Source organism: Mangrovimonas cancribranchiae, assembly GCF_037126245.1.
Classification (GTDB): domain Bacteria; phylum Bacteroidota; class Bacteroidia; order Flavobacteriales; family Flavobacteriaceae; genus Mangrovimonas; species Mangrovimonas cancribranchiae.
Genome location: NZ_CP136925.1, coordinates 2958775 through 3074117 on the forward strand (window position 1 = coordinate 2958775; position 115343 = coordinate 3074117).

The window sequence follows — 115343 nt, forward strand, 5'->3', positions numbered from 1 at the left end:
ATCTAGATGATAATGATGACGATGAAGGTATTATGGAACCAGCTATAGAAAAAATTAAAGACATGGTAGCCCAGATGCCACACGAGTCGCAACAAGTAGATGAAGTGTTTGAAAAAGCAGTTCCAAAAAAGAAGTATCATAAGAACGACCTTGAGGAAATCACAGCCGATTTTAAAGAAGTTCCTGTTTTTGAGCCTGTATCAAAACAAACGAAGCAAAAAAAATCGTTAAACGATAAATTAAAAAAAGGTATTACTATTGGGCTTAACGATAAAATAGCCTTTATTAAACACTTGTTTAATGGCGAAAGTGAAGATTACGACCGTGTGTTATCACAATTAAACACGACATCTAATTATACCGAGGCCGAGGAACTTATTCAAAATATGGTGAAGCCAGATTACAATAACTGGGAAGGTAAAGAAGCGTTCGAAGAACGTTTCATGCAAATTATTGAAAGTAAGTTTAACTAGTAATTAAGGTAAATCCATCCAATAATAGGGTTACTTTGTCCTTCTATATTTAAAATATAATAATACGTGCCTACAGGTAATTTATTATCTTTTTTGTGTAACAATCCTTGGTTGGATGTTCCGCTCCAGTTATTTAAATAATTGGATGTTTCAAAAACTAAAACACCATATCTGTTAAATATTTTAATATGATTTGTGTAATCCTCTAAGCAAGGAATGACTAAGGCATCATTAAAACCATCGTTATTTGGTGTAATTAATTCAGGAATAACAAGGCATCCATCTACTGAAACAGAGGCAGAATCTTCGTTGTTTTCTGTGTTTCTATCAGGCTGATCAAGTGCTTGAAGCAATGCTATGTTTATAAGATTATTAGCAGACACTATTTCAGCAGTTATGGTTAATGTTTCTATTTGATTTGGTGTAAGAGATGGTATACTCCATACATAAGAATTAAAATTATATACGCCACTACTTGTAGAGGAATCAACAAAGTTATAGCCATTCGGGAGCATATCGTAAATTTCTATATTAGTAGCTTCTGTAGTTCCTAAATTTGTTGCTGTAATTGTAAAAGTAATTGTGTCTCCAATAGAGGCATTTTCTTGAGAAACTGTTTTTTCTACGGCAACATCAACATCTGATGTATCTTCTAAAACATTTAACGTAGCATGGGCTTGAGAGGTGTCGATATTTACTTGATTAGTAAAATTACTGCTGCTATTAGTATAAAAACCTGATGTGTTTGAAGTAACAGGAATAGCAAATGTACAAGATGATACACCCTCTGGAAATGTTAGGTTGGTGACTTGAAAAGTGTTAGTGCCAATATTTCCAGAAAATGTAGCTGTACAACCATTACTGGTTTCCCAAAAAGCATCTCCATTTATTAAAACATTTTCAGGAAATGTATCTGTAAATGAAATATTATTCTGTGCTTCATTGGAAGAAATATTTGTAATTGTAAAAGTTAAGATACTTTCCTCACCTACGTAAATTTCTTCAGGTGTAAAAGATTTCATAACGTTTGGAGCAGAAACTCTAACGCTGCTAATAGAAATGTTTGTTTCAGGAGTTAACTCTTCATTATTTACAATATTTGGAGTTGCTTCAGAAGTATTAATAAATACACCGCCATAGCTTGGTGCTTCTACAGGAATAAACACTCTAACTGTAGAATTTGCTTCCATATTTGGAATAATACCAGAAATAAAATTATCTGAAACCGTAAAACTGTTTATGCAAGTAGCATTGCCTGAAGTAACTTGACAAGTAGGCGTACCAACAATAGTAAAAGGTGCTTCTAGCGTGTTTTCGAAAAGGACATTAATAGCCTCAGAGCTTGTTACGCTATTAGTAACATCAACCACCCAATTAAATGGTTGGTTTGTAGTAACAGTTGGAAACTCAGGAAAGGTTTGCACAACTAAATCTATACAAGGTGCGAAGTAAGTAGTTACAGTAGCTTCGTTATTACTAGTATTGGGCTCTATTAAATTTTCGTTAGGATATACTGTAACTTTATTTTCGGCGGTAATTGCTGGAGTTGCACATTTTGGAGACCATAACACTTCTGTTAAAAAAGTTACCGAGCTATTTGCGGGTAAAGCCCAACCGTCTTCTGGAAGGATTTCCCAAAATAGATCAGGGTTTCCATCATTGTCTGGAATGCCGTCAAGTTCCACATTTAGGTTAGCGTGATCTATAGAGAAACATTGTGCAGTTCCAGTGGTTGAAATGCATTCAACAGATTGTAAGCTGGCAGAGTTGATTGCTCCAGAATTAATAAAGTCTTTAAGCTCTATAGTAATATCTGTCTCGCTAAGATTGGAAACGGTTATTTCGTAAGTTATAGGAGTTGCCCAAGCAGTTGTATTTTCTATATCTGAGCCTTCTGGAGGTTCTGGGTAAATTTGTGTTTTGGTTACCTCTATATCAGAAGTATCGCAAAGTTCGACATTACCTTGAGACAAGTCAAAATAGTTATAATTAAAATTATTATTGAAATAGCTATCGCTAATGCCATTGGTTTCTATGGCAATTCCAGATCTAACAATACCATCTATAGTGCCAGAATTAATTACACAATCGGGTTCTAAAAATCTTACTGTAGTTTCTACAACATAAAATTCTCCTACAGGAATATTAAATATATTACTAACCCAATTTTGCGATCCAATATTAAATGATAAAAGATTACACGGAAGTGTAGAAGCATTTTCTATACATTCTACTGAAATAATTTCCCAGGAGGCATTTTCATTAGAGACATTTCTTAAATCAGCTTGAGCATTTACTTCTAAAGGACCGTTATTACAGATGGTAGTTTCGAAAACCATTTCTTCTCCCCAAGAAATAGGTTGCCCAGTTGCAGGAGAGAGTTGTGTTGTTTCTATACAAAGATCTGTTTGTTGGCATTGCGTAGCTTCGATAAGTTCCGTTTGAATAAGGTTAGACTCATTAGAAGACATATTACTGTGGTTAAGAACTAAAGTTCCACCACTTTCTACCTCTAGAGGATTATCTATTTGTATAGCACATTCAGGCTCTAAGTATTTGTAAACAGCCTCAATCGTTATCGCGCTATTAGGTTGGAATATGTGTGTATTAGATGTAGAAAACATTATATCACCTGTAGCATTATTAATTAAAACAGGTTCATTGGGCATATTAAAGTTAGATATACAAGCTGTCCCGTTTGTAGATTCGATACAATTTACCGATAAGACTTCAACCAAAGCTTCACCAAAAATCTGTGGTGAAACCAAACTTAAATAGGCGTAAAACTCATCTAAAGGGTATGCAATAGCGCTGTTATTAGTAATGGTAAATTGGTATGTTACCGTATCGTCCCATGCCGTAATTGGCGTACCTTCTTCAGGTTGTACTTGTTCTTGAGTAACAGTAAAATCGATAACAACATCTACAATATCTATTGATATTATAGAAATATTATTACTGTCGTTATTGTCTGTTGTCTCGTTATTAGGAGTTATAGAGGCTTCTGTGGCAATGCCTCCAATAATTTCGGGAGCAATTACAGTAACTAGAACCTCTATACTTGAAGCTGCTGGAAAGTTACTTATAGTGCCTGTAATAATATTATCTTGATCTATGTTAAAGTTGGTTATTAAACTAGCACCATTTGTTGCGTTTTGACTAATAACAGAAACAATACTAACATTTCCATTTATGGTTTGAGAAAAAATAGCATTTTGCGTACTACCTCCAATATTGCTAATGGTTACTAAATATTGAAATTCTTCAAAAATGTAGGCTTGCGAAATATCATTACCAAAAAGGTCTTGAGCTTCAACAGAAATCGCTAAATCGGTTGTTTGAGAAAAAAGATTAGCAGAATTTAATACAAGAAAAACGAAAAGTAAAACTGTTCTCAATATATCTGTTTTTAAATAGATGTTAATAAACCTAGTTGGTTGCGTGAAAATACTATAAAAAGATTGTAAATTTGAATGTTATTATACATTTTATGAGCAAACTTTACATTGTTCCCACACCCATAGGAAATTTAAAAGATATCACTTTTAGAGCTGTAGAGGTTCTAAAGGAAGTTGATTTAATTCTTGCCGAGGACACACGAACATCGGGTAAGTTATTAAAGCATTTCGAAATTTCTACTCCTACGCAATCGCACCATATGCATAACGAGCATAAAACGGTAGAAAGCCTAATTACCAAACTAAAAAGTGGCATTACAATGGCCTTAATAAGCGATGCAGGAACACCAGCAATTTCCGATCCCGGATTTTTACTTACACGTGCCTGTGTTGAAAACAATATAGATGTAGAGTGTTTACCAGGCGCTACGGCTTTTGTGCCAGCTTTAGTAAACAGCGGGTTACCAAACGACAAGTTTGTATTTGAGGGATTTTTACCAGTAAAAAAAGGGCGCCAAACCCGATTAAAACTATTGGCCGAAGAAACCCGAACCATGATTTTTTACGAAAGCCCGCATAAACTTATAAAAACACTCACTCATTTTTGTGAGTATTTTGGTGAAGATAGGCAAGTGTCGGTATCTAGAGAACTTACCAAACTGTACGAAGAAACCATAAGAGGAACAGCCAAAGATGTTTTAGACCATTACAACAACAAACCTCCCAAAGGCGAAATTGTTATTGTGGTTGCAGGAAATAAGTAATCTTAATATTATTTTTAACTCGTTTCAGAATCTTTTTTGATTAGCTGTAAAGGTTTATTGGAGCAATCTAAATATGCTTTCCTTTCTCCCAACCATGTTTTCCTAAATATTGTTCACCACTTTCTACAGCACCGGTTTCAATAGACGTTGCCATGCTATCGTTCCATCTATTTAAATAACCAAAGAGCGAAATAACACCCAACATTTCTACAATGTCACCTTCATCCCAATAGGCATAAAGATTAGATTTAATGTTTTCATCTACTGTATTAGGATTTACCGAAGCTGCTAGGGCAAAATCCAATGCAGCGCGTTCCGCATCAGAAAAAGCAGGGTGAGTTTTGTAATCCCAAATATTATCCAACTGCTCCTGTTCGGCGCCATAGCGTTTTGCAGCACGAATAGCATGTGCCTGACAATACCTGCAACCTGCTGCATTACTACTAACCCAAGCAATCATACGTTTTAAGGCTGAGGTTACACGACCTTCGTTGGCCATTACGGCTTTGTTTAAATTAATAAAGGCTTTGGAAATAGCAGGTCGGTGTTGCATAGTTAAAACGGAGTTTGGACAAAACCCAAGCGTTTCGTTAAAAAACTCAGCAAGTTGTTTGGTTTCTAAATCGTGATTGGGAGATAGCGGAGAAACTAATGGCATGTGTACTTAGTTTTTAAGTTTTTATATAGTATTTTTGATAGAACAAGTAACAAAAAATTATTTAAAGATGTCTCATAAAGTCACAACGCATTGGAAAGGAAACTCACAATTTGAATCAGATAACCCAAGCGGTAAAACCCTGTTTATAGACACTTCAGAAGAGCATGGCGGGCATAATTCAGGGTTACGTCCTAAAGCATTAATGTTGTCTTCTTTGGCAGGATGTTCTGGATTGGATGTGGTGTCTATTTTGGATAAAATGAAGGTGAAAATTTCAGATTTTAGAATAGACACCTATGGCGAACTTACCGAAGAGCATCCTAAATATTATCATACCGTTTCTGTGGAATATCATTTTTATGGTAATCATCTAGACGAAAAAAAAATAAAAAAAGCAGTAGATCTTTCAGTAGATAAATATTGCGGTGTTATGGAAATGTTTCGAAAATTTGCCAATGTAAAAACATCTATTTATTACCATAACGACTAAGTTTTTATGCGTTGGACTTTAAAACCAAAACCCGAACCACAAAAAATATCACAACTACAAGACGCCTTACAAGTTGATGAATTTGTAGCAACTTTGTTAGTTCAGCGTGGTATTGAAACGTATGAAGATGCTAAACGGTTTTTTCGTCCAAGTTTAAGCCATTTACACGATCCGTACTTAATGCAAGATATGGATAAAGCTGTTGCGCGTATAGAACAAGCTTTTGCCAATAACGAACGAATTTTAGTGTATGGCGATTACGATGTGGATGGCACGACGGCAGTGTCGTTACTAAGTAGTTACTTACATACACGAACCGATTTAGTATCAACCTATATTCCCGATCGTTATCAAGAGGGTTATGGTGTTTCTTATAAAGGGATTGATTTTGCAGAAGACAATGAGTTTTCACTTATTATTGCCTTAGATTGTGGTATAAAAGCAGTCGATAAAGTCACCTATGCCAAAGAAAAAGGGGTTGATTTTATTATCTGCGACCATCATAGACCAGGAAAAGACATTCCAAAAGCAGTTGCTGTTTTAGACCCCAAACGAACCGATTGTAATTACCCTTATAAAGAGCTCTGTGGATGTGGTGTTGGGTTTAAGCTTATACAAGCCTTGGCGAAGAATGAAGGAAAAACCATTAAAGATTTAACCCATTATTTAGATTTAGTCGCTATTGCTATTGGAGCCGATATTGTCCCCATTACTGGAGAAAATAGAGTGTTGGCTTATTTTGGATTACAAGTAATCAATAATCAGCCTAGACCTGGTATTAAAGCACTAATTGCTCAAGTGAAAAAAGAAGAATTAAGTATTACCGATGTGGTTTTTATTATAGCACCACGCATTAACGCCGCAGGAAGAATGAAACACGGCAATCATGCTGTAACCTTACTAACAGAAACCGATTTTAACTTGGCGATTACTTTTGCTACGGAAATAGAAGCCTTTAATACCGATAGGAAAGAGGAAGATAGCCGTATAACCGATGAAGCCCTTCAGCAAATTATTGAACAAAACGAAACCGACCGAAAAACCACAGTGGTTTATCAAGAAGATTGGCATAAAGGTGTTATAGGCATAGTGGCGTCTCGACTAACCGAAACGTATTATAGGCCAACTCTAGTATTTACCAAAAGTGGCGATAAATTGGCAGCTTCAGCACGATCGGTTATTGGGTTTGATGTTTACAATGCTTTAGAGGCTTGTAGTGAGCATATCGAGCAATTTGGAGGTCATAAATATGCCGCAGGATTAACGCTTCACCCAGAAAATTATGAAGCTTTTAAACAAGCTTTCGAGGATGAAGTCTCGCAAACAATAGATTCAACCTTATTAACACCAGAAATTTCTATTGATGCCAAAATAGATTTAAGCGATATAACGTCAAAATTTTACCGTATTTTAAAACAATTTGCACCTTTTGGTCCAGGCAATAGAACCCCTGTTTTTATGAGTGAACATTTACAAGACACAGGTTATGGAAAACAAGTTGGCGATGGGTCGCATTTACGTGTTACGGTTACCAATGGTTCTCAAAAAATAGTAGGCATTGGGTTTGGTTTAGGAGAGAAATTATCGCTAATCTCTAATAAAAATCCTTTTAAGGCCGTATATTCAATCGATGAAAATCACTGGAATGGTAATGTGTCTTTACAATTGAAGTTGCGAGATATAAAATAGAACTGTCATTCTGAACTTGATTCAGAAAGACAAAGTCAAATTAAAATAAACTCTTTCAAGTTTACGTTCTTCTAAAATGAAATATAAACTATTAGCTTTTTTCTTTCTATTTCAAACCATTCTTCTGTCTCAAAACTTAGTTAAAAACCCCAGTTTCGAAGAGTTTAAAAATTGTCCTGAAAGCATAGGTTATTTTAGCTTTGATGAGGATAGAGGAGTAAAATATTGGTTAAGACCTACGGGCGGAACCCCCGACTATTTTAATAAATGTAGTAAAACAGTAGGATATACAAACTTTAATGGGCAACAAAACCCTAGAACAGGAAAAGGATATGCAGGTCTTTATGGGTTCACTCATGGTAATTATCGAGAGTATATTCAAGGAACACTTTCTCAAACATTAGAGAAAGATAAAACATATCAAATTTCATTTTATGTAAGCCTTGCAGAACGGTCAAATAGAGCGATTAGGCATTTTGGAGTTTATTTTTTAGACCGTAAGATGAGTAATATAAATTACGACCGTGTTATTAACGCACATAAAGTTGCTGCCAGAGCAGATAATGTGGCATTTGTTCCTATTTTTAATAAGAATTACCTTAATAATAAAACACAATGGGTGCAAATACAATGTAGCTATAAAGCAAAAGGGTTTGAAACATATTTCTTGATAGGAAATTTTGAGAGTAATTTTAAAAGTGATGTTGAAAAAATAGAACGAAATAAGTTTAAGCCTATGGCCTATTATTATATAGATGATGTGGTGCTTTCTTTATTACAAGAGGATACTAATGAATTAAAAATAAAAGCTCCAATAGAAAAAGAACACTCTTTTAAAAAAGGCAAAACCTATACTTTTAAAAATGTGCTTTTCGACTTTGATAAAGCAACATTATTAAAAGCTTCAAAAAACGAACTAAATAATTTATATGAACATTTGATTAAACACCCTGAGCTACATATTGAAATTTATGGACATACCGATAATGTGGGCACTCAAAAAAGAAATCAGGAATTATCTGAACAACGTGCGAAAGCTGTATCCGACTATTTAATAAATAAAGGATTAGATAAAACAAAAATAAAGTGGTTTGGCTATGGTAGCTCAAAACCAATAGTAAAAAATAACACAGAGAAAAACAGAGCGATTAACCGTCGGGTAGCGTTTAAATTAATAGAAAAGTAAGTCGGTAATAAGATAACTTAAAATTGCACTCTGCTTGTTATCATATAGCTAAAATTAGTATAATTCTTTTTTCAGCAGGATTTCATATTGTACTTTTGTACGTTTCAAAATAAGTTTGAGACATGGCAAAAAAAGATCCTTACGCAGCCCTACGTATTAAAGAGTTCAATATTTTTCTTTTAGTAAGGTTTGCTTTAGTTTTTGCATGGTCCATGCAGTTTATTGTCATAGAATGGGAAGTTTATTCTCTAACTAAAGATCCACTATCATTAGGAATTATTGGCTTAATGGAAGTTATTCCAGCGGTTTCTATGGCATTATTTGCAGGTCATGTTGTAGACCAAAAGGAAAAACGAAACCTGCTTATTAAATGTATTTTAGCCTTTTCAATAATAAGCTTGGGCTTGTTTTTACTTACCTGGGATTTAGTTATAAAAGACTGGGATAAAAAACTTATTTTATACAGTATCTACTTTTTGGTGTTTTTAGGAGGTTTTGTTAGGGCTTTTATTGGGCCAACAGTATTTTCTTTAGTAGCTTTAATTGTACCTAAAAAGCTTTATCCAAATGCGGCAACTTGGAGCAGTTCTACATGGCAAATGGCGGCGGTTTTAGGTCCAGCATTAGCTGGGTTTTCTATTCATTGGATTGGCGTACATTGGTCTATGTGCTTAATTTTTGGCTTTACAGTATTTGCTTTAATAGCGTTATTAAATGTTTCTAAAAAACCTATTTTAAACCCTAAAATAGGTGAGCCTGTTGGCAAAAGTTTAAAAGAAGGTTTGCGTTTTGTTTTTGGTACGAAGGCTATTCTTGGGGCATTAACTTTAGATATGATTGCCGTATTATTTGGTGGCGCCGTTGCTTTATTACCTGTTTTTGCACAAGATATTTTAAAGGTTGGTTCGCAAGGGTTTGGTGTATTACGTGCTGCGCCAGCAGTAGGGGCTTTTATAACCATGTTAGTTACAGCCTATATTCCTTTAAGTAGAAAAGCTGGGTTAAAACTACTAGGAGCAGTATTTGGTTTTGGGGTGAGTATTATTGTTTTTGGATTATCCGAAATGTTCTGGATTTCATTATTTGCTTTATTCTTTAGTGGTGTATTTGATGGTGTTTCTGTAGTGATTAGACAAACTATTCTGCAATTAAAAACCCCCGATCATATGCGTGGCCGTGTGGCTTCGGTAAATTCAATGTTTGTTGGGTCTTCTAACGAATTAGGAGCTTTTGAAAGTGGTTTAACAGCCAAATTAATGGGAACTGTGACAGCTGTAGTTTTTGGTGGCTCTATGACGTTACTTACGGTAATTTCTATGGGATTAATTTCGCCTTCATTCCGCCGTTTAGATCTAACCAAAGATGTAGAAGCACATGATGATGAAGAATAGATAGATTACTCTATTTTGATAAGCTCTAAATTGTCGTCTATAGCATCACTTTTGGCATGAATTAAAAACGTATTTTCATTAGCTTCTAAAATAGTTACATGCATTTGCTTTCCTACAATACCTTCTGAGCCAATGGTATTACTGACTACTTTTGTGTAAGTTAAAATATATTCACAATCTGATACCCACTCAATATCGCTATGAACTTCTAAACCATTTTGAGGCACAACTTCAATTTGTGAGGATGCTGTTCTTGTTATAACACCTGGGAATGATGATTCTCCAGTGTATTTAAATGTTCCTGTTTTAAAGGCATTACAATTGGAAGGTTTTTCAGCACAAGAAAACAAAAAAGAGAGTGTTAAAAGTAATAATAAGCTTTTTTTCATTTTAATTAAAATGTATGAAGTTTAAAGGTTTCCCCATCAAAAACACCATAGGTATAGTAGTTTATCCAATCGCCTAAATTAATGTATTTAGATGTTTCGTTGAGGTTTATTTCTAAAGGCAAATGTCTGTGACCAAACACATAAAAATCGTGATGTTTTTGGGCTTCTTTTCGTTTGCAATATTGCACTAACCATTCGTTATCTTCACCAAGGAATTTGGCATCTTCTTCACCAGAAATAAGTTTGTTTTCTACAGAAAGATATTGAGCCAATTTTACGCCTAAATCTGGGTGTAACCAGCGGAACAACCATTTACAAAACGGATTGGTAAAGACTTTTTTCATGCGTTTATAACCTTTATCTCCAGGGCCTAAACCATCGCCATGACCAATTAAAAAAGTTTTGTTGTTAAACGTAAATGTTTTGGGTTTATGGTATACGGGAATGTTTAATTCTTCTTCAAAATAACCATTCATCCATAAATCATGGTTGCCCACAAAATAGTAAATAGGAATGCCAGCATCCGAAATTTCGGCAAGTTTTCCTAAAGTACGCGTAAACCCTTTAGGAACTACAGTTTTATATTCAAACCAAAAATCAAATAAATCTCCAAGCAAGAAAATAGCCGCCGCATCTTGTTTAACGTTGTCTAACCAGTTAACAAACTTTTTTTCGCGTGGCAACGACATTTTTTTATTGGGTGCTCCTAAGTGATTATCGGAAGCAAAATATATATTTTTTCCTTTTGGGATATTCATGAAGTAAATATAATAGATGCTAAGCCAAGTTTAGCATAACAAATCAATTTTAATTATCGCCAGCGTACCATTCGGCATAACTCGTATCGGTTTCCTGAAGTTTTAAAGCGTGTAGTTTAATGTTGTCAGGTAAGCGTTTTTTAATTTTTTTTGCAAAATCTATGACCATCATTTCACTTGTTGGTTGATAATCGACTAGCATAACATTATGCCCGCGTTCTTGTAGTTCTTTAGCGAGTTCTATGTGAGGAGTGTTTTTATTAAAAACCGTAGCGTGGTCAAACACATCAACAATATCTTCTTTCACGATTTTTTTTAAATCACCAAAATCGATAACCATACCGTATTTTACATTGGAAGTATCGTTAATAGGCTTTCCTATTACAGTTACCGATAGTTTATAGCTATGTCCATGTACATTTTTGCACTTTCCGTCGTAGCCGTAAAGGGCGTGTCCTGTTTCAAAAGAAAATAGTTTAGTGATTCTAATATGACTCATGTTGTAAAAAATTTCATTGCAAAGGTATCGATTTTGTAAAAGCAATCGGGTTTTAAATTACATTTACACACTTTTTGTGATTTAAGTTTATGAGTGAGTTTTTTGTGCGATTGGATTTTGTTGAAAACCCACAATATTAACGCATTATTTCCGATTTACTGGAGCAACAATACAGTATTGTAAAGACTATTCGTGGCGATCAAATTTTTTGGATTGATGAAGCAAAAGCCAATACTTCCGAACAGTTATTTTTTACTAAAGTAAACGATTTAATTGCTTACTTAAACAAAACATGTTTTATGGGAATTTTGCATAAAGAGTTTCATTATGTCATTTATCCTAAAGGCACATTTTATAAACGCCATTTAGATATGTTTCAAAAAGATGATAGACGAAAATTGTCTATAGTTTGTTATTTGAATGATGAAGATTGGACGCCAGAAAATGGTGGCGAATTGGTGTTGTATTTAAATAATGAAGGGCAAGAAATACCAAAAGTTATTTACCCATTTCCCGGTAGGATGGTTATTTTTGAGAGTCAGTTGCTAGAGCATGAAGTAAAACCTGTAAACACTAAAAGACTTAGTATTACTGGATGGTTAAAAACACGATAAGTTATCTTCTGCGGCCTCTATTTCGGTTATAAAAATAGATGATAATTAAAACGACTGCTAAAAGCAAAAAGAGTTGATTACCCATAATTAATTGTTGTTCATTTTATTTTTATTGTACCTATAAAATAAGTAGGCAATAGCAACTAATACGACAAAAGGCAGTAAGGTTCCAATAAACACACCTATTTCATAGTGATTATCAGGAGCATTTTTTATTTTTTCTTCAATATTTACTTGTTGTAATAGCGCTAACATAACCTGTTTTATAAGCATAACAAAGTTATTGTTTTTGTGCTAATGGTAAAAAGAGTTGTCTAAATTTTATAATTAATGGTACGCCACGGGCGATAATCCAAAAGGTCATGGCTGTAAAAACAGCATAGAGTTTATATTCCAACTGGTCTAAAAATAAAAGGACAGGAATAAAGACAATAAAAGTAGCAAAGAGCAAGAGGTTTCTGAGGTATTTCATCATTCCTAAGCCTTTAAACATGCCATCAAAAATAAATGCTAAAGCACAAAGTGGTTGCATGGCTAGTACGATCCAGAAAATATTATAAAACTGATTTAAAACGGCTTGGTCATCGGTAAAAATTTCGCCAATACGATAGTAAAACAACGCGCCAAAAATAGCGATAACTATTCCAGAAACGATTCCAAAACCAATAAGTTTATTGCTTAATTTAATTAAGGAATGGTATTGTTTTGCACCGTAAAGTTTCCCGGATAAGATATTGCCAGCACTAGCATAACCATCAATTAAAAAAGCCCCAAAAAACCAAATATTTATTGCAATAGTGTATGCGGCAATATATTCGGCGCCATAACTCGTTGAAAAGGAACTGGCAAAATATAATGTCACATTAAGCGCAATGGTTCTTATAAAGAGGTTAAGTACCATAACACTAAATTTTTTAAGTTCTTTATTTAATGGTAATTGCACTTTTAGTGGTATGGGCGTTTTTTTAAGTAAATAAACAGCCGAAATAAGTGCCATTAAAACCTGAGCAATAACACTAGCATAAGCAGCACCTTTAATGTGCAGAGCAGGAATTACATTGTCTATGCCATAAACAAGAACAATATCTAAAACAATATTGGTTGATGCGCCAATAATGGCAATAATCATAGGATATAGTGTGTTTTGAAGTCCACGAAAAGCCCCAAAAACAGCAATTGTGAATAATGTAAACGGAAACCCAAATATTCGTATGTTGTAATACTCTACACAATAATCAAGTATCAATCCTGAAGCATTATATAGCTTAAAAATATGCTTAGAAAATGGAAATGTGGTTACAATAATAAACACACTAATCATTATAATAATAACAATAGCTTGTCCTGGTAACGATTTAACTTCATCTAATTTTCCTGCCCCTAAATACTGTGAAATAATCGACGAAATAGCACTCCGTGTTTGTCCAAATACCCAAATAAGCATAGACAAAAAAGTTGTAACAATACCAACAGCAGCAAGCGATTGGGTAGCATTAACATCGATGTTACCAACTACAGCCGTATCGGTTAATGATAGTATTGGCTCGGAAATTCCAGCTATTAATGCAGGAATGGCTAATCGGTTTATGTTTTTTGTGCTTAAATCTGCGTTCAAGAGATAAAATTGTAAGTGTGAAATTTTTATAACTGCTAAGGTCGTAAAATTTATTAAATGAATACATTTTACGAACATTCCTTCAAAATAAATTTAATGTGTACTTTTGCATTCTAACTTGTTTAGAATATTGATTATGAAGTCTATATTAGTTCCTGTAGGATCCTCTAAAAATGCTGTAAACCATTTACAATACGCCATAGATTTTGCTAAAGCTTTTGGCGCCAAGGTGTATGTGGTACAAATTTACAATGTATATACTAAGGCAGGAACCATGCTAAAAGTGGATCATATTTTAGAACGTGAAAGTTTAGATTTTTTAAATTCTCATGTTAGTAAAGTAAATAAAAAGGGTGTTGAGGTTGTCGTTAAAACGTTTAAAGGAAAACTTATAGATACTATAGAATTGGTTTGCAAAACACTCGATATAGATTTAATTTTAATTGAGCCAAGAACCAACTCTAATCGGGAAGAAGTGTACTTGGGTAAGACCTCGGGTAAAATTGTTAAGCAAACAAATATTCCTGCATTAATTGTTCCCGAAGGCTATACTTTTAAGCCTATTATTTATATTTTAACCGCTTTAAAATCAGCTAATATTAAGAAAGAAGGTGTTTTAAAACCATTAAAGGATATTCAAAACCAATTTAAATCGATAGTTAATTTATTATTGGTAAAAACGCCGTTTTACAATGAAGGTGATTTTGATGTTAACGAGGAATTAGCAGCACTGCTTACCAAAACCACTAAAAGTGAAAACGCCACGACATTTCAAGGCGTATTAGAACACTATAAAGATAATGATCCTGATTTACTATGTGTGGTAAGAAGAAAACGCGGTTTTTTTACTAAACTTTGGGAAAAGAATACCATTCTAAAAAAAGATTTTAACAGTACTACCTTACCAGTTTTAGTATTAAGCGGATTGAAATAAATTTAGTAGAAAAACGTATTTATTTTTATAAAAATACTATTTTCGCTTTATAAAGGGGCATTAGCTCAGCTGGCTAGAGCGTTTGGCTGGCAGCCAAAAGGTCATCGGTTCGACTCCGATATGCTCCACACAAAAACCCCGAACAGTTTCGGGGTTTTTCATTTTAAAGCGTACAATAAAATACGATTTTCTGCTTAACTTTTATCTGAGGACATTTTTGTGTACTCCAATACCAAGCCGCTAAACCAATCCCAGTCTACAGCATTGTAAGGGTATTTTTTTATAAATTTTTCGTTGTCGCCAAATAAGAAGTTGTAATTCTCTTCGAAATCACTTTTATGTAGCCAAATAATTTTGTCGCCCTTTTTTACATAATACGATTTTATAACACCGCCGCCAATTTTAGGCGCCCCACCAAACCTAACACCACCAGTTTCTTTTGCAAGAGGGTCGTGATATACCGCAATAACATGACTAAAATTTGGGTTTAAAAGCTGCATTAAAAATTCTTGCTTGTCTTTTTTGTTTTTTAAAGAAACCATCTGGTTTTCAAAATAAATTTGATCGCTAGAGGTTACTTTGCTCATGCTATTTCTGCCCATTCCCCAATTATTCATTTTTTTGGAAGCTTTGTTAAATTTTTCCATACCACTGGCAAACAAATAAGCTTCGGCAATATCTTTTACATTAAGTGTCATTTTATCTCCAGAAATACTGTCTTTAAAGTACACTTTGTGTATTTGTCCCTTTTTTGTAATAACACTTTTGCAATAGCCTTTATAAGTCGTGCCATCTTTCATAATTAGTGTAGAAAGCTTTTTTCTAGCAGGTGTGTTAAAGCCTTCATTAAAATAGTATGCTTTTAGCATATCTATTTCATCATCGGTATATTTTACTTTGTCTTGAGAAAATGTAAGTCCTGTAAAAAATAATGTTAAGACTAAAAGAAGTTTTGATGTCATAATATTACATGTGTTGATTTATTTTCAAAATAACAACAAAACAAGATTTATTAAAATACGGCATATGACGTATAATGGATAACTTATTGGTGGATTTCTTTTTCTACAAATGGACTATTAGGATTGCAAATTTCTAATATTAGCTGTTTTAGTTCTTGAAAATAATTATCTAAAGTATCTTGAGTTATGAGGTTGCTTTTATTTTCATAAAACGGCATAAACCCTTGGCTTAAATTTTTAAAAGAAATAATGCCAGCTTGAATGGGTTTTTCAAACGGATTATTATAATTCATCATATAAGCATAGGCCAATATTTGAAATGGTTTACTGTATTTATCGTAATCGGTTGTAAGGTCTTCCCATTGGTTAATTTTTACTTTACCAGGTTCTACTTTTCCAGATTTATAATCTATGACTCTTATTGTGCCATTAAACTCATCAACACGGTCAACCATACCAGTTAAGTGTACCGGGAAATCAAGTTCAGGGATATGTAAAGGCACTTTATAAGAAGCTTCGACAGCGAGTATTTTTATAACATCACCGTTTTTAATCTGATTAAGTTCTAGGTTGATAAAGTTGTTGACATAGCGTTTAGCGATTTCGAAAATAATAAGATTTATCCCTGTAGTAATATCACCAGATTTAAATTCATTTTTTATATGATTATGTACAAGACGAGATACATTCTCTTTTAAGTTTTTTAGCAAGTCTTCTGTTAATTTTTTATTTATTAGTGGCCTGTATAAGTCTTCGAGCGTGTTGTGTATTGTTGTTCCTAAGGTGTTTGCTGCTACGGTTTCTTCAACGTCATCAAACTCTTTTATGCCTAGAATTTTTTGGGAATAAAAGTCTAAAGGGTTTCTAATATAGTTTGTTAGTGCTGAAGGAGAAAACCCTTTTTGTGCGATGTCTTTTAACCGATTTAATACAGCGTTATTTTTTTCAACTTCTAATAGTTTTTTTGATATTGACGGTACTGGAGACGTTACTATGGATGAGTCTACATTATGAGTTTCGTCTATTTCTAATTGTGTTATAAATCGGCTTTTTTCGCCACCGTTTAACACATCGGGTTCGGTATTGTAAACAATATGAACATTGGAGGCGCGTTGCAATAATCTGTAAAAGTGATAGGTATATACAGCGTCTTTTTCTTTGTATGTAGGAAGTTTGTTTTCTCGTTTTACATCAAATGGAATAAATGAGTTTTGTGTTTTACCTGCTGGTAAAATACCTTCATTAACAGAGGCTATAATAACGGTGTCGAAATCTAAGACACGAGATTCTAGCATTCCCATAATTTGCAGGCCTTGCAAGGGTTCACCATGAAAATCTAGAGTGTCATTTTTTATAAGTTCTCTGTATAAGCTATATAATGTGTCAACGGTTTCTATATAATTAAATTGTTCCATCATTTGCTCTAAGGAGTTAAATACTTCGTTAAAGCGATATAAATATTCTAAAGCCAGTAAATTGTTCGATTTATTACTGTCGAGGTGAGTTTTAATATTTAAAATAATGTTTTTACAGTGGTGTAATGCTTGTATTGGATTGTTTCTACAAGTTATAAAAAGTTGTATGAGTAATTCCTTCTTATTAGGCGCAATTTCACAAAGTTCATGTACAGAAAGCGAGACAATGTTATTTGTTTGTATATGTTCTATAATAACATTGGCATAATTTAAGTTGTTATCTTTAAATAGCGGTCTAATGTATTCATGCGATAATATGTTTACGACCTCTTTGTAATAGATAATGGTTTTTTTCGATTTATAGATACCGAATAATTTTTCAAAAAGAGATGCTAATGGGATTTGATGGAGCGGTAAGCCCATAGTAATATTTATTGCATTAATGTTTTCTGGTAAGGAGTTAATTAATGGAATAAGAAGCGATTCGTCTCCTAAAACAACAGCTGTGTTTTTTAATTGGTTTACAGTGTTTAGTTTTTCTAATAAACCGCCAATGTATTTTATTTGTCCCACATTTTTAGGTGTTCCTGTAACAGCTATTTGTTTATCAGTATGGTAATGGTTGGCGTTCCATTTAAAAGGGTGTTTTTTTAAAACAGGCCAATTTTTTTTGTGAGATCGAATAAAATGGCCAGCATCATGCAACTTATTTTTTACAAAATGGTTGTCAATATCCCAGTAGATGTTTGCTAGTCCTTGATTTAACAATTCTTGAATAATTACCTCTTCCGCTTTATTAAGTGCATTAAATCCAGCGAAAATGAATCTTTCGTTTGTGTTTTGTTTTATAAAAGCATGTAAGTTGTTTGATGCTTCTCTATAAACAAGGCCTTGGTAGCCTTTTTGTTTGGATATAAGTTGTTTAGTTAATGTTTGATAATATAGTTTTAACCTATTCCAGAAGGACAAATAGTTTTTTATATACGATGTTTGATTAGCCTCTATAGACCAATGATTGTGCTCTATTTTTTTTATTTCGCTTAAGTAATCAAAGATATTATTGGGCTCGATTAAATAGCGATCGATTTCATTAAAATCTTGAATTATTATTTGTGCCCATTTAAAAAACTTATCAAATGGCTCAATTTCTTCCTTAGGAGTAATGTTAAGGTAAACGCTATAAAACTCAAAAAATAACTCTGTATTAGAAAGGCGCTCTAAGTTAGATATTTGTTCAACAAACTCTTCAATAGAAACTATTTCAGGTGAAAAAAATGTTCCAGGAATATGTTTATGCAAGGTATTCTTTAAAAATACACCTGCTCTTTTACTAGGGAGTATAAAGGTTAATTTAGAAACATCCTGACCTTGTTTTTTTAGGTCTATAATTACGTCTTCAAGAAATGTTGTTGTCATGTTATAAAAATAAAAAACGCCCCGAAAATCGGAGCGTTTTTTTAAAAATTTATATGGTGTGTTTAACCAGTAATTATTTTACTAAGTTAATTTCTACACGTCTGTTGTTAGCTCTACCAGCTCTAGTTTTGTTAGTGTCGATAGGCTTAGACTCACCGTAACCTTTAGAAGATAATCTAAATTCGTCGATACCATTTTCTACTAAGTAATCTTTAACAGATAATGCTCTAGCTTCAGATAATCTCATGTTTAAAGATTCAGAACCTACACTATCAGTGTGACCTTCTACAGTAAACTTAGCATTAGGGTATTCTTCTAAGATATCAATAATGTTAGCTAATACTTCTTCAGAACGTGATTGGATTGAAGATTTACCTGTATCGAATAAGATTGTTTTAGCGTATGCGTTTAATGATTTTTGTACAGCTTCAGAAAGTTCTGGACAACCATTGTTTGCAACAGTACCAGGAACATCTGGACAGTTATCGTCTTTATCTAAAACATTATCACCATCAGTATCTGGCCATGGGCATCCGTTGTTTTCAGATGGACCAGCTTCGTTAGGACAGTTATCATCTTTATCAGCAATACCGTCACCATCAGCATCTGGACATCCAGCTAATGCTTTTTCACCAGCTACTGCAGGGCAAGCATCATCTTTATCAGCTACACCGTCACCATCTGTATCAGGACATCCGTTAAACTCAGCTAAACCAGCTTCGTTTGGACAATCATCCTTACCGTCTTCGATACCATCTCCATCAGAATCAGGACATCCGTTAAATTCTTCAAGACCAGCAACTTCTGGACAAGCGTCGTCTTTATCGTAGATACCGTCACCATCTGTATCTTTACCACCAAACTTAAATGTTAAACCAGCAGTATGTTGGAAGTGTGTGTCTAAATAATCTTCAAAGGCATGCTTGTAAGTACTTTGGAAGTTTAAACCAATATGCTCTGATAACCAGAAATTAATTCCTACAGTTCCATTTAAAGTACCAGCTCCAATTTCGTCAACCCAAGTGTAACCACCACCAACACCTAAGAAAGGTTCAATGCAGTTTGAGTTTAAAATTTCAGAAAAGCTATATTTAACTGTACCGTCAAGTCCGTAGTAAGAAAGATCATTAACAGAGGCATCACCGTAGCTGTCAATTCTGTTAATAGAACCTGTAACACCTAAACTAAAACCACTATCAATATATCTTGATACAGTAAGGCTAGAAAGTGAAGGTAAAATGTTCCAGTGATCTGTGGCATTAAAATATTCGTCGAAGTAATCGCCAAGTGGAGCATCTTCACCAGTAGGGTAAAAATCAACCGCGTTTACTCCTAGACTTATGGCCCATGGGTTGTTTTCATCTTGCGCATTGGCATTGCTTAAGCCAAATATAAGCAACATCGCGAACAATAATCTGCTAAGATTTTTCATATTCAAAAATTTAATTTTTAAGTGTTAATTGTAAGCAAAAGTAAGTTGTTAAATAATATTAACAAAGACAAATATAGAAAAATATTGAATATTTGCCCTAATTTATAGGCTATTCTAAGAAAAAATTAAATGATTTCCAACTTTTTCCCAACTTTAACAAATGCTTTAATGGCTTTATCTAAATGTTCTTTTTCGTGTGCTGCAGATAACTGTACTCGAATTCTAGCTTTTTCTTTTGGTACAACTGGATAGAAGAAACCTATAACATAAATACCTTCTTCAAGTAGCATATTAGCCATGGTTTGCGATAGCTTAGCATCGTAAAGCATAACAGGAACTATGGCAGAATCGCCATCAATGATATCAAAACCGGCTTGTTTAAGCCCATTTTTAAAATAGTTTGTGTTCCATTCTAGTTTGTCTCTTAACTCGGTATTATTAGAAAGCATATCGAATACCTTAATTGAAGCGCCTACAATAGCTGGTGCTAATGAGTTAGAGAATAAATATGGTCTAGAACGTTGACGCAACATTTCTATTATTTCTTTTTTTCCTGTGGTATAACCTCCCATAGCGCCGCCCAAAGCTTTTCCTAATGTTCCTGTTATAATGTCTATGCGTCCCATAACACCTTTTTCTTCTAAAGTACCACGACCTGTTTCGCCTATAAAACCAGCTGCGTGACATTCGTCTATCATTACAAGGGCATCGTATTTATCAGCTAAATCGCAAATTTTATCTAATGGAGCCACTAAACCATCCATAGAAAATACGCCATCGGTAACTATAATTTTAAACCTTGCGCCATTTTCGTTTGCTGCAATAAGTTGTTTTTCAAGATCTGCCATATCGTTATTTTGGAAACGGTATCTAGCAGCTTTACATAAACGAACACCATCGATAATAGAGGCATGATTTAAGGAATCGGAAATTATAGCATCTTCTTTAGTTAATAATGGTTCAAAAACACCACCATTAGCATCGAAAGCCGCTGCATAAAGAATAGTGTCTTCGGTTTGATAAAATTGGGCGATTTTTTGTTCAAGGGTTTTATGGATGTCTTGTGTTCCGCAAATAAAACGGACCGAGGACATACCAAATCCATGGGTATCCATAGTGTCTTTAGCAGCTTGAATAACGTCAGGGTGATTACTTAATCCTAAATAATTGTTAGCGCAGAAGTTTAGTACTTTTTCTCCAGTATTTAATGTAATTTCTGCATCTTGAGACGATGTTATAATGCGTTCTTCTTTAAATAAACCATCGTCTTTTATGTGTTGTAATTCTTCTTGTAAATAGTCTTTTATTTTTCCGTACATGATTGTGTTGTTTTTTGCAAATTTATAATTCTTTTACCGTAATTTCTTTATTAATGTAAATGAGTATTTTTTTGGTTACTTTATATCCCATGTCTTTAAGGGCATCATGATAACGTTCTATTTGTATTTGGTGTTTCTCTTCTTCTTGGCCTGTTTTATAATCTAAAATGGTGACTTTTTGATTTTTATCAATAACTATTCTGTCGGGTCTTAAAATAGTTCCTTCTTTAGTTATAATATCTTTTTCGTTATAGACGACTTGTTGGTTGTTAAAATAAGTTGTTAACTGTGGATGATTACTAATTTGTAACACCATGGCTTTTAAGTTCTGTTCTTGTGTTGGAGTTATTTTTCCTTGTATTATATAATCTTTAAAAACAGAATTTATATCGTCGTGGGTTTTAATGTTGGCCATAATATTATGGACTAAATTTCCTCTTTCAATCGCCACTTCTTGATTGGTGTTCCACAAATATCCAGAGTTTGTTACAATTTTTAAGCGGTGTTGTTCTCTAGGTGTTGATATAAACCTGTTTAATGTTTTGGTAGCTTGTTTTGTTTTAGGTTGAAGCGTTCTTTTGGAGCTGCCAAAGTGGTATTCTGTTTTATTGTTGTCCCAAAGCTGGTTGGCTTTAAGGTAGTTAATTAGTAACCCAGAATATTTTTTAAGCTTCTCTTGATTTTTTCTATCTAAATCCAATTCAGAGATAACATATAACTGTTCAACGGCGCGTGTTAAAACGACATAAAGTAAGTTTACAGCATCTAGTTCGAGTTCGGATTGCGAGTTTATATATAATTGTTCACCTATTTTTCCGTAGGTTTCAAGCTCTTTATTTTTATTAATATACACATATGGTACTCCATGAAATTCATCTGGATTTAAGGGAAACCAAATCTTCGATTTATCGAAATAAATGTCTTGATTGGCATAAGGAAAAATAACCACAGGAAATTCTAACCCTTTTGATTTATGAATAGTCATAATCTGGATGGCATTGCTTTGTTGCGGCGCAGCAATACTGAGCTTGTCTTTTTTTCTGTCCCAAAGCTCTAAAAACCCAGAAATACTTGCATCGTGTTTATGGGAGTAATCTAAAATTTCATCTAGAAAAAACTGGATGTAAGCATTAGGTTTTTCGCATAAGTTAAATGCGCGTATAATACTTTCGGTAGCTTCGTAAATAGGAAGACTGGAAACATCATTAAAATCAAAAGTTATTTGATTTTCACATAATCGGTTAAATGCATCTACAGGGTTTAAACTTATGTATTGGGCATAAAAATTATGCTTATCGTTAATATTTAAAATATGTTCTGCTATAAATGTTAATAGTGCAAATTTTGTCTCGTTGTTTTTGGGTTGCAAACTAAGTTGAAACATATTCACAAGAAATTGAACCTCTGGTGCATTACTGAGTAATAATGATTCCGATGAGACAACATTTAAACCTTGATTATTTAAATACTCAGCAATAGCGACCCCTTCTTTCCCTTTTCTGGTAATAATACAAATATCGCCAAGTGCAAAACCTTCTTTAAGCGTTTGTTGTATTATTTGTAGTGTTTTTTCACAATGTAATTCATCTTTGTCTTGTTCTTTAACATCTAAAAAAGAAAGCTCTACATACCCTGTTTTTTCTATCGATATTTTTTGTTCGCTGGCTTGATATATGGCTGCATGGTTAGGATTTGAAAACACAAAACTAGACAGGTGCTTAAATAGCGCATTGTTGAACTCTACAATGGTTTTGGCGCTTCTAAAGTTATACTCTAAAGATTTCTCTTTAGCATCAATATGAAAAGGGTTTGTGTGTTTTGTATATAAATCTATAAATTGCTCTGCGCGTCCGCCACGCCAGCGGTAAATAGCTTGTTTTGCATCGCCAACTAACATGGCTGTTCCTGTTTCGCCTTTTAAATTTTCGTTAGACAAAGCATGGCTTATTAAAGGCGTTAAATTAGTCCATTGTAATATAGAGGTGTCTTGAAATTCATCGATAAAATAATGTTTAAACTTTTCGCCAAGACGTTCGTAAATAAAAGGTGCTGGTTGCTGTTTGATTTCGTTGTGTATAAGGGTGTTGAATTCTGAAATCAATAGTAAGTCGTCCTCTTTTTTAATAGTGTCTAAGGTTTCACTAATGGCATGTATTACTGATAGTGGCGTTATATTTTTTATACAGTTTTTAAGAAAATTATACTCGGCAATAGCTGTTTTTGTTGTTTCAAAAAAAGCCGCTAATTGTGGTTGTATGTCATTAATAATTTGGGCAATATTATCGGAAACTCGTTTTGGGTAAAGCGTATTGTTTTCAACTAAATCTTTTTGCCAAGCAGCAGTGAACTCATCTTTAAAATTAGCATTAACAAGTTTTGTAAAATACTTTGGGAGCGAGCCGCGGCTAAAATCGTTATGTTCTAAACTGGCAGCTTCAATAAGTTCTAAAGCGTCTTTAGCTTGTTTTATAATGTGATCGCTTTTTTCTTTTTGAGTTTTAAGTAAGGCTGTTTTAAGATTGGCAAAATCTGTAACAGTTTTTCCTTTAAGTTGGTTTATATAAGGAATGTCGTTTTCGTTAATTAAAAGTTTTGCTATTTGGTTAAAATCGTAAGCAATATTCCAGCTTCTGTCGTCATCGGCTTTTTCAATAGCAAAGTCAACCAACACTTTGGTTAGTTTTTTATTGGTGCCAGCTTCTTCTATAAGTAAATCAACGGCTTTACTTAATAGATAAGTTGTATCTAGTTCTACTTCAAAGTTAACAGGTAGTTTTAAGTCATGAGCAAAGGTTCTTATTAGTCTATGATTAAATTTATCTATAGTAGAAATATCAAAAGCCGCATAATTATGTACCATAGTTTGCAGCAGTGTTGCAGATTTTTGATGGAGGTCTTTAGGAGAGATGCTAAGTTCCTGTGCTAGATCATTAAACATAGGGTGATTTGCCGTTAGAATGCTTTCTTCAGAAAAAAGCTTTAGCGTTTCTATAATACGCGATTTCATTTCGTTAACGGCTTTATTGGTAAAGGTTAACGCGAGAAGTGTTCTAAATTTTAAAAGATTATTTGAAGCGAGAATAATTTGCAAATAGTTTTTTACTAGCGTATAGGTTTTTCCGCTTCCGGCCGAAGCATTATAAATGGTAAACGTATCTTGTTGTGGCATTTATTAATTTGTTTTGGTACAAGATAAAAACAATCGATAACTTCATAACAATTTATTATTTTCAATTTGTCCTGAAACTCCTCAATTATCATTAAATTTGGCTAAAGAATTAAGTTTAATCATTAAAACATAACATATTATGGCTTTTGAATTACCAAAATTAAAATACGCATACGATGCATTAGAACCACATATTGATGCACGTACTATGGAAATACATCATACAAAACATCATAACGGTTATACCACTAAGTTAAATGCTGCTATTGAGGGTACAGACCTAGAAGGAAAAACAATAGAAGATATCCTTACAAATTTAGATATGGATAATGCTGCTGTTAGAAATAATGGTGGTGGATTTTACAACCACTCGTTATTTTGGGAAGTGATGAATCCAGAAGGAAAAGGACGCCTATCAGGTGAATTAAAAGACGCTATAGAAGATGCTTTTGGATCTGTAGAGGCGTTTAAAGATGCTTTTAGTAAAGCTGCGGCAACACAATTTGGTTCTGGATGGGCCTGGTTGTGTGTACACAAAGGAGGGAAAGTTGAAGTATGTTCAACACCTAACCAAGACAATCCATTAATGCCAGGTGTAACTTGCCAAGGAACACCTATTTTAGGATTAGATGTTTGGGAGCATGCTTATTACTTAAACTATCAAAATAGACGACCAGATTACATTGAAGCGTTTTTTAACGTAATTAACTGGAACGAAGTAGAACGTCGTTATGCCGAAGCTAAATAACAATACGTTTTAATAGTACAGAAAAAAGCAAACCTAAATGGTTTGCTTTTTTTATTCTATTGTGATTCTATTTTATAAACCGAATTAAAATGAAAAAAGGTGAACAAGTGTTCACCTTTTTTGCCCCAAATCTACCATAAACTTAACCTACTTATGTTATGGTGATGACAAATTTATGGAATAGGCTAAAACCGATTAAAAATATTGGATAAACTGCTTATAAATCAGTCTAAAAGTTAAAAAGAGAAGCAGAAACGAGTGTTTTCTTAAGAAATAGCTAGGGTTTTAATAAAAAAGGCGAACAAGATGTTCGCCTTTTTTGCCCCAAATCTACCATGAACTTAACCTACTTATGTTATGGTATTACTAAGGTAGATTTTATTAAATTAAGTTGCGTTAAAAAATAGATAAAATGCTATTTTATTAGCCAAACAGTTTATTTTGTAGGATAAAGTGTATTTGTAACTCTTTGATTAATAGGCTCTTTCTTTGTTCCCTTCGTAAAAATTAATAAACGCTCTATTAACAACACGATTTCCACCAACAGTAGGGTAATTGCCTGTAAAATACCAATCGCCTAAATTTTTAGGACAAGCTTTATGAAGGTTTCCTACAGGTTGGAAAATGGTTTCTACTTTAGCATTTACTGTATCATCAGAAATAAGTTGTGCGATTTTATTAGAAATCTCATCGTCTGTAAATTGCTTATATAGATCTTTTACAAAGTTTCTTACGTCTTTATCTTCTAAGTTTACTTGGGCTTTACATTTATCATAAACTTCTTTTACCAAGTGATATTTATTGTTTTCCTCTAATAACTCTAACATGGCTCTAAAGGCAATTAAGTCTTCTAGCCTAGCCATATCAATACCGTAACAATCTGGGTAACGAATTTGAGGCGCCGATGAGACCACAACAATTTTTTTAGGGCTTAAGCGATCCATCATTTTTATAATACTCTTTTTTAATGTGGTGCCTCGTACAATACTATCGTCTATAATAACAAGATTGTCGGTAGGTTTAATTACGCCATAGGTTACATCGTAAACGTGAGCGACTAAATCGTCACGACTACTATCTTCTGTAATAAATGTTCTTAGTTTAACATCTTTAATGGCAATTTTTTCAATGCGAGGTCTTTCAGAAAGTATATCGGTGACTTGATCTGCAGATAATTGACCTTTACCATCAAAAATGGCTTGGGTTTTCTTTTCGTTTAAATGTGCTTCTACCGTTTCAATCATTCCAAAAAAGGAGGTTTCAGCTGTATTAGGAATGTATGAAAAAACGGTGTTTTTTGTATCATTTTCTATAGACTCCAATACTTTTGGCATAAGTAGTTTACCTAATTCTTTACGTTCTTGGTAAATTTCAGCATCGCTACCTCTTGAGAAATAAATACGCTCAAAGGAGCACGCTTTTCTTTCTAGAGGTTCTATAATTTTTTTAATAGCGACTTCGCCAGATTTTTTTGTAATTATGGCGTGTCCAGGATCTAATTCTTCAACGTCGTCAAAATCTACGTTAAAAACGGTTTGAATAACCGGGCGTTCAGAAGCAACGACAACAACTTCATCATCTTTGTAGTAATAAACGGGGCGAATTCCAGCAGGATCGCGAAGCACAAACGAATCGCCGTGCCCAAGTAAACCTGCCATAGCATAACCGCCATCCCAATCTTTTGAGGCTTTTCTTAAAATTTTAGCAACGTTTAAACGCTCGGCAATTAAAGGTGAGCATTCATTTTTACTATAGCCTTCTTTTTTAAGTTTCTTATATATTTTTGATACAGCATCATCTAAAAAGTGTCCAATTTTTTCCATTATAGTAATGGTATCGGCTTTTTCTTTTGGGTGCTGGCCGAGTTTAACCAATTTGTCGAATAGTTGATTAACATTGGTCATATTAAAGTTACCGGCAACAATTAAGTTACGGTGCATCCAATTGTTTTGACGTAAAAATGGATGAACACTTTCCACACTATTTTTTCCAAAAGTACCATAGCGTACATGTCCCAAAAGGACTTCGCCTACATACGGAATATGGCGTTTTTGTAGGGCAACATCGTTGGCGTATTCTGGATGCTCGGCAAGTTCTTTATTAATACGTTCGTTAATTTGCCCAAAAATATCTTGTATGGGTTGTTGTGCTATAGAGCGTACTCGGCTAATGTAGCGTTCGCCAGGTTGAGTATCTAGTTTTATGCTTGCAAATCCAGCACCATCTTGACCGCGATTGTGCTGTTTTTCCATCATTAAATACATTTTATTTACGCCATAAAAAGCGCTACCGTACTTTTCTTTGTAGTATTCTAAGGGTTTTAAAAGCCTTATTTGTGCAATTCCGCATTCGTGTTTAAGTGCGTCGCTCATGATGTGTGTTGTGTTGTTATGTAATTAAAAAACGCGCTCAATTTTGAGCGCGCCTGTTTATGCTAATTCGATATCGAATTGTGTTAGTTGTTTAAATTCTTGTAAGCGTTTGTGGATCAATTTTTTTTCTAGATTTTGCATACGTTCTGTACCAAATTTTTCAACACAGAATGATGCTAGTGTTGATCCATAAATTACGGCTTTTTTCATGTTTTCAAAAGTAACATTATCAGTTTTTGCTAAAAAACCAATAAAACCTCCGGCAAAGGTATCGCCAGCTCCTGTTGGATCGAAAACTTCTTCTAAAGGTAAAGCAGGCGCGTAGAAAACATTACCATTATGAAATAATAACGCACCGTGTTCTCCTTTTTTAATAACCACATATTTAGGTCCCATATCATGAATTTTTCTAGCAGCTACTACTAGAGAGTATTCTCCCGTTAGTTGTCTTGCTTCTTCATCATTTATGGTAATAACATCAACTTTGTTAATGACTTTGTGTAAATCTTCTAAAGCATTGTCCATCCAAAAATTCATAGTATCCAATACAACTAATTTTGGTTTGCTTTCCATTTGTTCTAACACGCTTAGTTGTACTAGCGGATGTAGGTTTCCTAGCATAACATAGTCGGCGTTTTTATAGTTTTCAGGAACTACAGGATTAAAATCGGCTAGGGTGTTAAGTTCTGTCGCTAGAGTATCTCTAGTGTTCATGTCGTTGTGGTAGCGTCCACTCCAAAAGAATGTTTTTCCTTCTTTAACGATTTCAACTCCAGAAATATCGACGTTTTTATTTTGAAGTAGGTCTAGATAATCTTGTGGAAAATCGCCGCCTACTACAGACACTGCTGCGCTATCAATATCGAATTGAGAAGCTGCGAGACCTATAAAAGTAGCTGCTCCTCCTAAAATTTTATCGGTTTTGCCAAATGGTGTTTCAATAGCGTCGAAGGCTACTGTACCTACAATAACTAATTTGCTCATTTATGGTGTTATGAATTTTTTGCAAATATAGTGGTTTTTTAAAAGACGAGCAGTATAATAATGGTTTGTGGCGTATTTACTTGTTGTAAGCGATTTAATATAGATTTTTAATCTTTTATATGGCTCTTGCACTACGCATGACAAATTATATTGCAGAAAAAAGCCATAATAATTTTCTCTGCATCAAGAGTTTTTTAATTAAATTAGTTATAGAAACCTAACCCTTACATGACATACAAATTTAACGAATATGAATAAGCTCTTTCATATATTTAAGGTAGATGCAACAGAAGCAAAACGAATTTCGGAATTACCAAACGAACCTCATAATCATAATTTTGAAGAGCTTCTTATAGGAATTCAAGGTGAATTAGAGCATTTTATAGATTTTGAATCATCAAAAATACAAGCGCCTTTTATAAGCTTTGTAACCAAGGGGAAAATGCATAGAGTAGTACCAAAACCCATAAAGGGTAACTGTGAAATTTGGGGCATTCGGTTTAAAAGCGAATTCATACCAGAAACTACCTTTCAATTATATTCTTTATATCATAACCAAGCCAATATAAAATTAAAAAGAGACAATTGCTTTCAACGATTGGTTACCATTTGCGAAATGATGTTTGACGAAACACGGCAGGAACAAATAGACTACGCCATAATTAGGCAGTTATTAAGTGCGCTTTTAACAATGATAGAATCTGAAAGAAAAAAAATGCTTCCAACAGATGAAACCGCCCCAAAAACGCAACACATCTCGTTTGGTAATTTTTTAAGCATTCTAGAAGAAAATTATCATAGACCTGTAGGAGTAGAATTTTACGCAGAAAAACTATTTATGTCTTCAAGAAACCTAAACATAATTTGTCAAGATATATTAGAGCAAAGCGTTTCAGAAATTATAGAAACTCGAAAATTAATCGAGGCCAAAAACCTGTTAATTTCTACCAACAAAACAGTTGCTGAAATAGCCTATGAGTTAGGGTACAGCGAAGGGTCTTATTTTTCTAAAGTATTTAAAAAGAAGTCTGGGCAATCGCCAGGAGACTTCCGTGAAGAGATGCAAAACTCGCTCATTTCCTAAAATTACCCTAAGACTTCCGAAAAGTGTAAAAAACAAAGCATCATTTGTACGCATTTTTGCAATGTGAATATTAAACACTATTCAAAATGAAAACAAATTTTAAAACATTAAGTAAAGTAGTAGCTGTTGTAAGTTTTGCAGTATTTTTAACTAACTGTACAAACAATAGCACAGAGTTGCAATCTAAAATAAAAACTTTAGAAGCCGAATTACAAACCTATAAAGATGCCGAAACAAAAACACAACAACGTTTAATGGTGTTTGATACGTTAGACTACGAATTTTATACAAATCAAAAATGGGATAAATTTAGTCACAGTCATGCTAGCGATATTGTTGTTTATAATGCAGATGGAAGCATTAGCAAAGGGTTATATCCAGCACATATTACCGATTTAAAACCTATGTTTGTATTTGCGCCTGATACTCGTATAGAAAATCATCCTGTAAAGTTTGGAAATGGCGATTGGATAGCTGTTATAGGAGAGTTAAAAGGAGCTTTTACAAAGCCAATGCCAATTGGTGATGGGAAAACAATTGCTCCTACAGGTAAAAAATTCAAATTAAGAATGGCAACCATAGCCCATTGGAAAGATGGAAAAATGACAGAGGAGTATTTATTTTACGACAACCAAGATTTTATGAAACAAATTGGGCTAGCTCAATAAAATAAAAGTAAAACTTGAAAACATTGCTCTGTGAATCGAAAAAAATTTATAAAATCATTGGCACTAGTGCCACTAATAGGTTCAGCTATGAATTTAAGAGAATTAGATAAAATGACCTCAAACATGAGTAATACAAGTAAAATGCCTGTATTATTCTTAGGTCACGGAAGCCCAATGAATGCCATTGAGGAAAACGAATTTGTTGCAGGGTTTAGAAAAATAGGTAAAGAAATACCAAAACCTAATGCCATTTTATGTGTTTCTGCTCATTGGGAAACCAGAGGGACGTTTGTAACAGCCATGCAGCACCCAAAAACAATTCACGATTTTGGTGGTTTCCCACAAGCGCTGTTCGATGTGCAGTATCCAGCACCAGGAAGTCCAGAGTTGGCCAAACAAACAAAAAACCTAATTACCCAAACAGAGGTTGGTTTGGACGACAAATGGGGGCTTGATCACGGTGCATGGAGTGTTATAAAGCACCTTTACCCGAATGCTAATATCCCAGTTGTACAAATGAGTATTGATTATACCAAACCAGCACGTTATCATTATGAATTAGCAAAACAAATAAACAGTCTTCGCCAAAAAGGTGTGTTAATTATTGGTAGTGGGAATATGGTGCATAACCTAAGAAGAGTAGCATGGAACAAACTTAACGAAGAATTTGCTTTTGATTGGGCAACTGAAGCCAACGAAGCAATGAAAAGACATATTTTGAGTGGCGATTTTCAGCCTTTAATTGATTTTAAATCGCAAGGAAAAGCCTTCGATTTGGCAATTCCTACACCAGAACATTATTTGCCACTACTTTATAGTTTGGCCTTAAAAGAGGACAATGAAAAAATAAGCTTATTTAACGATAAGCCTGTTGCGGGATCCTTAACAATGACTTCCTTAAAAATAGGATAGGATTGGATTTAAATGGGAAATTATAGTATTGTAATAAGATTATTTTCTACCAAAGTCGGCAGGAATTTCTCCCCAAGCTTTAGTTTCCCATTTTACAATGATTGTCGTATAGCTGTTTTCTTTAAGCCATTTTACAGCACGATCAACAAGTTCGAAAACAGGTTTGTTTTTCTCGTTCCGTTCTAATTTGGTGTTACAGTTTTTTTTACGAACCCAACTTAAAGCTGTTTTAGAGTCTGTATAAATAATTCGGTTACTGTTGTGTTGTTTTAAGAAAGCCAAGCCATGAACAATAGCTAAAAACTCACCAATATTATTGGTGCCTTCTTCAAAAGGACCTTGAATAAAAAGTTGCTTTTTGGTTTTGGTGTCTACACCACGATATTCCATTTTTCCTGGATTTCCAGAAGATGCAGCATCAACCGAAATGGAGTTGTAATTGGGTAGGCCTATTTTTTTTAGTTGTTCTTCTGAAAGGTCGCTTTTAAAACGTTTCGACTTACCTACATAATCCTTATAGTTACTTTTATAGGCTTTTTTAGCCGCTTCAAAAGATGAAAAAGATTTATAAATAGCGCCTTTAAAATCTTTTATTTGTGCTTTACAGTCATCCCAAGACTCAAACACACCTGTGTTATGACCTTTCCAAACGGTGTAATATTTTTTCTTTTTCTTACTCATTTAGTAATTTCTCGACAACTTTAGGAAAATGTTCCATTTCCAATGTATGTATTTTAGCTGCTACATCTTCTGCATTATCTAAGGTGTCTATGTAACATTTAGCCTGAAAAATAATGGCGCCTTCATCGTAATTTTCGTTTACATAATGAATAGTAATCCCCGTTTCAGTTTCTTTATTAGCAACAACAGCTTCATGCACATGCATGCCATACATGCCTTTTCCGCCATATTTTGGTAATAAGGCTGGATGAATATTTATCACTTTATTAGGAAATTCGTTTAAGATGTGATCTGGAAATTTCCATAAAAACCCAGCTAGAACAATTAAATCGGGTTGCGATGCTTTAAGAATGTTTAAAACATCGTTTGTAGTTGTGAAAGCTACACGGTTGAATGATAAAGCGCTGGTTTTTAAGTTTTTACACCTGTCTAGTACTTTGGCATGAGGATTGTTAGTAAGAACTTGAACAACAGTAGCATCATCTCGATTTTGAAAAAACCTGATTAAATTTTCAGCATTAGAGCCGCTACCGGACGCAAAAATTACAATTCGTTTCATTTATAGGTATAGTGCTATTGTTGTTGACAAAAAAAAGAATTATTATTAACAATTAAGACGCAAAATTGAAATACTTCAAAGTAATTTTAGTAAATTACAATCACATTTTTAGGTCAAAGGTGTGTATTAACATAAAGTTTTATATTTTTGCGTCCTAAATTTAAACTTAAAATTAAAAATTATGTCAGACATTGCATCAAGAGTAAAAGCGATTATCGTAGACAAATTAGGTGTAGATGAGAACGAAGTTGTAACTGAAGCAAGCTTCACTAACGATTTAGGAGCAGACTCATTAGACACTGTAGAATTAATTATGGAATTCGAAAAAGAATTCGATATCCAAATCCCAGATGATCAAGCTGAGAACATTGCAACAGTTGGTCAAGCTATCTCATACATAGAAGAAGCAAAGTAATTCATTACGTAATTTATGGAATTAAGGCGAGTTGTAGTTACTGGTTTAGGAGCACTTACACCTATAGGCAAAACCAAAGATGAATATTGGGAAGGCTTACTTAATGGAAAAAGTGGTGCTGCCCCTATAACATATTTTGATGCTGAAAAGTTCAAAACTAAATTCGCTTGCGAATTAAAAGACTTTAACGCTACCGACTATCTAGATAGAAAAGAAGCTCGTAAAATGGATAGGTTTACACAGTATGCAATGGTTGCTTCTGATGAAGCTATTGCAGATGCTAAGTTAAACCTTGACGTTGTAGATAAATTACGAGTGGGTGTTATTTGGGGAGCAGGAATAGGTGGCTTGGAAACCTTCCAAAACGAGGTAATTAATTTTGCTGAAGGTGATGGAACACCAAGATTCAATCCATTTTTTATCCCTAAAATGATTGCAGATATTGCACCAGGAAACATATCCATTAAAAATGGCTTTATGGGGCCTAATTACACAACGGTATCTGCATGTGCGTCATCGGCTAACGCTATGATCGATGCACTAAACTATATTCGTTTAGGCCATTGTGATGTGGTTGTTACTGGCGGAAGTGAAGCTGCTGTAACCATTGCAGGAATGGGTGGTTTTAATGCTATGCATGCGTTATCTACAAGAAACGACAGTCCTGAAACCGCTTCAAGACCTTTTGATGCCACAAGAGATGGCTTTGTCTTAGGAGAAGGTGCAGGAGCTATTATTCTTGAAGATTACGAGCATGCCAAAGCAAGAGGCGCTAAAATTTATGCTGAAGTTGTTGGAGGCGGTTTGTCTTCCGATGCACATCATATGACAGCACCTCACCCAGACGGTATAGGCGTTATAGCTGTAATGAAAAATTGTTTAGAAAATGCAGGCTTGAAACCCGAAGATGTAGACCACATTAATACACATGGAACTTCGACACCTTTAGGCGATGTTGCCGAATTAAAGGCTATTAAAGAAGTTTTTGGGAATCATGCTAAAGACATTAATATTAACTCAACAAAATCTATGACTGGGCACTTATTAGGTGCAGCAGGTGCAATAGAAGCCATTGCTTCCATTTTAGCTATGGAACATGGTGTTGTGCCGCCAACTATAAATCATAGTACGGTTGATGAAAATATTGATCCAGCATTAAATCTAACACTTAACAAAGCTCAAAAGAGAGACGTTAAAGTTGCTATGAGTAACACATTTGGCTTTGGTGGTCATAATGCTTGTGTGTTATTTAAAAAAATGGATTAATTCCTAAATGAGTTACATTAAAAACATATTTAATTCCCGTTCAGATTCTGACGGGAATTTTTTTGTTGCAGTTCGTCATATTTTAGGGTTTAAGCCTAAAACGTTACATTATTACAAAACGGCTTTCACGCATCGTTCTATGAATATTAAAGACGATAATGGAAATGCTGTTAATTATGAGCGATTAGAGTTTTTGGGCGACGCCATGTTGGGGGCTGTTATTGCATCTCATTTGTATCTTGAAGTCCCAAGTGGCGATGAAGGTTATTTAACAAAAATGCGTTCAAAAGTTGTTAGTCGCGAGCATTTAAACGAACTAGGTAAAGATTTAAAACTTATTTCGTTGGTGGAAAGTAAAATTCCCAAAGGCCAATTTGGTGATAATATTCATGGCAATTTATTTGAAGCCTTAGTTGGTGCTATTTTCTTAGATCGCGGGTATAAAAATTGCGAAAAATTTATTTATAAAAAAGTCATTATCCCTTATGTTGATATAGAAAAACTAGAAGGGAAAGTTATTAGTTATAAAAGCTTACTTATAGAATGGTGCCAAAAAGAAAAGAAAACATTCGATTATAACGTTTATGAAGATACAGGTAATGACGATATAAAACACTTTTCGGTTAAACTATCTATCGACGATAAAGTTGTTTCTAAGGCACGCGCAACTTCAAAAAAGAAAGCCGAAGAAAAAGCTTCCAAGCGCGCTTTTTTTGTCTTCCAAAATCAAATTTCTAAAACCTTTTAATCTTTTTATCAACATCATGTTATAGTGCTTAAACTATAACGTTTTCGTTGATAAAATCACCTAAGATTAAAGAAAACATAACTTTTTTAACACTTATATATAGTATATTTGACTAACATTAAGTTATGGGTATACGTAAATTACATCTAGATGTGTTTGATGAAATCGACTATCGTTTAGTTGGTATTCATACCTCTATAGAGGATTACCGGTTAGCGTATTTGCTTAACCAAGCTTTAAACCTAAAACTTAAAAGACAAAAACACGATCTTGAATTTGGAGATGCTTCAATATTTCCCATTTTCCAATGGTACGACGATAAAAAACAAGTCACTTGGCATCTTGTTGCGAATACCTGTAAATTAGAACTCGCATCTGGTAGTCAAGAAATAGAAACCGAACAAAGTTTGTTTAGTGGTAATAAAACGTATTTTAAAACAACATATTTATTGCCAGAGTATAAAAAAGTAAACTATTTGTTAAAAATTGAAGATGGCCAAGCCAATACCGTGGTGGGGCAGCATTTCATAAATCAAATACAAGATATACATCATGTTATAACAGCTTATAGCATAGATGCTAGTCAACTTAAATCAAAAAACAATTTAATCTTTTATTAATGCCACAACAAAAGAAAACAAAAATAGTAGCCACATTAGGACCAGCAACAAGTAGCAAGGAAACGTTAAAACAAATGCTAGATGAAGGCGCTAATGTGTTTCGAATTAATTTTTCTCATGCCGATTACGATGCCGTTAAGGAACGTATAAAAATGATAAGAGAGCTTAACGACGAGTATGGGTATAATGCAGCTATACTTGCCGATTTGCAAGGCCCTAAGCTTCGTGTAGGCGTTATGAAAGGTGAGGTTATAGTCAACGAAGGCGATGAGATTATTTTTGCCACAGGAAAACGTTTTGAGGGAACGAAAGAACGTGTTTACATGACTTACGATAACTTCCCACAAGATGCAAAACCAGGAGAAAAAATTCTTTTAGATGATGGTAAATTGATTTTTGAAGTCGTTTCTACAGATAAAAAATCAGAAGTTAAAGCGCGTGTAATTCAAGGAGGTCCTTTGCGTTCTAAAAAAGGCGTTAATTTACCAAATACCAACATATCACAACCAGCATTAACCGAAAAAGATGTGGAAGATGCCATTTTTGCTGTTAGTCAAGATGTAGATTGGATAGCGTTATCTTTTGTACGTCATGCAGAAGATCTTATGGAGCTAGAAGCTTTAATAAATGAACATAGCGAGCATAAAATTCCTATTATAGCTAAAATAGAAAAGCCAGAGGCTGTTGAGAATATAGATAAAATTGTGGCTTATTGCGATGGTTTAATGGTAGCAAGAGGCGATTTAGGTGTTGAAATTCCAGCACAAGAGGTGCCTTTAGTACAAAAGCAATTAGTATTACGTGCCAAAAAAGCTAGAATCCCTGTTATTATTGCTACGCAAATGATGGAGACCATGATTTCTAGTTTAACACCAACCCGCGCTGAGGTTAACGATGTAGCAAACTCAGTTATGGATGGTGCCGATGCTGTGATGCTTTCTGGAGAAACATCGGTTGGGCAATTCCCTGTTCAGGTAATTCGCCAAATGTCTAATATTATTAAAAGTGTTGAAGACTCTCATTTAATACAAGTACCACAATCGCCACCACATATTCGTACCAAGCGTTATATTACCAAATCGGTTTGTTATCACGCTGCCAATATGGCTAATGAAATTGATGCTAAAGTAATTTCAACGTTAACTAATAGTGGGTATACAGCATTTCAAATTTCAGCTTGGCGACCAAAAGCACATATTTTAGTATTCACGTCTAATAAACGCATTCTTACACAACTAAATTTACTTTGGGGCGTTCGAGCTTTTTATTACGACAAGTATGTAAGTACCGATGAAACCATTGAAGATGTAAACAAAATTGCTTGTAAAGAGAGTTTTGTAGAGGTAGGCGATATGATTATTAGTTTAGCTGCTATGCCAATCCAGGAAAAAGGTATGGTAAATACCTTACGTGTTACCGAAATTACGACCTGTAGTTTTTAAGGGTTGTTAATTTCTTTTTCAATTAATGAAATTATTTTTTCGAAAAAGGTAATTAAATCATTTATAATCTTTTCACCTGTATTTAAAGTTTCAAGTTTAAAGGTCGTAATATTCCATAATTCCATGCTTTTTATTAGGGTGTTATAATCTGTTTTTGGACCACCTTGTATTAAACCATCTTTGAAATAGTCTATTGCTATTTCGCTATAGTTTACTTTTTTAACAAAAAAGGGCTCTATTGTGTTGGTATATTGAGTGATAGCGTAGTCATTTTGGGCATCTATACTGTTTCTGTAGATTTCTAAATATTTAAAGGCTAATTTAAGCGAGTCGCTTTTTATTTGAGATTGCAGGTTTTGATTTTTAAACTCATCAGTAACAGGAAATGAAAGTCGCAGAGTCCAAAATGTAGATGTATTACCTAAAATTTTTTTAAGTGTAGGTATGGAGTCGGGGTTTTGACTGTCTAAAATTTTTAAAACATGTTTGTTGTCTTTAATTTGAGTCGTAAGATCATCATTATACAACTTTAGCTCTTTAATTTGACCTTTAAGCTCATCAGAAATACGTAATAAATATTCGGTTTTTTTATTTGAGGTAATTCTATTTGAGTTCCAGTTGTTAATACTTAAGGCTATTAAAATACCTATTACTACAAGTATAATTTCGCCAACCGCATACTTAAAATATTTAGTTGTTCTTCCTTCAGAAAGTAAACTTTGTCTAATTTTTCTAAAAAAGTGTATCATTAATTATGTGTGTCTCTAGCTTTAGACCAAGTTCGGGTTTTTAATTTAAAAAGACAAGTTATTGATTTTTAGTGTTTTTTATATAAAAAAATGCGTTAGAGACTTTAAATCTAACGCATTTTATGTTTTTAGTAGAGAATATGCTTATCAAGCTACAACACCTAAGGGTTTGTCTGAATTTTTTGATTTTGAAGTCGATTCTTCAAATTGATTTGATGTATTTTTTTCGCCACCTGCTTTTAAAGCCTTTTCACCAGCAAAGAAAGTTTTGTGGTCATCACCAAGATCCGATCCAGCCATTCTTTGGTGTTTTACACAAGAAACACTTTTTCTAATTTCCTGCCTTTGAACACCTTTTACATAGGCAAGCATGCCTTCTTCACCAAAATAAGCTTCTGTAAGGTCGTTCATATGAAGCGCTGTAGTGTGATAAGTTGGAAGTGTAATTAGGTGATGGAAGACTCCTGCTTCACGTGCTGCGTCCCTTTGGAAGGATTTGATTTTTTGGTCAGCGCGAAAACTTAATTCCGAGTTATCGTACTTTGGGTTCATTAAATCATTACGATCATAAGCTGTCATGTTTTCCTCTTCTGCTAACATTTCATCATAAGCTTGATTGCGGAAGTTTAATGTCCAGTTAAACGACGGTGAGTTGTTATAGACTAACTTGGCCTTTGGCACAACTGCTTTAACTCGATTTACCATGTGAGCTATTTGTTTAATATCTGGTGTTGGGGTTTCAATCCAAAGTAAATCTGCACCATGTTGCAGGCTCGTAATACAGTCTAACACTACACGATCTATATTGGAACCTTCTTTAAATTTATATAACCCATTTTCTAATCGAATAGGGCGTACTAATTTGCCATTTCGTTTAAGAAGCACATCATCTTCTTTTGCATCTTCTATAGCAATTTCTTCAGCCTCTACAAAAGCCAAATATTGAGACGCTAAGTCGCCAGGAGTTTGACTTACAGGTAATTTTTGAGTTAATCCAGCGCCTTCCGAATCTGTTCTGGCAACGATAATCCCATCATCTACTCCTAACTCTAAAAAAGCATATCTTATAGCGTTTAATTTGGCAATAAAATCTTCGTGAGGAACCGTTACTTTACCATCTTGATGGCCGCATTGTTTGGCGTCTGATACTTGATTTTCAATTTGAATAGCACAAGCACCGGCTTGAATCATTTGTTTGGCTAGTAAATAAGTAGCTTCTTCGTTACCAAAACCAGCATCAATATCAGCAATAATTGGGACTATATGTGTTTCAAAATTATCAATGTCTTTTTGAACATCCTCACCATTGTCTAAGCGTCTAAATAAATCATTTAATTCAATCGCATCTGCTTGACGTAAGAAGTCGTATATTTCTTTTATTAATGCTGGAACAGCTGTTTTTTCGTGCATAGATTGATCTGGTAATGGGCCAAATTCCGAACGTAATGCAGCAACCATCCATCCCGATAAGTAAAGGTATTTTTTATTCGTTGTTTTATGGTGTTTTTTTATTGCAATCATTTTTTGCTGCGCTACAAAACCATGCCAACAACCAAGAGATTGAGTATACTGTGAAGGATTAGCGTCGTATTCGCCCATATCTTTTCTCATGATAGCGGCTGTATATTTTGCGATATCTAAACCTGTTTTAAAACGATTTTGAGTAGCCATTCTAGCGGCATTTTCAGGTTCGATAGCATTCCAGCTGTTGCCGTAACTTTCTTTAAGGTTTTTAACTGCTTGTAGTGCAGATTGGTAATTGCTTTGTGCTAAATTTTTCATAATTTTGTAATACGTTATTTTTAATTAATAATGAGATCCTGTTGATTGTTGCCGCAATCGCAGGATTGTTTTTTTATATGTATTTATAGGCAGGAGTGGTTAAAAATTCTTCAAATTTTTCTGCAGTAACGAGATTGTTAAATAGGTCAATAGCCAATTTAAATTTGGTGTTTTTAATATTGCTATCACTTACTTCTGTTATAATTTTTTCAACTTCATCATCAAATAATATTTGGTAAAGATTCTTTGTGAATATCCTACCGTCTTCAAGTTTCACCTCATTTTTTAACCATTGCCATACTTGTGTTCTGGAAATTTCGGCAGTTGCGGCATCTTCCATCAAATTATATAGTGCTACAGCGCCAAAACCACGTAGCCATGCTTCTAAGTAAAGAATACCTACGTTAATATTTTTTCTAATTCCAGTTTCTGTAATGGTGCCTTTAGGTTGTTCCACTAAATCGGATTCGGTAATTATTAGGTCTTCTTTTTTTATGTGTATTTGATTTGCTGTTGGCATGTGTTTGTTAAATTCATCCATAGCAATTTTCACCAAGGCAGGATGTGCAACCCATGTACCGTCATGGCCATTTTTAACTTCTCGTTCTTTGTCTTTTCGTACTTTTTCTAAAGCTTGAGCATTTGCGTTTTCGTTGTTTTTAATAGGAATTTGTGCCGCCATGCCACCAATAGCCAATATGCCACGTTTATGACATTTTTGAATAACCAATTTTGAATAGGCATCCATAAATGGCGATGTCATGGTTACTTGGTCTCTATTTGGAACGATAAAATTCGGGTGATTTCTAAACTTTTTTATGTATGAAAAAATATAATCCCAACGCCCACAATTTAACCCAACAATATGCTCTTTTAGTTCGTAGATAATTTCATCTAATTGAAAGCTTGCTGTTATAGTCTCGATAAGGACAGTGGCTTTAAAAGTGCCTTGAGGAATATTTAAATATTCTTCTGAAAAACTAAAAATGTCATTCCACCAACGCGCTTCTAAATAATGTTCTAGTTTTGGGAGATAGAAATACGGTGCTGTGCCATCTTTTAGCATGGTTTTAGTATTGTGAAACACATAAAGACCAAAATCTATTAAGCTCCCAGAAATTTCTTCTCCATCACATAGTAAGTGTTTTTCGTTTAAATGTAATCCGCGTGGTCTTACTAAAAGTACAGCTGTTTCTTGTTTTAATGAATAAGTTTTGCCACGTGAAGTATCTATTAAGCTAATGGTTTTTTTGTTGGCATCTATTAAATTTTGTTGACCTTGCATGCAATTATCCCAAGTTGGAGAATTGCTGTCTTCTAAATCTGCCATAAAAGTTTTGGCACCAGAATTTAAGGCGTTGATAATCATTTTTCTGTCCACAGGACCTGTAATTTCAACCCTTCTGTCTTGAAGGTCTTTAGGAATTGTTCCTGCCGTCCAGTCTTGTTCCCGTATGTTCTTCGTTTCTTTTGGAAAAGAAGGGAATGCGCCAGAATCAAAGTGTTTTTGTTGTGTTTTTCTGTTTTCAAGAAGTTCTAAGCGGGTTTTATTAAACTTTTCGTGAAGTGTTACAATAAATTCTAAAGCCCCATCGGTTAATAGTTCTGGATACGTGTTTTTAACGTTGGTGTTAAATTGAATTTTAGTCTGTTTTGCAAGCGTTTTTTCCATGACATTTAAATTTTACAAGACAATATTATGATAAAGATTTCAAAAAAACAAGCGAACGTTCGCTAAAAATGTATTTTCGCTTTTTGTTTTTGTTTCGCAAAATTGTTTATTTTTGTTTTTAACTATGGAACAAGACTATATAAAACTCATATTTGGGCTTAAGCTTAAACAAATTAGAACCGATAAAAATTTATCGTTGTTTGGCTTGTCTAAACTTACAGGATTATCAAAATCGTATTTAAATGAAATAGAAAAGGGAAAGAAATATCCTAAACCAGATAAAATAGCCATCTTATCTGAAAAGTTAGATGTGCCTTACGACCAATTAGTGTCTTTAAAATTAGATAAGAATTTAGCACCAGTAGGAGAGATACTTCAGTCTAAAATTTTAAAGGAAATTCCTTTCGACCTTTTTGGAATTAAAGAAAGTAACCTGATAGATATTGTCGCTAATGCACCTGCTAAAGTGAATGCTTTTATTAGTACAATTATAGAAATTGCTAAGCATTATAATTTTAGTCGAGAAAGTTTTTTCTTAGCTTCTGTGCGCTCTTTTCAAGAAGCTAATAACAATTATTTTGACGATTTAGAGCAAAGGGTTTTAAAGTTTGCAAAGTCATATCAGGTCGATTTAACGCAGGCTATTCAATCAAAAGATTTAGAAGAAATACTCATTGAAGAATACGGGTATACTATTAATGAAACAGAACTTGGTAAGCATGAGGCCTTAGACAATTTGCGGTCGGTTTTTGTTCCTAAAACTCAAACCTTGTTATTGGCAAGTGGTGTTGATGAAGCGCAACGTGCCTTTATTTTTGCCAAAGAAATAGCCTATCATTTTTTAGAGATTACAGATCGATTATTTACATTTCCGTGGATAAAATTTGACAGTTTCGACCAAGTACTTAACAACTTTTATGCCTCCTATTTTGCAGGCGCATTGGTGTTACCAAAAGAAGAATTAACGCTGAAATTACAAGATATTTTTGAAAAAAATACTTTTGATAAAACGCAGTTTATAAAAACAATGGAAAGCTTTAATGCCTCTCCAGAATCTTTTTACCAAAGACTAACCAATGTGTTACCCAAAGCATTTAATATTAAAAACTTATTCTTTTTAAGGTTTACACATAAGGCTAATAGCAATAAATTTTATTTAAAAAAAGAACTTCATTTATCGCATCAGCATTCTCCACGAGCCAATGAAACTAACGAGCATTATTGTAGACGTTGGGCGTCTTTAAAGGTTTTAAAAGATATTAGTAAAAGTAAAAAAACACATGAATTTGATATTCAGATTTCTAATTATGTAAACGATGATATGACCTATTTGGTTTTGTCATCGGCAACGCAAGATCCGTTTAAACCTAATCAATATCGAAGTATTACCATTGGTCTATTACTTAATAAGCAATTAGAGCGAAAACTAAATTTCTTAAATGATAAAGCTATTAAAACGCAAGATGTTGGCGTAACTTGCGAACGTTGTGCTATTAAAGATTGTGCGTTAAGAGAAGCTCCGCCCATAGTTTTAGATAAAATAGAGAAGAATAAAAAGATTGAAGATATTGTTAACACGTTAAACAATGTGTTTTCAAAAGCATTGTAATATTTTTTATTTAAAGAGGTTTTAAAATCTTAAAACACAAATCGCAATTGTACGCTTACTTCTTTTTTGGGTTCAACCTGCTTTGCTTTTTTTTCTGTATTAAGATTAGAAAGCGATATTCCTAGAAGTCTAACAGAGTTTTGTGGCTTTTCTTGGTATAACAAATCTTTTGCGGTTTCTAGAATGATGCTTTTGTCGCTAATAAAATACGGTAAGGTTTTGCTTCTAGTTTGTAGGGTGAAATCGCTATATTTTATTTTAAGAGTTACTGTTTTTCCGGCAACTTTACTTTTGGTTAATCGTTTAGAAACCTCTTCGGCAATATGTTCAAGTTTTTCTAGCATAAATATTTCTGAAGACAAGTTTTCACGAAACGTACGTTCGGCAGCTAATGATTTTCTTATGCGATTAGGAGTCACTTCACTAGTGTGAATACCGCGAACCACATGATAGTAGTAACGTCCAGATTTACCAAAATGGTTATCTAAATATTCTACAGATTTGTTTTTTAAATCCTTTCCTGTAAAAATGCCTAGTTGATACATTTTTTCGGCGGTTACTTTACCAACACCATAAAATTTTCTAATATCTAAAGCTTCCAAAAAAGGTAAAACATCTTCAGGGTTTACAGTTTTTTGTCCGTTAGGTTTGTTGTAATCACTAGCTACTTTAGCTATAAATTTATTAATAGATATACCTGCAGAAGCAGTTAAGCCAACCTCTTTAAAAATACGCGTTCTAATTTCTTTAGCAATTAGTGTGGCGCTTGGATTTCCTTTTTTATTCTCGGTAACATCTAGATAGGCTTCATCAAGAGATAAGGGTTCCACTTTATCGGTATAGTCAAAAAAAATCTTGCGAATTTTTTTTGAAATTTCTTGATATCTCTCAAACCTTGGGCGTACAAAAATTAAGTTTTCACACAAGCGTCTAGCTTTTACACCACTCATAGCACTTCGTACGCCAAACGTTCTGGCTTCGTAACTTGCAGCACTTACCACACCACGCTTACTGCTTCCGCCTACAGCAATGGGTTTTCCTTTTAAATCAGGATTATCCATTTGTTCTACAGAAGCGTAAAAGGCATCCATATCTACATGAATAATTTTTCTAATTGGTAAATCACTTAACATACCGTAAATTTAGGCATTAAATACCGTTTAATAATTGATTTTTTAATGATTGAAATAGAGCGTAAATTTTTAGTGATTTCCAATGCATTTAAAGCCGAAGCGACATCACAAACTAAGATAAAGCAAGGGTTTTTAAACACAGATCCAGAACGAACTGTAAGAGTAAGATTAAAAGGAAATCACGGATTTTTAACGGTGAAAGGAAAGTCGACTAACGATGGAACGAGTCGTTTTGAATGGGAAACCCAAATAGGTAAAACTGAAGCCGAAAATCTTTTAAAACTTTGCGAAAAAGGTATTGTTGATAAAACAAGATATGAAGTTGTAGTAGAAAATCATACGTTTGAAATAGATGTGTTTTCAGGAGACAACGACGGACTAATTGTTGCAGAGGTAGAACTAAATCATGTTACCGAAGTATTTAAAAAACCACTTTGGTTAGGAGACGAAGTCACAGGACAATCAAAGTATTACAATTCACAATTAAGTAAACATCCATATAACACGTGGAACAAACAATAACACTATGAAACAGTTTTTAACCATTTTTGCTTTAACATTATTTTTTATGGGTTGTAAGGATAATGAAAAAGCTTCTGAATTAAAAGATTTTACGACAGAGCCAGAGGTTAAAGAAAACCTTATAGATACTATAGTTGCAGAAAACCCTGTTTCTGAAAAGTCTGTGGCAAGAATAAAAGAAGAACTAAAAAAACAAGGCTATCAAACCTTTGATTATGTAAATGAAAAAACAGGCGATACCATTTTAATGCAGCAGTATTTTATGGTGTTTTTAAAAAGTGGTCCCATACGTTCGCAAAATGAAGAAGAAGCTGCTAAGTTGCAAGAAGCACATTTGGCGCATTTAAGCCGTATGTATGAAGAAGGTTATGCTGATATATCTGGACCTTTTGGCGATGATGGCGATATTAGAGGAATTACCATTTACAATGTACCAACACTCAAAATAGCCGATAGTTTAGCTAATTTAGACCCTATGGTAAAATCCGGGCGTTTAGTCATAGAAGTACACCCTTGGTGGGCAGGGAAAGGGTTCCCTTTAAGGTGATTTTTAAACAACTGTTAACACCCAATACCAAAACGCTAAAGTTATAAACGAAACGGGAATACCTATACTAACCATCATGTTACTTAGTTTGGGCTTAAGACCGTAAGCACTCGCTACAATAGAGGCCGTTATCATAGGAGCCATGCCGGCCTCCATAATACAAACATTAATAGCAGTTCCCGATTGATTTAAAATAATTTTATAAAGCACTAGAATAATTAAAGGCCACAATATTAATTGGTACGTTAATCCTAATATTAGAAAATTCCAGTGTTTGCTGCGTTTTTCTAAATTAATTTGATATCCAACAGACACTAATGCTAATGGAGAAATAGTGTACGATAATTTTTCAAAAACACCATCTATCGTTTCAGGAAGTGTTCTATTTAATAAAATAAGTGAAATACCTACAATAAATGCAATAAAAGGAGGAAAGCTTATTATTTGTCGCCCTATTTGTTTTAGATTCGTTTTTCCTCTAGAATAAGTTGTTGCCACAATAATGCCTAATGTAGATAACATAATAAAAGACCCTGGTAAATCTACAAGAACAAGCGTCTCTAAGCCTTCTTTTCCGTAAAGCGCTTCTATAACAGGAATGCCTATAAATGAAGTATTTCCTAGACCGCTAGTTAGTATTAAACAGCCTGTAAGTTTTTTAGACCATCCTAGCCATTTCCCTAAAGAGGCAAATAAACCAAAAGCAATAAAGAAACCTATCCAAGCAGCCCCAATAGGATACAATAGTTTTGGAGATAATTCAATTTTAGGCAGGTAATGTAAGGCCATAGCTGGCAAAGAAATGTAGATAACAAACTTATTTAAAACTACAGGTGTTTCTTTAGGAAAAAGGCTGCTTTTTTTAAAAAAGAACCCTAAAAAAAGACATGTGAAAAGTAAAATAATATTAGCCATAGTAAATATATGACTGTAAAGATATGGGCTAAAATGTTACCAGCGTATTAATTAAAAAAGAAATATGTTTTAAAATTCATACTCCCGTTCTACTTTACAAATTTTAACCCGATACCAATCGTACCAAGTTGTGCGTCCTTTTTGTTGTGCTAAAAGGTGTTCGCTATGTTGCTTCCACTGTTTTATAGCCTTAAGAGATGTCCAATAACTTACGGTAATTCCAATGTCGTTTCGGGCACTTTCCATACCTAAAAAGCCATTTTGCTGTTTAGCTAATTGCTCCATGGCTTTAGCCGTATCGTTATATCCTATGGTGTTTTTAGATTGCTTTGAAGTAAATATTACAGCATAATAAGGTTGGTGGGTTTTAGTCATTGTAGTTTTTCATTCTTAATTAACTAAGATAAAGTTAACAAATTTTAACCCGAGAGATTGTTTAATTAAGCGACTTATTATTAGTATATTCGCAAAAATTCACATAAATAAATATAAAAAAGAGAAAAATATGCAAGCAGTTGCTACAGATTTTGGGATTACTGAAGCCTTGAAAGCACTAGGCGTTAACGATATTAATAATGGAACATCAATAGGAGCCAATAATTTTTCAAGTGGAGAAATTATTGAAAGCTATTCTCCAGTAGATGGGCAGCTTATAGGAAAAGTAAAATCGACTACAAAAGAAGATTACGAAAAAGTAATTACAGCCGCTACCGAAGGATTTAAAACATGGCGAACTATGCCAGCACCACAACGTGGTGAAATTGTAAGAAAATTTAACGACGAGCTACGTCGCCTTAAAGAACCATTAGGAAAATTGGTGTCTTACGAAATGGGAAAATCTTACCAAGAAGGTTTAGGAGAGGTCCAAGAAATGATAGATATCTGTGATTTTGCTGTAGGCTTATCACGTCAGCTACACGGATTAACAATGCACTCAGAACGTCCAGGACATCGTATGTACGAACAATATCATCCGTTAGGTGTTGTGGGGATTATTTCTGCTTTTAACTTCCCAGTAGCCGTTTGGAGTTGGAATACAGCCTTAGCTTGGGTTTGTGGCGATGCTTGTGTTTGGAAAGGATCAGAAAAAACACCATTAACATCGGTTGCTTGTCAAAATATCGCAGCACGTGTATTTTCAGAAAACGGTGTGCCAGAAGGTATTTCTTGTTTAATTACAGGAGATTATACCGTTGGTGAAATGATGACTAAAGACGAACGTATTCCATTAATATCAGCGACAGGATCAACGCGAATGGGTAAAATTGTAGCCAAAGAAGTTGCCGGTCGTTTAGGAAAAACATTGTTAGAATTAGGAGGAAACAACGCCATTATTGTAACGCCTGATGCTAATATAAAAAATACGGTGATTGGTGCTGTTTTTGGTGCTGTAGGAACTTGCGGACAACGTTGTACATCAACACGTCGTTTAATTATTCATGAAGATGTATATGATAAAGTTAAAAATGCCATAGTAGATGCCTACAAGCAAATTAAAATAGGAAATCCGTTAGATGAAAATAATCACGTAGGACCGTTAATCGACAAGGACTCCGTTAAAAACTACCAAAATGCTTTAACTAAAGTTGTTGAAGAAGGCGGAAAAATATTAGTAGAAGGTGGCGTTTTAGAAGGTGAAGGTTATGAAAGTGGATGCTATGTAAAACCAGCTATAGCAGAAGCCGAAAACCATTTTGAAATTGTACAACACGAAACTTTTGCACCAATACTTTATATCATGAAGTACAAAGGCGATGTGTCTAATGCATTAGACTTACAAAACGGTGTTCGCCAAGGATTATCTTCAGCAATTATGACCAATAATTTACGTGAAGCCGAACGTTTCCTATCTGTAGAAGGATCGGATTGTGGTATTGCCAATGTAAATATTGGAACTTCGGGAGCCGAAATAGGAGGCGCTTTTGGAGGTGAAAAAGAAACAGGTGGAGGGCGTGAGTCTGGATCTGATGCTTGGAAAGTATACATGCGTCGTCAAACAAATACCATTAATTATACAACCGAATTACCTTTAGCACAAGGGATTAAATTTGATTTATAAAATCATAAAAAATCATTAAAACAAAAGGCTCATTTCTTTTTTGAAATGAGCCTTTTTTATATTCTTGAATAAGAAAGGTTCAATTAAAAAGCCATGAAAAAATCGTTTATAAAGATTTAGTGGCAACTTTATATAATAAAACCTGCTTACACGAAATGTTTTTCGTAAAAAGCAGGTTGTTTATTTAATTGATTAATAGCGAAACTAAATTCTGAAAAAATATAATTAAGGTAAAATAAAAACTACGAATGGTAAAAAAAACCATATAAACGGATGATTTTTAGTTAACTGTATTTTACTTTTCTTAAAATTCTAATAGCATCTTTGTATAACGAATACACATCATCATTATACGCTTTAAGGTAGGGTTTGGCTTCGTGAAGCTTATTTAAGGCTTCGTGAAATAGGTTTAAATAACAAAGTAAATAGGTGGCCGGAAGATTTTTAATATCGGCTTGTTCTGTTTTGTTTAAGGTTAACCCCTTTTTTAGTTTCTCCAATATAGCGTTGTTAGCATTGTAAATATGGTGCAATACTTTTTTGTCGAATTGTGGCGGCTGGAATAAAAGCTCGCTATTTATTTGATACGATCCGTTATTGTCAAAACTGAAAATAGTTTCCTCCAACGGATAGTATTTATAAGAATTTTGAAGCCCTAAACTTACGTATTCAATAATCTTAAAATTATCGTCATCATAGGTAATCGATACTTCATCTAAATTAGAATAAAATAATCGCACTTGTTCGTTAATGAGTTTAATGTCTACTCGAGAAAAGTAAATGTCATCTTTAACCACTTTTTTCAATCCTGCCCAACACACTACAAAATATTCCTTGAATACTTTATACTGTGGATTAAAATCTTCGCGGGTTTTCATAAAATCGAAAACACCATCTAAAGTGTGTTCTATGTTGTTTTGCGCATGTCGCTCAATTTGAGAAACAATATTAGAATTAACATCCTTAATCTCTATGTCAAATACTTTGGGCATGCTCATGCTGCCGTCTCTAAAAAACACTGAGCCACCATAATATTTCCAAATGTTTTTTCTAAGCGATGTTATAGAGTCATCGCCTTTAGGCCTAATGGTTACCAACCCTACAACTTTATCGTCTGGCAAATGTGGAAACGGAATGTTCTCGTACTGAACAATAGGCGGATTGGTTAAATAAGCGTTGATGAGGTTTTGTATTTTGCTGTCATCAAAAAAATCGACGCCTATTATATTGTTGTCCTCATCATCAACACCTATTACAATGTAAGAGTTGTTTTTAGGATTGCTGTTGGAAAGGGCGCAAATATGTTTTAAAAACTTGGCTTTGCCTTCTTTTTGACCAATATCAATTTTACGCTTTTTATCATAAAAACTGTTCTCATCGTTATGAGCGAGCAAGTTTTTTATGAGGAGGCGTTTGTTAATCATATTGTATAGCTTATGGTACTTTATGTCCTTGTGAGGCTACGAGTAGTGCAAACCAATCCTGTTGGCTTAAATCGATTTTTGAGGCTTCAATGGCAAAAGTCAAACGTTCTGGAGTTGTAGTGCCAACGACAGGTATAATGTTTGCGGGGTGTTTTAGTAACCAGGCCAAGAGCAATTGGTCTTTGCTAGCATTGTACTGCTTTTGTAAATGGCACAAGACTTTGTCTATGCGTTTTGTTTGAGAGGTATCTTCCTTGAAAAAAGATCCCAAAGGCGACCACGCCATAGCTTGTATGTTGTGGGTTTGTAAATAATCGAGGTTGCCATCAAGTAAGGGGTCAAAATGTGTAATGGAACATTCCTGTTGGTTTACTGAAACCTCAATGTACTTTTGAAGCAAATTTATTTGCGAAGGTAAAAAGTTTGAGACTCCAAAATCTTTTATTTTTCCTGCTTTTTTTAAAGTTGTTATGGCTTCTGCAACTTCCATAGGGTTTAACAAAGGACTAGGCCTGTGCAAAAGCAATAAATCAAGGTAATCTGTTTGTAGGTTTTTTAAAGACTGTTCAACAGACCAAATAATATAATTCTTGTTGTAATCGTAGTGTTTTACCTTGTTTCCAGGGCGAGAATTTCCTAAATATTGGATGCCACATTTGCTAATCAGTTGTATGTCTTCTCTTTTGATGTTGCTATCGGCAAGTGCTTTTCCAAATTCAGATTCAGTAGAATAATCGCCATAAATATCTGCATGGTCAAATGTGGTGATGCCACAATCCAAGCAATGGTACATTAAATCAGCCATGTCCTTAGTGCAAAGTTGTTTGCCCCAAGCTCCCCAATTCATGGTGCCTGCAATTATATCAGAATAGGTTTTACTCATTTTTTTAAATCGATAGGTTAAATTTAGAAAACATATTGCTCTTAAACTTATGTGAAACCCTTATTTTTTAACCAATTATTAACAGCGCTACAGAAAAAAAATTAACAATTTGCATCACTCAAATAAGCAAACTATATTCGAGCTTTTTAAAACTTAGAAAAATGATGGAAGAAACAAGTACAATTGATATTAAAGCAATTAATGAAAAGATAGAACGCGAAAGTGCTTTTGTTGATTTACTTACCAGAGAGATGAATAAGGTTATTGTTGGCCAAAAACATATGGTCGAGCGATTGCTTATTGGTCTTTTAGGACAAGGCCATATTCTACTTGAAGGTGTTCCCGGATTAGCAAAAACATTAGCCATTAATACCTTATCTCAAGCTGTTGATGGAAGTTTTAGCAGAATTCAATTTACACCAGATTTATTGCCAGCCGATGTTGTTGGTACCTTAATCTATAACATCAAGGAAAACGATTTTTCCATTAAAAAAGGCCCTATTTTTGCCAACTTTGTCTTAGCCGATGAAATTAACCGTGCGCCAGCCAAAGTGCAATCGGCATTACTGGAAGCGATGCAAGAAAAGCAGGTAACTATTGGCGACGAAACCTTTGTGTTAGACAAACCATTCTTGGTAATGGCCACACAAAACCCCGTAGAGCAAGAAGGAACCTATCCGTTACCAGAAGCACAGGTAGACCGTTTTATGCTAAAAACGGTTATCGATTATCCAAAGCAAGACGAAGAGCAACTTATTGTTCGTGCCAACTTAAAAGGCGCATTCGAGAAAGTAAATCCAGTAGTGTCGTTAGAGCAAATTTTAAAAGCACAACAAGCCGTTCGCGAGGTCTATATGGATGAAAAAATTGAAAAATATATTTTGGATATCATTTTTGCAACACGTTATCCAGAGAAATTCAAACTGGCCGATTTAAAACCATTAATTTCCTTTGGCGCCTCGCCACGTGGTAGTATCAACCTAGCCAATGCTGCTAAATGTTATGCGTTTATTAAACGTCGTGGCTATGTTATTCCTGAAGATGTTCGCGCAGTGGTTTACGATGTATTGCGCCACAGAATAGGAATCACTTACGAAGCCGAAGCCGAAAATGTAACCTCGGTTGACATCATCAACAAAATTGTTAACGAAATCGAAGTACCATAAAGAGTTAGCGGTATTCAGCGTTCAGCTTTTATGAGGTTATTAAACACTGTGCAATGAATACTTTTTTAGAACTGCTTACTGCAAACTGAAAACTGCAAACTAAAAAATGGATACTAAGGAATTACTCAAAAAAGTACGCAAAATAGAGATCAAGACACGACGGTTGTCCGATCATATTTTTGGAGGCGAATATCATTCTACCTTCAAAGGGCGTGGTATGACATTTTCCGAAGTACGCCAATACCAATTTGGTGATGATGTAAGAAATATCGATTGGAATGTTACGGCACGTTATAACGAGCCCTATGTTAAGGTTTTCGAAGAAGAACGCGAGCTAACGATGATGCTGATGGTTGATATGTCAGGATCAGAGTTTTTTGGTACCGACCAGCAGTTTAAAAGCGAGATTGTTACCGAAATTGCCGCTACGTTAGCTTTTTCAGCAACACAAAATAATGATAAAATAGGGTTGATTTTATTTTCAGATGAGGTGGAGCTTTATATTCCACCAAAAAAAGGGCGTTCTCACGTATTACGTATCATTCGAGAACTTATCGAGTTTGAGCCCAAAAGCAAGCAAACCAACATTACCGAGGCATTGAAGTTTCTTTCCAACGTTATGAAAAAGAAAGCCATTGTTTTTGTGTTGAGCGATTTTATTTCAGATGATTATCAACATACGTTAAAAATTGCTTCGGGACGACACGATGTTACAGGTATTCGCGTGTATGATAAACACGAAGTTGAAATCCCAAATTTAGGAATGGTACAAATGCAAGATGAAGAAACAGGCGAATTACAGCTGATAAATACAGCATCCAAAAAAGTGCGTCGCAATTATGAAGCTTTTTACAGAGAAAAAGTGACTTATTTTAAAGAGAGCTTTACCAAATCGGGTGCAGGAAGTTTAGCTTGTAGAACCGATGAAAGCTATGTAAAAAAATTATTGGGCTATTTTAAACGAAGAGGATAAAATGATGAATTACAATTTACGAATTATGAATTTAAAAAAGACACAAGTAACACAGGTTGCCTTGTCTCTTTTCTTTGTTCTGTTTTCTTTGTTTTCTCAAGCTCAAGTTACGTCATCTATCGATTCTACTTCCATAAAAATAGGCGAACAAATCACCTATAAAATTGAAGTGGAAGCCGATTCTACCGATTTGGTCATCTTCCCCGAAGGACAAACCTTTATGCCATTGGAAATGATCGAGTCATACAAAATAGACACGACCAAGCAAGACACCAAGTTTCAACTTATCAAAAAATACGGTTTAACCCAATTCGATTCGGGAGCATACACCATTCCGAGGCAAAAAATTCTTATTGGCGATAAAACCTTGTTCACCGATTCGCTTCGAGTTACGGTAAATCCCATTCAAGTCGATACCACAAAACAAGGTATGTACGACATCAAGCCGCTTATTGCCGTAGAAAAACCCGTAAGCAATTGGTGGAAAACAGCACTAATAGTACTTGGTGTTTTAGCTATTATTGCCTTTTTGTTATATTGGTTTATATGGCGCAAAAAACCACTTACTGAAGACGAAAAAATAGCGATGTTGCCACCTTACGACAAAGCCAAGGCAGCCTTGAAACAATTAGATGATAGTAGCTTTCTACAAAATGAAGAATTAAAGGAATACTATTCTGAGCTAACCTTCATCATTAGAAGATATCTTGACGAAAAGGTTTACGATCGCGCTCTAGAAAGCACAACCGATGAATTAATAACGCGATTGAATTTATTAAAGGAAGGTAATCAAATAGATATCAGCAAGAATGATATTCAGAAATTAGAAGTCATTTTACGACGTGCCGATTTGGTTAAGTTTGCCAAATCTGCTCCAGATGTTGCCTTGGCCGAGTTGGATAGGCAAACCATAGACCAAGAAATCGATCATGTAAAAGAAGCCCTTCCAGAACCAACGGAAGAAGAAAAGTTATTAGACGAAAAATATAAAGAAGAACAAGAACGTAAGCAAAAACGCAAAAAGGTTGTTATTACAGTCGCTATTTGTGTGTTTTTGGCCATAGCTACATTTATTGGATTTGGTGTAAAATATGGGTTTACTTACGTAAAAGATACCATTATTGGTCATGAAAGTAAAGAGTTGCTAGAAGGGCATTGGATAACTAGCGATTATGGTGTGCCGCCTATAACTATTTCTACACCCAAAGTATTAAAGCGTACTGAAATTCCAATACTAGAAGAGACCCAACAAAACACTAAAACTATTGGCTTTAATTACGGTACAATGCTAGATATGTTTAGCGTTACGGTAGTAACATCGGTTTTTGAACAAGTGCAACAGCCTCAAGGTCAAAAGCAACAGCAAGCTCCAAAAATAGATTTAAGTATGGTTGCTGATAATGTGATTAAAGGTATGGAGCAAAAAGGCATTAGCGATATTTTTGTAAAACAAGATAAATTCACAACCCCAAATGGTGCTGAAGGATTAAAAACTCACGGAACAATGAGTGTGCCTATTTTACAAACCGAAAATTATATGGCAGCCAATTATACCATATTGCATTTTACATCGCAAAACGTCTTACAGCAAATTATTATTACTTGGCCACAAAATGACACCTATGCTGATGATATGGTAGACCGTATAATAAATTCAGTAGAATTACAACCTGAAAAACCCGAAACAGAAGAATAATGTTAGAAGGAATTGAGTTTTTAAATAAAGAATTCTTTTGGTTATTACTACTCTTGCCAGTAGCAATAATATGGTATGTGTTTAAAAGAAACAAGCAAACAGCCGAGCTAAAAATGTCAAGCCTTAAAGGGTTTAAATCGACAAGTTCGTTGTTGCCCAAACTAAGGCATTCCTTGTTTTTGTTACGTTTATTAGCATTAGTATTAATTATTACAGCATTGGCAAGGCCACGAACCGTTGATGTATCTACAAAAACAAAAACCACGCGAGGTATTGATATTGTCATGGCCATTGATGTTTCGGCAAGTATGTTAGCCAAGGATTTACGCCCAAATCGTTTGGAAGCGTTAAAAGATGTTGCTTCAGAGTTTATAAAAGGTCGTCCAAACGATCGCATTGGTTTAGTAGAATATGCAGGCGAAAGTTACACCAAAACACCTATAACCAGTGATAAAGCCATTGTGTTACGTTCCTTGGATGATATAAAATACAACAATATTATCGAAGGCGGAACCGCCATTGGAATGGGCCTCGCCACGGCAGTAAACCGATTAAAAGATAGTAAAGCGAAAAGTAAAGTCATTATTTTGTTAACCGATGGAGTGAACAACTCTGGATTTATCGACCCTAAAATTGCTAGTGAATTAGCAGTTGAATATGGCATAAAAACGTACACCATTGGTTTAGGAACTAACGGGATGGCGCTATCGCCAGTAGCCATTTTACCTAATGGTAATTTTCAATACGGTCGTGTTCAAGTTGAAATAGACGAAGATTTATTAAAGGAAATTGCCGAGGTGACAGGTGGACGCTATTTTAGAGCGACCAATAATCAGAAATTAGCCGAGATTTACGATGAGATTAATAAACTAGAAAAAACCGAAATAGAAGAATTTAAATATTACAATTACCAAGAAAAATTCCGACCATTAGTATTATTGGCCGGGTTATTATTGTTACTAGAAGTGTTATTGAGACATACTATTTTTAGAAGTTTTATTTGATGAATTTGTGAGCAAATGGATTATTTTCAATTAGAAGAAAAAATATGGTTTTGGGCATTATTGGTTATTCCAATAGTTGTGCTTATGTTTTTAGTGCTTCAGTTTTGGAAAAAACGCACCCAAAAACGCTTTGCCGACAAAGCCCTTTTAAAACGACTAAGTCCCAACCAGTCGCTATTCAAAGCCATTCTAAAACTAGTAGTTTGGAGTTTGGCCATAGCGTGTTTGGTATTGGCCTTGGTTAATCCTAAAATAGGCACCAAATTAGAAACCGTAAAACGTGAAGGTGTTGATATTGTCTTTGCCGTTGATGTATCTAAAAGTATGTTGGCTGAAGACATTGCACCTAACCGTTTGGAAAAATCCAAGCAATTAGTAACGCAAATTATCAACAATTTAGCTAGCGACCGCGTAGGTATTATTGCCTATGCAGGGAAAGCCTTTCCGCAGTTGCCTATTACAACCGATTATGCCGCAGCAAAAATGTTCCTTCAAAATATGAACACCGATATGTTATCATCGCAAGGAACAGCAATTAGTGAAGCTATTGAGCTAGCAAAAACCTATTTTGATAATGAAGAACAAACCAATCGGATTTTAATTATTATTTCCGATGGTGAAGACCATACCGATGTTGCTGCAAATGTTGCTGAAGAAGCTAGTAACGAAGGGATTAGAATATTTACCATAGGTGTTGGCGATGTAAAAGGTGGCCCAATTCCCATTAAAAGAAATGGCGTGGTGCTGAATTATAAAAAAGACAGTCAAGGCGAAACGGTAATTACCAAGCTCGATGAAAATACCTTAAAAGCCATTGCCGATGAAGCCAATGGTGCTTACATCAATGGGCGAAACACAAACGAAGTTGTTGAAAACATTCGCGATATTTTAAACAAAATGGACAAAACCGAATTTGAAGCCAAAGAGTTTGCCGATTTTAAAGACCAATTTCAATGGTTTTTAGGATTTGCAATTGTTTTCTTATTGCTAGATATTTTCCTTTTGGAACGTAAAACAGCTTGGCTAAAAAAGCTTAATCTGTTCAATGAAAATCTATAAGTTGCAAGTAACTTTATAAAACCTTTAACGTATAAAACCGCTAAGGCTTTATAAATTAGTAAGCTAAATAAAAGACATTTAAGTAACGATATTTTTGAATAAATCATTACCATCGTTGAAAAAGAAAATGAAACCACTACTTTCTATAATATTACTTTGTATCACCAGTTTTTGTTGGGCTCAAGATGAGGCTGAAAAAGCACGACAATTAGCCTTACAAAAAGCCAATGGTTTAGTGTATGAAGCCAATGAGTTATTGGGTGAAGACGATTATGTCTCTGCCGAAATGGAGTATAGAAAAGCTATTTCAGAACAACCTAATCATACTGTTGGAGCCTATAATTTAGGGACATCCTATTACCAAAATGGCAGTTTAGATGAAGCCTTATATCGATTGCAACAAGCTGCCAAAGCAGCGACTTCTAAAAATGAAAAGCATAAAGCCTTTCATAACATTGGCAATATTTTATATAAAAACAAGCGTTGTAAAGAAGCTGTTGAAGCCTATAAAAATGCGTTGCGTAATAACCCTTCAGATGACGAAACGCGCTACAATTATGCGTTAGCCAAAGAATGTGCCGAACAACAAAAGCAAGAAAACGAGCAAAATCAAGACGATCAGGAAAAAAATAAAGATCAAAACGACGAGCAACAAGACCAAAAGGATAAGCAAGATCAGCAGGACGATCAAAATAAAGACAATAAAGACGAAGGCGATCAAGATAAAAAAGAAGGTGAAGACAAGAAAGATGAAGATGGTAAGCCTAAAGATGACAAACAAGACCAAAAAGGCAATCAAGGAGATAATAAAGACAAACAACAGCCTAAACCTAAACAAGGTCAACTATCGCCACAACAAGTAAAGAATCTTTTAGAGGCGATGAATAATCAAGAACAAAAGGTTCAAGAAAAAATGAATGCCGAAAAACAAAAAGGCGTAAAAGTGCAAACAGATAAAGATTGGTAATGAAAACGAAAGCATACATTCTTATAGTATTTCTTTTTACTTCAGTATTTGGGCTTGCACAAGTTAAGTTTGAAGCTAAAGTTAGTAAGAAAAGATTAGGTGTAAACGAACGGTTACGTATCGATTTTGAAATGAATCAAGACGGCGACAATTTTAATCCGCCAAACTTTCAAAACTTTACAGTTGTTGGCGGGCCAAACCAATCGGTAAGCCATTCTTGGGTTAATGGTAAGCGCTCGTTTTCTAAAACATATAGTTACTTTTTGGCACCAAAACGGTTAGGAACATTTACAATAAATCAGGCAACTATAGAAGTTGAAGGAAACACCTACAAAACAACACCTGTAAATGTTGTTGTTACGAAAGCCGTTGATAAACCTAAAGATGGCAATAATGCCGAATATATTGCCTCTGAAAATATTCATTTAGTCGCCGAGGTTTCCAAAGCGAATCCTTACTTGAATGAGGCTATAACGGTTGTTTACAAATTATATGTTAACCCTAACACAGGTGTGAGTAATTGGCGTGAAATAGACAATCCAAAATACAGCGATTTCTGGAGTCAGAACATAGATATCAAGGGGTTAAAAGTTCAAAATGGCACCTATAAAGGCGAAGATTATCGCTATGTGGTGTTACGAAAAACAGTACTTTATCCACAAAAAACAGGCAAGTTAGAAATAGAGCCTTTAAGTTTAGATATTACAGTTGAAGTACCTACCAACCGACGTGATATTTTTGGCGGCCGGTTAATGAGTCAGGTACACAGAACCATTTCGGCAGGAAGTAGAACTATACACGTAAAACCACTTCCTGAGCAAGGTAAACCAGCAGGATTTACTGGAGCAGTTGGTAATTTTGATTTTGCTGTAACAACATCAAAAGAGAAATTAAAAGCATCGGAATCATTACAACTAAAAGTAGAAGTGTCTGGTAATGGTAACTTAAAACTGTTTGAATTACCTAAAGTTTCTGTGCCAAGTTCGTTGGAAATTTACGAACCTGAGCATGTAGAAAACGTAAGAACCAATTTAGGTGGTATGCAGGGTAGTATTTCCGATAGCTACACCGTTGTTCCACAATACAAAGGAAAATACCCTATTCCTAATATTTCGTTTTCATATTTCGATCCTAAAACAGAACGCTATAAGAGCCTTAACTCCAATGAAATTATTGTTGATGTATTAGATGGTCCAACCAATGCCTCTTCTAATGACAATATTGCCTCTACAGCAGCCAACAAACAAAAAGTGATTATGAGTAACGACCAATTCGCTTTTGTAAAAACCGAAACCCGTTTTGTCTCTAAAACACCTAAGCATTTCTTTAAATCGGTTGGGTTTTGGGCGTCGTTATTAGCGCCATTATTAGCTATTCCGTTAGCCATTGTTTTCCGTAGAGAAAAAGAGAAACGCGATGCCGATGTGTTTGGAAACAAAATTAGAAAAGCCGATAAATTGGCCAAGAAATATTTAAGTGAAGCTAAAAAGACATTGGGGCAAAAAGAAGCCTTTTATGTGGCGTTGGAAAAAGCATTGCATAATTACTTAAAAGCCAAATTACACATTGAAACAAGTGATTTTAGTAAAGATAAAATCCAAGAACTACTATTATCCAAAGGAGTTGAAACTACGGTTGTAGACGAGTTTTTAGAGTTGATTGAAAACTGTGAGTTGGCACGTTACACACCGTTGAGTAATGTAGAAATGCAGCAAGATTATGACAAAGCTGCTAAAACGATTTCATTAATCGATAAACAAGCTAAATAAGATGAAAAAGTTTTTGTTTTACGTATTGTTTTTCGTTGTGGCAACAGGGTTCTCACAAAACCAACAATGGTTTAATCAAGCAAACGAACTATACAACCAAGGTAAGTATAGTGAGGCTATCACGCGTTATGAAAAGATTTTGGAGAGCGGGCAGCATTCGGCAGAATTATACTTTAATTTGGCCAATGCGCACTATAAACTAAATCATATCGCGCCAAGTATTTACAATTATGAAAAAGCATTACAATTAGCACCTAACGATAAGGAGATTAAAAATAATATGGCATTTGCCAAAAATATGACTGTCGATGCTATAGATACTGTTCCAGAAGTTGGGTTGTCACGCTTTTTAAAAGCAGTTACTAACTCATTTAGTTTTGATGGTTGGGCATATTTTACGGTTTTTGCTATGTTAGCTTTTATTGTGTTGTATTTAGTGTATTATTTTAATTCTTCAACAGCTAGAAAACGCCTGTCTTTTGTGCTTAGTTTCACTTTTTTGTTACTATCGGTTATTACGTTGTCCTTTGCTTTTCATAAATATAATTTAGATAAAAACGATAAACCGGCTATAGTTTTCTCGCAAGAAGCTCAAGTTAAAAGCGAGCCTAATTTACGGAGTGTGGAAGCTTTTAAACTCCATGAAGGTACAAAAGTTCAAATTTTAGATACCGTGAATAGTTGGAAACAAATTAAATTATCAGACGGAAAAACAGGCTGGATATCATCTGAAGATATTAAAGCGTTATAAGATTTAAAATATATTTAACGTAATAATATCTTACAAATTTTATATTTGTAGTTTAATTAATCTTAAATATGCCAAGAACGAGAATAGTCATATTTTTTTCTATTATCTTTATGATGTTCCTCGTAGCTCCTACGGTTATTTCGGTTATTGAAGACACTTACGATCTTACTATTTTTTATAGTGTTAACGAAGAAGAAAATAAGGAGCAAAATGAAGTTCAAAAGAACTTAGAAGTCAAATATTTAGAAAACCTAGGTTTTGCTAGTGTTTTTTGGGATAATGATGAAAATGATTCTTTTAGCTATTACTTAAAAAACTATACACCGCTTGTTTTAGAGTGTGTGTCTCCTCCTCCAGAACAGAACATATTATAATACGTTTTACACAGTTTTCCAGATGTTACTTCTGGACTGTACTTTATTTTCTAAAATTTTAAAACTTTATATATGTTCAAGTATATTAAAAGCGACTTGCCAGCTAGTATTGTCGTGTTTTTTGTGGCTTTACCATTGTGTTTGGGTATTGCACTTGCTAGTGGCGCACCATTATTTTCAGGATTAATAGCCGGAATTATCGGCGGAATTGTTGTTGGAGCTTTAAGTGGCTCTAAAATAGGCGTTAGTGGCCCAGCTGCTGGATTAGCAGCTATTGTATTAACAGCTATTGGCGCTTTAGGAGGATACCAAAACTTTTTAGTAGCAGTTGTTATTGCAGGTGTTATTCAAATTTTATTTGGCGTGTTAAAAGCGGGTGTAATAGGCTATTATTTTCCGTCTTCTGTTATAAAAGGTATGTTAACAGGTATTGGAATTATTATTATTTTAAAACAGATTCCTAACTTTTTTGGTTATGATGAAGAATCTGCTTGGGATTTAGAATTCTTCGAGATTGATGGAGGGAATACATTTTCAGAGATTTTTCAAGTCATTAATAACATTCATCCTGGAGCCGCTTTAATAGGTGTAATTAGCTTATTAATATTATTATTTTGGGATAAAGTATTAAGTAAAAAAGGTAAAATATTTCAGTTAATCCAAGGCCCTTTTGTTGCTGTAGTTATAGGTATTATATTCTTTACTCTAACCCAAGGGAATAGTTTGTTAAATATAACATCAAACCACTTGGTTAGTGTTCCTATTCCAGAAAGTGCATCCGACTTTTTAAATCAATTTAGTTTTCCAGACTTTAGTGCAATTACCAATGTAGATATTTGGGTTACGGCTTTTACAATTGCTCTAGTAGCTAGTTTAGAAACACTATTGTGTGTAGAAGCAACAGATAAGATAGACCCCGATAAAAATGTAACACCAACTAATAGAGAATTATTAGCGCAAGGAACAGGAAACGTAATTTCTGGTTTAATAGGTGGATTGCCAATTACACAAGTTATTGTAAGAAGTTCTGCAAACATTCAATCAGGAGGAAAAAGTAAAATGGCAACTATTATTCATGGTTTCTTATTATTAATTTCTGTTATCTTAATACCAACATTACTTAACATGATTCCGCTATCAGTTCTAGCAGCAATTCTATTAATAGTGGGATATAAACTAGCAAAACCACAACTATTTAAACAAATGTATAAATTAGGGTGGAAACAATTTGTACCTTTTATTGTAACCGTTGTAGGGATTGTATTTACCGATTTACTATTTGGTATAGGTTTAGGACTTTTAGTAGGTATTGTAGTAATTCTTCTAAAGAGCTATCAAAACTCACACTTCTTACATATTGAAGATAAAAGTAATGGAAAACACAAAATTAAAATGACATTAGCCGAAGAAGTAACATTCTTTAACAAAGGAGCCATTTTAAAAGAATTAGATAGTTTACCACGCGACACATATCTAGAACTTGATTTAATAAAAACCAGATATTTAGACAACGATATTATTGAGATTTTAGATGACTTTTCACACAAAGCTAAAGAGCGAAATATTGATATAAAACTAGTTTCTAAGCGCGGTGTAGAAGAAAATCCAGAAAGTTTTGCCGAGTTTTTTAGAACAAGACCAAAATCTGATATAAGCTTAAGCTAATTGCTATGGGAAAGCCTAAACATAACATTCTTCTACTGGCAGATTTAAAAAAGCCAGTAGAAGATATTTTAAAAAGTACTGTTAGTTTAGCAAAAATGATTCATGCTGATATTGAATTATTTCATGTTAAACAACTTACAGATATTGTTAAACGAGAAAGTCAATTGTCAGCTATGCGAACGCTTAACGAAACGCATTCAAAAACAGATAAGCAGCTTTTAAGTTTAATAGAGCCAATAGCCAAAACGTACGACGTAAATATTAATTACAACTATGTTTTTGGAAATGTTAAAACAGAAATAGGTAATTATATAGAACAACAACAACCAGATATTGTTGTTTTAGGCAAACGCAATAACTCGTTTAATCCTTTGGGAAATAATATTACCGATTTTGTGTTAAAGCAATTTAAAGGTACTGTTATGATAGCCAATAATAACAATCTTATCGATTTTGAAAAAGGGTTTAACTTTGGCGTGTTTAATGTAACTAACGAATTTCAAAATCAAATGTTTATAAAAGATTTAATGGCTTATATTAACAAGCCTTTAAAATCATTTCAAATTGTAGGAGAACCCCCCGCAAAAATTAAATATAAAGACGATGTTGTGGAGCATGTTTTTGATCAAGGAAGCAACGCCATAAAAAACGTGTCTAATTATCTATTAAAAAGCAATATTAATTTATTGTGTGTAGAGAGAGATAAAAATAATGCTACTCAAACACCAATAAAAGATATTGTTAATAATCTTAATGTTTCCCTGTTTATCACAGGAAATAGAAACTATTCATCTTAAAAAATAAAACAAATGAAAGCACATACAAAAGAAACACAGGCAACCATGACGCCTCAAAAAGCATTGCAGTTTTTAAAAGAAGGAAACCAACGGTTTCAAAGCAACCTTAAAGCAAACCGAAATCTTTTAGAGCAAGTAAACGATACCAGCGATGGGCAATTTCCTTTTGCAACTATTTTAAGTTGTATCGATTCGCGTGTTTCAGCAGAATTAGTATTCGATCAAGGTTTAGGAGATATTTTTAGCGTGCGAATTGCAGGTAACTTTGTAAATGAAGACATTCTAGGAAGCATGGAATTTGCTAGTAAATTAGCAGGTACGAAATTAATTGTCGTTCTAGGGCATACAAGTTGTGGTGCTATTAAAGGTGCTTGCGACGATGCTAAGCTAGGTAATCTTACAAGCATGTTGGCTAAGATAAAACCAGCAGTAGAAGCTGTTTCAGAACCTCAAGATAAAAGCCTTAGAAACTCTAAAAACTTAGAGTTCGTGGATAACGTAGCTAAAAAAAATGTTGCTTTAACAATAGAAAATATAAGGCAACAAAGCCCAGTACTAAAAGAAATGGAAGACAACAACGAAATTAAAATTGTTGGTGCTATGTACGACATTAATACCGGAGGTGTTTCTTTTTTTGAATAAGAAAACACGCTAACAAATAATATAAAAAAAAGACTGTTATTATAGCAGTCTTTTTTTTATATTATAAATTCAAAATATTACCCAATTATGAAAAAGTTCTTCTCAAATATAAAAGGCGATGCTTTTGGTGGTATTACAGCTGGTATTGTTGCATTACCATTGGCTTTAGCATTTGGTGTATCCTCTGGTTTAGGTCCAAGTGCAGGACTCTATGGTGCTATTTTTATTAGTTTTTTTGCCTCGCTTTTTGGAGGAACAAATACACAAATATCAGGGCCAACAGCTCCAATGACAGCAGTAAGTATGGTTGTTATTGCGGGTATTATTGCTGCTAATGATGGCGATGTTAACAAGGCCTTACCAGCTATTTTAACAGTGTTTTTGTTGGCAGGTTTAATGCAAATAGGTTTAGGAGCTTTAGGTTTAGGTAAGTATATTAGATATATTCCTTACCCGGTAGTATCGGGATTTATGACGGCTATTGGTGTTATTATTTTAATAACACAAATACTCCCAGCAGTAGGCTATTATCCAAAGGAAGACATGAGTTTTGTAGATACTTTTAAACCCCAAGCCGAAGAAGTTATTTTAGAAAACATTTTAAAAGAAGAAGCAGGCGAAGGTATTCTAGTTTTAGAAGACTTTAAAGAAACCATTAATAGAGCAGAAAAAGTTACTGAAGCAGATATTTTAAAAGAATCTAAAACCTTAGCCGCAAAAGAAGCTTCAGGTGTGTTAGGAACGTTTAAAGTTATAGGTAGAGCCTTAGGGAACGTTAATTGGTTGGAAGTTTTATTAGCACTTGGAACAATACTTATTATTTATGGTTTCAAACGAATTACTACCGCTATACCAAGCACCTTAGTCGCTTTATTAGTCATGTCTGGAATTGCTGTAGGTTTTGGGGTAAATTATCGCCCAATTGAAGAAATTCCTAGTGGTTTCCCCATACCAAATCTTGAAATTATAACACAATTTCAATTAAGTAGTATTACACCTTACATCTTTACAGCATTAACCTTAGCACTTTTAGGAGCCATAGATTCCTTGCTAACAAGTGTTGTTGCAGATAATATGACTAAAACTAAGCACAAACCGAATAAAGAATTAGTTGGACAAGGAATTGGAAATAGTATAGCAGCTGTTTTTGGAGGACTTCCAGGAGCAGGAGCAACTATAAGAACGGTTGTTAATATTCAATCAGGAGGAAAAACTAGGTTATCTGGTATGATTGCTGGTGTGTTGTTATTGGTTATTCTACTAGCATTAGGACCAATAGCTTCTCGCATTCCTGCAGCGGTATTAGCAGGTATTTTAATAACCGTAGGGATTGGTGTTATGGATTATAAAGGCTTACGTGCTATCCCAGCGCTTCCTAAGGATATTAAATTTGGACCAATAAAGTTAAGTTCTGAAGTTTTAGTTATGCTAGTGGTTTTAATATTATCTACATTCTGGAATTTAGTTTATGCAGTTGGAATAGGTTTAGTCATTGCTTCGTTAATGTTTATGAAAAAAATAGGAGATCTTACAGCTAGACGATCCGATGTAAAAACGTTATCTCAAGAAAAAGCCTGGGCAGATGAAAAAGATTTCCCCGAAAAGCTCAAAGAAGAAGTGTTTATTAAACATTTAAAGGGGCCGTTGTTTTTTGGATCGACTAGCGATTTTCAAAGTTTATCGGCACAAATCCCTAAAACCGCATCAACTGTTGTTATTCGATTAGGAAGAATGCAATATATGGATCAATCTGGGTTATATGCCATGGAAGATGTGCTGCAAGAACTACGTAATAACAAAGTGCAAATCTTGTTTGTAGATTTATTAAAACAACCTAAATATATGATGGAACGAATTGGCATTATTCCCGATTTAATTTCTCAAGAACATATCTTTAAAAATTTTAAAGATTGCACTCAATGGATAAAAAATAATGTGAAAGACGAGTATTGAAATAAACAAAGCCGTTTCAATTGAAACGGCTTTGATGCTTAAAAAACTAAACTAATTCCAAATATGGATTAAGATGTTACTGCAACAATTCATATTGAAATTGAGGAAAGCCACGTTCACCTGTGTTGCTTTCAACGGCCGTAAATCTTAGTTTGTAGTAGTTGTCATCTGTATCTTTTATAATGTAGTATCTGTCCTCTCTTACAGAAGTTTCACCAGTCATATAATCTACACTTCTCCAACCACTACCAACAACAGCACGATCATTATAGACAAAATTAGCTTCATTAACATTAGTTATTGAAAAATTAGTAAAACTGGGTGTTGTATCATCTTCTATTGTAATTTGATATAAACCTACACCACCTAGTGTATTATGTGTTGTATAATCTGAATAGGTTAAACCTGCTGCTAAATTTCCTTGTAAGCCATAATAAGAGAATACACCACCAAAATCTATATCCCAGTCTGATGCCATTGGTTCAACGTCAACGATTTGTCCATTTGTTAAACTTACTGCAGTAAGGTTATAGTTGTTATCTTTGCTTACGGTTATTTCAGAATAATCGGTCGTGTTGCTTAATTCTGCATATTGTATTGTGTAGCTACTTCCATCTGTTAATACTCTAATTTTCATAAAGCCTCTAGGGTCACCAGTAGTATTTAACGACCCATTGTTTGTTGTTGGGATTTCGTTTCCTAAATTTACAACATATACATTGTTATCACTATCTGTTGTAGAGATTTCACTAAAAGCTGTACCTGTTAATTCCCCTTCTTTACTGTCTGTAAAAGAAATGCTTGCATCAAGATCACCATATTGTGTATATCCTACAGGTAAACCTTGCATTAATTCAGCAACAGTATTAACAGTTACTGTAGTTGGGGAAAAGTTTTGATCTAATGCATTAAGAGTTAATGGGGATGTTAAAGTGGTGGTTTCGGTTACTGTTGTAATGTCAGTAATGCTTTCGAGTTCTGCGGCAGACACCAATAAAGCGTTGTTTAAGAAAATTCTGTTTTCCGAACCGTTATATACAGCAATTTCCCAAGTATCACGATTTACAGCTATCTGCTCACCTGTGCTTAAATCTACATAAACACGATTAGGTTGATTAAAACCACCTACTTCTGGATCTATAATTCCACCAGAAGATGGAGGCGTTGATACAACTGGAGTTCCGCTGTTATCGTCACTACTACAACTTGTTATTAGAGTAGCTGTTACAAAAAATATTAGTGTTAAAAATTTGTTTCTCATAATTATTAGTATTAAAAATTTAGGTTATATGATAGTTTTAAAAAGTAAGATCGGCCGTTACCAATTAGTCTTGAACTTGATGTTGGAGTAGTGTGGGCTCCGGCTGAAGTACCTGTGTTTATGCTTACAACATCTAATAGGTTTCTTGCGCCTAGCGTTGCGCTTATTTTGGACGAAATATCTGTTCTTATTGAAGCATTTAACCAAGTAAAAGCATCGGTCTCTCCAATAAATAATTCGTTATTCGTATTGGTAAATACATTTTGTGTTTTACCAGTATATTTTAATTGGCTTGAAATTGTGGTGTTCCACTTAGTTATTTTATATGCCAATGAGGTTTGTAGGTTTAAACTCCACAAATAATCAGAGGAGTTATTAAAAGACTCATTAATAGCATTTGTAATGCCTAAATATGTAGCACCTAAACCGATGTTCCAGTTTTTATAGATAAAACTATTGTCTAAAGTGAATCCTAACCGTTTGCTATAATCTATATTATCTTGTGTAAATAGAGTTCTACCATCTTCTTCTGTAGTAATGCTAGCTATAGCGTCTTTTAGGTCAATAAAAAAGAATGTAAAGCTAGGGTTTAAAACCCCTTCTTTAGCAATTATATAGCTGTCTTTTAGGTTTGTAAAAATAGAGATGCCATCTTCTGGCTCTAACTCAGGATTACCTTGTACATTATGGTTAGAGTCAACAAAATAGTAGAATAGTTCTTCAAAATTTGGGGCTCTGTATGCCGAACCTACAACAGCTTTTAATTTTAGTGTCTCTGAAAAATCATAGGTAGATGATAACGACCAAATTAGATGACTGTTAAATTGAGAACTGTTTGTAAATCTGGCACCTGGGTTTATAGATAGATTTTTTGAAGGTTGAAATTCGGTAATACCAAATAATTCATAATTGGTAATTGTATTTTTAACTACATCACTAGAATAATCACCTGTAGCTATGGCATCAAAACCAGATTGATTTGTGAATTCATAACCTAATTGCAAATCAAAAAAACTAGATTTTGATATTATATTATTTACGAAAGCTTTAGAGTACCATACTTCAGATGATTGGCTTACAGCATCAGTTAAAACAGAATCTGTATGTCTTTGAAGAATGTTGTAAACATATTCTTTATAGTTGCGTTTTTGATTTTGATAGGAAAACGTGAAGTTATATTTAGTAGCACCATGTAATGGCCCAGAAATATTTAAATTATTTACCCATCTATTAGTATTGTATTTTTGATCTACAGCTGTAGGGTTGAGCCTACCGTTAAGATATCTACCATTAACATGCCTATCATAAATATCTAAATCTTCATTGAAATATTGTAGCTTATAAAAGAAGTTATGTTTATTTACGTCTAAATTGACATTTCCAGATACCGTGATTTGTTCTTTGGGATTCCATTCTGTACCACGCAGACTGTCATTAACAACACTACCTTCTTGGGTGTTTATGTTTACGTAGTCTTTGCCTTTATAGGAGTTATAAAAACCTGCAAAATCATTTCTTGAAATACCCAATGAATAGGATAATTTTTCATTAACCTGATTTGTAGCCTTAACATTTTGAATATGCCTTCCTTTATCAAAAAACTCAAACTCGTTACCAACTGTTTCTTCTTGTAGAGACAATTGAAGTTCCCAACCATTGTCATTTAGTCCTCTTTTGGTAATAATATTAATTACACCAGCAACTGAATTATCGCCATAAAGAACACCCATTGAGCCTTCTACTATCTCTATACGTTCAACATCATCTAAGTTTATTTGAGTAATATCTATATTATTTCCAAGGCCATTATCACTAATAATAGGAATACCGTCAAGCAAAATTTTAACGTATTGTCCATCTAACCCAAATAAACTTACTGTAGAACGACCATTAGAAGCATCGGGATTTACCGTGATGTTTAGGTTGTTGAAAAGAACATCAGCTAAGTTGTTTCCAGCTACATTTGCAATATCTTTTCTTTTTATTGTTTCCACGGTAAACAACTTTTTACTTACCGACATAACATTACTTTCTCCAACTATAACAACTTCTTCTAACGTCTCAACTTTGGTGGTGTCTTGTTCTTTTTCTTGAGCACTAAGTATGCTACACAAAAAAAGTAAAAAATAAACAACGATTTTATTTTTATTTAGACTCATTCTTCTTTATTTTTGTCGCAAATATATAATCTTATTTTAAATCAGTCTAAATAAGAATGATGTTTTTTAATTTTTTATAAACACAAATCATACTTAAAAATGAAACAAATAGTTTTATCAGCATTTCTTGCACTTGTATTCTTATCAAGCGTAGTAGCTCAAAGTAAAAAGAAGCAAGACCAAGCAGCCATAAAAGATATGTGTGGCTGTTATGAGGTAACTTTTAATTTTGCTGAAACTTTCGAATATTCTGAAGATTCTACTTATATACCATCAAAAGTAAAACATGATAAAGGTTTGGAGTGGGTGCAATTGGTAGAAGATAGTAAAGACAAAATTTCAATGCAGCACTTACTAATTGTTGGTTCTAAAGATAACCCATATATAGTAAAGCACTGGAGACAAGATTGGGAATATCAAAATACAGATTTATACGAGTACAACCACGATAATAACTGGACTTATGTTAGTCTTCCAAAAGATAAAGTAAAAGGTCAGTGGTCGCAAAAAGTATTTCAAGTAGATGATAGTCCACGTTACGAAGGGTCTGCTTCTTGGGTACATGTTGATGGTAAAAGCTATTGGGAAGATGAAACCTCAGCACCATTACCAAGGCGTGAATACACAAAACGTAGCGATTATAATGTAACTGTTAGACGTAACCGTCACGAAATTACCAACTATGGTTGGTTGCACGAACAAGATAACGATAAAGTTGTACGTAAAGATGGTAAAACAGATGTGGTTCTTGCTCAAGAAAAAGGCTATAATACTTATATGAAAGTTGATAATAGTCGTTGTAAAGCTGCTCAAGATTACTGGAAAGAAAACCAAGCTAAATGGGCTATTGTACGTGCTAAATGGGATGAGGTTTTTGCTAGAAATAAAGATTTATCTCTAGAAGAAAAAGTAGACAACAAGGTGCTATTTAAGTATTTATTCGACAAAGAAAACTACAAAACAGCAGAGGAAATCAATCCACTTATCGAATCATTTGTAAAGCAATAAGATGAAACATTTTAAACTAAATATTCTTGCATTAATCCTGTTATTAGGGTTTCAAGGATTTTCACAAGACAACATTTTTTTAAGCCGTGATTTTTGGGAAACCAAACCTTCACCAGAAGTTATAAAAGCCAAAATTGAAGCTGGTAACGACCCATCTGAAGCCAATGGAGGTAACTTTGATGGTGTGGTTATTGCAACTTTGCAAGACGCTCCACTTAAAAGTATAATATATCTTCAATCTCAAAAAGGGAACGATGTTAATAAGTTAACACACGATGGAAGAACCTATATTTTTTGGGCAGCTTACAAAGGCAACGTAAAGCTAATGGAACACCTTTTAAAACAAGGCGCTAAAACAGATGTTAAAGACGATCATGGCCTAACTGCTCTAAATTTTGCAGCCAATGCAGGCGTAACTAATACCAAGGTGTACGACATTTGCTTAAAACATGGAGCTAACCTAGAAAAAGACTTAAATCAAGATGGTGCTAATGCGCTATTATTGGCTATTTCCAAAGATGATGATTTAGCGTTAACGAAGTATTTCGTATCGAAAGGGTTAGATATAAATAGTAAAGATGCTAATGGCAATGGAGCCTTTAACTATGTGGCTAAAACAGGAAACCTTAAGTTAATGAATAAGCTTTTAGAACAAGGTATAAAAGGTAATGACCAAGCATTTTTATTTGCTGCATACGGAACGCGAGGAAAAACTAATGGTTTGGAAGTGTATCAATTCTTAGAGGAAAAAGGCTTAAACCCAAAAACAACAAATCACGAAGGTATGTCACCATTACACATTGTTGCGGCAAGATTAAAAAATCCAGAAATTATCAACTACTTTTTAAATAAAGGATTAGATGTTAATGCCGCCGATCACAATGGTAACACGCCATTTTTAAATGCTACTTACAGAAATGATTTAAAGATTGTAGAACTGCTATTTGATAAAGTTAAAAATATCGATCACGCCAATAAAAAAGGAGAAACAGCATTAATGTTAGCCACACAAAGTAATCATCCAGAAGTTGTTAATTTCTTAATTGAAAAAGGTGCTAATATTAATCAAATAGATGCTAAAGGAAACAATTTAACTTACTATTTAATTAATAGTTATTCTGATAGAAATAAAGATGAGTTTGTAAAAAAATTAAAGCTTTTAAAAACAGCAGGGTTAGATATTAAAACACCACAAAAAAACGGTAATACCTGGTATCATCTTGCTGTAGAAAAGCAACGTTTAGAGTTATTAAAAATAGCATCAGAATTAAACCAAGATATTAATGCAAAAAATAGCGAAGGTAATACGGCTTTAATTTTAGCTGCTATGAAAGCTAAAGATGACAGTATTTTAAAATTTCTTTTAGAACAAGGAGCCGATAAATCCATCACTACAGATTTTGAAGAAACAGTTTACGACTTAGCCTCAGAAAACGAATTGCTAAAAAAGAATAATATTTCAATAGATTTCTTAAAATAAATAGACAAGCATATGAAATTAAAACATATAACCATATTAAGTGTATTGGTTTTAGGCCTATTATCATTTACTACCTTGACAGAATCTACTAAGTATAAATGTATGATTCAAATGACGAATTATACAGGAGAAGGCGCTTACATTGTTATCTCGTTAATTAACCCAGAAGGTGAGTACGACAAGACTTTGTATGTAAAAGGTGATGACGACGAGTGGTACAACACGGTTGAAAAATGGTGGCAATTTTATGGTAAAAAGCGTCATAATATCGATGCCATTACTGGTGCAACCATTTCTGGTGGCGGTCGAGCTATTGAGGTTATCGATATTGAAGACTCTAAAATCGATGCCGGTTATAGTATTCGTTTTGAGACTGCAGTTGAAGACGATGAGTATTATGTAGACGATGTGCAATTTCCTTTAACTACCGAAAATATTAAAGGCAAGCACGAAGGCAAAGGGTTTATTCGTTATATAAGAATGATGCCGAATTAGAATTAACAACTATGACTATTTCTATCTGGAGATACAGCCACTTAGCGTTGGCTGTATCTTCTTTTGTTTTTATTGTTTTAGCATCTGTTACCGGAATTATTCTGGCATTTCAGCCTATTTCCGAACAAATGGAGCCATACAATGTGGCCGATTTGGACAACATCACACTTGCCGAAACAGTCGTGGTTTTTCAAAATACATATCCAGAAATTATCGACATAAAAGTCGATGCCAACGATTTTGTAATCGCCACGGTTTTTACCGAAGACGGAAACGATTTAAGTGGCTATTTTAACCCTAAAACAGCCGAGTTTTTAGGTGAAGAATTAAAACCTTCACCATTTTTTCAATGGGTTACCAATTTTCATAGGTCGCTATTCTTAAAAAGCGTCGGCCGATTTTTTGTTGGGTTGTGCTCGTTTTTGTTGTGCTTAATAGCGGTTACAGGAACCATCCTAATCGTAAAACGTCAGCGTGGTGTAAAACGCTTTTTTACGAAAATTATCAATGACGATTTTAATCAATATTGGCACGTGATTTTAGGTAGGCTGTCTTTACTTCCTATCATTATTATTACGGTTACAGGCGTCTATTTGTCCTTAGAAAAATTTGATGCCTTACCAGAAACAAAAACTGCACATAATATAGATTACGAGTTGCTTTCTGAAACGCCAAAACAGGATGTTTCACATTTTAGCATCTTTACAAACACATCGCTTTCAGAAGTAAAACATATTGAATTTCCGTTTTCTAGTGATGTGGAAGATTATTTTACAGTAAAATTACACGATAAAGACTTACTTGTTAATCAATTTACAGGGGCTATTTTAAGCGAAGTAAATACACCAAAAGTTGAAGTTTTTTCAGCTTTAAGTTTCAATTTACACACCGGAAAAGGCAGTATATTATGGTCTATTATTTTAGCAGTTGCCACGGCTAATATTCTGTTTTTTGTTTATTCTGGTTTTGCAATGACTTTAAAACGTCGTAAAAGCCGCTTAAAAAATAAGTTTAAAGCTGAAGATGCAGAAATAGTAATCCTTGTAGGTTCAGAAAACGGCAGTACCATAAATTATGCTAATACGTTTTTCAAGCAATTAATTAAGCAAAACAAAAAAGCTTTTATTGCCGAAATGAATGCTTACACACAGTATCCAAACGCCAAACATTTGGTGGTTATGACGGCGACTTATGGGCAAGGCGATGCACCAACCAATGCCAGTCAGTTTTTTCAAAAGTTAAATGAAAACACCAATACAAAAGATCTTAAGTTTTCAGTTGTAGGCTTTGGGTCGTTGGCTTATCCAGATTTTTGTCAGTTTGCTTATGATGTTGATAAGAAACTGCAACAAATGTATACACCAATATTACCCATATTTACTATTAACGACAAATCTATTGATGCGTTTAACCAATGGGTTGAAAATTGGAGTGAAGCTTCGGGGATTTCAGTAACTATTCCTCAGGAGCATTTAACAATACAGCCCAAACAGCTTAAAAAATTAAAAGTGATAAGCAAGACTAAAACGAATGTAGACAATACATTTTTAATCACTTTAAAACCTAAAAAACACCATCAATTTACATCAGGCGATTTATTAGCTATTTACCCAAAAAACGATTATCGTGAGCGGTTATATTCCATTGGAAAAGTGAACGGAACTATGCAACTAAGTATAAAATTGCACGAGAATGGTTTAGGCTCTGAGTTTTTACATTCGGCAGCAGATGGAGATAAAATCAAAGCGCGATTGGTGAAAAATTCGGCATTTCATTTTCCCAAAAAGACAAAACAGGTGTTTATGATTGCCAATGGAACAGGTGTGGCGCCATTTTTAGGAATGTTGCAACAAAACAAAAATATAGAAACACACTTATATCTAGGGTTGCGCACACAAGAGTCATTTCGGTTATATCAAGAACAAATAAAGCAACTTCTGTTTGATGGTAAATTAACAAAACATCATTTGGCATTATCTAGAGTAGGTGATAAACACTATGTTCAAGACTTTTTAAAAAGAGATGCTAAAACGGTTGCTAAATTGCTTTATAATAATGGAGTAATTATGATTTGCGGGTCGTTAGCAATGCATAAAAGTGTGATGAGTGTATTGGAAGAGATTGCGGTAACGTACAATAATAAACCATTAAGTTATTACCAAAACAAGCAGCAAATAAAGAGCGATTGTTATTAAGCTGTAGGTGTTTCTGTGTTTTCTGAATTTTCTTCTGTAGAATCTTCGGTATTCAAAATATTAGGAAAAATAGTAGGTGCCAAAGATTTTACAGGCTGATATAGTAAGGATTCACTCAAGCTGTCTTCTTTAGCAAATGGGATAGTTTTATTCATTTTATCAAATACAATTAAAACAATACTTAAAATCAGGGCAATTTTAAGTGCGCCAAATACACCACCTAGAAGTTTATTTATAATACCTAAAGCCGCAAAATTGGCTAATTTGGTTAATGCTTTTCCTGCTAGGGCAATAGCCAAAACAATAACAACAAATGTAATGGCAAAGGCTGTAACATTAATAGCTTGTTCGTCCCAATCTACTTTGGCTTGTAAAAAAGTCGCCGCATAATTACTAAAATGAATGGCGCCGTACACGCCAGCCACTAAAGCGACAAGCGAAGCCACTTCTACAAAGAGCCCTTTCATAAAACCGCGTACCAATCCAAATAGAATTAAAGCTGCTAAAACAATATCAATACCACTCATAATTTAATATTTCTGTAAATATAAACTAACTTTGCAACTTTAAAATTATTATGGCAAGAGACGAACAATTAAAAGAACGATGGGATTTAGTGGTTACCAAACTCTCTAAACAGTTTGCAGATGGCGATGAATTAGACTTAGATGCCATTATTTACCTTATAGGAGTTCAGGAGTTAGGACAATTTCATAGACGTTTTAAAAAAGATCATAAGTTAGACTTAATGCATATTGCTATTTGCCGCTTGTTGGAACCTTATGGGTACTATGAGTTTGATTTTTTTGATGATGATGGCTGGCCACACTATAAAGTAAAAGAGCAGTTACCACACTTAAAATCGGGAGAACAAAGCGTGCTTATGAAAGAAGCGATTGTAAACTATTTTCTGGAAGCCGAGTTTATAGACTAACTTTTATTAAATTTGCACTCATTTTTAAACTATTATGATAGACGAGATTAAAGCACTTATTGCCGAAGCAGAAGCCTTTACTGCAGATACTAAAAGTGATGTAGAAGATTTTAGAATTAAATACCTTGGTAAAAAAGGGATTTTAAACAAGTATTTTGCAGAGTTTAAAAACGTTGCAAACGACCAAAAAAAAGAATTTGGTCAAACTATTAATGCTTTAAAAAATACCGTTCAAGATAAAGTAAACACTTTAAAAGACGAGTTAGATAGTAAAGAAGAGGTTAAAGGGATTTATGGCGATTTGTCTAGACCTGGCGAACCTATTGAAATTGGTGCACGTCATCCAATTTCAATAGTAAAAAATCAAATTATAGATATTTTTTCGCGTATTGGTTTTAACGTTAGCGAAGGTCCAGAAATTGAAGACGATTGGCATAATTTTACCGCTTTAAATTTACCAGAATACCATCCAGCGCGCGATATGCAGGATACATTTTTTATTCAAACCAATCCAGATATCTTGTTACGTACGCATACCAGCTCGGTACAAGTGCGTTATATGGAAAACAATAAACCGCCAATTCGTACTATATCACCAGGTCGTGTGTATCGTAATGAAGCTATTTCAGCACGTTCGCACTGTTTCTTTCATCAAGTAGAAGGTTTATACATAGATAAGGATGTGAGTTTTGCCGATCTTAAGCAAACCCTTCAATATTTTACTACCGAAATGTTTGGGAAAAGTAAAATACGTTTACGTCCGTCGTATTTTCCATTTACCGAGCCAAGTGCTGAGGTGGATGTGTACTGGGGACTAGAAACTGAAATAGATTACCGTATTACCAAAGGAACTGGTTGGTTAGAAATAATGGGCTGCGGTATGGTAGATCCTAATGTACTAGAGAATTGTGGTATCGACCCTAAAGAATATTCTGGCTTTGCTTTTGGTATGGGAATAGATCGTATTGCCATGTTATTACATCAGATAGGAGACATAAGATTATTAAGCGAAAACGACGTGCGTTTCTTAGAGCAGTTTAAAAGCGCTTTATAACCTAAAAAACATATGTATTTTAAGCCGGCAATTCTGTCGGCTTTTTTATTTAACATTTTTTTAACTTCGTTTAGTTCGGTTTGTTCCGAACCAAAGTGTAATTTTGCACTCTAAAATTAGCGTGACGATGAATCAAGTAGAAAAAAGAAAATGTGAATTAGTTGAAAGACTAGGGATTTTCTTAGAGAATAAAGAGCATATGGCGCCTGTAGCAGCTCGCATTTTTTCGTATATTATTTTAACAGGCAAACAAGGAACCACTTTCGAAGATTTAGTGTCTAACCTTTGCGCAAGTAAAAGCACTATTTCTACACACTTAAATCACTTACAGGATTTAAAAAAGCTGACTTATTTTACCAAAACAGGTGATAGAAAAAAGTACTTTATCATAAATAAAGATACCACGGTACAGACCATTAGTAATATGATAGACGAGTGGAAGAACGAAAAACAATTGCATATAGAAATCAAGGCTTATAAAGAAGATGTAAACAAAAGCTTAGAACAGGAAAACCAATTTGAACTTGACTATCATAAAAGCTTTATCGAGTTTTTAGATGGTGCAATAGCCTCAATAAACAAATTAAAAGAAACCATAATAAATAATAAACACTAATTAATAATCAATAAATAAAAATGAAACAATCAAAATTATATAGTATTGCTGTAATAGGCATGGTTGCCTTATTTTTTACAAGTTGTAAACAAGACCAACAACAAGGGCAACAGCAACAACAAGCCTTGCCGCTGGCTGTAACAGCAGTTCCACAAAAGAATGTTACAGTATATACAACCTATCCAACTAATATAGAGGGTGTGATAAATAGTGAAGTTCGCGCCAAAGTTTCGGGTTATATACAAAAGGTTTTAGTAGACGAGGGGCAGAAAGTAAGAAAAGGACAAGCCTTATTTAAACTAGAAACACAGTCCTTAAGTCAAGATGCCGAAGCTGCTAAGGCTAGAGTAAATGTTGCGCAAGTTGAAGTTGACAAACTAAAACCTCTAGTAGAAAAAAATATTATTAGCGAAGTACAATTAGAAACAGCAAAAGCCAATTTAGCACAAGCTAAAAGTACCTATAATAGTATTGTTGCTAATATAGGGTATGCCACTGTAACAAGCCCAGTAGATGGTTATGTTGGCGCTATTCCTTATAGAGAAGGCTCTTTAGTAAGTGCCACAAGTGCTAGACCGCTAACAACTGTAGCTAGTATAGAAAAAGTGTTTGCTTACTTCTCAATGAATGAAACTGAATACTTAGATTTTCTACAACAAACAGAGGGAAAAACACTACAAGACAAAATTAAAAATTTTCCTAAAGTAGAATTAGTATTAGCTAACGGCCAAGCATATGAACAAAAAGGAACAATAGAAACAGTAACAGGACAGATTGACGCCAATACAGGAACGGTAAGTTTTAGAGCTGTTTTTAATAACCCAAATTTACTGTTAACTAATGGTAACAGTGGAACGATTAAAATACCAGAACAATACGAAAATGCTACAGTTGTACCACAATCGGCTACTTTTGAGCAACAAGGGCAAACGTATGTATATACTGTAGGAGAAGACAATACAGCAAAATCATCTTTAATTTCAATTAAGGACAAAAACGATTTACTTCTTATTGTAGAATCTGGCGTAAAGCAAGGTGACCAAATAGTTGTAAAAGGTATTGGTAAAATTAAAAACGGAACACCTTTACAACCACAAAAAGTGGCGTTTGATAGTATTGTAAAGCCTATAAAACCTCTATTTCAATAATATTTAGAAGAAAAGAATTATGTTAAAAACATTTATAGAAAGACCGGTATTATCTACCGTGATTTCCATCATCATAGTTATTTTGGGTATTTTAGGATATTCAGCATTACCTGTTGAACAGTACCCAGATATTGCACCGCCAACTATTCAGGTGAATGCTACCTATCCTGGTGCCAGTGCCGAAACCATTTTAGAGAGTGTTATTATTCCTATTGAAGAGCAAATAAATGGTGTTGAAGGTATGACCTATATGACATCTTCTGCTACAAACAATGGTACTGCAAATATTACGGTATATTTCGATCAAGAAATGGATCCAGATATTGCCGCAGTAAACGTACAAAACCGTGTGGCCCGTGCCAACCCATTGTTACCACAAGAAGTAATACAAACAGGGGTAACAACACAAAAGCAACAAACATCGGCATTAATGTTCTTGTCGGTCTACTCTGAAAACGAAGACTATAATGCCACGTTTGTACAGAACTACTTAAAAATTAATGTTATACCAGCCTTACAAAGGGTTAATGGTGTAGGAGATGTCAACGTGTTTTCTAATCAGGATTACGCCATGCGTATTTGGTTAAAACCAGAAAAACTAGCTAGTTATAATTTAGTGCCTTCAGAAGTAACAGCTGCGTTAAGAGAACAAAGTTTAGAAGCCTCTGCTGGATCTTTAGGACAAAATGATGGTCAAGCGTTTTCGTATAACATCAAATATAGTGGGCGTTTTAAAACCGAGAAACAATACGAAGATATCATTATTAAAGCTTTAGATAATGGCGAATATTTACACCTTAAAGATGTCGCCACAATAGAGCTAGATGCGCAAGGATACGATTCTTATGGGTTTACCCAAGGTTATCCAAGTGTAAATATGGGTATTTATCAAACTGCTGGATCTAATGCGCAAGAAATTATTACAACGATAAAATCTGAGTTAACAAGACTTTCAGCAGATTTCCCTGATGGTATTGCTTATGAGATTAATTACGATACTAATAATTTCTTAACAGCATCGATGAACAAAGTAAGAAATACTCTAATAGAGGCTTTCCTTTTAGTATTCTTGGTGGTGTTTATTTTCCTTCAAGATTTTCGCTCTACGTTAATTCCAGCTATTGCAGTGCCAGTAGCTATTGTAGGTACGTTTTTCTTCTTAAACCTTTTTGGTTATTCGGTAAACCTTTTAACCTTATTCGCATTAGTATTAGCGATTGGTATTGTGGTAGATGATGCTATTGTAGTTGTAGAAGCCGTACACGCCAAGATAGATGAAGGTGCTAAAAGTGCTAAAACAGCAACATTAGATGCTATGCACGAAATTTCTGGAGCCATCATCTCGATTACATTAGTAATGGCTGCTGTATTTATTCCTGTAACGTTTATTCAAGGGCCAACAGGGGTATTTTACGAGCAATTTGGTGTTACATTAATTGTTGCCATATTAATTTCGGCAGTAAACGCCTTAACATTAAGTCCTGCATTATGTGCTTTATTCTTAAAAAGTCATGATGAAGAAGAACATAAAAACAAAAGCTTTTTACAGAAATTTTACGACAAGTTTAATGCTGGTTTTAATGCAACGACAGAACGTTACGGAAAATCGTTAAGCTTTTTATATAAAAACAAATGGATAACAGGTGTTTTATTAATCTTATCTGGTGTAGGAATTTGGTGGGCAGCAAACAGTACACCAACCGGTTTTGTACCAGACGAAGATCGTGGCGTAATCTTTATGAATGTAGAGTTACCAGCTGGTGCATCTATGGACAGAACAAATGTTGTAACTCAAGAATTGTATGCAAAAGCAAGACAAATTCCTGGTGTTAGAGGTGTAACGGTTATTAACGGTAGAAGTTTAATTAGTGGAGCAGGTACCAACTACGGATTAGGTTTTGTGATGTTAGAAGATTGGGGCCAACGTGAATCCGATGATATGTCTTCTGAAGCTATTATAGGAAAACTATTTGGTGTTGCAGCTACTATACCTGATGCCAATATCATTTTCTTTGCGCCACCAAGTATACCTGGTTTTGGACTTTCAGGTGGTTTTGAAGTAAACTTAATGGATAAATCTGGTGGTAGTTTTGAAGACTTAGATGCCACAACACAACAGTTTATTGGTAACTTGATGAAGCATCCAGAAATTCAATATGGGCAATCTTCATTCAACACAAGATATCCGCAATACGAGTTAGAAATTGATGTGCCATTAGCTAAAAGATATGATGTATCTATAAGCAGTATATTCTCTACTTTACAAGGTTATATAGGTGGAATTTATGCGGCTGATTTTGCTAGATTTGGTAAGCAATATAGAGTTTATGTACAAGCCTTACCAGAAGATAGAGCAGATGCAAGTTCTTTAAACGAATTGTATATAAAAACAGGAAGTGGTGAGATGGCACCAATTACACAGTTTGTTGATTTAAACCGTGTGTATGGGCCACAATCTGTAACGCGTTTCAACTTATATAATTCGTCAAAAATTAGTGGTGCATCAAACCCAGGTTTTAGTACAGGTGATGCGCTTGCAATTGTTAATGAAGAAGTTAAAAACTTACCTAGTAATTTTGATGTAGCGTATTCTGGTTTATCTCGTGAAGAGGTAAATGCAGGAAACCAAACAGCTATGATATTTTTACTAGTAATTGTATTCGTTTACTTTTTATTAGCAGCGCAATATGAAAGTTATTTGTTACCATTGGCGGTAATACTTTCATTACCATTAGGTGTGTTTGGTGCTTTCTTTTCAACCAAAATTATGGGCTTAGAAAACAATATTTATTTTCAAATTGCCCTCATTATGTTGGTTGGACTGTTGGCTAAAAATGCGATTCTTATTGTAGAGTTTGCCTTACAACGCCGACGTCATGGCGAAGGTCTAGTAGATGCAGCCATACATGGTGCTAAAGCACGTTTGCGCCCTATTTTAATGACCTCTTTTGCCTTTATTTTAGGATTAATGCCGTTAGTATTAGCAAAAGGTGTTGGTGCAGAAGGAAATAATTCTATTGGAACAGGAGCCGCAGGAGGTATGTTAATAGGAACTATATTAGGAGTATTTGTTATTCCTATTCTGTTTATCCTATTCCAGTGGCTACAAGAAAAAGTATCAAGTAAACCAGTTGTTGTTGAAACAAAAGAAGCTTAAACTATGAATTCAATTATAAATAAAACACTCATTGTAGTTGTAATGGCTACAACCTTACAAAGTTGTTTTGTGGCAAAGGACTATACGCGTCCTGAGTTAGACGAAACAGAACATTTATATCGCACCGATAATTTACCACAAGATAGCTTGTCTATGGCAGATGTATCGTGGAAAGATATGTTTACCGATACGTATTTAAAACAGTATGTAGAAGAAGGCCTTCAAAATAATTTAGATATTCGTGTAGCCATACAACAAATGGCTGCTGCCGAGGCTTACATGAAACAAGGTAAAGCAGGGTATTTACCAAGTTTTAATGCCAATGCACAAGTCACACATCAAGAATTGTCATCAAACAGTCAATTTGGTGGTTTGTTTTCGTCCTTAGACCAATACGAACTTTCTGGAAGCTTATCTTGGGAAGCCGATATTTGGGGTAAGATACGTAGCAACAAACGTGCAGGAGAAGCTAGTTATTTGCAAAGTGTAGCAGCCCATCAAGCTGTAAAAACACAGCTAGTATCAGCTATTGCTACAACGTATTATCAGTTAGTCGCTTTCGATGCTCAATTAAAAATTACCGAGCAAACTATTGCTGCCAGAGATAGTAGTGTTTACACCATAAAAGAGCTAAAAAATGCAGGACAGGTAAACCAAGTTGCCGTAGACCAAAATATTGCTCAGTATAACAATGCTAAAGCTTTAAAAGTAGAATTAGAAGCGGCTATTTTTAAAACCGAAAATGCTTTAAACTTACTTTTAGGTCGGCCAGCAGCAACGATAGAACGCAGTGCTTTAGATAATCAGCAATTGGAGGCCGATATCAAATTAGGCGTTCCAGCAACCTTATTACGTAATAGACCAGATGTCATGGCTGCCGAATATGGCTTAATTAATGCATTTGAAATGACTAATGTTGCCCGAAGCGATTTTTACCCTTCGTTAACATTAACAGCGAGTGGTGGTTTTCAAAGTTTGGAGCTAGATGAGTTATTCAATGCCAACTCGTTATTTGCAAATATTATTGGCGGTTTAGCACAGCCTATTTTTAATAAACGCGCTATAAAAACACAACATGAAGTAGCTGTAGCACAACAGGAACAAGCATTATTGAATTTTAAGAAAACATTATTAACCGCAGGTAATGAAGTGTCAAATGCGTTATACGATTATAGTGCTGAAACCGAGAAGTTTGAGTTTAGAGAAAAAGAAGTAGAAGCATTACGTAATGCCGAAGCAAACTCAGAAGAGTTACTTAAAAATGGTTATGCTAACTACTTAGATTTATTAACAGCTAGACAAAGTGCTTTAAGTGCAGAACTTAATATGATTGATAATAAACTTAATCAACTATTAAGTGTGGTAAATTTATATGAAGCGCTTGGTGGTGGCTGGAAATAGAAGCAAACTATGGGAAAGAAAAATAATAGATATAGCATAAATCTTAAAGAATTGGCTTTAAAAGATGAATCTTTAGCCGAAAAAAGCGTTGAGTTTGAATTTGAAAACCATGATAATATCTTTAATATCATAGATATCTTAAAATCTAAAGAACTATTTGATAAAGACAGTGAATCTGTTGAATTTGCTGTTGGTTTAAAGTTGTTTAGTGAAGTCATGCTAAAAAATAGAAAACACGAACTTTTTGAAGATTTCTTTCCCCATTTTGGAGAATTTATGAAGAAGCTTAAAGCTATGTAGAATAACAGTTTTGTTAGTCATTCACTATCAAGACAAAGAAAAATCGACACAAAATTATGAGACCTATCTTAGTTGCTACTAATTTTTCAGAGCGATCTAACAATGCTGTTTTATATGCAGCTTCGCTTGCTAAATTATTCAACTCAAAATTAATATTGTTTAATGCATTTAGGCTACCTATACATGCAGCTAACTCTAGGTTAACTGTAAAAACTATGGATGGTTTAATTAAGAAGAATAATGATAAATTAAAGGAACAAGCGTTGAGTTTATCAAAAGAATTTAATATTAATGTTGAGTACGAGTGTAAATATGTTGATTTAGAGCAAGAGATAGAATACTTAATGGAGGTGAATAATTCGCGTTTATTGGTTATGGGAATGTCTCCAAAATCTATGGAACAAAACTTATTAGGAAACCCAACAACAACGTTAATTAGTATGAGAAAGTTTCCTGTACTTGCAGTGCCATTAAATGCTAAATTTTCTGGTATTAAAAATGTGCTTTTTGCATGCGATTTAATGGAAGCTATACCACTAAAATCTTTAGCAAGATTAAGACAGATAGCAATGCAATTACAATCTAATGTTACTGTATTTCATGTAGAAAACAAGATAAACGAACTTTTATCAAAGGGTGAAGTGCTACAAAATATTGATAACGAATTAGAGCCAATTACACACATTTACAAAAATGTAAAGTCTAATGCCGTAATCGAAGAAATAGAGAAAGAAATTAAAGCCTCAAAAGCTGATTTACTAGTAATGATTCCTAAAAAATATGGATTTTGGGAATCCATAGTTCATAAAAGTAAAACCAGAGTTATGGCTTCTGGGATAAATATTCCATTATTATCCATAGCAGTAGAATAGTATATACTTACACAAGTAATGATAGACAAATGCGAATTGATAAAAGCTGCCGTTGACAGTTTTACAAAGTTTGGGAGTAAACGTTACACCTTAGACGAACTAGCAACATCAGTTGGCATTTCTAAAAAAACTATTTATAAATTTTACAATAGCAAAGAGGATCTAGTTGTAGATAGTGTGTCGTTTTTAGTAACAGATTTTGAAAAAACGGTTAGCGACATTATTACGAAACAGCAAGATCCTCTTGTTTGTATTATTGAAATTTACAAGCACGGTTTTGAACGTTTAAAACATTTTAAGCCGTCTTTTATATTTGGGCTAAAAAAATATTACCCAAAAGCAAATCAAGTGTTCGATGCCTTTAGAGATAATATTGTAAATAATACTATTTATGGGTTATTACAACAAGCACAACAAAAAGAACTTATTAATACCGATGTTAATCTAAAACTTTTTTGCGAGTTGTATTTTAATAGATTTGAAGAAATGGCCTTTAAAAATAATGCTCTTTTTGAAATATACTCGAATGCCGAGCTATTAAATCATTTTGTGATATATAACTTAAAAGGCATTTCAAACAAAGGATATTCTAACCCTTATTATTAATTGTTTAGTGTTTCTTGAAACAGTTTAAAAATGCGTCTGTACTCATCAGACCAACTACTGCTCTCAATAAATCCGTGACCTTCCATAGGAAATAAAGCCAATTCCCAATGGTCTTTTTTCAACTCTATTAAGCGTTGCGAAAGTCTCACAACATCTTGAAATTGTACATTAGTATCAACCATACCATGCAACATTAAAAGGTGTCCTTTTAAGCCATCGGCAAAATAAATAGGTGAACTGCGTTTATAAGCTTTAGGATCTTCAACAGGTGTATTTAAAATATTTGCAGTATAGCCATGATTGTAATGTGCCCAATCTGTAACCGAACGTAATGCTGCACCACTTTTAAAGGTTTTAGGCGCTTTAAACATAGCCATTAAAGTAATAAACCCGCCATAGGAGCCGCCATAAATACCAAGTTTTTCTTTAGAGATGTTATGATGCTCTACAAGGTATTTAGCACCATCAATTTGATCGGTTAAGTCTTTCCCTCCCATGTGTCTGTAAATGGCCGTTCGCCAGTCTCTACCATAGCCATTACTAGCTCTAAAATCAATATTTAAAACCGTATAACCATTATCTGCTAAGAGGTTATGAAACATATATTCACGATAGTAAGACGACCACCATTGATGCACATTTTGTAAATAACCAGCACCGTGAACAAAAATTATGGCGGCACCATTACTTTTTTCAGGGTTTGGTTTAAATAATGTAGCAGGAACTTTTGCGCCATCTCTGGCTTTAAATGATATAATTTCGGGATCTTTCCATGAATAAGATTCAAAATCTTCTGAAGTAGAGTTGGTAAGTTGTGTCATGGTTGCCTTAGGTGTGTTATCCATAATATATAATTCCCAAGGCTTATTTTTATAGGAATATCGTATGGCTAATTTAGTTTCATCAGGAGAAATGGTAACTTCATGACCTCCTTTTTTTGTGGTTATTTTATGGAGTTTTCCGCCATTTACAGATAAGTGATAAAAATGTGTTTCATGTGGACTAACCTTATTACTAGTTATGTAAAAGGTGGACTTGTCTTTAGAAAGTGTTGCAGTTTGGATTTCGAATTGTCCTTTTGTTAGAGCTGATGTTTTTCCAGAAGTTACATTTGTAGTGTAAAGGTGAGCATAACCAGTTTTTTCAGATTTATACCAAACAGTTTCCTGGTTTAACCACCCCATTTCTGGTCTAGAAAACCAGCCAATACCAGGACCGCCAATCCAAGCATCATCATGTTGATAATCTACAAGGTTTAAGCTACCGTCTTCTAAATTAATTGTCATAATCCAACGGTCTTTGTAATCTTGCGAGGTGATATTTATTAGCGTTTTATCATCTTCAGAAAATATAGGATTACCAAAATTTACAGGTTTTGGTTCGTCGTAGGTATTGCTGTATCCTTCTAAATTTTCGGTGTAGTCTTTTAAAAATTCAGGTTTATTTTTAATGCCTTCGATTTCATTAGTTTTTACTTGGTAAGTTTTATTTGTGTTAAGGTTTAAAATCCAAGTTTGGTAGTTATATTGCTTACTACCAACTTTTGAACGGGCATTTAAATCTTTAGTGTATCCGCTTTTGGTTACAAAATCAGGAACAATAGTGTTTTTTCTATTAGGTGCTTTATAAAGTTTGTAAACAACATACTTTAAACTGGGTGAAATAGCCAAGTTAGCTAATCGCCATTTTCCAATATAAGTAGGTTCTAACTGTTTTAATGTGCTTTGTTCGCGTCTGTATTGTTTGGCTTGTTTTTGGTGTTCTCTCTCGCTTAAAATATCAAAAAGAGCTAGTTGGTCGTTTTCTAACCACTCTTCTTGAGAGGAAGATTTTTTATCATAAGGTTTTTTTCCTGTTTTAAAATAGGTGAGTTGCTTTGTTGTGCCAGAATTAATATCCCATTGATATAAGTTATTACCTTTTTTGTAAACAATACTTTTGTTATCACCAGAGAAAACAGGGTTACTTTCTCTTTCAACAGTATGCGTAATGCGTTTAATACTGTAATTATGGGTATTCATTAAAAAAATATCACCGCCTTTAGCATAAACTTTCATGGTGAAATCGCTTGAAAAATCGCCATGACTGGTTTTTGCTTTTAAATCGTTAAAAGTCATTTTTTCAATGGCTTTTGTAGCAACATTAACCTTGTATGTAGACCGAATGGTATCGTTATCTGGGTTCCAACTAAAATAAATATCGTTACTGTTCTCGGACCAACTAATGTTTGTAGGTAAGTAGCCTACAAAGTCCTCGCCTTTCATGATGTCATCAATAGCAAGTGTTGAGGTGTTTTTTACTTGAGTGAATCCAGAAAATGATAACAAGAATGAAAGCGATAAAAACAGAAGATATTTCATATTGCAGGTTAAAAGATTAATTTTGCACTAAAAGTAACCTATTTAGGTTTAAGTAAAAAAACAGATGAAAAAAGATATTGAAATCCCAAAGGTTGAAGGTGTTTATATGGCTGCGGTAAGCGAGTTTAACGATACCCATAGAACGCACGACTGGAATGTGTATTTATTGAATGACAATGAGTTTGCCTTAGATACCGTATTAATTGTGTCTTTAGGGTATTCAACCGATAAGAAAACATCTGTTATGCGCCATAAATTAGATGTTTTACCAGCAAAAAGCTATGCGAAAGTCGAGTTTTTACAAGAAGATGTTTTGGCTTTAAATAACGAGTTTAAAGTCACTTTTTTTAAGGATAGCCAAATGTTTGATAAAACCTATATTTTTAAGAAAAACACGATTAATAAAAATGCATTACAAACAATTCCGTTAATGGAAACTAAAGGGGTTTTGGTTAGGTGAAAGTTTTGTATAACTGTTAGTTATGTGTTGTTGTGGTTAGTATTTTATTCAGTCAGTTATTCAGTTTCGTTTTTATCAGATTTATAATTTTTCTAAAGTCAGAGTTTGGTTTACAACAAGTTTTGTAAGTCCAATCTCCGCCATTATTTTTTATTACTTTTAAAATCCAAGGGTCATTTTTAGAGAATATTTGTGCAGTCAACGATGTCAAAATGTAAAGTTTATTCCACAATTTGTCATTTGGATTATAATAGATAACTTCTTTTATGTCAGAATATTTAAAAGTCCGATATTCCCAAAAGTCAATTGCTTTAATTTCAAAATGCTTATCAAATACCCGAATTGAGGGAAATCCTTTTTTTTCAAATATAAGAGGTTCATCTTGCATTATGGTTCTCATAAATTATTGCCAACTTCTTATAAAGAGACTATCAATCTAACTTCTCGGTTAACTTATTAAACACTTTTTTAGGGTTTTTACCTTCGTATAATACATCGTAAACGGCATTAATAATAGGCGTTCGTGTTTTCTTTTTGCTTTGTTCGTTTAATAAATGGGCGCTTTTTGTGGCATAATATCCTTCGGCAACCATATTCATTTCCATTTGTGCCGATTTTACGGTGTAGCCTTTACCAATCATATTGCCAAACATACGGTTTCGAGAAAATGTAGAGTATCCCGTTACTAATAAATCACCTAAATAAGCCGAGTTGTTAATATTTCGTTTCATTTTATGGCGCTTTTTAATAAAGCGTTTCATTTCGCGAATAGCATTACTCATAAGGACACTCTGGAAGTTGTCGCCATACCCCAAGCCATGAGCAATTCCTGCAGCAATAGCATATATGTTTTTTAACATAACGGCATATTCGGTGCCAATAACATCATCACTAGTTTTGGTTTGTATATAGTCGCTAGAAAGGTTTTTAGCAATGGCTTTTGCTTTTTTTGTGTCGGCACAAGAAATGGTAAGATATGATAAACGCTCTAAGGCAACTTCTTCGGCATGGCAAGGGCCTGCAATAACAGCAATGTTTTCAAACGGAATCTTATAAACATCATGAAAATGCTCGCCAACTAGTAAGCCAGACTCAGGAATAATACCTTTTACAGCCGAAACAATGGTTTTGTTTGAAATATCTGCCGTTAGTTTTTCTAATTCAGAATACATAAAAGCAGAGGGGATAACAAATATGAGCACATCAGCCCATTTGGCCATATCATTAATGTCGTTACTAAGTTTTAATTGTGCGGTATCAAACTCGACCGAGCTTAAATAACTTGGGTTATGATCTTCTTTTAATAGGTGTTCTTTAATATAAACGCTACGCATGTACCAACCTACTTCATCTAAATTCTCACATAGCATTTTTACAATTGCAGTGGCCCAACTTCCAGCACCAAAAACGGCATATTTTAAAGGTGTTTCCATGTATGGATTTAACATATTTATTTTCTCAAAAGTACATAAAATATAATGGTTTGTAAAGGTAAGTTATGGATGCTTTTTAATTTTTGGCACGTGTTTTGAATTACTTCAAGCATAACCCTTAAAAATGTAGCTTATGAAAACTTTAAAACTACTTTTTGCATTCACATTAACAGCCTTTTTATTTACCTCGTGTATTTATGAAGAAGAAGTTGTTTACGATAACTACAATCCAGGCCCAACACATACGGTAACATCTGATGATATACTACGTTCTTACGAGTTATGGTACGTAGATATTAATCAAACTATAGGTTACGGAAGTACGCCTTTTATGGAAATAGCGTTTACTTTATCGTTTAGAAACGGGGTGTTATATGCCAACAATAATTTAGTAGGTTTTGGAAGTCAGGGTAATGGTTTTGGTATACCAGTTGGTGATTACGATGCCTATAACATGATACTAGATGTGTACCACGATATAGATGGATACCAAACATTTGATGTTTATGAAGTCGATTATAATACCATAGAATTATACAATCCTTATACAGATACATCGTATTTTTTACATGGCTATCAACGCAATACGTTTGATTATGATTTTGTGTTTTACGATAATATCCACTATTTCCTTCAAGAATATGAAGCTTGGGAGAAAACCTATACAAGTAATTATGGTGAATTAAATGAATTTGACAATGAAAATTACTTGCAATTTTTAGCAGGAGGAAACGACTCAGAATTTAGAAGTTCTCAAGATCCTGTAGGGTTAAACCCAGAAAATTTATATTGGGATTATACAGGAGTTTATGGTGTAGGTAATGTTGCTAACAATATGTACTTAAAAACATTAACCTTAGACTACGATTATTTTGATAACGAACATTTTGAGTTAAGTGTATTAAATGATCAGCGTGTCGAACTGTATCATCCATCCTCAGGAACTCTATACGAATTTACAGGACGAGGTTATATACAATACATGAGAAATGCTGCAGGCAAGCAAACACAAGAGCCTAAAAAGCGTAAACAAAAAACAGAGAAAAAAGCAAACCCAAGAAAAAATACAAGAAAGTCATAAATATTTTGGTTGATTAGTTAGTTGATGAGAGTGCTTTAACAATATATTAATGTTGTAGCACTCTCTTTTTTTAGTATATTCACTATAAAATTAACCCTAACCAATATCGATTTATATTAACTAATTTAAACATTTTAAATCACACACATTATGGGATTATTTTCATTTATTAAAGATGCAGGAGCAAAAATTTTTGGCGGAAAAACTTCAGCAGAAAAAGCCGCCGAAGCTAAAGCTGAAGCTGCAGAAGCCAAGTTAAAAGCAGAAGAAGCTGCTGCAAACACATTAGAAGAAACCATTTCAGATTTATCATTACAAGTCGAAAATTTAAACATTCATATTGATGATGATAAAGCTACTGTAACAGGTGCTGCTTACGATCAAGCCACCAAAGAAAAAGTGGTATTAGTTGTAGGTAATTCGGCAGGAATTGCCACAGTTGACGACCAAATGACGGTTGAAAACCCAGAGCCAGAGGCGCAATTTCATACCGTTGTAAGTGGCGATACCTTAGGGAAAATTGCTAAAAAATATTACGGAAACGCGATGAAATACCCTGTTATCTTTGAAGCCAATAAGCCTATGCTTAAAGATCCAGATTTAATTTACCCAGGACAAGTATTACGTATTCCTGCGTTGGACTAAACGATTTTCGCTAAATTAAAATTAAAAATGCCAACTTTATGTTGGCATTTTTGTTAATCATTGTTTTCTATCGATTTTATTAGATTATTAGTTATTAAAAATCGCTTTACAGGTTTATACAAGTTTTGTTTTTTAGTTGTGGTATCTTTTAGCTTTATAGTAAAATTATAATCCATGAAAAGTTCTACAGGAATAAAGTTTTTAGATGTACTGTCATTATTTTTTGTACTCCATTCAGTAGACTTTAATAGAAAAATAGCATTACAATTTTTAGCTTCAATAGTATTTTTTGGAGTAAAAAAGTTAACAGTACTACCTTTTAGAGATTTAGATTGTCTATACCACGTTACTTTAATGTTATTATCTTCATAGTGATTTATAGTTTTATCAGGAAAAAATATCATTACCGAAATAGAAGCCATAAGTATTGTATTCCAAACAGCATGAAATAAAATAGACTTGAATAAATTGAAATTTAAACAAATCCAAATAGCAAAGAGGGCAAATGAAAATCTAAAAGAAAAACCAGCGAGGCTTAATGCGGTAAATAATTCTTCAACGTTTAAATGAAAAAAAGAAAAAATTAAAGCGTTTAAAAGGAATAAGTTTATCTCAAGTAATTTGTTCCTTTTATAAAAGCTAATAATTAACACACATAAATATATTAGTGTGAAAATTTTAGTGATTGTATTTTTTGTAATTATCAATAGGCTAATTAAACCAATAATGGAAAGTGTTTTAATAATCTTAGACTTAGAGAATCCACCTCTAAAACTAAGTTCTTCTATTATTGGAGCCCCTATTATTGCGACCAATAAAAAAACAAAATAGGGAACGCTAGTATACTTACTTATTAGATAACTGCTTTCTGAAGCAGGTGAAAAAAAATATGAATAAATTAAAGTTAATACCCCTAAAGCTAACATAGCTAATCCTAAGGTTATTAACCAATTATTTTTTTTGCTTTTTAAAAAATTATTTAACAATATAATATGTTTTATTATTAATTAGGTATACAATCTAAACTACAAGAGGTTCCTCCCCACCATGATGTAGATGTTTGCATGTTTGTTGGTGTGCCACCAGAGGCAATACATGCTTCTATTTGTGCCAGACAAACTTCAGTCATATCAATATCTCCATTATCATCAGACGAAGTAGCAATGTCAACAATAACAGAAATAACAACTTCAACTGCTAATGTGATACATGGACCACAATATTTTTCATGCCCTTGAAGATTAGTAAAGTTATAATTTCCTTCAAAAGTAACGTTATTAATATCAATTCCGTTATTAGTAGAAAAACTAAATTTTAAAACATTATCGCTAATCACTTGAATGTTGTGAAATTGAATTCTTTCATTTGAATTCAATTTATTTACGATAGTATAGGTTTCTAATTTATCATTTATTTCATAATCTTCAGCTTGGTGATTTCCTATTATTTCATATTCTAATTCACCATTTTTCAAGCGTAGTATTTTGTTGTCATTTGTAATATGGTATTCAATACCATTGTATACTAATTTAGAATTAATATTACTGCCATTTTTATAGAATAAAGCGCCTTAGTTAGAATTACTTGTAGATTTGTTTATATCGTTTGTGATGTCATTTGAACAACTATTTACACATAAGACTAAGAAATAATTGTTAATAAAGATAAATTTTTCATAAGATTTTAACTTGATTGTTTTTTCAAAAAAAAAAGAGATAAAATCAAAATAAAATAGAAACCTTTTAAATTAAACAAAAATATTATAGCAATAGCATATTATTTATGGAGCAATTAAAGATCCTGATTTAATTTACCCAGGTCAAGTATTACGTATTCCTGCGTTGGACTAATACTTATTATTTAACATAAAAAGATAAAAGCTCCTTTTAAGGAGCTTTTATTATGACTTATAAAAATTCATTTCATCAATATATTCCCAAACGTTTTCAGGAAGCATGGGCTTAATATTTTTGCCTTCTTTTATGCTTGAGCGAATAAATGTGGAGGATAACTCCATTATGGGTGCGTTAATATGATGAATTTTTGTATGATCATCAAAACGTGTTTCAATACTTCCTTTTGAAATTCGTGGATACACATAAATATCATGATGTTCTAAAATAACCTGATAGTTTTTCCACTTATGAAAACTTTTTAAATTGTCTTCACCCATAATTAACGAGAACTCATGATTAGGGTGTTTTTCGTAAAGATGGGTTAAGGTATTAACAGTGTAATTGGGTTGTGGTAAATTAAATTCAATATTACTTGGTTCAAGTTTGTCGTAAGCTTCGGTGGCGCGATACACCATTTCGTAGCGATGATGATCATCTAACAACGAGCTTTTTTTCTTAAATGGGCTATGTGGCGTAATTACAAACCAAACTTTGTCTAAATCGCTAAACTCAACCATATAATTGGCAATAACTAAATGACCAATATGAATGGGATTGAAGGTGCCAAAGTATAACCCTATTTTCATGCCTTTTGTTTTATAAATTCCGAAACTAAATTATACGATTCTTCTAAAGCGTGTTCTAAAGTGTCGTTAATTACAATATGATCAAACAAAGGTGCTGTAGCCAATTCTGCAGAAGCTTTAGCAATACGCATATTGATTTTATCGTTGGTTTCTGTTTGACGTTTTTTAAGCCTGATTTTAAGTTCGTCTATACTTGGTGGTTTTACAAAAATGGCCAAGGTTTCCTTTGGAAATTTACGTTTAATACGTAAGCCGCCAGACACATCAATATCAAAAATAACGTGTTTGCCTTTTGCCCAAATACGTTCAACTTCGGTTTTTAGTGTACCATAAAAATTATCGCGATACACTTCTTCCCATTCTAAAAACTCATCGTTTTTAATTTTTTGCTTAAATTCTTCAAACGATAAGAAATAGTAATCTTTGCCATCAACCTCTTCACCGCGTTTATCGCGCGAGGTAGCCGAAATGGAAAACTCTAAGCCTAACTCTTTTTGTTTAAGTAAGTGCCTTACTATAGTAGTTTTTCCTGAGCCCGAAGGTGCCGAAAACACAATAAGTTTGCCCTCTTGTTGCATTACAGTACGTTTAAAAGTTGTTCTTTAATTTTTTCTAGCTCGTCTTTCATTTGAACGACTAATTTTTGCATAGGTGCGTAATTAGATTTTGACCCAATGGTATTAATTTCACGCCCCATTTCCTGGCCAATAAATCCTAGTTTTTTTCCGTTGGATTCTTTAGAGTTTAATACTTTTAAAAAGTAATCTAAATGATTTTTTAAACGTACTTTTTCTTCGGTAATATCATATTTTTCAATGTAGTAAACTAGTTCTTGCTCAAAACGATTTTCGTCTACTTTTTCTTTAATGTCTGCAATGCCTTTTTCCAAACGCGCTCTTACGCCTTCAATACGTTCGGGATCTATAGCGATAACATCGTCTAAAAGCTGACTAATGTTCTCTACACGATTTATAAAATCGGTTTCCAAACTTTTACCCTCGTCTATACGGTATTGTTCAATTTTTTTAAGTGTTTCATCAATAGCATTCGAAATAGTTTTCCATTCATCATCATCAATTTCGTCACGTTCTGTAGTTATGGCATCAGGTAAGCGCACGGCCATTTTTAAGAGTTCGGTTTCATTGCCATCAACAACCTCTTTTAGTTGTTTTATGTATTCTCTAACAACCGTTTTATTAATTTGAGAAGACGTGTCTTCGCCTGTAATTTCCATATATAATGAAAAATCCACCTTACCACGATTTAAAACCGATGCAATGCGTTTTCTTATCTCCAGTTCTTTTTCTCTGTAAACAGAAGGCATTCTAGCGTTTAAATCTAGGTTTTTACTGTTTAACGATTTTATTTCTAAGGAGATTTTTTTGGTAGGAAGTTGTACCACGGTTTTCCCATAACCTGTCATAGATTGAATCATACACTAATTGTATTGCATCCCACAAAGTGGGCTTTATTCCCAAACACGTCATGCGAAAGGGTATATTTATTTTGCGCAAAGGTAACAAATTGCTAGGTTTTTTTAAGGATGTTAAACTGTTATGCTTGCATAATAAAATTCCATACTTTTGTGGAAACCCAAAACGACACTTATGTTTAAAAAAGAATTTGAAATCCGTTGGAGCGATGTAGATGCTAACAGACATTTAGCAAATAGTGCTTACACCAATTTTATGAGTCATACTAGAATGGCTTTTTTAATTGAAAGCGGCTTTGGTATGAAGGAACTTGCTAAGTATAATATTGGACCAGTGGTATTTTACGAGCATATGTTTTATTTTAAAGAAGCGTTCATGGGAAAGCCTTTAACGGTAACCTTGGAGGTTTCTGGGCTAAGTGAAGATGGTACGTTTTTTATGTTCGACCATAATTTTTATAACCATAAAGGTGAGCATTTAGCACATTGCGAAATGTTAGGCGCTTGGATGGATTTAAAAGGACGTAAATTAACCGATTTGCCAGGAGATTTACTAGAAATAGCCAATGCATTTCCTAAAGCAAAACATTATAAAACACTTACTAAAGAAGATACAAGAAAACACGGTAAAAAGCCAGTAAATTTAAATTAACCTAGAATATAAAGTACGAGGTTGCTAAACGTTACATATTGCTTATAGCTTGTTTAGCAGCTTCGACGGTTTTTTTACTGTTGCCAATAAAAATTTGATTTTCAAGAAGTAATACAGGACGTTTTAAAAAGGTATAGTGCTCTAAAATGTAGTGCTTAAAATCTTTTTCGGTTAGCGTTTGGTCTTTTAACCCCATCTCTTTGTACAACTTGGCACGTTTACTAAATAGTGCTTCGTAACTACCAGCTAGTTTATGCATTTCGTCAAGTTGTTTTACGGTAATTGGTTCCGATTTGATGTCTTGCATAACAACATTACTAGGTAGATTTAACTCGTTAATAATTCTTGTACACGTATTACATGTTTTTAAGTAAAAAAATGTCATGATTTTTAAAGTTTTTATAAGGGCATTATTTTTAAAAAAGGTTCAGCTTCGTTATAAGGAATAACAAACTCTGTAATACCTTGTGCGTAAGAGGCTATTTCATATTGATTATACAAAATAATAACACCTATATCATTAAATCCAAAAGATTCTGGAAGTGTAAAACCTTGCCCAAAGAAGTAATTTTCAATAGTGTCGTTTTTATTGGTTTCAATTTCTTTTTTTAGGTGGGTTTCAACTAATTTACTAAATCCATCTATATTAGTGATAAGATCTGCTATAGCCATTAATTTTCCCGTTTCTGTATCAAAATTTAAAAAGTCTATTCTGTCGTTTCCGTGGGCGCCACCAGTATACATATAAGAGCTCATGCCAATGCAAATAATTTCTGGTGTTTGTAATAAAACTTCGCCTTCAATATTCACTTCCCATTCTTGTGGTGTTTCTGGGAAATCTGCTTTAAACTGTTTTAATTCATTATCAAATTTAGAAATAACCTCTTTTATAGAAAGGGTGTTAGACGTATCTTTAAAATTAATTTGTTGTGCAATATAGTGCTCTATTTTATTATTGATTTGTTTTGCAACAGTATGATTTTCTTTTGCTTTTGGGTATAAAATGTCAATATCGGCTGTGGTTTTTGGAGAGATAATAGATCCTTCAAAAGTAATGGAAATATCTTCTTCACAGGAAAACGTAAGAAGTGCTAACAGACTTAAAAAAGCGAGTCTTTTTATCATTATAGACAAGTTTTTGTTAAACATAGACTAAAGGTACTGCATCCATTTGAATAGACCGAATTAAACCTTAAATTTGTTGCAATAAGAAAAGAAATGATATATGAAATTTAACACAAAAACGATACACGGAGGTCAAGAACATGATAAAGCTTACGGTGCAGTAATGCCTCCAATTTATCAAACATCAACCTATGCGCAGTCTACTCCTGGAGGACACAAAGGATTTGAATACTCTAGGTCGCAAAACCCAACAAGATCGGCTTTAGAAAATGCTTTAGCAAGTATAGAAAATGGGAATTTTGGTTTAGCATTTGGGTCTGGTTTAGCTGCTATTGATGCCGTAATGAAACTCTTAAATCCTGGCGATGAGGTTATCTCGACAAACGACTTGTACGGTGGAAGTTATAGATTGTTTACAAGTATTTTTGAACGTTTTGGTATTAAGTTTCATTTTGTAGGCATGGAAAATGCTACAAATATTGAAAACTATGTAAATGATAATACAAAACTAATTTGGGTTGAAACGCCAACGAACCCAATGATGAATATTATTGACATTAAAGCAGCTGCTAACATTGCTAAAAAACACGATTTAATTTTAACAGTAGATAACACTTTTGCCACCCCGTATTTACAACAACCATTAGATTTAGGAGCTGATATAGTAATGCATTCTGCTACAAAATATTTAGGCGGTCATAGCGATGTCGTTATGGGTGCTTTGGTTGTAAAAGATAAAGAGCTTGCAGATAAGTTGTATTTTATCCAAAATGCTAGTGGTGCAGTTTGTGGGCCACAAGATAGTTTTTTAGTACTTCGCGGTATAAAAACACTTCATATTCGTATGCAGCGTCACTGCGAAAATGGTCGTGCTGTAGCCGAGTACTTGAATAATCACCCAAAAATTGAAAATGTTTATTGGCCAGGTTTTGAAAGTCATCCTAATCATAATATCGCAAAATCTCAAATGAGCGATTTTGGAGGTATGGTTTCTTTTACTACAAAAGGGAATAGTTACGAAGATGCAATTAAAATAGTTGAAAATTTAAAAGTGTTTACTCTAGCCGAATCTCTTGGAGGAGTAGAGTCTTTAGCAGGCCATCCAGCAAGTATGACACACGCTAGTATACCAAAAGAAGAACGTGAAAAAACAGGCGTGGTAGATTCGTTAATAAGATTAAGTGTTGGTATAGAAGATGAAGCCGATTTACTTGAAGATTTAAAACAAGCTATAGGATAACAGTAACCTATTTATAATATAAAAAAGCCTAAACTTAACTGTTTAGGCTTTTTTTAATATATAGTTTTTCTATCTAATCTAAATAATAAATATATCCAAAATTTAGCCACACTAACCAATCGTTATGTTTGTTGTAATCTAGTTGATGGTTAAACCCATCAATCCAATCGCTAAAGTAATATTGCCAACGTAAATCTAACATTAAATCGGACAACTTGGTAAGTTTATACCTTACTCCAACACTAGCTACAACAGACCAAGCATCGGTTGCTTCAGTATTAATAGGATACTCTCTTAATTCGCCAGGAGCTAAAGCAGGTAATTGAGACTCGTCTTCATACCAATAAGAATAAATCGAAGATTCATCCATAACGTTTCCGCTACCATAAGTGGTTTGTGCTTTAGGTCTAGAAGAGGTGTAGTGAGCTCCTAAACTAACAAAAGGCGCAAAACGGTAACTAAATGCTTGGAATGATCTAATACTTAACGGGAAGTATTCAAGTTGCATACCAATATCAAAATTTTGAGCTTCTCCTGTATGTGCTCTTAACTTATCTGCATTATCACTTGTTCTGTCTGGAGCAACCCAACGCCCATAGTGCTTAAGTTTTGTTTTATTCCAAGAAATTTCACTTCTTAATTTAAAATGATCGTTAAAATACGTGTCGGTCGAGTAACAATTACAATCTGCTCTATAAGAGAAATTTATATAATGAATAATGCCGACACCTATGCCTGTATTGCCAAAGTTTGTTTCTTCATTATTACGGATACCGTAATCCGATCTAAATTGTACAGGACCTACAATAGCTCCAATTTCATGAGAAAATCCCAATTGGGAAAACCCTAATTGAATTCCGCTTACAAACAGGGCTAAGGCGGATAAATATTTTAAATTCAGCATAGTATGGTATCAAAAATAGAGCACTTAATGTAACAAATATAGCAAAACCCTAAAAGCTACCAAATTAAATGTTTAAATGAGATATCTTTATTTTTATAAAGATTTATTGGAATTTGATAATCTAGGGTTAAATAAATATGAAATTTTAAAAAAAATCTTTTCTTTTTTAAAGATACCGTATATTTGCTCTTTATTATTTTACATTCAATAACAATATCATAATTTAAAGATAAATGAGAGATAAAGTAGAAGCATTTTTAGAACAGGTAAAGGTCAGAAATGGGCACGAACCTGAGTTTTTACAAGCCGTTGAGGAAGTTGCAGAAACTGTAATACCTTACATAGTAAAGCATGACATTTATTTTGGTAAAAATATTCTTTTAAGAATGGTTGAGCCAGAACGTGTTATATCTTTTAGAGTTTGTTGGGTAGACGATGCAGGAGAAATACAAGTTAATAGAGGGTATAGAATTCAAATGAATTCTGCTATTGGGCCATATAAAGGTGGTTTAAGGTTTCATCCAACGGTTAACTTAAGTATTTTAAAGTTTTTAGCGTTCGAGCAAGTGTTTAAAAACAGTTTAACCACGCTACCAATGGGTGGCGGAAAAGGTGGTAGTGACTTTGATCCTAAAGGAAAAAGTGATGGCGAAATAAGACGTTTTTGCCACGCCTTCATGTCGGAACTATTTAGACACATAGGTCCAAATACCGATATTCCTGCAGGAGATATAGGAGTAGGTGCTCGCGAAATAGGGTATCTATTTGGAATGTATAAAAAAATTAGAAATGAATTTACAGGAGTGCTTACAGGAAAAGGATTGTCTTGGGGAGGCTCTTTAATTAGACCAGAAGCCACAGGTTATGGTAATGTGTATTTTGCTAACAGTATGCTAAATACAAAAGGCGATTCTTTTAATGGTAAAAATGTAGTGATTTCTGGTTCTGGTAATGTAGCGCAGTTTGCTGCAGAGAAAGTTATTCAATTAGGAGGAGTCGTTTTAACCATGTCAGATTCATCAGGATTTATTTATGACAAGGATGGTATTGATGAGGAGAAACTTGCACATATCATGTACCTTAAAAATGATAAAAGAGCTAGAATACATGAGTATTTAGAAAAATATCCAAATGCCGAATTCCACAAAGGAGAAACGCCTTGGGGTGTTAAGTGTGATATAGCACTTCCTTGTGCAACACAAAACGAATTACACGAAGAAGATGCAAAAAAATTAGTAGAAAATGGATGTATATGTGTTAGTGAAGGTGCTAATATGCCATCTACAAAAGGCGCTATAGAAGTGTTCCATAATGCCAAAATATTTTTTGCGCCAGGAAAAGCATCAAATGCTGGTGGTGTAGCAACTTCAGGTCTTGAAATGACTCAAAATTCATTGCGCTTTAACTGGACAAGAGAAGAAGTAGATAAAAAATTACAAGAAATTATGGAAGATATTCATAAATCTTGTATTGACTTTGGTACAGAAGAAGATGGTTATGTAAACTATGTAAAAGGAGCCAATATAGCAGGATTTGTAAAAGTAGCAGATGCTATGTTAGCACAAGGCGTTATATAACCTAATAATTACAATAATTTTTTTTAAAAAGCTTCCTTTTAAAAGGAGGCTTTTTTATTATATCTATATGTTTTTAATATAAAACTCGTTATATATAAATATATTTGAACTTTTAAGTAGGCTATGAAACGTAAAATTCTAGTAATTGTTATAACACTTTTCGCAACATTAATGCAGTCTCAAGACTATTCTGCACTTTGGGAAGGGCATTATTCATATTTAAATATTAAAGATACTTCTAGAAGCGAAAATAAAATTTATGCAGCAGCTGAAAACGCTATTTTTACTTATGATGTTAATACGTTTGAAATTGAAAAAATATCGACTATAAATGGACTTTCAGGAGAAAACATTTCTACAATTCACTACAGTCAAAATTATGGACTGTTATTAATCGGTTACGATAATGGCTTGATAGAAATTGTTATCGATGGAGAGGTAAATGTTTTAACGGTAGTAGATATTTTAGATAAACCTACAATACCACCTACAAATAAGCGTATTAATCATTTTAATGAGTACAATGGAGTTGTTTATATTGCTACCGATTTTGGAATATCGGTTTACGATTTAGCTCGTTTAGAATTTGGAGACACCTATTACATAGGCAACAATGGCGCTCAAATACGTGTAGAACAAACCACTGTCCATGACGATTATATTTATGCGGCATGTTTTGATGGTAATGGCCTTAAACAAGCCTTAGTTGCGAGCGATAATTTAATAGATTCTCAAGAATGGAGTATGATTGCTGGAGGAAATTTTGTAAGCGTACAAGAACATTTAGATAATGTATTTGCGATAAGAGGAAATAGAAGAGTATATAGAATTGAAAACGGAACTTTAAATCAGTTAACCATTTTAAACGCCCCTATTTTAGATGTCAAATCAAACGATGATTATTTCTTAATAACAACCCAAAATGATGTGTATGTTTACGATGTAAACTTCAATTTAATACTTAACGCAACATTTAACGAAGAGTTAAATACAAGTTTTACATCAGCAAGTTTTCATTCAGGGTTTTTATATATAGGAACAGAAAATCACGGTATTTTAAAAACAGCTTTAATTGATGGCGTTATCTTTGAAGAAATCCATCCTGATGGCCCACTATTAAATAACTCCTTTGCAATAGAAGCTTCAGCGAATAACCTTTGGGTAACTTTTGGCGATTATACACTAACTTATCTTCCCTCTCCTTTAAGAAATAGAGGTATAAGTCATTTAACAGGAGATGATTGGGTAAACATTCCTTCTAATAGTGTTTTAGGAGCAAGAAACCTTAACAAAATAGCAGTAAACCCTTTTAATAACAACCAAGCTTATATAAGTTCGTTTCATGATGGATTATTAGAAGTAGTAAACAACTCGCCAACTGTTTTATTTAATGAAGACAATAGTGGTTTGGAGTCTTTAGTTATAGAGTCTTCTCCTAATTATAAAAGTATTCGCGTAAGTGCATCAAAGTTTGATTCTAATGGTGTATTATGGACAATGACAGGACGTGTTGCAAGACCTTTAAAATCTTATGACCCAACAACCGGTCAATGGCAAGGCTACGACTTTACCGAACTAATCCCAGATGCTTTAGGTGGAGAATGGGGATATAGCGATATAGAAATAGATAATAATGGAACGAAATGGATAGGCGGATATAATTATGGATTAATAGGATTTAATAATAATAATGGGGTACAATTAAAAAGTTTAAACTCTGAAGAGGATAACATGTCTAATGCGTTTGTAACAAGTTTAGCGTTAGATAACAATAATCGTATTTGGGTAGGAACGTTTAGTGGGTTAAGAGTGCTTTACAATACCAGTAATTTTTTTAATGAAGATGTTCAAGTAGAAGAGATTATAATTCTTGATGCTAATGGGCAACCTGCAGAGCTATTATACCAACAAGCTATTTCCGATATTGAAGTTGATGGCGCCAATAACAAATGGGTAGGCGTTACAGGTTCGGGGTTGTTTTACTTTTCTCCAGATGGACAAGAAACCATTTTTCACTTCACAAAAGATAACTCTCCATTGCCATCAAACAATGTTATTGATGTTTCTATAGATGATACTAGCGGTAAAGTGTATATCGCTACCGACAAAGGTTTGTTAGCTTATGGGTCTGGAAGCTCTGGCACCGAAGAAGATTTTGAAGAAGCGTTTGTTTACCCTAATCCTATAAGGCCAGATTTTAATATGGCAGAAAAGAAAGTAAAGCTTAGAGGGTTGCCAGAAAATGTTAATATAAAAATTACCGATATAGAGGGTAATCTGGTAGCCGAAGCCCAATCAAATGTTAATTTAAGATACAAAGGCTACCATTTAGAAATTGATGGCGGCTCTGCTTTTTGGGATGGGAAAAATTTAGCAAATAACACCGTTGCATCAGGGGTGTATTTAGTCATGTTAACCGATTTAGACTCTCTAGAAACAAAAGTCTTAAAATTAATGGTAATTAGATAATGCAAGCCTCTACTCGTGCCATTGTTTTATCAAAAATTAAATACAGAGATAGCGATTTAATTGTAAAATGCTATACCGAAACATTTGGAACAGTAAATTATATTATAAGAGGCGTTTTTAAATCTAGAAAAGGACATCAAAAAGCCGCTTATTTCCAGTTATTGTCTCAGCTAAACCTGGAAGTTGTTCATAAAAACACCTCATCTTTACAGTCTGTAAAAGACATGAAAGTAGATCATGTTTATTCCAGCATTCATACCAATGTGTTAAAAAGCTCTATTGTCATGTTTCTTTCCGAAATTTTAAGCCAAGTTCTTAAAGAAGAAGAAAAAAACGCAACATTATACAGTTTTATAGAACATGCAATGTTATGGTTGGATACAGAACATAAATTTTCAAACTTTCATTTATTTTTCTTATTAAAACTAACCAAGCATTTAGGGTTTTATCCAGATACCTCAAACTTGTCTGCTAATTACTTTAATTTAGTAGAAGGCGAATTTCAAAACAATCCTAATAAATTTGCTGTTTCTGGAAATAATTTAATGATTTTAAAATCTATGTTAGGCATAGGTTTTGAGGGATTAAATAATATAAAAATGGATGCTTTACAAAGACAAAACTTTTTAAATGTCCTTTTAATGTATTACGAATTACACATAGAAGGCTTTAAAAAACCAAAATCTTTAAGTGTATTACACCAAGTATTTAACTAACAAACCCTATGAAATATTTTTGGACACTAGTTTTTTTTCTAATTGTTGGTGTTGCGTTTTCTCAACAAATTAAAGTATTAGATAAAGTCACCAAACAACCTATTCCAGGAGTAACTATTTATAATACATTAAAAAACATCTCTACAATTACTAATTTTGATGGTGAAGCTAATATTTCAGAGTTTTTAGAAAACGATAACATCATATTTAACCATATGCTTTATCAAGATTTAAGTATGAAAAAATCGCAGATAGGAAGCATTGTTTACCTAACACCTACGGTGGAAGGTCTTGATGAAGTGTTTATAGCTGCGTCTAAATTTGAGCAAAAGAAAAAAGACATTCCTCAAAAAATAATAAGTATTCATAAAGAAGATATAGCATTTAACGCACCACAAACTAGTGCCGATTTATTAGAAAACACAGGAGCTGTTTATGTGCAAAAAAGTCAATTAGGTGGTGGCAGCCCCATGATAAGAGGATTCTCAACAAACAGACTTCTTATAACAGTAGATGGTGTGCGTATGAACAATGCCATTTTTAGAAGCGGAAATTTACAAAACGTTATTTCTATCGATCCTTTTTCTGTAGCACGAACAGAAATTAGTCTTGGTGCGGGATCGGTTGTTTATGGTAGCGACGCTGTTGGTGGCGTTATGGGGTTTTACACTAAAAAGCCCCAATTGTCTTATACCAATACTCTTAAATTAGAGGTAAATACTACAGCGCGATATGCCACAGCAAATCAAGAAAAAACAGGCCATTTTGATGTTAATTTTGGCTTTAAAAAATGGGCATTTTTAACCAGTGTAAGTTATAGTGATTTTGATGATTTACGAATGGGAAGCCATGGCCCAAAAGATTATTTAAGACCCGAATATGTGGTGCAAGATCATACCGGAAATGATTATATAAAGCACAACGATAACCCAAAAGTACAAAAACCAACAGGCTACAATCAAACACATGTCGTGCAAAAGGTGGCATTTCAACCAAACAATAACGTAACTTTTGATTTAGGGTTGCATTTTTCCGAAACATCGAATTACCCAAGATATGATAGATTAATTCGTTATCGTGGTGAAAATTTACGATCTGCAGAATGGTATTATGGCCCTCAAAAATGGTTTATGGGAAATCTTCAATTTACTAAATTAAGTAGCCGTTCAAATTTATACGATAAAGTGCAAACCACTTTAGCTTATCAAAGTTTTACAGAAAGTAGGCATGACAGGGATTATCAGTCATCAATAAAAAACATACGAGAAGAACAAGTTGATGCGCTTTCGTTTAATGCCGATTTTGAAAAACTACTTTCTCAAAAAACCGAGTTGTTCTATGGTGCTGAATATGTATTTAATAAAGTAAGCTCCAAAGGAAAAGAGCAAAATATTGTAAATGGAATAACTAACAATACTGTATCTAGATATCCGGACAATTCAAATTGGCAATCGGCAGCAGCTTATCTAAACTTGAAGTACAAACCACGCGAGCAATTTATTTTACAATCGGGGCTTCGTTATAATTATATAAGTACGTATGCCGACTTTTCCGATAATAATACCTTTTTAAACTTACCTTTTAACGACACAAAAATCAATTCTGATGCGTTAACAGGTTCTTTGGGAGTTAGTTGGATTCCTAATGAAGTTATGCGATGGAAAATCCATACATCAACAGCCTTTCGAGCACCTAATATAGATGATGTAGGTAAGGTTTTCGATTCAGAACCGGGCTCTGTAGTGGTGCCAAACAACCATTTAAAACCAGAATATGCTTATAATGCTGAAATAGGTCTTGGACTTAATTTTAATCAAATATTTTTAATAGATCTGGCCACTTATTATACCTATTTAGATAATGCGCTTGTACGTAGAGATTATAGTTTAAACGGCGAATCACAAATTATGTATGATGGGGAGTTAAGTAATATTCAAGCGATTCAAAATGGGTCTCATGCTAATATTTATGGGTTTGAAATGGGGCTTCAATTACATATTAGCAATCAATTAAAATTAACATCCCAATATAATGTTATAGGAGGTAATGAAGATGATAATGGCAAAGACGTTCCTGTAAGACATGTAGTGCCACAATTTGGGAATACTCATGTTATCTGGGAAAATAAAAAACTTAAAGTTGATTTTTATGCAAATTATAATGGCGAATTATCGCATAATCAATTAGCACTTTCAGAACAAGGTAAAGCTTATATGTATGCGTTAGATGCTAATGGTAATCCTTATGCACCGTCATGGTATACGGTTAACCTTAAAACGAAATATAACTTGTCGCCATCTACAACAATTATAGCAGGTTTAGAGAATATTACCGACCAGCGTTATAAAACGTATTCTTCTGGAATAGCTTCTGCTGGGAGAAATTTTTTAGTATCCCTAACGTATAGTTTATAACTAAAAAAAGCACTGTGTTCTACAGCGCTTTTTTTAGTCATAGTTACTTTGACTTATTTCTTTATCGCTTTTTTATTAATAACTTGTCCGTTAGCCAAGGTTATTTTAGCAATGTAAGTAGCACTACTTAAGTTAGATAAGTTGTGTGTTACTTTGCTAGAGTTAGTGCCTTGTAAAGTATAAATTTGTCTTCCAAGTAAATCTAAAATTTCAATAGAGGTAATTTTATGTCTGTCATTAACCGAAAATTGTACATTGTCGTTTTGTAGCTCAATGATTGTGAGGTTGTTGTTAGACAGTAAATTCTCCTCAACAGATAAAGAGGTTTCTCTAAACACAATTTCGAAACGGTTGTTAAATTCACCATTTTCAGAAGCAAAATGATAAGGTGCATTAGTTAAATTATGGATAAAGTTTAAATCATTATCTTTTAAATAAACGGTTTGTTCGCCATCAAACATACCATCAAAATAAGCAATGGCTATAGTGTAATTTCCTGCATTATCAAGTTCGTAACCTATTGGGAAAGTATCATCAATATGAAATGGATAACGTCCTTGTATGCTAAATTTCTCATTATTTATTAATGAATATAACTTTTGATTATCTGTTATGGCGTCATAAAGACGGTCTCTACCTGCGGTGGCATTAGCATTGTATCCTAATAATATGCGACCTAAAGATTGATTGTCATGAATTATATCAAGCCAAATACGATGACGTTCTGTATTAGCTTGTCTGTAAAACTGAGAGTTATCAAAAGCAGTACCTCGCATATTGTTTCTAAATTCTATTTGTTCAGTGGTTGTGGCACCATCAAGCATATTTACCATAAAGCTTTGCCCGGCGGCTATTACCGTTTGTCCAGGACCAGCACCACTACCTAAGGCATTATAAGGAATATAATCGCTAGCTGTATAGTTAGCACCAAAATCGTCATAAAATGGGTCAACAATCGCGGCATCGGGTAATGTGCCATGCGTCCAAAGATTTACAAAACCATCTAAAACAGTAGCGTTAGTAGTATTTGTTAAAAACTCGTAAGCATCTATTGCCGATGGGTATGGGTTTCCTATTAGGTTCCAATCATCATCATCGCTTGCAGCATCATCGCCTCTAGAAACATCAACGGTGAAATACCCATTAAAAGGTACCCCGTTGTTAAAGTTTGTTTCAAAATTTAAATCAGTACTTGAACTAGGTTCACCTTGGCCATTATTTCCTCTAACAATATAACCAACACCTTGTTCCATAGTTTCGCCAACGGCCGATACCCAGTTGCCTTGTCCACCATTAGGGTTTGTTATTGTTGGATCCCATTTATAAATGCGCGATGTAGAAGAAATATTACTAACGTTAAACCCAGAAATAGGTGAAGACCAGTAAACGTAATCTAAATTTCTTACCGATGCTAAGCGTTCCATGTTTAAAGTTCCTGTATTTACACTAAAGTCATCGCCTTGAACTAAAGATCCATTATTTTCTATGTTAAATGTACCATTATTAATTACGGATAGGTTTACATAAACATAGTCGTCGCTAGAAGTTGTAAGTGTTCTAGAGTTATTAATAGTTAAGTTACCGTTTGCATATAATTCTCCAGAAATGCCTGTGGTAAAATTGTTATCTAGTACGACATTAAAAAATTGCTCAGTAGTAATTGGCGGCAATGGTGGTTGTGGATTAAAATAAATTATTTGATCTGTGGTTCCTGTAAAAATAACAGTACCATTACCTTCTTCAAATGCTAGCGTTCCTTGGTTGTTAGTCCAGTCGCCATATAAATATAGTAAACCGTCGTCCGTAGCTGTACTACCATCATCCATATTTAATAAACTTGTAGGATTGGCGTCTATTTGTAAATTACCATGAACTTCTAGAATGTTATTGACGCTTCCAGATAAGTTAACGGTATGACCATCAATAGTTAAGTTATTACAACGGGCAATGTCGTTAAATTCATCTGAGTAATCAGCAGTATAATCAATAGTTGCTATATTGGAAGCTGAATCATCAACGGTAACATTAGTGGCATTTTTTGGTACAGCCAAACCTTCCCAATTAGCACAGTTAAACCAGTTAGTGTCTACATCGCCAACCCATTGTCCTGCAGGGTTGCTTGGGCTTATGGTAAATGTTTTTCCGGCACTTGAAGCGGAGTTATCTGTTGGGTCGAAATTATATGAACCTAGAGTCCAGTTACCAGCAACATCCGAGACATTATTTACAATGGTTCTTATGGTTGCTAGGCCATGCTCTTTATCGTTTTCATAATACCCTCTAATATCATATTCGCTTTCAACGTTAAAACAGCGTAATTCTGCAGGTAAACGTGATTCTCGATTCGTGCTACTACAAGCACTTGTTAAAGGTACCCAAGGTGTATCTATAGTAATACCGTGTAATAATACTCCAGAAAAGTAATAATTTGCTTCGTTGGCATCTATAGTACCATCTGAAATAAAATCACCTTGCATAAGGTATAATTGGTCAGCTCCACTTGTGGAGATATTTGCATATTGAAAAGGTTCAGACCTTATAACATTGGCACTGAAATCAGAGGTTCTAGTTGTTGTGGTTATACCTTCGGTTACACTAGCAGAAACAATAAAACTGTCGGACAATTCTACTTCAAAGCGGAGTACAGATCCAGCAGGAATAACAGAGGTTCCTGTGTAGGTTATTTTAGTTTCGAATGGCTCAGCTCCAGGATCATCACTTCCTCCTCCCCATTTTTGGGTTCTAACATTAGCTGGCGCACCAGCTTCATAACGTGAATTTACTAAAGAGAATTCTGTGCCAGCGGTAATGTCAACCAGAGTGGCAATTAAAAACTCATCGTTAGATCCAGATATAGAGCCATCATAGCCTACAAAAATAAGTTCTCCAGGGTTGAATATTGTTGACGTAGTTACCGATACTGTTGCCGAATTAGACGTTGTGCTTCCGCAGATATTGGTTACAATCACTTGGTATAAATTGCCATCATCAGCTAATTGAAGATTGTTAACAACTAGCACACTTAAATCGGTTCCTATGTTGGACCATGTACTGCCACCATCTGTCGATTCTTGCCACTGGTAACTTACAGCATTTGGACTAGACACCATAAACGATGCCGACCCGCCAACACCCGTTGTAATATCACTAGGATGTGTATCTATGGTTGGTGCTGATGACGTTACTGAAACATTATATGGGCCAATCTCACCATCCGACCAGCAACCTTCTATTGTGTTGTAGGCTCTTACATAATAATCGCCAGAAGTACTAACTGTTAAGTCGCTTGCAGCATCGTTTGCTAGATCTTCTCCTAACGATGCACTTTGCCAGTAGTAAACTACATTGGCAGGTGCCGTTCCCGAAAAACTTAATGTGGTATTAGCCGCACAAACAGGTGTTGCTCCAGAAATTGTTCCTGTAGGATCTGCTGGTGTGACACATGAATAACATGTCCATTCAATTTCATCAATGATGATATGACTTCCTGTTATGTTTCGTAATTCGATGGTAATATCACCAGATATATTAATTCCAGAAACAGAAAAGATATGTTCATTAAAATCATCAAAAGGAGTTGAGGTTCCTTGTGAAATACCATTGACAAAAAGCTCAACTTGTCTATCACCACTTCCTGTAAAACCTTTATAAAGCTTTACAGAAAAATCACCAATTCCATTAGGCACTAAACTTGATGAAATACTACTGTTGTCAGAGCTTCTTCTTAGCAAGAGGGCATTGCCATTAATTCCAGAACCATTAGCGTCACCATTTTCGTCTCTAGATTCAATGTAGGTCCAAGTTACTCCATTGTCTCCAATGTAACTATTATCACTATATGAAGCAGTAGCATTAGAATTATCAAAAGATTCAAAACCACAAGGCCCAGTATAAATTTCAAACGTTACGCTAATGGTATGTGCTTCACTTACATTAGTAAAATCGTAAGAGGTGACAGCACCTACCGATACGCCATCAACTAAAACATCTTGTACAGCATAACCAGCATCTGGTGTGATGGTATAGGTGATATCATCACCACAGTCTACTGTTGAAGTTCCGCTAGGAGAGATACTTCCATTGGCACCTGCAGATCCAGTAATATTAAAAGTATCCGCTATATAAACGGCTGTAATAGTATGGTCTGCTGTAACATTGGTAAAGGTATAAGGATTGGTGTTTCCAGCATTAGCGCCATCAACTAGCCAGTAATCAAACGTATGGCAGCTATCTGGCGTTGCTGTAAAGGCTTGATCGTCGTTATTGGCTACCCCAATTGTTCCTGGCGTAATTGTACCACCTGTTGCTTGTGTTACGGTTATGGTGTTGTCTGAGGTTGGGGTGCCATCAACAATAATATTGTCTAACCTATGATATTCAGCACTAGCATTATTATTTATAATTACCCTTATTTCAAGGGTTGTGCCTGTTAATCCTATCTGAGAAACAGTTGCATTAGTGAAGTCATCATTTAGATTACCATTAGTTTCAGCAGTTATCCAAGCACCACCATCTATTCTATATTCAGTATCAAAAATATCTCCAGACTCCATAGTTCCATTTTCCGATGCATCTAAACTAAAGTATACATTTGTATAAGCAGATATATTAATTGAGGGAGAATACCAAATTGCATCACCATCGATATCTCTTGCTTCAAAAACTTCATTTTCAACGCGAAACCAATCAGTGTTAGCACTTAAAATACTAGAGGAAATATCTATAGACCAAGTTACACCACTTAAATCTATAGTGGGGGTTGGTCCAGTTGCACCTTTGCCACTTTGTCCTGTAAAATCTTCATGGTATATCTGCCCAAATCCAGATACAATAAGGCTTAAAAAAGCTATTAATGAGAACGCGTATTTTTTAATCATAAGGGAAATTTTTTGCTATTAAAAAAAATAAGGCCTACAAATATATGTGAAATCGTCTACAAATCAAGTTGTTGAGGTTTATATATTATTAACAAAATGTTATTATTTTTACCCACATGCCACAACACAAAACATATACGGTTGATGAGGCCAAGCGAACCTTAGAAAATTACTGTGCTTACCAAGAGCGTTGCCATAAAGAGGTGGTTGATAAGTTGCAGCAAATGCATATGATTCCTCAAGCTATTGATGTTATTGTGTCGCACCTTATAGAAAATAACTATTTAAATGAAACACGTTTTGCCGAAGCTTTTGTACGCGGTAAGTTTAGATTAAAAAAATGGGGAAAACACCGACTTAAGCGTGAATTAAAACAACGCAATATTTCTACTTACAACATAACTAAAGCTTTAGCACAAATATCGGAGGTTGAATATTATGAAACATTTCATATGTTAGCATCTAAGCGTTTAAATGCTATAAAGGAAACAAATGCCTGGAAAAAGCGTAAAAAGCTTGCTAATTACTTATTGTATCGTGGTTGGGAATCGCATTTGGTTTATGAGAAAGTAAACGAGTTAATTCCATAAAAAAAGAGCCTTTTTTAGGCTCTTTTTTTATTCAAAATGCATGTTATTATAAATTAAAAACAGCGCCTAAATTAACCGTAAATTGGTTGTGAATATGCTCTGCGCGAGTTAGCTTGTCGTTGTATTTAGCAATAGGGAATTGGGCTTCGGAATAGACACCAAACCCATCGGTAAAAAAGTATCTTGCACCAACGTGTCCTCCAAAGTTTTTAAGACTAAGGTTTAATCCTGGATATAAATCGAAGTTCTCGTCTATATTTAATACATTACCAATATTGGCATTAAAACGTGCTTTTAAATCAAATCGATCTAAAAAACCGGCTTTTTCAACAATAGTTTTGCCATTAAGATCAACCACATCGTCTTCTAAACCATTAGAAATGCCTAACGCATAGGTAGATGTTATACCAACTGAGATATTTTCGCCTAAACCAAGATCGTAACTTACATTAACTCCTGTTGCACTATCTTGAAAGTTAGCGCCAACTTGTAGTTTTTGGTCTCCTTTTCCAGAAAAGGCTTGCCCGTTTGCAAAAGCAAAGGATAATAATGTGATAATAACAAGTAAATTTTTCATAATAAAGTGTTTATCTGTTTTTTTTGAGGGCGCAAATATATTATAAGTTTTTAATATAGCCGTTGGTCTTTTCTATGGCTTGGTCATTTTTCCAATCAATCCAACGTTGCCCTCTTAAACGTCGCATTAGGTTGTCGAAATGTCTCATGATAAAAATGTTGTAAAGCGCTTTGCTTAAATTTTTAGGACGCTTTGCTATAGTTCTTAGACTCATAGAAAAGCCAGGAGTCACATATTTCATGTAATGCCAATAACCTTCCGGCATATAAAGTACCTCGCCATGATTTAATTGTGTTTTAAATCCTTTGGCATATTGTAAGGCTGGCCATTGGTTAAAATCTGGGTTTGAAAAGTTAATATCTTCTCGCGTGATAAGCGAATGTGGTACTTTGTACAAGTATTTACTTTGGTCTTGATTAAAAAGAATGATTTCTTTTTCTCCTTCAAAATGAAAATGAAAAATGTTGGCCAAATCAATATCGTAATGCATAAATGTGTACGAGTCTTCACCACCAAAAAATAGCATAGGTAACCCTTTTAAGAATTTTAAACCTAATTTTGGGTATGAGAAATCCTTTTGTAACTGAGGGACTTCTTTTAGAATATTCCAAAGGAAAATGCGGTATTTGGTCGGTTCTTTTTTAAGCAAATCGACATAATCGCCCAAATTCATTTTGGTATGTGGCTCGTTAAACCCATCTTTATAATCTACTGGTCTGTCATCGTATAATGGTACTGTTTTATCGCCAGCAATGGTTTTTATATAGTCTAAATTCCATTTTGAAACGGCTGGCCAATCTTCAATAAACTGTTCTAAAACCACAGGTTTCTGTGGTTTGTAGTAGTGTTTTATAAAGTCCTCTTTGGAAATGTTTTTAACCCGAGGAATATCTTGAAGTTGTAATTTCAACGTCTCTTAAAATTTAAAAATCAAAGTTAAGAAAACGTTACTAAATACTATTTATGTTATGTTAAAACCTGTAATTAATACCAAAAATAACATTACCCTTTGGCATAGGAACTAAATTAGTTTCGTAATAATCTTGGTTAAAAATGTTATTAGCTATAAGTGATAGGTTTAACTTTTGGTTTATGGTTGCCGTAATGTTGGCATCAAGAACAATATACGATTGCCCTGTTGTGCGTTCTAGATATTTATAAACAATATTATGACTTAAATGTTTTATAAACGATGTTTTTAAAGTTCCTACAACTTGATGCTTTAAAGAGTTTATAGAATATCGTGAGAAATTATTAGCCACAGCTTTTACATCATCATCGATAAAGGTATATCCTAAAGAAATATTTTGAGGTAATTGCGCCAAATTAAAGGTATAATCTGTTTGTAACTCTACCCCTTTTGTGTTAACATCTCTTACATTAGTGGCTTGCCACAGATCGGTATCGTTTTCTTTTACAAAATCGATTAATTTTCTAGAGTCTCTATTAAATACAGTGGCAGTTGCCTGTAGTTTTCCTGAATTGAATTTTAAACCAATTTCTTCGGCTATGGCTTCTTCTGGATCAAGGTTTTCGTTTCCTAGGGTAGTTGGGTCGCTATAGTATAAATCGGTATATGTTGGAATTCTATACGTGTATCCTATGTTTCCGTACACGCGAAGTTTATCGTTTATTTGATAGCCTAAATCGATACCAGGGAAAGCATGGAATTTAAAATCGGAAAAATACGTTATTGCTACACCAGGTGTAATATCTAGGTTATCATCTAGTAACTTAAATTGGTGTTCCAAAAATACATTAGTCATAAATCTATCACGTTGTCCAAGATTGTTACTAGAAATATACACTTTGGCAAGATCTACACCAAAACCTGTAGTACCTAAGTTAGATTTGTACGATCCGTGTAATTCTGCACCAATTTTGTTGGTTTGGTGCAAGTTTCGGTAAACCGCTGGATTGTGCCTTATAAACACGTACATATCTTGGTTCCATTTCCAGTATAATCTTGGCTTAAGTGTAAGGTTTCCATTTCTGTAATTAGAAGAAACTCCTAGTAAGCTTGTTTTCGTTTCTTCGTATTGGTCTTTAGCACTTGGTGAGGCATAAAATCCGTTAGCACCAAAATCTCTTTCTTGATAGCTTGCCGTTACACTTATAGGCATTTTTTTATTTTGATTAAAGGTACTTTTTAAGAAATAGTTTCTGTTTTCATAATCGGTATTATAGCGGTAACCGTCTGAAGTATTAGAGGATGCATGCACGATATGTGACGATCCTTCGATATTAAACCCAAACGTACCATTTATTAATTGCTGGTTATTAGACCCTAATTGATACCCTACTGAACTTACCTTTTCTATATTACTTTTGGTAACAATGTTAATAGCGCCCGTAAAGGCATTTTGCCCAAAAACACGAGCAGCAGGCCCTTTTATTATTTCAATACGCTCAATAACATCAAGCGGTAAAGCCATATTAAGTGTGTGGTGTCCCGTTTGGGCATCGTCCATTTTCATACCATCAATTAATAAAAGCGTTTGATCAAAACCACCACCTCTTATGTAAAGGTCACCTTGCATACCATTCGAGCCACGACGTCTTATATCTACACCAGCTACTTGTTGTAATAAATCGGATACACTAGTTGCAGGACTTTCTTTAATATCTTTAGATGATATTACAGTAATGCTTCTTGAGTTTTCTTTAAACGGTAAATCAATTCTAGAGGATGTAATAACAACCGAATCTAGATCTTGCTGCTGTAATTCTTGTGCATAGCTTGTAAGTGTAACTAATACAAATAACCAAAAAAGGGATATAAACTTCATAATACTGTTAGTTCGTGTTTTTAACGCGGCAAAAGTCGTAACTTTCCGGATCATTAAAATAGTCCAGCTTTAAAACTATGAATAGTCCGGTTGAAAATTTATTAAAACGAGTCATTATTTTTGAAAAAGCACAACCTACAGCGGTTTACATTCAGATAGCCCAACAAATTATTAATGCTATTCAGCGTGGTTATTTACTTGAAGGTACAGCTTTACCCGGTACACGTAAATTTAGTGAGTTGTTGTCTATTAACAGAAATACAGCCGTAGCGGTTTACGAAGAATTAGCGTCACAGGGTTGGGTGGATATTGTTCCTAACAAAGGAACTTTTGTGCTTCTTCCAGAGAAAAAAACAGCCACAATAAAAGCTACAGTACATGGGATAGATCATGTAAGAGATTATCCAAAGCGTGCAGGATTTCCTTTTCAACCGTCACTTAATTTAGCTTCCACCCAAGAATTTTCAAGCTGTACTTATGGTATTAATGATGGGCGTCCCGATTTACGTTTACATCCTACACATCAATTTTCACGGTGGTATAGTGCTTCTATGAAACGCACGGGTTTAATTTCAAAATGGCATAGAGCAGGAGAGCAATCGTATAATTTTGGGAAATATTTAAGCAATTATTTAAACGCTACGCGGGGATTTCACATTACGCCCGCAAATATTATGAGTACGCGAAGTACCGAAATGAGCCTGTACATTGTGTCGCAATTATTAATAAAGCCTAAGGATGTTGTGCTAGTAGGTATCTTAAGTCATTATGAATCTAACATGATTTTTCAACAAGCGGGAGCTACAGTAAAAACCATTCCTGTTGATGATTATGGAATGGATGTTGACTTTATTAAAACACATTTTACAAAAGGCAGTATACGATGTGTTTACATATGTGCACATAGGCATTATCCAACAACGGTAACGTTAAGTGCCGAGCGACGTTTAAAACTATTGCAGTTAGCAAAAGCTTATAAGTTTGCTATTATAGAAGACGATTACGATTACGATTTTCAATTTGAAGGATCTGCCATGCAACCTATGGCAAGTTCCGATGCGCATGGTATGGTTATTTATTTAGGAAAGTTAGGGCAATCGTTGTTTCCTAGTTTTCAAATAGGGTTTGTTGTTGCCCCAGAGTATATAATTAATGAAGCTAAAAATTATTTACAGATATTAGATAAGCAAGGCGATTTAATACAGAAACAAATGTTATCTGAACTTATTGCCGAAGGAGAAATACACCGCTTAATTAAAAAAAATAGCACTGTTTATAAGCAACGATTAGATTATTTGTGCGATTGCCTTAAAAAGTATTTCAAAACAAAAATTGAATGTCAAAAACCCTCTGGCGGATTAGCCATTTGGTTACATTTCACTCCGAGAATATCGCTTGTAAAACTTGCCGAAAAGGCAAAAAAACATGATTTATTTCTACCTAAAACCATTTTATATCACAATAAAAACACCTGTGCTATTAGGTTTGGTTTTGGACATTTAAATGAAGATGAAATAAAAGAAGTGGTAAAAAAACTACAACAAGCTTATAATGATATTGTAGATTAAAATTATTGTTTTTCGATAATTTTTTTATATTTGTTATCGAAAAACAATAATTTATGAAAACTATCAAGCTTCTTAAAACAGCCAT

General features: G+C 34.0%; 101 protein-coding genes and 1 tRNA gene (2 of these 102 only partly in view). 60 read left to right on the top strand and 42 right to left on the bottom strand.

What is annotated here, in order from left to right; all coding sequences use genetic code 11:
- Nucleotides 1-473, top strand: partial view of a hypothetical protein gene (locus R3L15_RS13705; protein WP_338732345.1) — the 3' portion only. The gene continues 259 nt to the left of window position 1, outside the view; 473 of the gene's 732 nt are visible here — the last part of the coding sequence; its start codon lies beyond the left edge, outside the window; the stop codon is at nt 471-473.
- On the opposite strand, the gene R3L15_RS13710 is transcribed toward R3L15_RS13705, so the two are convergent.
- Entirely contained in the window at nt 470-3871 is a 3402-nt protein-coding gene (locus tag R3L15_RS13710; protein ID WP_338732346.1) for a gliding motility-associated C-terminal domain-containing protein, read from the bottom strand. The genes R3L15_RS13705 and R3L15_RS13710 overlap by 4 nt on opposite strands.
- A gap of 92 nt (nt 3872-3963) precedes the next feature.
- Between R3L15_RS13710 and rsmI the strand changes: the two genes are divergently transcribed.
- Entirely contained in the window at nt 3964-4635 is a 672-nt protein-coding gene (gene rsmI, locus R3L15_RS13715) for a 16S rRNA (cytidine(1402)-2'-O)-methyltransferase (RefSeq protein ID WP_338732347.1), read from the top strand.
- 67 nt (nt 4636-4702) lie between these two features.
- Here the strand turns inward: rsmI and R3L15_RS13720 are convergent, their stop codons facing one another.
- On the bottom strand, nt 4703-5293 hold the full coding sequence (locus R3L15_RS13720; protein ID WP_338732348.1) for a carboxymuconolactone decarboxylase family protein: 591 nt from the start codon (nt 5291-5293) through the stop codon (nt 4703-4705).
- Between the two features lie 67 nt (nt 5294-5360).
- Between R3L15_RS13720 and R3L15_RS13725 the strand changes: the two genes are divergently transcribed.
- The 4 genes from R3L15_RS13725 (at nt 5361) to R3L15_RS13740 (ending at nt 10049) form a co-directional block, all read left to right on the top strand.
- Nucleotides 5361-5783: an OsmC family protein gene (locus R3L15_RS13725; RefSeq protein WP_338732349.1), complete on the top strand. Its 423-nt coding sequence runs from the start codon at nt 5361-5363 to the stop codon at nt 5781-5783.
- 6 nt (nt 5784-5789) lie between these two features.
- Nucleotides 5790-7472, top strand: coding sequence for a single-stranded-DNA-specific exonuclease RecJ (recJ, locus tag R3L15_RS13730; RefSeq protein ID WP_338732350.1), 1683 nt, complete (start codon nt 5790-5792; stop codon nt 7470-7472).
- A gap of 76 nt (nt 7473-7548) precedes the next feature.
- Nucleotides 7549-8658, top strand: a complete 1110-nt coding sequence (locus tag R3L15_RS13735) for an OmpA family protein (RefSeq protein WP_338732351.1) — start codon at nt 7549-7551, stop codon at nt 8656-8658.
- 122 nt (nt 8659-8780) lie between these two features.
- The gene (locus tag R3L15_RS13740; RefSeq protein WP_338732352.1) at nt 8781-10049 is read left to right on the top strand and encodes an MFS transporter; all 1269 of its coding nucleotides are present in this window, start codon (nt 8781-8783) and stop codon (nt 10047-10049) included.
- A gap of 5 nt (nt 10050-10054) precedes the next feature.
- Here the strand turns inward: R3L15_RS13740 and R3L15_RS13745 are convergent, their stop codons facing one another.
- The 3 genes from R3L15_RS13745 to R3L15_RS13755 are packed head-to-tail and all read right to left on the bottom strand — an operon-like array spanning nt 10055 to nt 11695.
- Nucleotides 10055-10438 carry a hypothetical protein gene (locus tag R3L15_RS13745; protein WP_338732353.1) on the bottom strand — a complete coding sequence of 128 codons (384 nt, stop codon included), beginning with the start codon at nt 10436-10438 and terminating at the stop codon, nt 10055-10057.
- Nucleotides 10439-10443: 5 nt separating this feature from the next.
- Nucleotides 10444-11196 carry a UDP-2,3-diacylglucosamine diphosphatase gene (locus R3L15_RS13750; RefSeq protein ID WP_338732355.1) on the bottom strand — a complete coding sequence of 251 codons (753 nt, stop codon included), beginning with the start codon at nt 11194-11196 and terminating at the stop codon, nt 10444-10446.
- A gap of 49 nt (nt 11197-11245) precedes the next feature.
- Nucleotides 11246-11695: a 6-carboxytetrahydropterin synthase gene (locus R3L15_RS13755; protein WP_338732356.1), complete on the bottom strand. Its 450-nt coding sequence runs from the start codon at nt 11693-11695 to the stop codon at nt 11246-11248.
- A gap of 143 nt (nt 11696-11838) precedes the next feature.
- Between R3L15_RS13755 and R3L15_RS13760 the strand changes: the two genes are divergently transcribed.
- The gene (locus tag R3L15_RS13760) at nt 11839-12309 is read left to right on the top strand and encodes a 2OG-Fe(II) oxygenase (RefSeq protein WP_338734149.1); all 471 of its coding nucleotides are present in this window, start codon (nt 11839-11841) and stop codon (nt 12307-12309) included.
- A gap of 87 nt (nt 12310-12396) precedes the next feature.
- Here R3L15_RS13760 and R3L15_RS13765 read toward each other — a convergent pair whose 3' ends face one another.
- Both R3L15_RS13765 and R3L15_RS13770 read right to left on the bottom strand, forming a co-directional pair.
- Nucleotides 12397-12582, bottom strand: coding sequence for a hypothetical protein (locus tag R3L15_RS13765; protein WP_125466597.1), 186 nt, complete (start codon nt 12580-12582; stop codon nt 12397-12399).
- A gap of 7 nt (nt 12583-12589) precedes the next feature.
- Nucleotides 12590-13924 carry an MATE family efflux transporter gene (locus tag R3L15_RS13770; protein ID WP_338732358.1) on the bottom strand — a complete coding sequence of 445 codons (1335 nt, stop codon included), beginning with the start codon at nt 13922-13924 and terminating at the stop codon, nt 12590-12592.
- A 136-nt stretch (nt 13925-14060) separates the two neighbouring features.
- Here R3L15_RS13770 and R3L15_RS13775 point away from each other — a divergent pair, with 136 nt between their 5' ends.
- Both R3L15_RS13775 and R3L15_RS13780 read left to right on the top strand, forming a co-directional pair.
- The gene (locus R3L15_RS13775) at nt 14061-14858 is read left to right on the top strand and encodes a universal stress protein (protein WP_338732359.1); all 798 of its coding nucleotides are present in this window, start codon (nt 14061-14063) and stop codon (nt 14856-14858) included.
- A 54-nt stretch (nt 14859-14912) separates the two neighbouring features.
- Nucleotides 14913-14986: transfer RNA gene (locus R3L15_RS13780), tRNA-Ala, on the top strand.
- A 66-nt stretch (nt 14987-15052) separates the two neighbouring features.
- On the opposite strand, the gene R3L15_RS13785 is transcribed toward R3L15_RS13780, so the two are convergent.
- The 5 genes from R3L15_RS13785 to R3L15_RS13805 all read right to left on the bottom strand — a co-directional run bounded on the left by R3L15_RS13785 (nt 15053) and on the right by R3L15_RS13805 (nt 24571).
- Nucleotides 15053-15820: a hypothetical protein gene (locus tag R3L15_RS13785; protein ID WP_338732360.1), complete on the bottom strand. Its 768-nt coding sequence runs from the start codon at nt 15818-15820 to the stop codon at nt 15053-15055.
- An 83-nt stretch (nt 15821-15903) separates the two neighbouring features.
- Nucleotides 15904-18651, bottom strand: a complete 2748-nt coding sequence (locus R3L15_RS13790; protein ID WP_338732361.1) for a PD-(D/E)XK nuclease family protein — start codon at nt 18649-18651, stop codon at nt 15904-15906.
- 73 nt (nt 18652-18724) lie between these two features.
- The gene (locus R3L15_RS13795; RefSeq protein WP_338732362.1) at nt 18725-20083 is read right to left on the bottom strand and encodes an OmpA family protein; all 1359 of its coding nucleotides are present in this window, start codon (nt 20081-20083) and stop codon (nt 18725-18727) included.
- A gap of 125 nt (nt 20084-20208) precedes the next feature.
- Nucleotides 20209-21402: a glycine C-acetyltransferase gene (kbl, locus tag R3L15_RS13800; protein WP_338732363.1), complete on the bottom strand. Its 1194-nt coding sequence runs from the start codon at nt 21400-21402 to the stop codon at nt 20209-20211.
- A 22-nt stretch (nt 21403-21424) separates the two neighbouring features.
- Nucleotides 21425-24571 (bottom strand): UvrD-helicase domain-containing protein, encoded by a 3147-nt coding sequence (locus R3L15_RS13805; protein WP_338732365.1) that lies wholly within the window; start codon nt 24569-24571, stop codon nt 21425-21427.
- Nucleotides 24572-24710: 139 nt separating this feature from the next.
- Between R3L15_RS13805 and R3L15_RS13810 the strand changes: the two genes are divergently transcribed.
- Nucleotides 24711-25319, top strand: a complete 609-nt coding sequence (locus R3L15_RS13810) for a superoxide dismutase (RefSeq protein WP_338732366.1) — start codon at nt 24711-24713, stop codon at nt 25317-25319.
- 473 nt (nt 25320-25792) lie between these two features.
- Here R3L15_RS13810 and R3L15_RS13815 read toward each other — a convergent pair whose 3' ends face one another.
- Both R3L15_RS13815 and R3L15_RS13820 read right to left on the bottom strand, forming a co-directional pair.
- Nucleotides 25793-27691 (bottom strand): amidophosphoribosyltransferase, encoded by a 1899-nt coding sequence (locus R3L15_RS13815; RefSeq protein ID WP_338732367.1) that lies wholly within the window; start codon nt 27689-27691, stop codon nt 25793-25795.
- Nucleotides 27692-27748: 57 nt separating this feature from the next.
- Nucleotides 27749-28675 carry a PfkB family carbohydrate kinase gene (locus tag R3L15_RS13820; RefSeq protein WP_338732368.1) on the bottom strand — a complete coding sequence of 309 codons (927 nt, stop codon included), beginning with the start codon at nt 28673-28675 and terminating at the stop codon, nt 27749-27751.
- Between the two features lie 250 nt (nt 28676-28925).
- On the opposite strand from R3L15_RS13820, the gene R3L15_RS13825 reads away from it, so the two are divergent.
- The 3 genes from R3L15_RS13825 (at nt 28926) to ygiD (ending at nt 31339) form a co-directional block, all read left to right on the top strand.
- A complete protein-coding gene (locus R3L15_RS13825; protein ID WP_338732369.1) occupies nt 28926-29759 on the top strand; it encodes an AraC family transcriptional regulator in 834 nt (277 codons plus the stop codon).
- 86 nt (nt 29760-29845) lie between these two features.
- Nucleotides 29846-30427: an ester cyclase gene (locus tag R3L15_RS13830; protein WP_338732370.1), complete on the top strand. Its 582-nt coding sequence runs from the start codon at nt 29846-29848 to the stop codon at nt 30425-30427.
- A gap of 87 nt (nt 30428-30514) precedes the next feature.
- Nucleotides 30515-31339, top strand: a complete 825-nt coding sequence (gene ygiD, locus R3L15_RS13835) for a 4,5-DOPA dioxygenase extradiol (protein ID WP_338734150.1) — start codon at nt 30515-30517, stop codon at nt 31337-31339.
- A gap of 39 nt (nt 31340-31378) precedes the next feature.
- On the opposite strand, the gene R3L15_RS13840 is transcribed toward ygiD, so the two are convergent.
- Both R3L15_RS13840 and R3L15_RS13845 read right to left on the bottom strand, forming a co-directional pair.
- Nucleotides 31379-32020 (bottom strand): ribonuclease H family protein, encoded by a 642-nt coding sequence (locus tag R3L15_RS13840; RefSeq protein WP_338732371.1) that lies wholly within the window; start codon nt 32018-32020, stop codon nt 31379-31381.
- The gene (locus R3L15_RS13845) at nt 32013-32579 is read right to left on the bottom strand and encodes a phosphoribosylglycinamide formyltransferase (RefSeq protein WP_338732372.1); all 567 of its coding nucleotides are present in this window, start codon (nt 32577-32579) and stop codon (nt 32013-32015) included. Before R3L15_RS13845 ends, R3L15_RS13840 begins: the two co-directional genes overlap by 8 nt.
- Nucleotides 32580-32760: 181 nt before the next feature.
- Between R3L15_RS13845 and R3L15_RS13850 the strand changes: the two genes are divergently transcribed.
- From R3L15_RS13850 to pyk, 5 genes are all read left to right on the top strand, one after another.
- The gene (locus tag R3L15_RS13850; RefSeq protein ID WP_008269813.1) at nt 32761-32994 is read left to right on the top strand and encodes an acyl carrier protein; all 234 of its coding nucleotides are present in this window, start codon (nt 32761-32763) and stop codon (nt 32992-32994) included.
- Between the two features lie 15 nt (nt 32995-33009).
- Nucleotides 33010-34260 (top strand): beta-ketoacyl-ACP synthase II, encoded by a 1251-nt coding sequence (gene fabF / locus R3L15_RS13855; RefSeq protein WP_338732373.1) that lies wholly within the window; start codon nt 33010-33012, stop codon nt 34258-34260.
- Between the two features lie 7 nt (nt 34261-34267).
- Nucleotides 34268-35008: a ribonuclease III gene (rnc, locus tag R3L15_RS13860; RefSeq protein WP_338732374.1), complete on the top strand. Its 741-nt coding sequence runs from the start codon at nt 34268-34270 to the stop codon at nt 35006-35008.
- Between the two features lie 125 nt (nt 35009-35133).
- Nucleotides 35134-35628 (top strand): IPExxxVDY family protein, encoded by a 495-nt coding sequence (locus tag R3L15_RS13865; RefSeq protein WP_338732375.1) that lies wholly within the window; start codon nt 35134-35136, stop codon nt 35626-35628.
- The gene (gene pyk / locus R3L15_RS13870; RefSeq protein ID WP_338732377.1) at nt 35628-37070 is read left to right on the top strand and encodes a pyruvate kinase; all 1443 of its coding nucleotides are present in this window, start codon (nt 35628-35630) and stop codon (nt 37068-37070) included. The genes R3L15_RS13865 and pyk overlap by 1 nt, the downstream gene beginning before the upstream one ends.
- On the opposite strand, the gene R3L15_RS13875 is transcribed toward pyk, so the two are convergent.
- From R3L15_RS13875 to aceB, 3 genes are all read right to left on the bottom strand, one after another.
- Nucleotides 37067-37819: a DUF6090 family protein gene (locus R3L15_RS13875; RefSeq protein ID WP_338732378.1), complete on the bottom strand. Its 753-nt coding sequence runs from the start codon at nt 37817-37819 to the stop codon at nt 37067-37069. The genes pyk and R3L15_RS13875 overlap by 4 nt on opposite strands.
- Nucleotides 37820-37966: 147 nt before the next feature.
- Nucleotides 37967-39601, bottom strand: coding sequence for an isocitrate lyase (locus R3L15_RS13880; protein ID WP_338732379.1), 1635 nt, complete (start codon nt 39599-39601; stop codon nt 37967-37969).
- A gap of 73 nt (nt 39602-39674) precedes the next feature.
- The gene (aceB, locus tag R3L15_RS13885; protein ID WP_338732380.1) at nt 39675-41273 is read right to left on the bottom strand and encodes a malate synthase A; all 1599 of its coding nucleotides are present in this window, start codon (nt 41271-41273) and stop codon (nt 39675-39677) included.
- 124 nt (nt 41274-41397) lie between these two features.
- Between aceB and R3L15_RS13890 the strand changes: the two genes are divergently transcribed.
- Complete coding sequence (locus R3L15_RS13890; RefSeq protein ID WP_338732381.1) at nt 41398-42882, top strand: helix-turn-helix domain-containing protein; 1485 nt, start codon at nt 41398-41400, stop codon at nt 42880-42882.
- A gap of 29 nt (nt 42883-42911) precedes the next feature.
- Here the strand turns inward: R3L15_RS13890 and dinB are convergent, their stop codons facing one another.
- On the bottom strand, nt 42912-44015 hold the full coding sequence (gene dinB, locus R3L15_RS13895) for a DNA polymerase IV (RefSeq protein ID WP_338732382.1): 1104 nt from the start codon (nt 44013-44015) through the stop codon (nt 42912-42914).
- A gap of 45 nt (nt 44016-44060) precedes the next feature.
- On the opposite strand from dinB, the gene R3L15_RS13900 reads away from it, so the two are divergent.
- Together R3L15_RS13900 and R3L15_RS13905 are read left to right on the top strand one after the other, a co-directional pair.
- The gene (locus tag R3L15_RS13900; RefSeq protein ID WP_338732383.1) at nt 44061-44537 is read left to right on the top strand and encodes a CYTH domain-containing protein; all 477 of its coding nucleotides are present in this window, start codon (nt 44061-44063) and stop codon (nt 44535-44537) included.
- A gap of 4 nt (nt 44538-44541) precedes the next feature.
- Nucleotides 44542-45084: a YciI family protein gene (locus R3L15_RS13905; protein ID WP_338732384.1), complete on the top strand. Its 543-nt coding sequence runs from the start codon at nt 44542-44544 to the stop codon at nt 45082-45084.
- Between the two features lie 3 nt (nt 45085-45087).
- On the opposite strand, the gene R3L15_RS13910 is transcribed toward R3L15_RS13905, so the two are convergent.
- Both R3L15_RS13910 and R3L15_RS13915 read right to left on the bottom strand, forming a co-directional pair.
- A complete protein-coding gene (locus tag R3L15_RS13910; RefSeq protein WP_338732385.1) occupies nt 45088-45999 on the bottom strand; it encodes an AEC family transporter in 912 nt (303 codons plus the stop codon).
- Nucleotides 46000-46068: 69 nt separating this feature from the next.
- Nucleotides 46069-46374, bottom strand: coding sequence for an antibiotic biosynthesis monooxygenase (locus R3L15_RS13915; RefSeq protein WP_338732386.1), 306 nt, complete (start codon nt 46372-46374; stop codon nt 46069-46071).
- Between the two features lie 130 nt (nt 46375-46504).
- Between R3L15_RS13915 and R3L15_RS13920 the strand changes: the two genes are divergently transcribed.
- Nucleotides 46505-48058 (top strand): aldehyde dehydrogenase family protein, encoded by a 1554-nt coding sequence (locus R3L15_RS13920; RefSeq protein WP_338732387.1) that lies wholly within the window; start codon nt 46505-46507, stop codon nt 48056-48058.
- A 284-nt stretch (nt 48059-48342) separates the two neighbouring features.
- On the opposite strand, the gene R3L15_RS13925 is transcribed toward R3L15_RS13920, so the two are convergent.
- Together R3L15_RS13925 and R3L15_RS13930 are read right to left on the bottom strand one after the other, a co-directional pair.
- On the bottom strand, nt 48343-49482 hold the full coding sequence (locus R3L15_RS13925) for an ATP-binding protein (RefSeq protein ID WP_338732388.1): 1140 nt from the start codon (nt 49480-49482) through the stop codon (nt 48343-48345).
- A gap of 10 nt (nt 49483-49492) precedes the next feature.
- The gene (locus R3L15_RS13930; RefSeq protein WP_338732389.1) at nt 49493-50365 is read right to left on the bottom strand and encodes an aldo/keto reductase; all 873 of its coding nucleotides are present in this window, start codon (nt 50363-50365) and stop codon (nt 49493-49495) included.
- Nucleotides 50366-50529: 164 nt separating this feature from the next.
- On the opposite strand from R3L15_RS13930, the gene R3L15_RS13935 reads away from it, so the two are divergent.
- From R3L15_RS13935 to R3L15_RS13995, 13 genes are all read left to right on the top strand, one after another.
- The gene (locus tag R3L15_RS13935; RefSeq protein ID WP_125467122.1) at nt 50530-51531 is read left to right on the top strand and encodes a MoxR family ATPase; all 1002 of its coding nucleotides are present in this window, start codon (nt 50530-50532) and stop codon (nt 51529-51531) included.
- Between the two features lie 106 nt (nt 51532-51637).
- The gene (locus R3L15_RS13940) at nt 51638-52504 is read left to right on the top strand and encodes a DUF58 domain-containing protein (protein ID WP_338732391.1); all 867 of its coding nucleotides are present in this window, start codon (nt 51638-51640) and stop codon (nt 52502-52504) included.
- Nucleotides 52505-52508: 4 nt separating this feature from the next.
- Nucleotides 52509-54200 carry a BatD family protein gene (locus tag R3L15_RS13945; RefSeq protein WP_405023547.1) on the top strand — a complete coding sequence of 564 codons (1692 nt, stop codon included), beginning with the start codon at nt 52509-52511 and terminating at the stop codon, nt 54198-54200.
- The gene (locus tag R3L15_RS13950; RefSeq protein ID WP_338732393.1) at nt 54200-55204 is read left to right on the top strand and encodes a VWA domain-containing protein; all 1005 of its coding nucleotides are present in this window, start codon (nt 54200-54202) and stop codon (nt 55202-55204) included. Before R3L15_RS13945 ends, R3L15_RS13950 begins: the two co-directional genes overlap by 1 nt.
- Nucleotides 55205-55219: 15 nt before the next feature.
- Nucleotides 55220-56263, top strand: coding sequence for a VWA domain-containing protein (locus R3L15_RS13955; protein ID WP_338732394.1), 1044 nt, complete (start codon nt 55220-55222; stop codon nt 56261-56263).
- Nucleotides 56264-56390: 127 nt separating this feature from the next.
- On the top strand, nt 56391-57230 hold the full coding sequence (locus tag R3L15_RS13960) for a tetratricopeptide repeat protein (RefSeq protein ID WP_338732395.1): 840 nt from the start codon (nt 56391-56393) through the stop codon (nt 57228-57230).
- On the top strand, nt 57230-58999 hold the full coding sequence (locus R3L15_RS13965; RefSeq protein WP_338732396.1) for a BatD family protein: 1770 nt from the start codon (nt 57230-57232) through the stop codon (nt 58997-58999). Before R3L15_RS13960 ends, R3L15_RS13965 begins: the two co-directional genes overlap by 1 nt.
- Before the next feature lies 1 nt (nt 59000).
- Nucleotides 59001-59750, top strand: a complete 750-nt coding sequence (locus R3L15_RS13970) for a tetratricopeptide repeat protein (protein WP_338732397.1) — start codon at nt 59001-59003, stop codon at nt 59748-59750.
- A gap of 68 nt (nt 59751-59818) precedes the next feature.
- Nucleotides 59819-60124, top strand: coding sequence for a hypothetical protein (locus tag R3L15_RS13975; RefSeq protein ID WP_338732398.1), 306 nt, complete (start codon nt 59819-59821; stop codon nt 60122-60124).
- 72 nt (nt 60125-60196) lie between these two features.
- Complete coding sequence (locus R3L15_RS13980) at nt 60197-61789, top strand: SulP family inorganic anion transporter (protein ID WP_338732399.1); 1593 nt, start codon at nt 60197-60199, stop codon at nt 61787-61789.
- Between the two features lie 5 nt (nt 61790-61794).
- Entirely contained in the window at nt 61795-62586 is a 792-nt protein-coding gene (locus R3L15_RS13985) for a universal stress protein (protein WP_338732400.1), read from the top strand.
- A 12-nt stretch (nt 62587-62598) separates the two neighbouring features.
- The gene (locus tag R3L15_RS13990; protein ID WP_338732401.1) at nt 62599-63228 is read left to right on the top strand and encodes a carbonic anhydrase family protein; all 630 of its coding nucleotides are present in this window, start codon (nt 62599-62601) and stop codon (nt 63226-63228) included.
- An 87-nt stretch (nt 63229-63315) separates the two neighbouring features.
- Nucleotides 63316-65181 carry a SulP family inorganic anion transporter gene (locus tag R3L15_RS13995; protein ID WP_338732402.1) on the top strand — a complete coding sequence of 622 codons (1866 nt, stop codon included), beginning with the start codon at nt 63316-63318 and terminating at the stop codon, nt 65179-65181.
- A 76-nt stretch (nt 65182-65257) separates the two neighbouring features.
- Here R3L15_RS13995 and R3L15_RS14000 read toward each other — a convergent pair whose 3' ends face one another.
- Together R3L15_RS14000 and R3L15_RS14005 are read right to left on the bottom strand one after the other, a co-directional pair.
- Nucleotides 65258-66442 (bottom strand): HmuY family protein, encoded by a 1185-nt coding sequence (locus R3L15_RS14000; protein WP_338732403.1) that lies wholly within the window; start codon nt 66440-66442, stop codon nt 65258-65260.
- An 11-nt stretch (nt 66443-66453) separates the two neighbouring features.
- The gene (locus R3L15_RS14005) at nt 66454-68601 is read right to left on the bottom strand and encodes a TonB-dependent receptor domain-containing protein (protein WP_338732404.1); all 2148 of its coding nucleotides are present in this window, start codon (nt 68599-68601) and stop codon (nt 66454-66456) included.
- A gap of 99 nt (nt 68602-68700) precedes the next feature.
- Here R3L15_RS14005 and R3L15_RS14010 point away from each other — a divergent pair, with 99 nt between their 5' ends.
- From R3L15_RS14010 to R3L15_RS14025, 4 genes are read left to right on the top strand one after another with little or no spacing between them, the layout of a single operon-like run.
- The gene (locus R3L15_RS14010) at nt 68701-69609 is read left to right on the top strand and encodes a DUF6607 family protein (RefSeq protein ID WP_338732405.1); all 909 of its coding nucleotides are present in this window, start codon (nt 68701-68703) and stop codon (nt 69607-69609) included.
- A gap of 1 nt (nt 69610) precedes the next feature.
- Nucleotides 69611-71089: an ankyrin repeat domain-containing protein gene (locus tag R3L15_RS14015; RefSeq protein ID WP_338732407.1), complete on the top strand. Its 1479-nt coding sequence runs from the start codon at nt 69611-69613 to the stop codon at nt 71087-71089.
- Between the two features lie 12 nt (nt 71090-71101).
- On the top strand, nt 71102-71584 hold the full coding sequence (locus R3L15_RS14020) for a DUF2271 domain-containing protein (protein ID WP_338732408.1): 483 nt from the start codon (nt 71102-71104) through the stop codon (nt 71582-71584).
- Between the two features lie 11 nt (nt 71585-71595).
- The gene (locus R3L15_RS14025) at nt 71596-73779 is read left to right on the top strand and encodes a PepSY domain-containing protein (RefSeq protein ID WP_338732410.1); all 2184 of its coding nucleotides are present in this window, start codon (nt 71596-71598) and stop codon (nt 73777-73779) included.
- On the opposite strand, the gene R3L15_RS14030 is transcribed toward R3L15_RS14025, so the two are convergent.
- A complete protein-coding gene (locus R3L15_RS14030; protein ID WP_338732411.1) occupies nt 73776-74306 on the bottom strand; it encodes a CvpA family protein in 531 nt (176 codons plus the stop codon). The genes R3L15_RS14025 and R3L15_RS14030 overlap by 4 nt on opposite strands.
- A 50-nt stretch (nt 74307-74356) precedes the next feature.
- Between R3L15_RS14030 and R3L15_RS14035 the strand changes: the two genes are divergently transcribed.
- The 9 genes from R3L15_RS14035 to R3L15_RS14075 all read left to right on the top strand — a co-directional run bounded on the left by R3L15_RS14035 (nt 74357) and on the right by R3L15_RS14075 (nt 83867).
- Entirely contained in the window at nt 74357-74713 is a 357-nt protein-coding gene (locus R3L15_RS14035) for a hypothetical protein (RefSeq protein ID WP_338732412.1), read from the top strand.
- Nucleotides 74714-74747: 34 nt separating this feature from the next.
- Nucleotides 74748-75767: a phenylalanine--tRNA ligase subunit alpha gene (pheS, locus tag R3L15_RS14040; RefSeq protein WP_338732413.1), complete on the top strand. Its 1020-nt coding sequence runs from the start codon at nt 74748-74750 to the stop codon at nt 75765-75767.
- A 127-nt stretch (nt 75768-75894) separates the two neighbouring features.
- Complete coding sequence (locus tag R3L15_RS14045) at nt 75895-76383, top strand: transcriptional regulator (RefSeq protein ID WP_338732414.1); 489 nt, start codon at nt 75895-75897, stop codon at nt 76381-76383.
- Nucleotides 76384-76403: 20 nt separating this feature from the next.
- Complete coding sequence (locus tag R3L15_RS14050; RefSeq protein ID WP_338732416.1) at nt 76404-77531, top strand: efflux RND transporter periplasmic adaptor subunit; 1128 nt, start codon at nt 76404-76406, stop codon at nt 77529-77531.
- A 19-nt stretch (nt 77532-77550) separates the two neighbouring features.
- On the top strand, nt 77551-80688 hold the full coding sequence (locus tag R3L15_RS14055) for an efflux RND transporter permease subunit (RefSeq protein WP_338732417.1): 3138 nt from the start codon (nt 77551-77553) through the stop codon (nt 80686-80688).
- A gap of 3 nt (nt 80689-80691) precedes the next feature.
- Nucleotides 80692-82089 (top strand): efflux transporter outer membrane subunit, encoded by a 1398-nt coding sequence (locus tag R3L15_RS14060; protein WP_338732418.1) that lies wholly within the window; start codon nt 80692-80694, stop codon nt 82087-82089.
- A gap of 9 nt (nt 82090-82098) precedes the next feature.
- The gene (locus R3L15_RS14065) at nt 82099-82389 is read left to right on the top strand and encodes a DUF3861 domain-containing protein (protein WP_338732419.1); all 291 of its coding nucleotides are present in this window, start codon (nt 82099-82101) and stop codon (nt 82387-82389) included.
- 56 nt (nt 82390-82445) lie between these two features.
- Nucleotides 82446-83261, top strand: a complete 816-nt coding sequence (locus R3L15_RS14070; RefSeq protein ID WP_338732420.1) for a universal stress protein — start codon at nt 82446-82448, stop codon at nt 83259-83261.
- Between the two features lie 18 nt (nt 83262-83279).
- Nucleotides 83280-83867 carry a TetR/AcrR family transcriptional regulator gene (locus R3L15_RS14075; RefSeq protein ID WP_338732421.1) on the top strand — a complete coding sequence of 196 codons (588 nt, stop codon included), beginning with the start codon at nt 83280-83282 and terminating at the stop codon, nt 83865-83867.
- Here R3L15_RS14075 and R3L15_RS14080 read toward each other — a convergent pair.
- Nucleotides 83864-86227, bottom strand: coding sequence for a prolyl oligopeptidase family serine peptidase (locus R3L15_RS14080; protein ID WP_338732422.1), 2364 nt, complete (start codon nt 86225-86227; stop codon nt 83864-83866). The two genes, R3L15_RS14075 and R3L15_RS14080, sit on opposite strands and share 4 nt — an antisense overlap.
- Before the next feature lie 64 nt (nt 86228-86291).
- Here R3L15_RS14080 and R3L15_RS14085 point away from each other — a divergent pair, with 64 nt between their 5' ends.
- The gene (locus R3L15_RS14085; RefSeq protein WP_338732424.1) at nt 86292-86687 is read left to right on the top strand and encodes a hypothetical protein; all 396 of its coding nucleotides are present in this window, start codon (nt 86292-86294) and stop codon (nt 86685-86687) included.
- 52 nt (nt 86688-86739) lie between these two features.
- Here R3L15_RS14085 and R3L15_RS14090 read toward each other — a convergent pair whose 3' ends face one another.
- Together R3L15_RS14090 and R3L15_RS14095 are read right to left on the bottom strand one after the other, a co-directional pair.
- The gene (locus tag R3L15_RS14090; RefSeq protein ID WP_338732426.1) at nt 86740-87087 is read right to left on the bottom strand and encodes a hypothetical protein; all 348 of its coding nucleotides are present in this window, start codon (nt 87085-87087) and stop codon (nt 86740-86742) included.
- Nucleotides 87088-87118: 31 nt separating this feature from the next.
- Nucleotides 87119-88120 (bottom strand): NAD(P)H-dependent glycerol-3-phosphate dehydrogenase, encoded by a 1002-nt coding sequence (locus R3L15_RS14095; RefSeq protein WP_338734151.1) that lies wholly within the window; start codon nt 88118-88120, stop codon nt 87119-87121.
- Nucleotides 88121-88253: 133 nt separating this feature from the next.
- On the opposite strand from R3L15_RS14095, the gene R3L15_RS14100 reads away from it, so the two are divergent.
- A complete protein-coding gene (locus R3L15_RS14100) occupies nt 88254-89201 on the top strand; it encodes a nicotinic acid mononucleotide adenyltransferase (RefSeq protein WP_338732428.1) in 948 nt (315 codons plus the stop codon).
- A 150-nt stretch (nt 89202-89351) separates the two neighbouring features.
- Nucleotides 89352-89846: a peptidoglycan-binding protein LysM gene (gene lysM, locus R3L15_RS14105; RefSeq protein WP_338732429.1), complete on the top strand. Its 495-nt coding sequence runs from the start codon at nt 89352-89354 to the stop codon at nt 89844-89846.
- Nucleotides 89847-89899: 53 nt separating this feature from the next.
- On the opposite strand, the gene R3L15_RS14110 is transcribed toward lysM, so the two are convergent.
- From R3L15_RS14110 to R3L15_RS14130, 5 genes are all read right to left on the bottom strand, one after another.
- A complete protein-coding gene (locus tag R3L15_RS14110) occupies nt 89900-90832 on the bottom strand; it encodes a hypothetical protein (RefSeq protein WP_338732430.1) in 933 nt (310 codons plus the stop codon).
- A 17-nt stretch (nt 90833-90849) separates the two neighbouring features.
- The gene (locus R3L15_RS14115) at nt 90850-91221 is read right to left on the bottom strand and encodes a hypothetical protein (protein WP_338732432.1); all 372 of its coding nucleotides are present in this window, start codon (nt 91219-91221) and stop codon (nt 90850-90852) included.
- A 525-nt stretch (nt 91222-91746) separates the two neighbouring features.
- Nucleotides 91747-92328, bottom strand: coding sequence for a nicotinate (nicotinamide) nucleotide adenylyltransferase (nadD, locus tag R3L15_RS14120; protein WP_338732434.1), 582 nt, complete (start codon nt 92326-92328; stop codon nt 91747-91749).
- On the bottom strand, nt 92325-92906 hold the full coding sequence (gmk, locus tag R3L15_RS14125; RefSeq protein WP_338732435.1) for a guanylate kinase: 582 nt from the start codon (nt 92904-92906) through the stop codon (nt 92325-92327). The genes nadD and gmk overlap by 4 nt, the downstream gene beginning before the upstream one ends.
- A complete protein-coding gene (locus R3L15_RS14130; RefSeq protein ID WP_338732436.1) occupies nt 92906-93763 on the bottom strand; it encodes a YicC/YloC family endoribonuclease in 858 nt (285 codons plus the stop codon). The genes gmk and R3L15_RS14130 overlap by 1 nt, the downstream gene beginning before the upstream one ends.
- 172 nt (nt 93764-93935) lie before the next feature.
- On the opposite strand from R3L15_RS14130, the gene R3L15_RS14135 reads away from it, so the two are divergent.
- On the top strand, nt 93936-94412 hold the full coding sequence (locus tag R3L15_RS14135; RefSeq protein ID WP_338732437.1) for an acyl-CoA thioesterase: 477 nt from the start codon (nt 93936-93938) through the stop codon (nt 94410-94412).
- Nucleotides 94413-94443: 31 nt separating this feature from the next.
- Here the strand turns inward: R3L15_RS14135 and R3L15_RS14140 are convergent, their stop codons facing one another.
- Nucleotides 94444-94797: an arsenate reductase family protein gene (locus tag R3L15_RS14140; RefSeq protein ID WP_405023541.1), complete on the bottom strand. Its 354-nt coding sequence runs from the start codon at nt 94795-94797 to the stop codon at nt 94444-94446.
- A 14-nt stretch (nt 94798-94811) separates the two neighbouring features.
- A complete protein-coding gene (locus R3L15_RS14145) occupies nt 94812-95537 on the bottom strand; it encodes a DUF3298 domain-containing protein (protein ID WP_338732438.1) in 726 nt (241 codons plus the stop codon).
- 100 nt (nt 95538-95637) lie between these two features.
- On the opposite strand from R3L15_RS14145, the gene R3L15_RS14150 reads away from it, so the two are divergent.
- Nucleotides 95638-96777 (top strand): cystathionine gamma-synthase, encoded by a 1140-nt coding sequence (locus tag R3L15_RS14150; protein ID WP_338732439.1) that lies wholly within the window; start codon nt 95638-95640, stop codon nt 96775-96777.
- Nucleotides 96778-96850: 73 nt separating this feature from the next.
- Here the strand turns inward: R3L15_RS14150 and R3L15_RS14155 are convergent, their stop codons facing one another.
- Nucleotides 96851-97681, bottom strand: a complete 831-nt coding sequence (locus tag R3L15_RS14155) for a THC0290_0291 family protein (protein ID WP_338732440.1) — start codon at nt 97679-97681, stop codon at nt 96851-96853.
- A gap of 233 nt (nt 97682-97914) precedes the next feature.
- On the opposite strand from R3L15_RS14155, the gene gdhA reads away from it, so the two are divergent.
- The 4 genes from gdhA (at nt 97915) to R3L15_RS14175 (ending at nt 104857) form a co-directional block, all read left to right on the top strand.
- On the top strand, nt 97915-99258 hold the full coding sequence (gdhA, locus tag R3L15_RS14160; RefSeq protein WP_338732441.1) for an NADP-specific glutamate dehydrogenase: 1344 nt from the start codon (nt 97915-97917) through the stop codon (nt 99256-99258).
- A 123-nt stretch (nt 99259-99381) separates the two neighbouring features.
- Nucleotides 99382-101727, top strand: a complete 2346-nt coding sequence (locus R3L15_RS14165) for a two-component regulator propeller domain-containing protein (RefSeq protein ID WP_338732442.1) — start codon at nt 99382-99384, stop codon at nt 101725-101727.
- Nucleotides 101727-102443 (top strand): DNA repair protein RecO, encoded by a 717-nt coding sequence (gene recO / locus R3L15_RS14170; RefSeq protein WP_338732443.1) that lies wholly within the window; start codon nt 101727-101729, stop codon nt 102441-102443. Before R3L15_RS14165 ends, recO begins: the two co-directional genes overlap by 1 nt.
- An 8-nt stretch (nt 102444-102451) precedes the next feature.
- Nucleotides 102452-104857: a TonB-dependent receptor domain-containing protein gene (locus tag R3L15_RS14175; protein WP_338732444.1), complete on the top strand. Its 2406-nt coding sequence runs from the start codon at nt 102452-102454 to the stop codon at nt 104855-104857.
- 53 nt (nt 104858-104910) lie between these two features.
- Here R3L15_RS14175 and R3L15_RS14180 read toward each other — a convergent pair whose 3' ends face one another.
- On the bottom strand, nt 104911-109734 hold the full coding sequence (locus R3L15_RS14180) for an InlB B-repeat-containing protein (RefSeq protein WP_338732446.1): 4824 nt from the start codon (nt 109732-109734) through the stop codon (nt 104911-104913).
- A 116-nt stretch (nt 109735-109850) separates the two neighbouring features.
- On the opposite strand from R3L15_RS14180, the gene R3L15_RS14185 reads away from it, so the two are divergent.
- Nucleotides 109851-110324, top strand: a complete 474-nt coding sequence (locus R3L15_RS14185; RefSeq protein ID WP_338732448.1) for a regulatory protein RecX — start codon at nt 109851-109853, stop codon at nt 110322-110324.
- 46 nt (nt 110325-110370) lie between these two features.
- Here the strand turns inward: R3L15_RS14185 and R3L15_RS14190 are convergent, their stop codons facing one another.
- The 3 genes from R3L15_RS14190 to R3L15_RS14200 all read right to left on the bottom strand — a co-directional run bounded on the left by R3L15_RS14190 (nt 110371) and on the right by R3L15_RS14200 (nt 113690).
- Nucleotides 110371-110901: a DUF6646 family protein gene (locus tag R3L15_RS14190; RefSeq protein ID WP_338732450.1), complete on the bottom strand. Its 531-nt coding sequence runs from the start codon at nt 110899-110901 to the stop codon at nt 110371-110373.
- Between the two features lie 40 nt (nt 110902-110941).
- Nucleotides 110942-111811 carry a cupin-like domain-containing protein gene (locus R3L15_RS14195; protein ID WP_338732451.1) on the bottom strand — a complete coding sequence of 290 codons (870 nt, stop codon included), beginning with the start codon at nt 111809-111811 and terminating at the stop codon, nt 110942-110944.
- A gap of 61 nt (nt 111812-111872) precedes the next feature.
- A complete protein-coding gene (locus tag R3L15_RS14200; protein ID WP_338732452.1) occupies nt 111873-113690 on the bottom strand; it encodes a TonB-dependent receptor domain-containing protein in 1818 nt (605 codons plus the stop codon).
- 77 nt (nt 113691-113767) lie between these two features.
- On the opposite strand from R3L15_RS14200, the gene R3L15_RS14205 reads away from it, so the two are divergent.
- Nucleotides 113768-115258, top strand: a complete 1491-nt coding sequence (locus R3L15_RS14205) for a PLP-dependent aminotransferase family protein (protein ID WP_338732453.1) — start codon at nt 113768-113770, stop codon at nt 115256-115258.
- 53 nt (nt 115259-115311) lie between these two features.
- Nucleotides 115312-115343, top strand: partial view of a DUF2975 domain-containing protein gene (locus R3L15_RS14210; protein ID WP_338732455.1) — the start only. It continues 478 nt past the right edge of the window; the window shows 32 of its 510 coding nt (coding positions 1-32); it begins with the start codon at nt 115312-115314; the stop codon falls past the right edge of the window.

What these genes read in the sequence shown, in the direction of transcription:
- rsmI (WP_338732347.1), top strand. Translation starts at nt 3,964, where the DNA reads ATGAGCAAACTTTACATTGTTCCCACACCCATAGGAAATTTAAAAGAT.
- R3L15_RS13720 (WP_338732348.1), bottom strand. Translation starts at nt 5,293, where the DNA reads ATGCCATTAGTTTCTCCGCTATCTCCCAATCACGATTTAGAAACCAAA.
- R3L15_RS13725 (WP_338732349.1), top strand. Translation starts at nt 5,361, where the DNA reads ATGTCTCATAAAGTCACAACGCATTGGAAAGGAAACTCACAATTTGAA.
- recJ (WP_338732350.1), top strand. Translation starts at nt 5,790, where the DNA reads ATGCGTTGGACTTTAAAACCAAAACCCGAACCACAAAAAATATCACAA.
- R3L15_RS13735 (WP_338732351.1), top strand. Translation starts at nt 7,549, where the DNA reads ATGAAATATAAACTATTAGCTTTTTTCTTTCTATTTCAAACCATTCTT.
- R3L15_RS13740 (WP_338732352.1), top strand. Translation starts at nt 8,781, where the DNA reads ATGGCAAAAAAAGATCCTTACGCAGCCCTACGTATTAAAGAGTTCAAT.
- R3L15_RS13745 (WP_338732353.1), bottom strand. Translation starts at nt 10,438, where the DNA reads ATGAAAAAAAGCTTATTATTACTTTTAACACTCTCTTTTTTGTTTTCT.
- R3L15_RS13750 (WP_338732355.1), bottom strand. Translation starts at nt 11,196, where the DNA reads ATGAATATCCCAAAAGGAAAAAATATATATTTTGCTTCCGATAATCAC.
- R3L15_RS13755 (WP_338732356.1), bottom strand. Translation starts at nt 11,695, where the DNA reads ATGAGTCATATTAGAATCACTAAACTATTTTCTTTTGAAACAGGACAC.
- R3L15_RS13765 (WP_125466597.1), bottom strand. Translation starts at nt 12,582, where the DNA reads ATGCTTATAAAACAGGTTATGTTAGCGCTATTACAACAAGTAAATATT.
- R3L15_RS13775 (WP_338732359.1), top strand. Translation starts at nt 14,061, where the DNA reads ATGAAGTCTATATTAGTTCCTGTAGGATCCTCTAAAAATGCTGTAAAC.
- R3L15_RS13785 (WP_338732360.1), bottom strand. Translation starts at nt 15,820, where the DNA reads ATGACATCAAAACTTCTTTTAGTCTTAACATTATTTTTTACAGGACTT.
- R3L15_RS13790 (WP_338732361.1), bottom strand. Translation starts at nt 18,651, where the DNA reads ATGACAACAACATTTCTTGAAGACGTAATTATAGACCTAAAAAAACAA.
- R3L15_RS13795 (WP_338732362.1), bottom strand. Translation starts at nt 20,083, where the DNA reads ATGAAAAATCTTAGCAGATTATTGTTCGCGATGTTGCTTATATTTGGC.
- kbl (WP_338732363.1), bottom strand. Translation starts at nt 21,402, where the DNA reads ATGTACGGAAAAATAAAAGACTATTTACAAGAAGAATTACAACACATA.
- R3L15_RS13805 (WP_338732365.1), bottom strand. Translation starts at nt 24,571, where the DNA reads ATGCCACAACAAGATACGTTTACCATTTATAATGCTTCGGCCGGAAGC.
- R3L15_RS13810 (WP_338732366.1), top strand. Translation starts at nt 24,711, where the DNA reads ATGGCTTTTGAATTACCAAAATTAAAATACGCATACGATGCATTAGAA.
- R3L15_RS13815 (WP_338732367.1), bottom strand. Translation starts at nt 27,691, where the DNA reads ATGAGCGACGCACTTAAACACGAATGCGGAATTGCACAAATAAGGCTT.
- R3L15_RS13820 (WP_338732368.1), bottom strand. Translation starts at nt 28,675, where the DNA reads ATGAGCAAATTAGTTATTGTAGGTACAGTAGCCTTCGACGCTATTGAA.
- R3L15_RS13825 (WP_338732369.1), top strand. Translation starts at nt 28,926, where the DNA reads ATGAATAAGCTCTTTCATATATTTAAGGTAGATGCAACAGAAGCAAAA.
- R3L15_RS13830 (WP_338732370.1), top strand. Translation starts at nt 29,846, where the DNA reads ATGAAAACAAATTTTAAAACATTAAGTAAAGTAGTAGCTGTTGTAAGT.
- ygiD (WP_338734150.1), top strand. Translation starts at nt 30,515, where the DNA reads ATGAATTTAAGAGAATTAGATAAAATGACCTCAAACATGAGTAATACA.
- R3L15_RS13840 (WP_338732371.1), bottom strand. Translation starts at nt 32,020, where the DNA reads ATGAGTAAGAAAAAGAAAAAATATTACACCGTTTGGAAAGGTCATAAC.
- R3L15_RS13845 (WP_338732372.1), bottom strand. Translation starts at nt 32,579, where the DNA reads ATGAAACGAATTGTAATTTTTGCGTCCGGTAGCGGCTCTAATGCTGAA.
- R3L15_RS13850 (WP_008269813.1), top strand. Translation starts at nt 32,761, where the DNA reads ATGTCAGACATTGCATCAAGAGTAAAAGCGATTATCGTAGACAAATTA.
- fabF (WP_338732373.1), top strand. Translation starts at nt 33,010, where the DNA reads ATGGAATTAAGGCGAGTTGTAGTTACTGGTTTAGGAGCACTTACACCT.
- rnc (WP_338732374.1), top strand. Translation starts at nt 34,268, where the DNA reads ATGAGTTACATTAAAAACATATTTAATTCCCGTTCAGATTCTGACGGG.
- R3L15_RS13865 (WP_338732375.1), top strand. Translation starts at nt 35,134, where the DNA reads ATGGGTATACGTAAATTACATCTAGATGTGTTTGATGAAATCGACTAT.
- pyk (WP_338732377.1), top strand. Translation starts at nt 35,628, where the DNA reads ATGCCACAACAAAAGAAAACAAAAATAGTAGCCACATTAGGACCAGCA.
- R3L15_RS13875 (WP_338732378.1), bottom strand. Translation starts at nt 37,819, where the DNA reads ATGATACACTTTTTTAGAAAAATTAGACAAAGTTTACTTTCTGAAGGA.
- R3L15_RS13880 (WP_338732379.1), bottom strand. Translation starts at nt 39,601, where the DNA reads ATGAAAAATTTAGCACAAAGCAATTACCAATCTGCACTACAAGCAGTT.
- aceB (WP_338732380.1), bottom strand. Translation starts at nt 41,273, where the DNA reads ATGGAAAAAACGCTTGCAAAACAGACTAAAATTCAATTTAACACCAAC.
- R3L15_RS13890 (WP_338732381.1), top strand. Translation starts at nt 41,398, where the DNA reads ATGGAACAAGACTATATAAAACTCATATTTGGGCTTAAGCTTAAACAA.
- dinB (WP_338732382.1), bottom strand. Translation starts at nt 44,015, where the DNA reads ATGTTAAGTGATTTACCAATTAGAAAAATTATTCATGTAGATATGGAT.
- R3L15_RS13900 (WP_338732383.1), top strand. Translation starts at nt 44,061, where the DNA reads ATGATTGAAATAGAGCGTAAATTTTTAGTGATTTCCAATGCATTTAAA.
- R3L15_RS13905 (WP_338732384.1), top strand. Translation starts at nt 44,542, where the DNA reads ATGAAACAGTTTTTAACCATTTTTGCTTTAACATTATTTTTTATGGGT.
- R3L15_RS13910 (WP_338732385.1), bottom strand. Translation starts at nt 45,999, where the DNA reads ATGGCTAATATTATTTTACTTTTCACATGTCTTTTTTTAGGGTTCTTT.
- R3L15_RS13915 (WP_338732386.1), bottom strand. Translation starts at nt 46,374, where the DNA reads ATGACTAAAACCCACCAACCTTATTATGCTGTAATATTTACTTCAAAG.
- R3L15_RS13920 (WP_338732387.1), top strand. Translation starts at nt 46,505, where the DNA reads ATGCAAGCAGTTGCTACAGATTTTGGGATTACTGAAGCCTTGAAAGCA.
- R3L15_RS13925 (WP_338732388.1), bottom strand. Translation starts at nt 49,482, where the DNA reads ATGATTAACAAACGCCTCCTCATAAAAAACTTGCTCGCTCATAACGAT.
- R3L15_RS13930 (WP_338732389.1), bottom strand. Translation starts at nt 50,365, where the DNA reads ATGAGTAAAACCTATTCTGATATAATTGCAGGCACCATGAATTGGGGA.
- R3L15_RS13935 (WP_125467122.1), top strand. Translation starts at nt 50,530, where the DNA reads ATGGAAGAAACAAGTACAATTGATATTAAAGCAATTAATGAAAAGATA.
- R3L15_RS13940 (WP_338732391.1), top strand. Translation starts at nt 51,638, where the DNA reads ATGGATACTAAGGAATTACTCAAAAAAGTACGCAAAATAGAGATCAAG.
- R3L15_RS13945 (WP_405023547.1), top strand. Translation starts at nt 52,509, where the DNA reads ATGAATTACAATTTACGAATTATGAATTTAAAAAAGACACAAGTAACA.
- R3L15_RS13950 (WP_338732393.1), top strand. Translation starts at nt 54,200, where the DNA reads ATGTTAGAAGGAATTGAGTTTTTAAATAAAGAATTCTTTTGGTTATTA.
- R3L15_RS13955 (WP_338732394.1), top strand. Translation starts at nt 55,220, where the DNA reads ATGGATTATTTTCAATTAGAAGAAAAAATATGGTTTTGGGCATTATTG.
- R3L15_RS13960 (WP_338732395.1), top strand. Translation starts at nt 56,391, where the DNA reads ATGAAACCACTACTTTCTATAATATTACTTTGTATCACCAGTTTTTGT.
- R3L15_RS13965 (WP_338732396.1), top strand. Translation starts at nt 57,230, where the DNA reads ATGAAAACGAAAGCATACATTCTTATAGTATTTCTTTTTACTTCAGTA.
- R3L15_RS13970 (WP_338732397.1), top strand. Translation starts at nt 59,001, where the DNA reads ATGAAAAAGTTTTTGTTTTACGTATTGTTTTTCGTTGTGGCAACAGGG.
- R3L15_RS13975 (WP_338732398.1), top strand. Translation starts at nt 59,819, where the DNA reads ATGCCAAGAACGAGAATAGTCATATTTTTTTCTATTATCTTTATGATG.
- R3L15_RS13980 (WP_338732399.1), top strand. Translation starts at nt 60,197, where the DNA reads ATGTTCAAGTATATTAAAAGCGACTTGCCAGCTAGTATTGTCGTGTTT.
- R3L15_RS13985 (WP_338732400.1), top strand. Translation starts at nt 61,795, where the DNA reads ATGGGAAAGCCTAAACATAACATTCTTCTACTGGCAGATTTAAAAAAG.
- R3L15_RS13990 (WP_338732401.1), top strand. Translation starts at nt 62,599, where the DNA reads ATGAAAGCACATACAAAAGAAACACAGGCAACCATGACGCCTCAAAAA.
- R3L15_RS13995 (WP_338732402.1), top strand. Translation starts at nt 63,316, where the DNA reads ATGAAAAAGTTCTTCTCAAATATAAAAGGCGATGCTTTTGGTGGTATT.
- R3L15_RS14000 (WP_338732403.1), bottom strand. Translation starts at nt 66,442, where the DNA reads ATGAGAAACAAATTTTTAACACTAATATTTTTTGTAACAGCTACTCTA.
- R3L15_RS14005 (WP_338732404.1), bottom strand. Translation starts at nt 68,601, where the DNA reads ATGAGTCTAAATAAAAATAAAATCGTTGTTTATTTTTTACTTTTTTTG.
- R3L15_RS14010 (WP_338732405.1), top strand. Translation starts at nt 68,701, where the DNA reads ATGAAACAAATAGTTTTATCAGCATTTCTTGCACTTGTATTCTTATCA.
- R3L15_RS14015 (WP_338732407.1), top strand. Translation starts at nt 69,611, where the DNA reads ATGAAACATTTTAAACTAAATATTCTTGCATTAATCCTGTTATTAGGG.
- R3L15_RS14020 (WP_338732408.1), top strand. Translation starts at nt 71,102, where the DNA reads ATGAAATTAAAACATATAACCATATTAAGTGTATTGGTTTTAGGCCTA.
- R3L15_RS14025 (WP_338732410.1), top strand. Translation starts at nt 71,596, where the DNA reads ATGACTATTTCTATCTGGAGATACAGCCACTTAGCGTTGGCTGTATCT.
- R3L15_RS14030 (WP_338732411.1), bottom strand. Translation starts at nt 74,306, where the DNA reads ATGAGTGGTATTGATATTGTTTTAGCAGCTTTAATTCTATTTGGATTG.
- R3L15_RS14035 (WP_338732412.1), top strand. Translation starts at nt 74,357, where the DNA reads ATGGCAAGAGACGAACAATTAAAAGAACGATGGGATTTAGTGGTTACC.
- pheS (WP_338732413.1), top strand. Translation starts at nt 74,748, where the DNA reads ATGATAGACGAGATTAAAGCACTTATTGCCGAAGCAGAAGCCTTTACT.
- R3L15_RS14045 (WP_338732414.1), top strand. Translation starts at nt 75,895, where the DNA reads ATGAATCAAGTAGAAAAAAGAAAATGTGAATTAGTTGAAAGACTAGGG.
- R3L15_RS14050 (WP_338732416.1), top strand. Translation starts at nt 76,404, where the DNA reads ATGAAACAATCAAAATTATATAGTATTGCTGTAATAGGCATGGTTGCC.
- R3L15_RS14055 (WP_338732417.1), top strand. Translation starts at nt 77,551, where the DNA reads ATGTTAAAAACATTTATAGAAAGACCGGTATTATCTACCGTGATTTCC.
- R3L15_RS14060 (WP_338732418.1), top strand. Translation starts at nt 80,692, where the DNA reads ATGAATTCAATTATAAATAAAACACTCATTGTAGTTGTAATGGCTACA.
- R3L15_RS14065 (WP_338732419.1), top strand. Translation starts at nt 82,099, where the DNA reads ATGGGAAAGAAAAATAATAGATATAGCATAAATCTTAAAGAATTGGCT.
- R3L15_RS14070 (WP_338732420.1), top strand. Translation starts at nt 82,446, where the DNA reads ATGAGACCTATCTTAGTTGCTACTAATTTTTCAGAGCGATCTAACAAT.
- R3L15_RS14075 (WP_338732421.1), top strand. Translation starts at nt 83,280, where the DNA reads ATGATAGACAAATGCGAATTGATAAAAGCTGCCGTTGACAGTTTTACA.
- R3L15_RS14080 (WP_338732422.1), bottom strand. Translation starts at nt 86,227, where the DNA reads ATGAAATATCTTCTGTTTTTATCGCTTTCATTCTTGTTATCATTTTCT.
- R3L15_RS14085 (WP_338732424.1), top strand. Translation starts at nt 86,292, where the DNA reads ATGAAAAAAGATATTGAAATCCCAAAGGTTGAAGGTGTTTATATGGCT.
- R3L15_RS14090 (WP_338732426.1), bottom strand. Translation starts at nt 87,087, where the DNA reads ATGAGAACCATAATGCAAGATGAACCTCTTATATTTGAAAAAAAAGGA.
- R3L15_RS14095 (WP_338734151.1), bottom strand. Translation starts at nt 88,120, where the DNA reads ATGGAAACACCTTTAAAATATGCCGTTTTTGGTGCTGGAAGTTGGGCC.
- R3L15_RS14100 (WP_338732428.1), top strand. Translation starts at nt 88,254, where the DNA reads ATGAAAACTTTAAAACTACTTTTTGCATTCACATTAACAGCCTTTTTA.
- lysM (WP_338732429.1), top strand. Translation starts at nt 89,352, where the DNA reads ATGGGATTATTTTCATTTATTAAAGATGCAGGAGCAAAAATTTTTGGC.
- nadD (WP_338732434.1), bottom strand. Translation starts at nt 92,328, where the DNA reads ATGAAAATAGGGTTATACTTTGGCACCTTCAATCCCATTCATATTGGT.
- gmk (WP_338732435.1), bottom strand. Translation starts at nt 92,906, where the DNA reads ATGCAACAAGAGGGCAAACTTATTGTGTTTTCGGCACCTTCGGGCTCA.
- R3L15_RS14130 (WP_338732436.1), bottom strand. Translation starts at nt 93,763, where the DNA reads ATGATTCAATCTATGACAGGTTATGGGAAAACCGTGGTACAACTTCCT.
- R3L15_RS14135 (WP_338732437.1), top strand. Translation starts at nt 93,936, where the DNA reads ATGTTTAAAAAAGAATTTGAAATCCGTTGGAGCGATGTAGATGCTAAC.
- R3L15_RS14140 (WP_405023541.1), bottom strand. Translation starts at nt 94,797, where the DNA reads ATGACATTTTTTTACTTAAAAACATGTAATACGTGTACAAGAATTATT.
- R3L15_RS14145 (WP_338732438.1), bottom strand. Translation starts at nt 95,537, where the DNA reads ATGATAAAAAGACTCGCTTTTTTAAGTCTGTTAGCACTTCTTACGTTT.
- R3L15_RS14150 (WP_338732439.1), top strand. Translation starts at nt 95,638, where the DNA reads ATGAAATTTAACACAAAAACGATACACGGAGGTCAAGAACATGATAAA.
- R3L15_RS14155 (WP_338732440.1), bottom strand. Translation starts at nt 97,681, where the DNA reads ATGCTGAATTTAAAATATTTATCCGCCTTAGCCCTGTTTGTAAGCGGA.
- gdhA (WP_338732441.1), top strand. Translation starts at nt 97,915, where the DNA reads ATGAGAGATAAAGTAGAAGCATTTTTAGAACAGGTAAAGGTCAGAAAT.
- R3L15_RS14165 (WP_338732442.1), top strand. Translation starts at nt 99,382, where the DNA reads ATGAAACGTAAAATTCTAGTAATTGTTATAACACTTTTCGCAACATTA.
- recO (WP_338732443.1), top strand. Translation starts at nt 101,727, where the DNA reads ATGCAAGCCTCTACTCGTGCCATTGTTTTATCAAAAATTAAATACAGA.
- R3L15_RS14175 (WP_338732444.1), top strand. Translation starts at nt 102,452, where the DNA reads ATGAAATATTTTTGGACACTAGTTTTTTTTCTAATTGTTGGTGTTGCG.
- R3L15_RS14180 (WP_338732446.1), bottom strand. Translation starts at nt 109,734, where the DNA reads ATGATTAAAAAATACGCGTTCTCATTAATAGCTTTTTTAAGCCTTATT.
- R3L15_RS14185 (WP_338732448.1), top strand. Translation starts at nt 109,851, where the DNA reads ATGCCACAACACAAAACATATACGGTTGATGAGGCCAAGCGAACCTTA.
- R3L15_RS14190 (WP_338732450.1), bottom strand. Translation starts at nt 110,901, where the DNA reads ATGAAAAATTTACTTGTTATTATCACATTATTATCCTTTGCTTTTGCA.
- R3L15_RS14200 (WP_338732452.1), bottom strand. Translation starts at nt 113,690, where the DNA reads ATGAAGTTTATATCCCTTTTTTGGTTATTTGTATTAGTTACACTTACA.
- R3L15_RS14205 (WP_338732453.1), top strand. Translation starts at nt 113,768, where the DNA reads ATGAATAGTCCGGTTGAAAATTTATTAAAACGAGTCATTATTTTTGAA.